The organism is Chitinophaga rhizophila (assembly GCF_019492185.1).
Lineage (GTDB): Bacteria > Bacteroidota > Bacteroidia > Chitinophagales > Chitinophagaceae > Chitinophaga > Chitinophaga rhizophila.
The window spans coordinates 1-115343 of record NZ_JAICCF010000006.1 but is presented as its reverse complement, the minus strand read 5'-3'; the positions used below and the strand labels follow the sequence as shown (position 1 = coordinate 115343).

General features: G+C 44.7%; 93 protein-coding genes and 3 tRNA genes. 47 read left to right on the top strand and 49 right to left on the bottom strand.

What is annotated here, in order from left to right:
* Nucleotides 1-256 precede the first annotated feature (256 nt).
* The 3 genes from K1Y79_RS27075 (at nucleotide 257) to K1Y79_RS27065 (ending at nucleotide 6035) form a co-directional block, all read left to right on the top strand.
* The gene (locus tag K1Y79_RS27075; RefSeq protein WP_220253352.1) at nucleotides 257-754 is read left to right on the top strand and encodes a DinB family protein; all 498 of its coding nucleotides are present in this window, start codon (nucleotides 257-259) and stop codon (nucleotides 752-754) included.
* Nucleotides 755-1413: 659 nt separating this feature from the next.
* Nucleotides 1414-4380: a SusC/RagA family TonB-linked outer membrane protein gene (locus tag K1Y79_RS27070; RefSeq protein WP_236059874.1), complete on the top strand. Its 2967-nt coding sequence runs from the start codon at nucleotides 1414-1416 to the stop codon at nucleotides 4378-4380.
* Between the two features lie 23 nt (nucleotides 4381-4403).
* Nucleotides 4404-6035, top strand: a complete 1632-nt coding sequence (locus K1Y79_RS27065) for a RagB/SusD family nutrient uptake outer membrane protein (RefSeq protein WP_220253351.1) — start codon at nucleotides 4404-4406, stop codon at nucleotides 6033-6035.
* 87 nt (nucleotides 6036-6122) lie between these two features.
* On the opposite strand, the gene dinB is transcribed toward K1Y79_RS27065, so the two are convergent.
* Both dinB and K1Y79_RS27055 read right to left on the bottom strand, forming a co-directional pair.
* Nucleotides 6123-7235: a DNA polymerase IV gene (gene dinB / locus K1Y79_RS27060; RefSeq protein WP_220253350.1), complete on the bottom strand. Its 1113-nt coding sequence runs from the start codon at nucleotides 7233-7235 to the stop codon at nucleotides 6123-6125.
* 21 nt (nucleotides 7236-7256) lie between these two features.
* Complete coding sequence (locus tag K1Y79_RS27055; protein ID WP_220253349.1) at nucleotides 7257-8735, bottom strand: cryptochrome/photolyase family protein; 1479 nt, start codon at nucleotides 8733-8735, stop codon at nucleotides 7257-7259.
* 153 nt (nucleotides 8736-8888) lie between these two features.
* Here K1Y79_RS27055 and K1Y79_RS27050 point away from each other — a divergent pair, with 153 nt between their 5' ends.
* Nucleotides 8889-9584, top strand: coding sequence for a hypothetical protein (locus K1Y79_RS27050; RefSeq protein WP_220253348.1), 696 nt, complete (start codon nucleotides 8889-8891; stop codon nucleotides 9582-9584).
* Between the two features lie 99 nt (nucleotides 9585-9683).
* Here the strand turns inward: K1Y79_RS27050 and K1Y79_RS27045 are convergent, their stop codons facing one another.
* Nucleotides 9684-10199 carry a DinB family protein gene (locus K1Y79_RS27045; protein ID WP_220253347.1) on the bottom strand — a complete coding sequence of 172 codons (516 nt, stop codon included), beginning with the start codon at nucleotides 10197-10199 and terminating at the stop codon, nucleotides 9684-9686.
* A 598-nt stretch (nucleotides 10200-10797) separates the two neighbouring features.
* On the opposite strand from K1Y79_RS27045, the gene K1Y79_RS27040 reads away from it, so the two are divergent.
* Both K1Y79_RS27040 and K1Y79_RS27035 read left to right on the top strand, forming a co-directional pair.
* Nucleotides 10798-11727: an endonuclease/exonuclease/phosphatase family protein gene (locus tag K1Y79_RS27040; protein ID WP_220253346.1), complete on the top strand. Its 930-nt coding sequence runs from the start codon at nucleotides 10798-10800 to the stop codon at nucleotides 11725-11727.
* A 371-nt stretch (nucleotides 11728-12098) separates the two neighbouring features.
* Nucleotides 12099-12467 carry a hypothetical protein gene (locus K1Y79_RS27035; RefSeq protein ID WP_220253345.1) on the top strand — a complete coding sequence of 123 codons (369 nt, stop codon included), beginning with the start codon at nucleotides 12099-12101 and terminating at the stop codon, nucleotides 12465-12467.
* Between the two features lie 37 nt (nucleotides 12468-12504).
* Here K1Y79_RS27035 and K1Y79_RS27030 read toward each other — a convergent pair whose 3' ends face one another.
* The 4 genes from K1Y79_RS27030 to K1Y79_RS27015 all read right to left on the bottom strand — a co-directional run bounded on the left by K1Y79_RS27030 (nucleotide 12505) and on the right by K1Y79_RS27015 (nucleotide 15478).
* Nucleotides 12505-13587, bottom strand: coding sequence for a tetratricopeptide repeat protein (locus tag K1Y79_RS27030; RefSeq protein ID WP_220253344.1), 1083 nt, complete (start codon nucleotides 13585-13587; stop codon nucleotides 12505-12507).
* 105 nt (nucleotides 13588-13692) lie between these two features.
* On the bottom strand, nucleotides 13693-14328 hold the full coding sequence (locus K1Y79_RS27025; protein ID WP_220253343.1) for a YiiX family permuted papain-like enzyme: 636 nt from the start codon (nucleotides 14326-14328) through the stop codon (nucleotides 13693-13695).
* A 224-nt stretch (nucleotides 14329-14552) separates the two neighbouring features.
* Nucleotides 14553-15020, bottom strand: a complete 468-nt coding sequence (locus K1Y79_RS27020) for an OsmC family protein (protein ID WP_220253342.1) — start codon at nucleotides 15018-15020, stop codon at nucleotides 14553-14555.
* A 23-nt stretch (nucleotides 15021-15043) separates the two neighbouring features.
* On the bottom strand, nucleotides 15044-15478 hold the full coding sequence (locus tag K1Y79_RS27015) for a MarR family winged helix-turn-helix transcriptional regulator (protein ID WP_220253341.1): 435 nt from the start codon (nucleotides 15476-15478) through the stop codon (nucleotides 15044-15046).
* A 232-nt stretch (nucleotides 15479-15710) separates the two neighbouring features.
* Here K1Y79_RS27015 and K1Y79_RS27010 point away from each other — a divergent pair, with 232 nt between their 5' ends.
* Nucleotides 15711-16955 carry an MFS transporter gene (locus K1Y79_RS27010; RefSeq protein ID WP_220253340.1) on the top strand — a complete coding sequence of 415 codons (1245 nt, stop codon included), beginning with the start codon at nucleotides 15711-15713 and terminating at the stop codon, nucleotides 16953-16955.
* A 224-nt stretch (nucleotides 16956-17179) separates the two neighbouring features.
* Here the strand turns inward: K1Y79_RS27010 and K1Y79_RS27005 are convergent, their stop codons facing one another.
* Nucleotides 17180-17677: a hypothetical protein gene (locus K1Y79_RS27005; protein WP_220253339.1), complete on the bottom strand. Its 498-nt coding sequence runs from the start codon at nucleotides 17675-17677 to the stop codon at nucleotides 17180-17182.
* 1726 nt (nucleotides 17678-19403) lie between these two features.
* Nucleotides 19404-20930 (bottom strand): TROVE domain-containing protein, encoded by a 1527-nt coding sequence (locus K1Y79_RS27000; RefSeq protein WP_220253338.1) that lies wholly within the window; start codon nucleotides 20928-20930, stop codon nucleotides 19404-19406.
* 298 nt (nucleotides 20931-21228) lie between these two features.
* Between K1Y79_RS27000 and K1Y79_RS26995 the strand changes: the two genes are divergently transcribed.
* Nucleotides 21229-21765 carry a carboxymuconolactone decarboxylase family protein gene (locus K1Y79_RS26995; protein WP_220253337.1) on the top strand — a complete coding sequence of 179 codons (537 nt, stop codon included), beginning with the start codon at nucleotides 21229-21231 and terminating at the stop codon, nucleotides 21763-21765.
* 439 nt (nucleotides 21766-22204) lie between these two features.
* Here K1Y79_RS26995 and K1Y79_RS26990 read toward each other — a convergent pair whose 3' ends face one another.
* The 3 genes from K1Y79_RS26990 to trxA form a co-directional block, all read right to left on the bottom strand.
* A complete protein-coding gene (locus K1Y79_RS26990) occupies nucleotides 22205-23080 on the bottom strand; it encodes a lipase family protein (RefSeq protein WP_220253336.1) in 876 nt (291 codons plus the stop codon).
* 100 nt (nucleotides 23081-23180) lie between these two features.
* Nucleotides 23181-23999, bottom strand: a complete 819-nt coding sequence (locus tag K1Y79_RS26985; protein WP_220253335.1) for a hypothetical protein — start codon at nucleotides 23997-23999, stop codon at nucleotides 23181-23183.
* 80 nt (nucleotides 24000-24079) lie between these two features.
* A complete protein-coding gene (trxA, locus tag K1Y79_RS26980; RefSeq protein WP_220253334.1) occupies nucleotides 24080-24376 on the bottom strand; it encodes a thioredoxin in 297 nt (98 codons plus the stop codon).
* Nucleotides 24377-24597: 221 nt separating this feature from the next.
* Between trxA and K1Y79_RS26975 the strand changes: the two genes are divergently transcribed.
* Nucleotides 24598-25641: an aldo/keto reductase gene (locus K1Y79_RS26975; RefSeq protein WP_220253333.1), complete on the top strand. Its 1044-nt coding sequence runs from the start codon at nucleotides 24598-24600 to the stop codon at nucleotides 25639-25641.
* A 72-nt stretch (nucleotides 25642-25713) separates the two neighbouring features.
* Here the strand turns inward: K1Y79_RS26975 and K1Y79_RS26970 are convergent, their stop codons facing one another.
* Complete coding sequence (locus K1Y79_RS26970; protein ID WP_220253332.1) at nucleotides 25714-26589, bottom strand: NAD(P)-dependent oxidoreductase; 876 nt, start codon at nucleotides 26587-26589, stop codon at nucleotides 25714-25716.
* A 271-nt stretch (nucleotides 26590-26860) separates the two neighbouring features.
* Between K1Y79_RS26970 and K1Y79_RS26965 the strand changes: the two genes are divergently transcribed.
* The 4 genes from K1Y79_RS26965 (at nucleotide 26861) to K1Y79_RS26950 (ending at nucleotide 31057) form a co-directional block, all read left to right on the top strand.
* Entirely contained in the window at nucleotides 26861-27277 is a 417-nt protein-coding gene (locus tag K1Y79_RS26965; protein ID WP_220253331.1) for an OsmC family protein, read from the top strand.
* A 94-nt stretch (nucleotides 27278-27371) separates the two neighbouring features.
* On the top strand, nucleotides 27372-27842 hold the full coding sequence (locus K1Y79_RS26960) for a hypothetical protein (protein ID WP_220253330.1): 471 nt from the start codon (nucleotides 27372-27374) through the stop codon (nucleotides 27840-27842).
* Between the two features lie 185 nt (nucleotides 27843-28027).
* A complete protein-coding gene (gene abc-f / locus K1Y79_RS26955; protein ID WP_220253329.1) occupies nucleotides 28028-29614 on the top strand; it encodes a ribosomal protection-like ABC-F family protein in 1587 nt (528 codons plus the stop codon).
* A gap of 162 nt (nucleotides 29615-29776) precedes the next feature.
* Nucleotides 29777-31057, top strand: coding sequence for an alpha/beta fold hydrolase (locus K1Y79_RS26950; protein ID WP_220253328.1), 1281 nt, complete (start codon nucleotides 29777-29779; stop codon nucleotides 31055-31057).
* 52 nt (nucleotides 31058-31109) lie between these two features.
* Here the strand turns inward: K1Y79_RS26950 and K1Y79_RS26945 are convergent, their stop codons facing one another.
* Nucleotides 31110-31823, bottom strand: coding sequence for a DUF3592 domain-containing protein (locus tag K1Y79_RS26945; protein ID WP_220253327.1), 714 nt, complete (start codon nucleotides 31821-31823; stop codon nucleotides 31110-31112).
* A gap of 77 nt (nucleotides 31824-31900) precedes the next feature.
* Between K1Y79_RS26945 and K1Y79_RS26940 the strand changes: the two genes are divergently transcribed.
* On the top strand, nucleotides 31901-32554 hold the full coding sequence (locus K1Y79_RS26940) for a Crp/Fnr family transcriptional regulator (RefSeq protein ID WP_236059872.1): 654 nt from the start codon (nucleotides 31901-31903) through the stop codon (nucleotides 32552-32554).
* A gap of 172 nt (nucleotides 32555-32726) precedes the next feature.
* Nucleotides 32727-33119 (top strand): RidA family protein, encoded by a 393-nt coding sequence (locus K1Y79_RS26935; protein ID WP_220253326.1) that lies wholly within the window; start codon nucleotides 32727-32729, stop codon nucleotides 33117-33119.
* 73 nt (nucleotides 33120-33192) lie between these two features.
* On the opposite strand, the gene K1Y79_RS26930 is transcribed toward K1Y79_RS26935, so the two are convergent.
* Nucleotides 33193-34563 carry an SDR family NAD(P)-dependent oxidoreductase gene (locus K1Y79_RS26930; RefSeq protein ID WP_220253325.1) on the bottom strand — a complete coding sequence of 457 codons (1371 nt, stop codon included), beginning with the start codon at nucleotides 34561-34563 and terminating at the stop codon, nucleotides 33193-33195.
* A gap of 30 nt (nucleotides 34564-34593) precedes the next feature.
* Nucleotides 34594-34666, bottom strand: a tRNA-OTHER gene (locus tag K1Y79_RS26925).
* A 173-nt stretch (nucleotides 34667-34839) separates the two neighbouring features.
* Between K1Y79_RS26925 and K1Y79_RS26920 the strand changes: the two genes are divergently transcribed.
* On the top strand, nucleotides 34840-36063 hold the full coding sequence (locus K1Y79_RS26920) for a vWA domain-containing protein (RefSeq protein ID WP_220253324.1): 1224 nt from the start codon (nucleotides 34840-34842) through the stop codon (nucleotides 36061-36063).
* 25 nt (nucleotides 36064-36088) lie between these two features.
* Here K1Y79_RS26920 and K1Y79_RS26915 read toward each other — a convergent pair whose 3' ends face one another.
* A complete protein-coding gene (locus tag K1Y79_RS26915; RefSeq protein ID WP_220253323.1) occupies nucleotides 36089-36598 on the bottom strand; it encodes a YkgJ family cysteine cluster protein in 510 nt (169 codons plus the stop codon).
* Between the two features lie 179 nt (nucleotides 36599-36777).
* Between K1Y79_RS26915 and K1Y79_RS26910 the strand changes: the two genes are divergently transcribed.
* The 4 genes from K1Y79_RS26910 to K1Y79_RS26895 all read left to right on the top strand — a co-directional run bounded on the left by K1Y79_RS26910 (nucleotide 36778) and on the right by K1Y79_RS26895 (nucleotide 41688).
* Entirely contained in the window at nucleotides 36778-39294 is a 2517-nt protein-coding gene (locus K1Y79_RS26910) for a beta-L-arabinofuranosidase domain-containing protein (RefSeq protein ID WP_220253322.1), read from the top strand.
* 125 nt (nucleotides 39295-39419) lie between these two features.
* On the top strand, nucleotides 39420-40235 hold the full coding sequence (locus K1Y79_RS26905; protein WP_220253321.1) for a tetratricopeptide repeat protein: 816 nt from the start codon (nucleotides 39420-39422) through the stop codon (nucleotides 40233-40235).
* A 440-nt stretch (nucleotides 40236-40675) separates the two neighbouring features.
* Complete coding sequence (locus tag K1Y79_RS26900; protein WP_220253320.1) at nucleotides 40676-40894, top strand: hypothetical protein; 219 nt, start codon at nucleotides 40676-40678, stop codon at nucleotides 40892-40894.
* A gap of 110 nt (nucleotides 40895-41004) precedes the next feature.
* Complete coding sequence (locus tag K1Y79_RS26895) at nucleotides 41005-41688, top strand: DUF6624 domain-containing protein (protein WP_220253319.1); 684 nt, start codon at nucleotides 41005-41007, stop codon at nucleotides 41686-41688.
* On the opposite strand, the gene K1Y79_RS26890 is transcribed toward K1Y79_RS26895, so the two are convergent.
* Entirely contained in the window at nucleotides 41685-42980 is a 1296-nt protein-coding gene (locus K1Y79_RS26890; protein ID WP_220253318.1) for an aldo/keto reductase, read from the bottom strand. The genes K1Y79_RS26895 and K1Y79_RS26890 overlap by 4 nt on opposite strands.
* Before the next feature lie 217 nt (nucleotides 42981-43197).
* Here K1Y79_RS26890 and K1Y79_RS26885 point away from each other — a divergent pair, with 217 nt between their 5' ends.
* The 8 genes from K1Y79_RS26885 to K1Y79_RS26850 all read left to right on the top strand — a co-directional run bounded on the left by K1Y79_RS26885 (nucleotide 43198) and on the right by K1Y79_RS26850 (nucleotide 50691).
* Nucleotides 43198-43416, top strand: coding sequence for a hypothetical protein (locus K1Y79_RS26885; RefSeq protein WP_220253317.1), 219 nt, complete (start codon nucleotides 43198-43200; stop codon nucleotides 43414-43416).
* Between the two features lie 103 nt (nucleotides 43417-43519).
* The gene (locus K1Y79_RS26880; RefSeq protein ID WP_220253316.1) at nucleotides 43520-43681 is read left to right on the top strand and encodes a hypothetical protein; all 162 of its coding nucleotides are present in this window, start codon (nucleotides 43520-43522) and stop codon (nucleotides 43679-43681) included.
* A gap of 116 nt (nucleotides 43682-43797) precedes the next feature.
* The gene (gwsG, locus tag K1Y79_RS26875; protein ID WP_220253315.1) at nucleotides 43798-44781 is read left to right on the top strand and encodes a grasp-with-spasm system ATP-grasp peptide maturase; all 984 of its coding nucleotides are present in this window, start codon (nucleotides 43798-43800) and stop codon (nucleotides 44779-44781) included.
* Nucleotides 44774-44980, top strand: coding sequence for a hypothetical protein (locus tag K1Y79_RS26870; RefSeq protein WP_220253314.1), 207 nt, complete (start codon nucleotides 44774-44776; stop codon nucleotides 44978-44980). Before gwsG ends, K1Y79_RS26870 begins: the two co-directional genes overlap by 8 nt.
* 2 nt (nucleotides 44981-44982) lie before the next feature.
* Nucleotides 44983-45984: a grasp-with-spasm system SPASM domain peptide maturase gene (gene gwsS, locus K1Y79_RS26865; RefSeq protein WP_220253313.1), complete on the top strand. Its 1002-nt coding sequence runs from the start codon at nucleotides 44983-44985 to the stop codon at nucleotides 45982-45984.
* A gap of 43 nt (nucleotides 45985-46027) precedes the next feature.
* The gene (locus tag K1Y79_RS26860; RefSeq protein WP_220253312.1) at nucleotides 46028-48250 is read left to right on the top strand and encodes a peptidase domain-containing ABC transporter; all 2223 of its coding nucleotides are present in this window, start codon (nucleotides 46028-46030) and stop codon (nucleotides 48248-48250) included.
* Nucleotides 48240-49541, top strand: a complete 1302-nt coding sequence (locus K1Y79_RS26855) for an HlyD family secretion protein (protein ID WP_220253311.1) — start codon at nucleotides 48240-48242, stop codon at nucleotides 49539-49541. Before K1Y79_RS26860 ends, K1Y79_RS26855 begins: the two co-directional genes overlap by 11 nt.
* A 1-nt stretch (nucleotide 49542) precedes the next feature.
* Nucleotides 49543-50691 (top strand): hypothetical protein, encoded by a 1149-nt coding sequence (locus K1Y79_RS26850; RefSeq protein ID WP_220253310.1) that lies wholly within the window; start codon nucleotides 49543-49545, stop codon nucleotides 50689-50691.
* 164 nt (nucleotides 50692-50855) lie between these two features.
* Here the strand turns inward: K1Y79_RS26850 and K1Y79_RS26845 are convergent, their stop codons facing one another.
* Both K1Y79_RS26845 and rocD read right to left on the bottom strand, forming a co-directional pair.
* Nucleotides 50856-51824: an arginase gene (locus tag K1Y79_RS26845; protein ID WP_220253309.1), complete on the bottom strand. Its 969-nt coding sequence runs from the start codon at nucleotides 51822-51824 to the stop codon at nucleotides 50856-50858.
* Nucleotides 51821-53077, bottom strand: a complete 1257-nt coding sequence (gene rocD, locus K1Y79_RS26840; RefSeq protein ID WP_236059870.1) for an ornithine--oxo-acid transaminase — start codon at nucleotides 53075-53077, stop codon at nucleotides 51821-51823. Before rocD ends, K1Y79_RS26845 begins: the two co-directional genes overlap by 4 nt.
* A gap of 119 nt (nucleotides 53078-53196) precedes the next feature.
* Here rocD and K1Y79_RS26835 point away from each other — a divergent pair, with 119 nt between their 5' ends.
* On the top strand, nucleotides 53197-53649 hold the full coding sequence (locus tag K1Y79_RS26835) for an Lrp/AsnC family transcriptional regulator (RefSeq protein WP_220253308.1): 453 nt from the start codon (nucleotides 53197-53199) through the stop codon (nucleotides 53647-53649).
* 427 nt (nucleotides 53650-54076) lie between these two features.
* Here K1Y79_RS26835 and K1Y79_RS26830 read toward each other — a convergent pair whose 3' ends face one another.
* From K1Y79_RS26830 to K1Y79_RS26795, 8 genes are all read right to left on the bottom strand, one after another.
* The gene (locus K1Y79_RS26830; protein ID WP_220253307.1) at nucleotides 54077-55858 is read right to left on the bottom strand and encodes a RagB/SusD family nutrient uptake outer membrane protein; all 1782 of its coding nucleotides are present in this window, start codon (nucleotides 55856-55858) and stop codon (nucleotides 54077-54079) included.
* 23 nt (nucleotides 55859-55881) lie between these two features.
* Nucleotides 55882-59067, bottom strand: a complete 3186-nt coding sequence (locus K1Y79_RS26825; protein ID WP_220253306.1) for a SusC/RagA family TonB-linked outer membrane protein — start codon at nucleotides 59065-59067, stop codon at nucleotides 55882-55884.
* A gap of 1256 nt (nucleotides 59068-60323) precedes the next feature.
* Complete coding sequence (locus K1Y79_RS26820; protein WP_220253305.1) at nucleotides 60324-61913, bottom strand: hypothetical protein; 1590 nt, start codon at nucleotides 61911-61913, stop codon at nucleotides 60324-60326.
* A 75-nt stretch (nucleotides 61914-61988) separates the two neighbouring features.
* Complete coding sequence (locus tag K1Y79_RS26815) at nucleotides 61989-64172, bottom strand: hypothetical protein (RefSeq protein ID WP_220253304.1); 2184 nt, start codon at nucleotides 64170-64172, stop codon at nucleotides 61989-61991.
* Nucleotides 64173-64363: 191 nt separating this feature from the next.
* Complete coding sequence (locus K1Y79_RS26810) at nucleotides 64364-65182, bottom strand: SMP-30/gluconolactonase/LRE family protein (protein ID WP_220253303.1); 819 nt, start codon at nucleotides 65180-65182, stop codon at nucleotides 64364-64366.
* A gap of 328 nt (nucleotides 65183-65510) precedes the next feature.
* Nucleotides 65511-67085 carry a DUF6770 family protein gene (locus K1Y79_RS26805; protein WP_220253302.1) on the bottom strand — a complete coding sequence of 525 codons (1575 nt, stop codon included), beginning with the start codon at nucleotides 67083-67085 and terminating at the stop codon, nucleotides 65511-65513.
* 284 nt (nucleotides 67086-67369) lie between these two features.
* Nucleotides 67370-67445: transfer RNA gene (locus K1Y79_RS26800), tRNA-Lys, on the bottom strand.
* A gap of 85 nt (nucleotides 67446-67530) precedes the next feature.
* Nucleotides 67531-68196 carry a DUF4844 domain-containing protein gene (locus tag K1Y79_RS26795; RefSeq protein WP_220253301.1) on the bottom strand — a complete coding sequence of 222 codons (666 nt, stop codon included), beginning with the start codon at nucleotides 68194-68196 and terminating at the stop codon, nucleotides 67531-67533.
* Nucleotides 68197-68379: 183 nt separating this feature from the next.
* Between K1Y79_RS26795 and K1Y79_RS26790 the strand changes: the two genes are divergently transcribed.
* The gene (locus tag K1Y79_RS26790; protein WP_220253300.1) at nucleotides 68380-69003 is read left to right on the top strand and encodes a class I SAM-dependent methyltransferase; all 624 of its coding nucleotides are present in this window, start codon (nucleotides 68380-68382) and stop codon (nucleotides 69001-69003) included.
* Nucleotides 69004-69185: 182 nt separating this feature from the next.
* On the top strand, nucleotides 69186-69947 hold the full coding sequence (locus K1Y79_RS26785) for a hypothetical protein (protein ID WP_220253299.1): 762 nt from the start codon (nucleotides 69186-69188) through the stop codon (nucleotides 69945-69947).
* Between the two features lie 321 nt (nucleotides 69948-70268).
* Here the strand turns inward: K1Y79_RS26785 and K1Y79_RS26780 are convergent.
* Nucleotides 70269-70342 (bottom strand) — tRNA-Lys (locus tag K1Y79_RS26780).
* Between the two features lie 116 nt (nucleotides 70343-70458).
* Between K1Y79_RS26780 and K1Y79_RS26775 the strand changes: the two genes are divergently transcribed.
* The 5 genes from K1Y79_RS26775 to K1Y79_RS26755 all read left to right on the top strand — a co-directional run bounded on the left by K1Y79_RS26775 (nucleotide 70459) and on the right by K1Y79_RS26755 (nucleotide 78308).
* Nucleotides 70459-71634, top strand: a complete 1176-nt coding sequence (locus K1Y79_RS26775; protein WP_220253298.1) for a thiolase family protein — start codon at nucleotides 70459-70461, stop codon at nucleotides 71632-71634.
* 208 nt (nucleotides 71635-71842) lie between these two features.
* Complete coding sequence (locus K1Y79_RS26770) at nucleotides 71843-73489, top strand: DUF1800 domain-containing protein (RefSeq protein WP_220253297.1); 1647 nt, start codon at nucleotides 71843-71845, stop codon at nucleotides 73487-73489.
* A gap of 22 nt (nucleotides 73490-73511) precedes the next feature.
* Nucleotides 73512-75086, top strand: a complete 1575-nt coding sequence (locus K1Y79_RS26765; protein ID WP_220253296.1) for a DUF1501 domain-containing protein — start codon at nucleotides 73512-73514, stop codon at nucleotides 75084-75086.
* 183 nt (nucleotides 75087-75269) lie between these two features.
* Nucleotides 75270-75737, top strand: coding sequence for a hypothetical protein (locus K1Y79_RS26760; RefSeq protein WP_220253295.1), 468 nt, complete (start codon nucleotides 75270-75272; stop codon nucleotides 75735-75737).
* 114 nt (nucleotides 75738-75851) lie between these two features.
* Complete coding sequence (locus K1Y79_RS26755; RefSeq protein WP_220253294.1) at nucleotides 75852-78308, top strand: TonB-dependent receptor; 2457 nt, start codon at nucleotides 75852-75854, stop codon at nucleotides 78306-78308.
* A gap of 221 nt (nucleotides 78309-78529) precedes the next feature.
* Here K1Y79_RS26755 and K1Y79_RS26750 read toward each other — a convergent pair whose 3' ends face one another.
* From K1Y79_RS26750 to K1Y79_RS26740, 3 genes are all read right to left on the bottom strand, one after another.
* The gene (locus K1Y79_RS26750) at nucleotides 78530-79015 is read right to left on the bottom strand and encodes a hypothetical protein (protein ID WP_220253293.1); all 486 of its coding nucleotides are present in this window, start codon (nucleotides 79013-79015) and stop codon (nucleotides 78530-78532) included.
* An 87-nt stretch (nucleotides 79016-79102) separates the two neighbouring features.
* A complete protein-coding gene (locus tag K1Y79_RS26745) occupies nucleotides 79103-79516 on the bottom strand; it encodes a DUF983 domain-containing protein (RefSeq protein WP_220253292.1) in 414 nt (137 codons plus the stop codon).
* Nucleotides 79517-79530: 14 nt separating this feature from the next.
* Nucleotides 79531-81288 carry an ABC transporter ATP-binding protein gene (locus K1Y79_RS26740; protein WP_220253291.1) on the bottom strand — a complete coding sequence of 586 codons (1758 nt, stop codon included), beginning with the start codon at nucleotides 81286-81288 and terminating at the stop codon, nucleotides 79531-79533.
* 222 nt (nucleotides 81289-81510) lie between these two features.
* Between K1Y79_RS26740 and K1Y79_RS26735 the strand changes: the two genes are divergently transcribed.
* Nucleotides 81511-83643, top strand: a complete 2133-nt coding sequence (locus K1Y79_RS26735; RefSeq protein ID WP_220253290.1) for an elongation factor G — start codon at nucleotides 81511-81513, stop codon at nucleotides 83641-83643.
* Here K1Y79_RS26735 and K1Y79_RS26730 read toward each other — a convergent pair whose 3' ends face one another.
* On the bottom strand, nucleotides 83644-85188 hold the full coding sequence (locus tag K1Y79_RS26730; protein ID WP_220253289.1) for a YifB family Mg chelatase-like AAA ATPase: 1545 nt from the start codon (nucleotides 85186-85188) through the stop codon (nucleotides 83644-83646). It lies immediately after the preceding gene.
* A 139-nt stretch (nucleotides 85189-85327) separates the two neighbouring features.
* Between K1Y79_RS26730 and K1Y79_RS26725 the strand changes: the two genes are divergently transcribed.
* Nucleotides 85328-85678, top strand: coding sequence for a hypothetical protein (locus K1Y79_RS26725; RefSeq protein WP_220253288.1), 351 nt, complete (start codon nucleotides 85328-85330; stop codon nucleotides 85676-85678).
* A 27-nt stretch (nucleotides 85679-85705) separates the two neighbouring features.
* Here K1Y79_RS26725 and K1Y79_RS26720 read toward each other — a convergent pair whose 3' ends face one another.
* The 4 genes from K1Y79_RS26720 to ubiE form a co-directional block, all read right to left on the bottom strand.
* Nucleotides 85706-87037, bottom strand: coding sequence for a MutS-related protein (locus K1Y79_RS26720; protein WP_220253287.1), 1332 nt, complete (start codon nucleotides 87035-87037; stop codon nucleotides 85706-85708).
* Between the two features lie 183 nt (nucleotides 87038-87220).
* The gene (locus K1Y79_RS26715) at nucleotides 87221-88567 is read right to left on the bottom strand and encodes a dihydroorotase (protein WP_220253286.1); all 1347 of its coding nucleotides are present in this window, start codon (nucleotides 88565-88567) and stop codon (nucleotides 87221-87223) included.
* Between the two features lie 134 nt (nucleotides 88568-88701).
* Nucleotides 88702-89352, bottom strand: coding sequence for a type IX secretion/gliding motility protein PorT/SprT (gene porT, locus K1Y79_RS26710; RefSeq protein WP_220253285.1), 651 nt, complete (start codon nucleotides 89350-89352; stop codon nucleotides 88702-88704).
* A 23-nt stretch (nucleotides 89353-89375) separates the two neighbouring features.
* Nucleotides 89376-90110: a bifunctional demethylmenaquinone methyltransferase/2-methoxy-6-polyprenyl-1,4-benzoquinol methylase UbiE gene (ubiE, locus tag K1Y79_RS26705; RefSeq protein ID WP_220253284.1), complete on the bottom strand. Its 735-nt coding sequence runs from the start codon at nucleotides 90108-90110 to the stop codon at nucleotides 89376-89378.
* Nucleotides 90111-90172: 62 nt separating this feature from the next.
* On the opposite strand from ubiE, the gene yihA reads away from it, so the two are divergent.
* Nucleotides 90173-90841 (top strand): ribosome biogenesis GTP-binding protein YihA/YsxC, encoded by a 669-nt coding sequence (yihA, locus tag K1Y79_RS26700; protein WP_317197508.1) that lies wholly within the window; start codon nucleotides 90173-90175, stop codon nucleotides 90839-90841.
* 11 nt (nucleotides 90842-90852) lie between these two features.
* Here yihA and K1Y79_RS26695 read toward each other — a convergent pair whose 3' ends face one another.
* The 9 genes from K1Y79_RS26695 to K1Y79_RS26655 all read right to left on the bottom strand — a co-directional run bounded on the left by K1Y79_RS26695 (nucleotide 90853) and on the right by K1Y79_RS26655 (nucleotide 100619).
* Nucleotides 90853-91263, bottom strand: a complete 411-nt coding sequence (locus K1Y79_RS26695) for a hypothetical protein (RefSeq protein WP_220253283.1) — start codon at nucleotides 91261-91263, stop codon at nucleotides 90853-90855.
* Nucleotides 91264-91401: 138 nt separating this feature from the next.
* Complete coding sequence (locus K1Y79_RS26690) at nucleotides 91402-91875, bottom strand: ribonuclease H-like YkuK family protein (RefSeq protein ID WP_220253282.1); 474 nt, start codon at nucleotides 91873-91875, stop codon at nucleotides 91402-91404.
* Nucleotides 91876-92154: 279 nt separating this feature from the next.
* Nucleotides 92155-92523 (bottom strand): CoA-binding protein, encoded by a 369-nt coding sequence (locus K1Y79_RS26685; RefSeq protein ID WP_220253281.1) that lies wholly within the window; start codon nucleotides 92521-92523, stop codon nucleotides 92155-92157.
* An 82-nt stretch (nucleotides 92524-92605) separates the two neighbouring features.
* The gene (locus K1Y79_RS26680) at nucleotides 92606-93550 is read right to left on the bottom strand and encodes a TIGR01777 family oxidoreductase (protein WP_220253280.1); all 945 of its coding nucleotides are present in this window, start codon (nucleotides 93548-93550) and stop codon (nucleotides 92606-92608) included.
* A gap of 64 nt (nucleotides 93551-93614) precedes the next feature.
* Nucleotides 93615-94121, bottom strand: a complete 507-nt coding sequence (locus tag K1Y79_RS26675; RefSeq protein ID WP_220253279.1) for a GbsR/MarR family transcriptional regulator — start codon at nucleotides 94119-94121, stop codon at nucleotides 93615-93617.
* Nucleotides 94122-94209: 88 nt separating this feature from the next.
* On the bottom strand, nucleotides 94210-94593 hold the full coding sequence (locus K1Y79_RS26670) for a VOC family protein (protein ID WP_220253278.1): 384 nt from the start codon (nucleotides 94591-94593) through the stop codon (nucleotides 94210-94212).
* Nucleotides 94594-94765: 172 nt separating this feature from the next.
* The gene (locus K1Y79_RS26665; RefSeq protein ID WP_220253277.1) at nucleotides 94766-96421 is read right to left on the bottom strand and encodes a pyruvate dehydrogenase complex dihydrolipoamide acetyltransferase; all 1656 of its coding nucleotides are present in this window, start codon (nucleotides 96419-96421) and stop codon (nucleotides 94766-94768) included.
* Nucleotides 96422-96506: 85 nt separating this feature from the next.
* On the bottom strand, nucleotides 96507-98414 hold the full coding sequence (locus tag K1Y79_RS26660; protein WP_220253276.1) for a DNA polymerase III subunit gamma/tau: 1908 nt from the start codon (nucleotides 98412-98414) through the stop codon (nucleotides 96507-96509).
* A 123-nt stretch (nucleotides 98415-98537) separates the two neighbouring features.
* Nucleotides 98538-100619: a M48 family metallopeptidase gene (locus K1Y79_RS26655; RefSeq protein ID WP_220253275.1), complete on the bottom strand. Its 2082-nt coding sequence runs from the start codon at nucleotides 100617-100619 to the stop codon at nucleotides 98538-98540.
* 306 nt (nucleotides 100620-100925) lie between these two features.
* Here K1Y79_RS26655 and K1Y79_RS26650 point away from each other — a divergent pair, with 306 nt between their 5' ends.
* A complete protein-coding gene (locus tag K1Y79_RS26650) occupies nucleotides 100926-102263 on the top strand; it encodes a response regulator (protein ID WP_220253274.1) in 1338 nt (445 codons plus the stop codon).
* 316 nt (nucleotides 102264-102579) lie between these two features.
* Here K1Y79_RS26650 and K1Y79_RS26645 read toward each other — a convergent pair whose 3' ends face one another.
* Nucleotides 102580-103749, bottom strand: coding sequence for a hypothetical protein (locus K1Y79_RS26645; RefSeq protein WP_220253273.1), 1170 nt, complete (start codon nucleotides 103747-103749; stop codon nucleotides 102580-102582).
* Nucleotides 103750-103956: 207 nt separating this feature from the next.
* Here K1Y79_RS26645 and K1Y79_RS26640 point away from each other — a divergent pair, with 207 nt between their 5' ends.
* From K1Y79_RS26640 to K1Y79_RS26620, 5 genes are all read left to right on the top strand, one after another.
* Nucleotides 103957-105207, top strand: a complete 1251-nt coding sequence (locus K1Y79_RS26640) for an efflux RND transporter periplasmic adaptor subunit (protein ID WP_220253272.1) — start codon at nucleotides 103957-103959, stop codon at nucleotides 105205-105207.
* Nucleotides 105208-105211: 4 nt separating this feature from the next.
* The gene (locus K1Y79_RS26635) at nucleotides 105212-106558 is read left to right on the top strand and encodes an ABC transporter permease (protein ID WP_220253271.1); all 1347 of its coding nucleotides are present in this window, start codon (nucleotides 105212-105214) and stop codon (nucleotides 106556-106558) included.
* Entirely contained in the window at nucleotides 106551-108026 is a 1476-nt protein-coding gene (locus tag K1Y79_RS26630) for a TolC family protein (RefSeq protein WP_220253270.1), read from the top strand. The genes K1Y79_RS26635 and K1Y79_RS26630 overlap by 8 nt, the downstream gene beginning before the upstream one ends.
* Nucleotides 108027-108062: 36 nt before the next feature.
* Complete coding sequence (locus K1Y79_RS26625; RefSeq protein WP_220253269.1) at nucleotides 108063-108665, top strand: hypothetical protein; 603 nt, start codon at nucleotides 108063-108065, stop codon at nucleotides 108663-108665.
* 246 nt (nucleotides 108666-108911) lie between these two features.
* Nucleotides 108912-109433, top strand: coding sequence for a GNAT family N-acetyltransferase (locus tag K1Y79_RS26620; protein WP_220253268.1), 522 nt, complete (start codon nucleotides 108912-108914; stop codon nucleotides 109431-109433).
* A gap of 3 nt (nucleotides 109434-109436) precedes the next feature.
* Here the strand turns inward: K1Y79_RS26620 and K1Y79_RS26615 are convergent, their stop codons facing one another.
* Nucleotides 109437-110873 carry a DUF6600 domain-containing protein gene (locus K1Y79_RS26615; RefSeq protein WP_220253267.1) on the bottom strand — a complete coding sequence of 479 codons (1437 nt, stop codon included), beginning with the start codon at nucleotides 110871-110873 and terminating at the stop codon, nucleotides 109437-109439.
* Between the two features lie 620 nt (nucleotides 110874-111493).
* Here K1Y79_RS26615 and atpD point away from each other — a divergent pair.
* Nucleotides 111494-112996 carry a F0F1 ATP synthase subunit beta gene (gene atpD, locus K1Y79_RS26610; protein ID WP_220253266.1) on the top strand — a complete coding sequence of 501 codons (1503 nt, stop codon included), beginning with the start codon at nucleotides 111494-111496 and terminating at the stop codon, nucleotides 112994-112996.
* A gap of 24 nt (nucleotides 112997-113020) precedes the next feature.
* Complete coding sequence (locus K1Y79_RS26605; protein WP_220253265.1) at nucleotides 113021-113272, top strand: F0F1 ATP synthase subunit epsilon; 252 nt, start codon at nucleotides 113021-113023, stop codon at nucleotides 113270-113272.
* 1254 nt (nucleotides 113273-114526) lie between these two features.
* Here K1Y79_RS26605 and K1Y79_RS26600 read toward each other — a convergent pair.
* Nucleotides 114527-115081, bottom strand: coding sequence for a YqgE/AlgH family protein (locus K1Y79_RS26600; RefSeq protein ID WP_220253264.1), 555 nt, complete (start codon nucleotides 115079-115081; stop codon nucleotides 114527-114529).
* Between the last annotated feature and the right edge of the window lie 262 nt (nucleotides 115082-115343).

The following is a 115343-nucleotide window of genomic DNA, read 5'->3' as shown; positions in this document are numbered from 1 at the left end:
TAGCAGCCATACTTGGAAGAGTATTAAACAAGCAGTATCGAGAATATCTGACATATGTGCAGCAATCTGCCAATGCAGCGTAGGGTAGTAAGTAAATGAGATTAGAGGAATAAAATCAGCCCCGCCTTATTATCCGATAGCAATCTATTTAAATGCAGCAGGTGTATCAAACATTGATACACCTGCTGCATTTTTAGCAATTGTATGTTGTGCATTTGCAATTATCTTCCGTAATTCGTAAGATAAAACAATGCATATGTCTCAACCTGAAGTCTGGATGCGGGGTCCTTTACCCGGAATCCCCTCGTTATTGCAACCTGTGGCGCATGCTCTATTACAGGCACAGGAAGAAATACATGCTATGCTGAACGCATTCCCTGACAACCTGCTTTGGCAACAGCCAGCTGGTGTAGCATCTGTAGGCTTTCATCTCCGGCATATTACGGGGGTGCTTGACAGGCTGTTTACCTATGCCTCAGGAAAGCCCTTGTCTGATATACAGCTGGCCTACCTGGCTGCCGAAAAGACGCCTGAAGATATCTCCGTTCAGCAACTGCTTGCAGCCCTGGATGAACAGCTGTCAAAGACTATTGCCATACTGGAGGCAACAGATGAAAATATACTGACAGACTTCCGGGGAGTTGGAAGGAAACAGCTTCCTTCAACAGTACTGGGACTGATGTTTCACGCAGCAGAGCATACAATGAGGCATACCGGTCAGTTACTGGTTACCGTCAAAGTCTTACAGCCATAGATTAAGGCAATAGTAGTTACCTTACCCCTTTATTTCCCCGGAAATTTATACAAGGTTTAACAAATCGGTCTATATGCCGTTTTTACTTCAGATAGTAATGTGTATGTTCCAGATAGCACTGTTGACAAATGTTTCCGTACTTACAAGGATAGTTTTGGTAACTAATTAATTGTTAATAGAGTTTAAACATTGTTAATACAAATTAAAACCCGCTGTTTATATTTTGCTTTGTTAAAAAAGTCTATATTTTTACTTCAGATAGCTAAATCGATTTTACCTAAATAGAGGAGGCTATCAACGAGGACTGTACAAACGTAATGAAAAAGGGGACTACGTTTACACTGAGAACAGGGGGACGTTAGTCCGACGAACTAAAACGTTATTGAACTTATTAATTTCACTTGTTAAAAAGCCTTTTGATCGGAACCAGAATCATCGCGAAAAACTAAAGCGAACTTATTTCCTGCATTAGCTTAAGGAAATGTTTGATCCCAGGTAATTGCTGCGCATAGTGCTGTAGTTACTTTATTATCTCAACTTTCATAATCGGCAAGTTGGCGATATGGGAAGCGCATGCATTAAACTCCCGTTGTACACCTACAACGAGGGTATAGGGACCGTATTGTCTGATACGCTGCTTAATACCAAAATTGAAATATATGAAGAGAGGCTTCTCATTTTTTTCCCGGGTATGCCTGCACAGCTTATGGATGTTACTCCTTTCGCTGGTTGCATTTTCCCAGAACCGGACCATCACAGGCCGCGTTACTGATGCGCAGGGCAATACGCCATTGCCAGGGGTTACCGTACAGGTAAAAGGTACCAGTAAAGGTACTCAGACCGGCCCGGACGGTACTTACAAACTTGAAATTCCACAAGGTTCCACTACATTGGTTTTTACATTTGTCGGATATAAAAAGTTAGAACAACCTATCAGTGCCTCTGCTACTACCAATGCAACGCTGGCTGCTGACGTAACTGCTCTGAAAGATGTTGTGGTAGTAGGTTATGGTACACAAAAGAAAACAGAGGTAACCTCTGCGATTGCGTCTATCAGCCAGGAGGATTTCAGACAGAGTGGTGCTCGTAATCCATTAGACCTGGTACAGGGTAAAGTTGCAGGTTTGCAGATCACCCGTACAAGTGGTTCTAACCCTAACACCAGCCCTGCTATACAGGTACGTAGTGCTACTACCCTGAATAACAATCAGGGACCACTTGTAGTAATAGATGGTATCCCTAACGGTAACCTGGATCTGTTACAACAGGATGATATCGAGTCTATCTCTGTATTGAAAGATGGTTCTGCTGCTGCTATCTATGGTACCCAGGCAAACGCCGGTGTAATACTCGTTACTACTAAACGTGGTAAAGCTGGTGGGAGCCGTGTTGACTATAACACCTACTTCCGTAAGGAATATCTGCAACGCAGACCTGACTTCCTCTCACCCGATGAATATGCTGCTAAAATAGCCAGCGGTGAAATCGTTACTACAGACAGAGGTCACAGAACAGACTTCCTGGATCTCCTGATCAATGACAACAATCTGACCCAGTATCATAACCTGGCCTTCTCTGGCGGAAACGATGGTGCAAACTACCGTGCCAGCGTTTACTATAATAACATGGAAGGTTTGCTGAAAGAAAATGGTCGTCAGCAATATGGTGGTCGTTTGAGTATCACTTCCAAAGGCCTGGATAACCGCCTGACTGCACAGTTCAATCTGGCAACTAACTTTAACAAGGCTAATCTGCTGACTGATGGTGGTAACCTCAACGGATACCTTACCTTCCAGCCTACTTACTCTCCATATAATGAGGATGGTTCCTGGTACTTTGAACAAACCAGTACAAACGAACTGGCCCGCTTGCACCAGCAGACAGACATTCTGCAACAGCAAACTACTTCCGGAGATGCTAAAGTGACACTGGATATCGTAAAAGGCCTGAAAGGCTCCATCTTCGGCTCCATAATACGTGATAACCTCAACAGAGCACAATATGCAGAACGTGCTTCAGAACTTTCCATTGAACAGAGACAAGGTGGTGGTTATGCATACCAGCAGAGCGAACTGAAACTGAAGTATGCAGTTGAGCCAACCCTCGAATACAATCTGACACTGGACAGGCATAATATCTCTGCAGTAGGTGGTTACAGCTACCGTTATGAAGTGAATCAGGGATTTGATGCGAACAACTACGGATTCCAGAACGATATCTTCAGAGAAAATAACCTGAATGCAGGTAACCAGCTCGTGCTTGGTAAAGCAGGTATGGGCAGCTATAAAAATGATAATACCCTGATTGCATTTTTCGGAAGAGTGAACTACGTGTTCAACGATAAGTATATGGCTTCTGCGATCATCCGTCGTGAAGGCTCTTCAAGATTTGGTGCTAACAACAAATGGGGTAACTTCCCTGCTATCTCTGCCGGTTGGAACGTGCACAAAGAGTCATTCCTGCAGGATGCTGCCTTCATCAGTCAGTTGAAACTGAGACTTGGTTACGGTATCACCGGTAACTCAGGCTTTGATAACTATGCCTCCCTGGTAACAATGGGTACCGGCGGTAACTATATCAACCCTGATGGCGTATGGCGCCAAACATATGGCCCTAACAGAAACCCTAATCCGGATCTGAGATGGGAGACTAAAAGAGAATGGAACCTTGGTATTGACTACGGCTTCTTCAATGGCCGTCTGAGTGGTGCCTTAGACCTGTTCCGTCGTAAGACTGTGGATGTATTATCTACTTTCACTTCCCAGGTGCCATCATTCGTACAGCGCTCAATCTATACCAACGTAGGTTCATTCGAGTCTCAGGGTATAGAGCTGTCTGTGAACGCAACTATTATGGAGAAGAAAGATTTCCGCTGGACTACCGATGTAGCCTTCAGTAACATCAGCAACAAGATGACATCTTTCTCCAACGATATCTACAAACTGACTTTCATTGATCGTGGCGATATCGGTGGTTACGGTGCACTGGGTACTGCTCTCCGTACTTATGAGGGTGGTAGAATCGGTAACTTCTACGGTAAACGTTTTGCAGGTTTCACTGATGAAGGTAAATGGCGCTTCTATAAAGCTGACGGAACAACTGGCCCAGCTGATGAGATCAGCCGTGATAAAGACTTCGCAGTAATCGGAAATGGTATTCCTAAATACCAGGCATCCATGACTAACACCTTCCGTTATAAGAACTGGGACCTGCGTGTGTTCATGCGTGGTAAATTCGGTTATCAGATCCTGAATACCCTGGAAATGCTGTACGGTAACAGACAAGGTCTGCCAAGTAATGTACTGAGAAGCACATTTACCAAACATGCTAAGCTGAACGACAGCTTCCAGTATTCTGACTACTACCTCGAGAACGGTAGCTTCGTAAAACTGGATGAGGTAACATTAGGCTACAACGTACCATTCCGCAACAAATACATCCGCAGTATGAGAGTTTACTTCACTGGCGGTAACCTGGCTACTATCACCGGTTATTCCGGTAATGATCCTGATTTCGTAAAAGATACAGGTCTGAACCCAGGTATCGATGCACTGAACAACAGTGATGACCGTAGATCTTACCTGAGCTCAAGAAGCTTCATGTTTGGTCTGAATGTAAGCTTCTGATAAAATAAACAAAACAATCAAGGATGAAACGTATTACCAAAATAGCAACATATGCCGCACTTGCATTACTTCCGGTATTTGCAAGCAGTTGTACTGATCTGACTGAAAATGTGTACGACCAGATCATTACCGACGATTTCTATAATAATAAAGACGAAGTAGTATCCGCAGTATTAAGACCATACACCCATGCTAATGCCTGGGTAACGCCTGGTCAGAACGGTTGGTGGAGACTCAGTGAATTATCTGCCGATCAGCTGGCATGGCCACAGAAAGGTCGTCATGGCTACGATGGTGGTAACTGGATCCGCCTGCATTATCATAGCTGGCTGGTAGATGATGGTCCGATAGCTGATTGCTGGTACCTGCTGTGGACCGGTATTGGTTTCTGTACTACTGCTATTGAGAATATCGAAAAACGTGATGCCGGATCTATGGGTATTACCCAGGCAGAGAAAGATGCTTATGTATCTGATCTGCGCCTGTTCCGTGCATTCCACTATCTGCGCGTAATGGACCTGTGGGGTAATGTGCCTATCGTTACACAGATCGGTAACCCGATCAACCCTCCTACGGCAGAACGTAAGGATGTATTCAACTTTATCGAAAAAGAAATCCTCGATCATATTGACGCTGCTCCGGTATTAAGCAAGTCTTTCATTGGTCGTATGTCTAAAGCCAGCGCTTATGCTATGCTGGTGGAATTATACCTGAACGCTGAGAAGTGGACTGGTACACCAAGATGGGATGATTGTATCGCTGCATCTAATAAGCTGATCAATGGTGAAGCCGGTGGTATGAATGGTGCACTTGCACTCGATCCGAATATCACTGATACTTACAAGCCAACCAACCACCTGTCTAAAGAGATCATCTTCTCGATCGCTTACGACTTCCAGGTGTCTAACTTTACACCACAGTGGACCGGCGACTTCTATCACTTCAACCAGGGACTGATCAACGGTAACGATCGTAATGGTAATGACGGTGTAGTAGTAATTCCAGGTGTGTATACCACTTTTGATGATACTGACAAACGTAAGAAAGAGTGGATCTCTGAAGGTCCGCAATGGAAATACGGTACTAACAATACTGAGCCCGTAATAGCCAGTGGTGGTAACGAGTATAACGGCGAGCAGCTGGTATTTGTGGATAACATCCGTAAAAACAAACTCGGTAGTACACTGTCTGATATGACGCAGGGTGAGGAGAACAGTGGTGTACGTTTTAACAAGTACAAACTGGGGCCTATCACTGATCCGAACTACAGAAGTACTGACTGGGCAGTATACCGTTTAACATGGGTATATTTTGCAAAAGCAGAAGCGCTGATGCGTAAAAACAATGGCGCTGCTACCCAGGAAGCTGTTGACCTGGTTAATACTTGCAAGCAACGTGCATATGATGCAGAAGTATGGGAAACTAAAAAGTATACTACTGCGACCCTGACTATGGACGAACTGCTGGCAGAGCTGGGACGTGAGTTTATCTTCGAAGGCTACCGTCGTCAGGAACTGATCCGCTGGGGTAAGTTTACAACTGCCAGCTGGTGGGATCATAAACCAAGTGAAAGCTTCAGAGAACTGTTTGCCATTCCATACGCTCAAAGAGCTTTAAACGTTAACCTGAAACAAAACCCAGGTTATCCAAATTAATAGTATTAGGAAACACTGCTTTGCTCTCAATGCGGTTTAAATAACGAACATCTGATGCCGTCCCTTGCCGGGGGCGGCATCGTGTTTTTATTCAGTATCAAATAGCGATAGTTGTATACTGTTATCAGACCTTGCTGCAGATATGATCTCTCCGAAATTAGATAAGGAAATACCTAGTAGTCTGACTGGTTTGTCTTCGGGTTCAGTAGCCAGCAGTAGCTGTTTTGCTGTATCGAGTATTTTATCCAGTTCGCCGATAGGAAAGGGGAATGACTGGTTTCTGGTAATTTGTCTGAAGTCGCTGTACTTCACCTTCAAGGTCACTGTCCGCCCTTTGAGGCCGTACCGCTTTAATCGCTCACATACAGTACCGGCAATCTTTTCCAGTTCTGCATACATCTCTTCTGTCTTCGTCAGGTCGTAGGGAAATGTGTCTTCTGCCCCTAGTGATTTAGTTTCACGGTGAGGCTGTACTTCTCTGTCGTCTATTCCTCTTACTATTCTGAAGTAAAAGCCTCCTGGTTTACCAAAGTGCTGTTTGAGATCATTTTCTGATAAGCGCTTCAGGTCTGCCCCGGTATGTAAGCCCATCCGTTTCATCTTTTCGGCGGTTACTTTACCAACGCCGAAGAATTTCTCCACCGGTAGCTTTTCCATAAAGCTTTCTATAGAAGAGGGGCCGATAAAAGTAAGTCCGTCGGGCTTATTCAGGTCAGATGCTATTTTGGCTACAAACTTATTAACAGATACTCCTGCTGATGCGGTAAGCTGTAGTTCTTCCCGGATGGCCTGCTTGATCAGTTTAGCTATTTCAATGGCAGAGCCGATCTGTTGTTTGTCTTCGGTCACATCGAGGAAAGCCTCATCGAGGGAGAGGGGTTCAATAATATCCGTGTAACGGGCAAATATCTCCCGTATTTTGCGGGATACCTCTTTATAAATATCAAACCTTGGGCGGACGAAGATAATGTCAGGACAGAGCTGTAATGCCCTTTTTGAAGGCATGGCTGATCTTACGCCAAACTTCCGGGCTTCATAACTGGCGGTAGCAACCACACCACCTCTGCCTTCGGGAGAACCGCCTACTGCAATAGCCTTACCTCTGTATTCAGGGTGGTCACGTTGTTCTACGGATGCATAAAACGCATCCATATCAATATGAATGATCTTCCGTTGTTTCTTGTTCTTTTCACTTTCCATGGTGGCCGCAGTGCTACAAAGCTACATCAGTTTGCCGAGGAAATCTTCCGCATGCCGCAGATGTGACTTGATTACTGATTTGTCCATCTTATCCAGCATTTTTACCAGCATTCCGAGGCGCTGGTTGTCACCCAGGAACTCCCGGTGCTTATGCAGGAAGCGCCAGAATAATCCATCCCATATATTACACCAGTCCCCCTTCGGATAATTACTCATCTTTAATACATAATTACTGCTGCTGATATAAGGTTTAGTACTCATCAGTCCTCCATCGGCAAACTGGCTCATGCCATATACGTTGGGCACCATTACCCAGTCATAGGCATCAATATACAGTTCCATAAACCACTGATAAACAGCGTCGGGGTGTAGCTCACACAGCAGCATAAAATTACCCAGTATCATCAGTCGTTCTATGTGGTGGGTATATCCGTGCCGGTGTAGTTTATGAATAGTCTGATCTATAGGAGGGATGCCGGTAGTACCCTTATACATACTATCGGGCATAGGCGTTTCATGATCCCAGAAGTTGGTAGTACGTTGCCGGCTCCCTTCCCGCCGGTAAAGTATCCGCATGAACTCCCGCCAGCCAAGTATCTGCCTGACAAATCCTTCCAGTGAATTGATCGGTACTTTATAGGCCGGCGCCATTTCCAGTGCCTTTTCCAGTATCTGCATCGGCAGTAATAATCCGATGTTTAGTGCTGGCGTTAGCATACTATGGTAGAGTATGCTTTCTGTCTGCGCAATAGCATCTTCATAGATACCGAATTTCTTAAAACGTTCTTCCAGGAACTGTTCCAGCCAGTTTTCTGCCTGCTGATGTGTGACAGGATAGCGAAAGGAGGATGCCTCTCCGGGATTGTCGGAGAAGTGCTGTTGTACATAACTGATAGCTTCTTTGAGGTAATTACCAGCAGCCGGAAACCTGATATCCGGGATGCTTTCTCCTTTAGGAATCTTTTTCCGGTTGTCCTGGTCAAAGCTCCAATGACCGCCAACCGGGCCTTTATGGTCTATAAGGATATTGCGCGTTTTCCGCTGATGGATATAGAAGTCCTGCATGAAATACCTTTTCCTGCTGTCAAAATATTCAGCAACTTCTTCCGGTTGATTGATAAAGCCGGGATTCGGATAAGCAGTAAGCTTCATGTCATATTGCCGGCAATACCTGTTAAGCCTTCTTTCCAGCAGATAGTCGTCAGTGTCTGCATAATGTAATTCATGTATATGTTTGCTGTGCAACCATTTCACAAAGTCTCTGACGGCAGCATATTGATGGTGCGCGTCAATGTAAGTTACCTCATAACCTTTCTTTTCCAGATAATGCTGGTAGTACTTCATACCTGCGCGGTGCAATACCAGTTTATGCTGATGGAAAGGATACTGCAGGAAATATAACGATTCCTCTACCAGGTATACTGGCCTGCTTTTGTCCAGTGCCGGGTGCTGCTTATACAACTGATGGGGAAAGATGATGCTTACCGCTTCCTTTGCCATAAAGATGTTTTAGGGGAGGGGTACAAAGAACATACCCTTTCCCGTATTAACAGTAATAGTAAAATAATTGTTAAAGTGCCCGGCCTTTTTGTGGAATGTCAGGGTCATCCGCATCCTAACCAAAATGAACGTTCACCCTAAAACTATTGCTGTATGTATGCTACCCTACAGTTATTCGCAGGTATATCTCTCCCGGCATGGTTATCCATTCATAGTGGTTTTTCCTCCACTGAGAAAGAAAAGCCTGTTATACCCATAAAAGATGATGAAAAGGTGGTAAAATGGTATATCAAACCTGGTAATAACTGGGTATACCAATCCGGGAATGGCGACTGTTATCTGCTCATTAATATCAGTAGCACGAAAGGTCTGGCCGCGCCATCAAAGACACTGCCTGACAGGTCGTTTGTTACAGGGAATGTGCAGGTGCTGCAAGCAGAGAAGCAACATAAAAGTATAGCCAGTGTGGTGGCACAGCATGCAACGGTAGATGTAACTATCCCTCCAGGTCTGACTTGTGTGAAGGTATATGGAAGTCCGTACGAGGTGACAGAAGGCAGCGTTCTGATGCGGTTAAATAACCTGTATGCAGATTATGCGAGGTCCCTGCTGGTCCATCTGAAGAGCAAAGGTTCATTCACTAGCAATCTTCGGATAGATTGTACATTGGAGTATACCGATACCGCTACGTCCGAACGGGTAAAAGAAGGAAGGCCTGTGCAGCTGCTGCTTACGACAGACAAAGATCTGATCAGGAGTGGCGAAGCGCCAGATGTTCAGGCAATGCTGGCGTTATTAGCATCAACGCCTTATTTTGACACGATCAGCCAGGGTGGATACGAGGGATGATGGCAGGAATAAAGCCTGGTCATAATGATCAGGCTTTATCGTTTATGAGCAGCAGGAATACGAAATCCCTGATGCGAATCTGGCGGAGGAGAGAACTTATCAGGAGGCTGCTGCTGCCATTTCTAACTCTTCGTCGGCACTTGGTCCGTAGCTACCGGGAATTGGTATATTCAAGAGACGGAGGAACACGCCGAGTTGCGCACGATGGTGTACAATCTGGCTGTAAGTAACACGGATGAACTCAGCTTTTGTGGATTTGCTGTAGATCTCGTCACCATTTCTCAGTACCCATTCTTCGTCCAGCTGAGGTAAAGCTGCTTTTTCCAGCTGAGCTTTTCCGTCGGTAACATTCTCTTCAAAATAGGCGAGGAGCTCTTGTATGTTAGTAACTACTTTCGGAGCGTATGGGGATGTGGTAAAATCCAGTTCGGGAGTATTTAAAACCATGCCTACCCAGCCTGGTAATTCTGCAATATGAGTAGCCAACCGGATAACAGACATGCTTTTAGGGTGGGGTTGCCACTCAAATTTGTCTTGTGGGATAATGGAAAGCATCTTACGGGTTGTCTGAGCTTCCAGTTCCATTTCGTTAATGAGAGATTGAATGATTTCCATAATTGTGTGTTTTTGTGATTGTGTAACAAAGTAACGAGCGGCTTGTGACAACCCTATGTCAGTAGTGAAGTCAGAAAGGTGGATTTATTTTTTGGAGCTCCTTTTCAGGACGAAAAGCCAGATTTGCTTGGCCGTCGCTTGGCCGTCGCTAGTTCGTCGCTTGTTCGTTCAGTGGAAGGCGCTGATTTACCTTCTGGCCGTTGCAGGTTTATTGCTTGTTCATTCAGTAGAGGGAGCAATTTCATGTACTGGTTGTCGCCTGGTCCTTCCGTAGTGTCTGGTATAGCGCTGTGGATAGCAGTTTACCGGCCGCCTAAGTTCCCATTCACTAGGTACTACAAACTAGGGAAACAAGCAGGACATGGCCTCACTTCCGCGGCATGCCTTCTTTTGGGGATAGTACGTCATTGCCGGTAATAGAAAAGAGGTTGCTGCTCCACTAGTATTTTCTTATACTTACACCGGTTATATAACAGTCAGGTTCCCGCAGAACGATACTGTTCAGTATAAATACCAGCCTTATGGTATAATGGTATCGTAATAGGAATGTGACTTTTAGTACGTGTAATTAAATGAACATTATAAATACGAGATGCAGATGAAAAGACAAACGCTTCTGGTGGCTGTTCTCACCTTACTGAGCTACACTGTGATGGCCCAGAAAATAACAGTGGCCTCTTATAATATGCGTAATGATAATAATACGGAAGATGCTGAACAAGGCAATGGATGGAAGCAGCGTTATCCGGTGATTGCCTCCATGATCAGGTTTCATGGTTTTGATATATTCGGTACGCAGGAATGTATGCACCATCAGTTGGAGAACCTGAAAGACACCTTACCTGGATTTGAATACATCGGGGTTGGCCGTGATGATGGAAAGGAAGCAGGTGAGTATTCTGCTATCTTTTACAATAAAAGCAAGTTCAGGCTACTGGAACATGGCGATTTCTGGATGGCGGAGGTAACTGACAAGCCTAACAAGGGGTGGGATGCAGTATTACCGAGGCTGTGTTCCTGGGGTAAGTTTAAGGAGATCAGATCTGGGTTTACTTTCTATTTCTTTAACCTGCATATGGACCATGTCGGCGTAAAAGCCCGTGCGGAGAGTGCTAAGCTGGTGATGGATAAAGTAAGGAAGATGGCTGGTAATACGCCAACTATTGTAACCGGAGACTTCAACGTGGATCAACGCAGTGAATCTTATACACTGATCAATACTTCCGGTTTGCTGAAAGATGCTTACGAGAGCACCGCTGTGCGGTATGCGGAGAATGGCACTTTCAATGCGTTCAATCCGAATAGTAAGACCGACAGCCGTATTGATCATATTTTCCTGACCAATCGTTTTAAGGTGGAAAAATATGGTATTCTGACAGATACTTACCGTGGTCCGGTAGTGGCCGACGGCAAGGAAGAGAAGGTACAATCGGCTAACTTTCCAAAGGAAGTGTCGCTGAATAAATATGTGGCCCGGGTACCTTCAGATCACTTCCCGGTGATGGTAGTGCTCTCCTGGAAAAAGTAAATATTGATTATTTAGTGAAAAAAGCTCCTGCTGGTATCATCTGGCAGGAGCTTTTTGAATTTTTTTAGAATATTTTTTTTGACACAACAGATAGTTAGGAGTGCGGCTGGATAAAGTAAGGATAAGTTATTAAGGAGTAAGGAAAAAGCTTATCATGATCCTGTTTTTTTCTGCTGACGACGAGTAGTAGTACTCATCTGTGTTTCCATGAGTACATATTTTGATGGGTATTGATTAACAGGTAGTTGTACAGAAAGCGAAAAGGAAGGTTGTTCAAACACACAATAAACGCAGTTAATATTGAAACTGCACGCTCATATATTGCGTATGTTTCTAATATATTATACACGCTTAAGCTTTCGTAATTATTTATGATGCACTTATCTGAAAACGTTGTTTTTACTGCAGTTTTTGGGGCAATGCTTGCCCTTATCGTTTATCTGGTAACCAGACATTATTTTTCAAGCCATGGCAAGACAGACTATCAAAAGAAGATAGAGATAGCCAACAACGAAATGTTGTATTCAATCAGGCCTTTGCTTGTAGAGAAGAAAGTGCCTTCCAAAGAGATATTGGGGGCCGTTCGTTTTTCAACCGCCAAGAAGTACGGAGTGGAACAAAATGACCTATACGATGAATTTTCCCTAACCAGCGACTTAATTAATGAAACGATTGCTAATTCATTTTTGACTTCAGACGAGAAACTGGAGTTCTGTAGTTTGCTGCAGTCTATTAAATAAATGCAATCTGCTTTTTGCCGGTAAGCGCCTTCCATGCTTAATGCTTGGAAGGCGTTTTGCTTGTCGGCTTTTTAGTGTTTTTAGCTGCAGTTGATTTAGAAGCATTTGACTTATCAGTAGCTGCTTTTGTCTTTGCTACTGTTTTGGTAGTAGTAGGCTTACTGCTGGCAGTTTTTTGTGTAGATGTTTTTGCTGTAGCTGGTTTAGGCATAGTTGCTTTTGGTACCGGCTTCTTGGCATTAATTCTTTTGATCTCTGCACTTGCCAGTTCCTTTGCTTCTGCATCGCCTACTTTCAGCGTCTGTTCGTAATATTTTATTGCATTAGCATCGTCGCCTTTTTTAGCATAGATGTTTGCAATGTTATTCAGTACAATGTAATCTTTAGGCGCAATTGCATTAGCCTTCAGGAAGGTCTTCAGTGCATTATCCAGGTCTTCTTTCAGTGTGTATGCCAGACCTAAGTCGGACAGGCTTTCAACATGTTTAGGATAATATTTCAGAACGGTCTCAGAGATCAGTTTAATGTTATCGGCCTGGCTCTTACCAACGTTGTATATCTGCGCGACATATTCCTGTACGGCATTGAGCATGAACTGTTCTGGTTTATCCAGCGGTTTGTTATCTGCCCATTTCCATTTATTGCTAATGGTATGGCCATAGTTGATAGCAGACACCAGTTCTTTTGTGAGGTAGGTATAATTATAATTCTCTCCCAGCATGTAGATCTTGCCGAAGCGCATATCCAATCTGGAAGGAAATTTTGAAATACCTGTGTTAATGTATTTAAATCCTTTGTTCAGTGGATCTTTTTTGTATCCCACTTCACTGGTATAACCAGCAGGATCACCATTCTTTCCGGCTTTCAGGACATTGGAGCCGTTAGCAGTGTGATTGATGGTAACTACTTCCGTTTTACTTTTAGACACGTAGTAATTGAAGTAAGCAATGTAAAGTTCTGCGTCATTGGGTTTTGCTTTTTCCCATTTCGCGAGCAATACACGTTGCTTGGTGGTGTCTCCACTGTTGCTTAACTTCTCAAAATCCTGCTTGTAATTCTGGGCAATAGTAGGGATAGAAAATGCTGTGGACAGCAAAAGAAATGTAGAAAATCTTTTCATATTCATAGGATTGGAATAAACGGTACTACGCCGTTGATATAAAAAATCGAACCTTGTTCTTACTGGTTAGACCAGACCTTAGAGTACAAAGTTACTGAGATAATACTATTTTTCGCCATATTTCGACCTTACGGTCTCAAATAAACTGCTCTCATAGACGCTTTGCGGGGAGATAACCGTTTCATTTACAGGAAGGTTATCGCCATAACGTTCACGGATAATCTCTTTAACAGGTTTACTGCTCAAATCAAACTCTTTCATTTGTTGCAGTTTCCCTGCTTCTACCCCCGCACCTCTCTTATAGATCTTCCATACCAACTCAGAGCAGTATATTTTATCGTCGGACCATTCAAAGTATCCATCATAAGATTTGCCCAGCATCTTCCTGCCTTCTGCCTCCATCTTCTGTAATACTTTGCCGGTCAATAAACTATCTGCATTTTTAAGGCGGCGTACCACATATTTTTTCCCCTCCCCATGGGTAATCCACTCATCAAGTGGCGTCATTCTGACCGGTTGTACCGCTTCCAGTACATAGTCCTTGCCCTTCACTTTCCATATCATGCCACAATGACTAAACTTTGAATGTGTAGCCAGTCTTACTGCTTCACATTGTGGCGACATAGATGTTTGAAATATAACGTCTCCCGAGCGCAACGGTGCTTCCTGCCTGAATGCATAAAGCACAGTAAGCAGTCCTAATGATGTAACAACCAATCCAGTTTTTAATGTCTTGTTCATACGTACATAGGTTTGCGGGTGTAAGCGCTGACGTTATACATATATAAATTTAGCTCATTTTATCAGGACACAAATGTTAAAATCATCGGAAGTTGGGTAGTTTCATTGTATTTTAACGCCTTTTTATGCTTTTTTCTCTCTTTTGGATAAGAAAATTGATGAACGGCATAGATCCGGTGAGTGGCACTACTTACTGTTTTTAGTAGTTATCGGGTCTTTCACAACTACACCCGGCACTTTGCCTCGTGATGTACCGGGAACTTCACAGAGTTAGCAATAAAACACAACTTATTTGCCTTTTCATGCAGCGAATTGGCTGTTTCAATCATCGCCGGATCTGTAATAGTTACCTCCGGATGTAAAGTTACCTCAGAGAAATACCCTCCGCCGTCAGCTGTTTCAATCATGGTACCAGTTGCATGATCCACATAATCAACTACTATTACCCCTGCGGTAGCGCAAAGGTGCAGATACCATAACATGTGACAGGTAGATAAGGAGCCTACCAGCATCTCTTCCGGGTTATAGCGGGATTTATCACCACGGAAGCCCGGATCTGAGGAACCAGGTATCTCAGGTTTTCCTTCAGCCTGCAGAATATGATTGCGTTCATAAGCATTGTATGCAGAGGTACCGGTACCTGTATTGCCCGTCCAGCGGGTTGTCATTGTATAGTTGTGTGTGCCTTTCATAATTATATAACGTGAATAATGATCTAACCATTGTATTCGGCCAGCCGCTGTAACAGGGGTAAGAAAGCTTCTATCAGCGCCAGTTCCTCGGCAGAGAACAGTTTCTCCATGGCTTTTACCAGCCATTCCTCTTTAATACGCCTGATTTCATACAGATGCGCTTTGCCCTTCTCTGTCAACGAAACTACTGACTTCCTTTTGTCCGTTTCGTCCATAACGCGGTTTACACAGCCTACTTCCTCCAACCGGTTGAGTATCTGAGAGATGGCCTGCGCAGATATCCGCTCCATCTCTGCAAGGGCAGAAGGGAGTAGTTTTCCATGCTGATCCAGCAGCCCCATAGTAAGCAGTTCCGCATTGGAAAAGTCAGAGCTGATGTTTTGTTTGCGTAGCTGTCTTACCAGACGGGTAACAGTACTGCGTAAAGAAGCAGCTACTTCATAAGTGTTTGCGGACATAATTTCAAGTCAATTGGCAAAGTTACTTTACATTTTTCTAACTACCTATAGTTAGCCGACCCTAAAAGAATAAATAAATTCCGTTCTGCCTTGTTGCCCTGTTGTGGCCTACTTTACAGTATTAATAGGTGGTTGGATGTTCAAAATCAGCCTTCTGGCAACTCGCCGCCTGGATGAAATCCAGATAAAAGTCGTACTTTTGTAAAGTAACTTTATTAATTTGCTTTATAAAATGCCAATATTTCGCTCACTAAAACACCATAACTTCCGACTTCATTTTATAGGTCAAGCCATATCACTTGTAGGTACCTGGATGCAAAGAGTAGCCATCAGCTGGCTGGTATACCGCATCACAGGGTCGGCCTTCCTACTGGGACTGGTCACATTTCTAAGCCTGATCCCTTCTCTTGTACTGGCCCCTTTTGCAGGTAGCTTCATAGACAGACACAATAAATTTAAAGTGGTCATGGTGACCCAGATAGGTCTCATGCTACAGGCAGGCGTGCTCGCAGCCATGGTCTGGCTGAATTACTACAGTATGCTCTGGATCGCCGCACTGAGCCTCGTGCAGGGATTGATCAACGCCTTTGATACAACAGCGCGCCAGGCGCTAATGGTTGACCTGGTGGATGATAAAGAAGACTTGCCTAATGCGATTGCCCTCAACTCTTCCGCCTTTAACGCAGCCAGACTGGTTGGCCCTGCGCTGGCCGGTATTATTCTCAGCTCATTCGGAGAAAATATCTGCTTCCTGCTTAATTTCCTGAGCTTTATCGCAGTGATTTGTTGTCTGGTGATGATGAAACTGACACTGATACCCGCATCCCGTTCTGATGTGAACATCTGGGCAGATCTGCGTAAAGGATATGACTACCTGCGCGAGTCTCCTGACCTGTCTTCACTGATACTGCTGCTGGCAGCTTCCAGTCTGCTGGTGATACCTTACACTACTTTGTTACCTGTATTTGCCAAAGATGTATTTCACGGAGATGCTACTACCTTCAGCTGGTTTGAAAGCGCAGCAGGACTCGGTGCATTGTTCGGTGCTGTCTTTATGGCCACGCTTAAACCCGGACATGACCTCGTTAAACTAACTATCCTGTCAAGTGTGGTATTCGCGGTAGCGCTGCTGGGATTAGCTGTATCATCATCTATTGTGCTGGCACTGGCTGCTACAGCTGCTACTGGCGGTGGATTAATGATTCAGAACTCTGCTATCAACACCTACCTGCAAACACATGCATCTTCAGAAATGAGAGCCAGAACATTAAGCTACTACATCATGTCATACCAGGGTATGTTACCAATTGGTAGTCTCGTAATAGGATATCTCGCACATTGCTTTGGCGTAGGAGTGGTGGTATTTGCGGAAGGTATACTGGGAATATTGATCGTGCTGGTCTTTATGCTGCACCAACGTGGGATCAGTCATTGGATCAGGGTGCTGCACGTTATCAGGTTCAGATATATGAGATAACGGCTGATTATAAATAGTGTGTCCAGCCTGGCGCCGCAAAGAACCAGACTGAAACACTATGAGGAAAACAACAATGGAAGCAAGGTCGGCATAGATTATCTAAAAGGGGCGGTACAGGTAACAGGACTGGGGTTAAGGAAGGGATCAGTGCAAGCAGCAGGCGCCTTGCCACTATACACTGACGGAGACCGCGGCTCCTAACGAAATAATGGATGAGTTCTGCGCTACTGTATGAGCACTATATGAAATGCCCTAAGAATTGTTTGTACGTCACTATTAGAACGTTTGGAGTTTTTGAACCGGACAGCAGTGAAATTGTTCTCACCCACATCAGGTATATATACGTAGCAGGTCTTTACCTCACCTGTTGAAAAACTAATCGTACACACGCCTTCAAAGGAAATGCCGGCCATATGCAATTGCATATTAATGCGGAATGTCACGTTACTTTCTTTGAAAGCCTGATCAAATAATACCAGCTCCTGGTGCTGGTCTCTCTCATCTCCGAATACCATGATCAGGTCATCCTGCGAGGTAGATAAAGGATCAATATTATCTACTGATCCGAAACCGGATAATTCCAGTAACCCGTTTGTACGCTTCAATACACTATTATCAATTGTTGCTACTGTAGTAATAGCACCACCGGATGCCAGTTGACCAGGTCTTGACAGATGGCCGGGATGGCCATTGTTAAAATAAGTAGCGACAAATTGATTCATCTTAGAATGCAGCATAGTAGGTTGAAAATCTTTGTAAGTATGTTTGTAATCATGCACAAGTATCGGCTACCCATGCACATAATGACCCTGATACGTCAGTACTGATCGTTACTATATAAGATGCTGCCGGATCACGCAGTATCACATAAAGAAGGTGTGAAATCAGTGCCCGCATATAGCATGCAAAAACACGGGCACCTGTGAAAGTGTGTTACATCGTAAAAGGATATTACTCAACAAATTGGTTTCACGAGTCGATGAAAAAAATGCACTTACATAACAAAGGCTTTGTACGTTACAAGATTGATTTTCGTGCTCAGAATCAGGGGTTATCTGCTTCTAAACGGGCTTGTATTCAATAGGACTGATATTTTGTCTGTTTGATCTTCATGTTTACATAACAAAGATACAACAGCATTACGCAGCCATAATGCGTAGCGAAAATGTGGATAACTTCAGTGCACGTAAAAAAAGGGAGAAATGGATATTTCTCCCTGATACATTAAAGAATGAAAATGTTAACTTCATTTAAAAACAAGAAAAGTTACAGCAGGGTAAAATGCGGAAGCTACAAGCTATTGCTCTACCAACTGAGCTACCTGCCGGTTTAACCCGACAGTGAAGGAATCGAACCTCCGACCCATAGATTAACGAAGTATTGCTTTCCTACGACACCTGCCATAAGCAGTTAAAAAAACAGGGTAAAAAATCGAGAGCCCTTTGCGACGACATTTTAACATTAAACTACCTATCCGCAGACAGGGAGAGGAATCAAACCTCTCTTCTCCACCCTGAAACGAAGGAATGCTCTCTAACGACACCTGTTCTAAGAAAATAAGAAACGGGGTAATAACCCGGAAAATAACATACCATCTGCGCCTAACCATCTCGACCACCCGCCTGTTGACGGAGAGGGACTCGAACCCCCGTAGCAAATCACAATCGTTTGGAGTCGAAGTATTACTTTCCAACGACACCCGTTTCTAAAAAATATAAAACATAACTGTACAAGGTAATAAACGGAAGTGCTGTTTATTCTCTAAAAGGAGCGAAGTAACACTTTCCAACGACACTCATACCATTATGCACAGGACATCCGACAGGGTTATAAATAGTCAGCCCTATTTTCTAATACGTGCGCTGCTAATTGCGCCACCTGCCACCGGCAGAGTGGGATTTGCACCCACAACCTCGTAAACCTTAACGAAGTAAGACTGACTGACGACACCCATCATCCTGCATGTTGCCCCGGCAGGACTCGAACCTGCATTCCCTTTCGGGCAGTACGACTATAAATACGCTTCCCTACTCTCCTCTTTCAGATTTCGGTGCACTGTAAATTCTGACCATTACCAGGCACGCCGGTAACGGTATGTTCCGTACACTCCGTGATCAGCAATTTTTCCACGGGCTTTTTCCGCTTAAGCTACAAGGCCAGTTTAACATCCCTTCCTTTTGAAAGGACGTACAACAATGAATATCAATTTCCAGGAATACCGGCAAGGTAAATAACTGATCAACCTATGTGTTCTATACGTGCGATACTCTTACGCCATCTGCTGACAACAGCGCTGTTACTGTTGCTGTCAGCAGAGTGGGACTCGCACCCACACACCGTATTGTTAATCGAAGTAAGGCTGCCCAAACGACACCTGCCTTCCCGGATAAGTTCCACCTCCTTCCCTTTTGGAGGGAGGTGGAAATGAGGTAAACAAAAAACGAATATTTATAGTGAAAGGCCGGCTATCTCAGTGACTGCATCACTTCCTCTCTCAATTGCATCAAGTATCTCAAAGATCTTGTCACTCCAGCCACCTATGAGGAAAACATCGTCCTGACGTACATCCAGCGGTACCGTTCTGTATCCCGCCAGGTTGAATAGATACAGTTTTGCATCCGGCGCTATCTGCTTGTACTTTGCCCATTTTGCTGACATAGTATTCGCCCCAGACGTGTTGCTGGTATTGCTATCCCACAGCTGTCCATCTGTAAACATCATGATCTTGTCAGCTACATATCTCTTATTAATCAGATCTTCCAGCACCAGGTATCCATTAGTGGAATAACCCACTTCACCCTCACGCCTGTAAAATTCATCCACGTTACCAAGTATGTTATCCGGAGACATACTCACCGCTTTCCAGGTGTCTCCAAACATACCGGTGATAACATTGCTGCACTTATGCTGAAGCAGCATCGCCAGCAGCAGACCAATATCATACAGTAGTACCTTGCTTTTGGCAGATACAGGCTGCTGCATAGATCCAGATACATCACACGCAATCACCACCCGTGTGTTACTGTCAAAACCTCTGATGTGTGCAACACTGGATTGCAGCGCTCTTTCAAGTGCTCGCTTCAGCGATATAATCGTACCATGCTGAATATCCTTCAGTTCTCTGTAAGCAGCCAGATAACGGAATGGCAGCTGCTTCGCCTTCATCACTGCATGACTGTCTCCCAGCATATCATACACCTTCTGCAGGTATACCGGATCAACATCATAACTCAGCATATTACGCAGGTTGCGCATAGCAGCCATATAACCCAGCTTACCACTTTCTATCAGCTCTGTCCATACCCACTTGAAGGCATCCTTCTTCTCAGCTTCAGTATTATACTTTGCCTGTCCTGCCGCTGATAGCGCAGTCTCCCACGTATAAGGCGTTTCCAGTTCATCCTTTGCTATCTTGTCAAACAGCGCCTGTTGCCTATCATCCTTTGCCTTAGGATGTACAATAAACAGTGCATCCTTTAACGTGATGTCGGCCTTACGGTTATATTTTGCGAACTGATACTCGTCAAATTTGTTGAACGCTACAGCAAGCCCCTTCTGCAGCTGCTTGCTCAGATGATTCAGCTTCTTCATTTTCGTTCTCTGATTGGCCAGCGTATAATAGGCCAGTAGCTCGGTGATCTCGTCTGCACGCTGAATCACACGGCCTGACATCTTTCCCACCAGGTCATCTCCTTTGTGTACCTTCGCCAGCTCCACTGCCAGCACCATCGGTACTGAACGCAGATACATCTTCTCACGGGTATACACCGCCAGGCGCGCTACGAAGCCTGGATCATTTTTAGCAATCAGTGTCCTGATTCTTTCCAGCTTCTCTGTGCCTTTTTCATAAAACTGGTCTTGCAGAGAAGCAGTAACTACCGTACTATAAAGCTCCATCGCAGGTGTCAGCGTATACGCCTTCGCACCTTCGTGATTCGTCGCTTTTTTTGTAGTTGTAAGCAGGTTAAATCTCATGACCGTTTGTTTTTGTTTGATGATACAAAGTTGAAAGCCATGTGCGCACTTTTTTTGCGCAGCGCCAGATTATTTCAATCTTTTTTTAAAAAATATTTTCAGCTGAAGAAGATCATCTTGTGCATTGCATATTATTTACATGATAATCAGCTGATTCGATTTGCAGTATACCTTATCCTCTCGCCGCAGGGGGAAAATGTGCAAGTATTGGGGAAGACTGTCCATTTACCAGCAAGCAGCTTTGACGCAATTTTACATCGTCAATAACGACGACACAAACAGTTCAATATATAAAGACATGAAAACTTTTAATGTTCCTACCAGAGAAGAAGTAAGTTCCAATAACCAGGCACTGTTTGACAACCTGCAGAAAGGCCTTGGTAAAGTGCCTAACCTGTACGCTGCCATGGCATACTCAGAAAATGCACTGGCCTCTTATCTGCACCTGCAGGGTGCTAAGTCATCTCTGAAGCCGAAAGAAAAAGAAGTTGTAAACCTCGTTGTCAGCCAACTGAATGATTGTGACTACTGTCTCGCAGCACATACCTTCATCAGTAAACGTGCAGGATTCACGGATGAACAGATCATTGAAATCAGAAAAGGCGGTGCTTCCTTCGATCCTAAACTGAACGCGCTGGCTATATTGGTAAAAAGTGCGGTTGAACATAACGGTAAAGCTGCGGCAGCGGCTGTCGATGCATTCTTCGCTGCAGGTTATACCAACGAAAACCTGGTAGATGTGGTAGTGCTGATCGGTGATAGGATGATTACCAACTATTTATACGGTCTTACGCAGGTGCCGGTTGATTTTCCTCCCGCTCCTTCCTTATCATAGTCAGATCCTATCCATAAAACCGGGCTGCAGCCGCTCCACCATATGGAGCTGGCTGCTTTGCTCCCGCAGCCATCATTACAGCCTGTCTAAGGTATACCAGCTGCCAACATACTGATATTGTTCCTACCTGCCTGGTTCCGCTCTGGTTTTTATACCAACCGGACGCTAACAGGTCACTAAGAGGTCACTAAGAGGTCACTTCAATATCCCCGGGATATTGAAGTGACCTCTTAGTGACCTTATGAAGATCCGATCATATAAAATATTAAGCGAAGCCAATACGATCATCATTTGTTGCTTTCACTATTTAATCACGCGGTTGTGATAAGACAAATGGCTGGTCCTGCGGCCGGATAGCACTGATACCCCGTAAAAAAGAAAAAGGCCCCCTCGTATAAACGAAGCGGCTTTACTTCCTGATTAACATAACCATAGTGAACTAATATCTTCTTCGAAAGCTCAATTTCTTTATCATGACATCATTGTCTATATCGCAGATAAGGCAAGTGTTGCTCAGTACCGACGGATCAGCGCCGAGCAGGTACATGTATGTTCTGAGGGAATGTGTACAATCGGGTAACCAGCTGACGGTGGCATCCCCCAGAGAATCCAGGGGGATACCGTGATGCACATGGTCATAACCAAAGGCATCCAACAGTGTAGGAATAAGGTCAGGCAGATTATAATAACGCTCGCTGGTAGTGATCAGGGCGTTGTAAAAAGATACAAAAGCTGCATCTCCCACACAAGGAGACCCGAATGTATATAAGCGGCAGGGATGTAACGTGTACGCGTCTCCCGCTGCAAATAAGGTGGCCATGGCAGCCCCCAGGCTATGACCGGTACAAACCATAGGCTGCGTATCGTCTTCCGATTGCATATTGGTATACTGAATGCTGTACCTGATATATTTTAATAAGCCTTTGGGCTTTATCTGCCCTGGCTCAGAAAATGTCATACTATTAAACATGTCCAGAAATCCTGACACCACATTGCCACTGTTATTCCCGAAAGGGCCAGGCGAAGGAAGTATGTCCAGCTTCTCTGCCCAGTCTAAAAATTCAGCAGATCCCCTGAGCGCCAGTACATACGTAGTAGGTGCATCCGGAGAATAATTACTCTTCGCCAGAAAACCACTGTACGCCAGTATATTTCTACCTTTACAGGTATCTCTTCTGTGGATGTTATAAACAAGTGAATAACCAGCCGGGAAGTATGGGTATTGCTCCTGCAGCGGACTTTGCTCCGTTACCTGGTAGGCTGCGTCTAAAAAATAGGCATATTTCAGTGCAATGGTCTGCGTTGTATTTACCATAACCCCTTCTGTTAATCAGTGAATATGCAGTAAAATTAGCCGCAATGTCACTCCTGAAGGATGGAAATGGCATAAGATGCCCATTTATGGGTATAAGTGGTTAAACCTGGGGAATGGCCTGTTGCTGTTCTGCGATAGCCGCAGGTGTATTCCTGGATCGCTTCAGCAGATAATGGGCAGTCAGTACTTCTGCCAGCGGAATCAGCATCAGTATACTCCATGTTATCAGTACACCTTTCTGAATGCCTTTCAGGAAATGGTCTGCCTGTATCAGTGCCACTTTAGTAAACAGTCCCATTTTGACTACTTCTTCGATACGTGAGGCCATCAGCTCATTACTTACGGCTTCCTCCAGCCCCAGTTTCTCCTTCAGTACCTTCCTGATAGTATGCCGGATCATCTGCGCCACACCTTTCCCTTTTGTCAGCTTCAATGCCCAGGATGTTACCATATTACTGCTGGCCTGCAGGGTCTGCTGCCGGGCTAGCAGGCTGTCGTAATGTGCATATACTACGTCTGCTACTTCGTCAATCACCTGGTCTGTCGTTACTGTTGACAGCCTGATATGATGGTCACGCATATAACGGCTCACAGCTGCGGAGGTTTGCTGGTCAATAGGTGAGGGTATACGTTCAACGTATACGGCCGTGTGTGCTTTGATATCTTTACGCAGACTATTGAAGAAGCCCCACTTGGTTGCCAGAAAGCCAGTCAGTACAGGTATCAGTACAAAATAACTGTATGCTAGGAACTTCAGCGCCTTGTACCTGCGGGTAATCAGTATTTTTTTACGGAGAATGATCAGTACGATCAGGGGGATAAAAAAGGCTGCAATTCCTGTAAAGATTGCGCCAGAGATAACAACGCCAGGGTTAACAAAGTCGCCCAGTTGGGCCAGGGTGTTATACATTTCTTTCATACAATGCTACAATGTGAAGTACTAAGATATATTAATTATACTAATACTTCATATTGTAGCATCTATTACTGCTGAACAGCTCAGGCATTCTGCCTGACAATCTGTTCCAGGTTATTTACAGGTACTACGCCAGATTGACGCCATACCACCTTACCCTGTTTAAAAAGGATCAGTGTTGGAACACCTTGCACATTGTAAGCATTGGCCGCTGCGGGATTTTTATCCACATCGACCTTCAGGATAGTAGCTGTATCGCCTACTTTCTGCTTCAGCTGGTCAAGGATAGGTGCCTGCATTTTACAGGGGCCACACCATGTTGCGAAGAAATCCACCAATACCGGTTTGTCACTATTTATAATTTCTGAAAACGTTGCCATAATTATAACTGTTAGTATACGCCATATAACACAAAAAATATGCAAAACTGCCGATACCTGAAGTTGTGACAGTCTCTGCTATCTTTTGGGATAGCGCCTGCTAAAAGCCCGGTATCCATTAAATTTACAGGTATATCTTTAAACTGTGCAGTCATACGCCAGTATGAATGTGCGATCTTTACTACGCTATCTAAATTCTTTCATGTTTTAAAGTGAATAAAATGGAATACAGATTTTTAGGAGGATCAGGATTGCAGGTACCGGTATTGACTTTTGGTACCGCTACCTTCGGAGGAGGTAATCAATTTTTCAAAGCATGGGGCAGCACACAGGTAGATGAGGCCACCCGCCTGGTTAACCTCTGCATGGATGCCGGCGTTAATTTATTTGATACTGCTAATACATATTCCGACGGACTATCTGAAGAGATCCTGGGAAAGGCCATCGGTGGGCAGAGAGACAAAGTACTGATCTCTACCAAATCCACCTTCCCGATGGGCAACGCTTCCGGGGCTAACTACCAGGGTTCCGGCCGTTCCCAGCTGATTAAGAACGTAGAAGCCAGTCTCAGACGGCTGAATACCGACTACATCGACATTTATCATATGCACGGTTTTGATGGGAATACCCCTGTTGAAGAGGTATTACGCAGTCTGGACGACCTGGTACAGAGCGGGAAGATCCGGTATATTGCGGCGTCTAACTTCTCTGGCTGGCACCTTATGAAGTCACTGTCTGTATCGGAGAGATATGGATGGAGTAGATACGTGGCGCACCAGGTATATTATTCACTTGTTAACAGGGAATATGAATGGGAACTAATGCCATTGGGGCTTGACCAGAAAGTAGGTGCGCTGGTATGGAGTCCGCTGGCTGCTGGTATGCTGGGCGGAAAATACCGCCGTAATCAGCCATTCCCTGCCGACAGTCGTGTAGCCCAGGGAGGTAGTCCGGTACCATCATTTGCAGTACCTGATGAACTACTGTATAAAGTGGTCGATGCGCTGGATGAGGTAGCCGCCGAAACTGGTAAAACAGTGGCACAGGTAGCGCTTAACTGGCTATTGCAACGGCCTACTGTGTCCAGTATCGTTATTGGTGCAAGGAATGAAGAGCAACTGAAGCAGAACCTGGCTGCTGTAGGCTGGAATCTGACCGTTGATCAGATCAAGAAGCTGGATGCTGCCAGCGATGCACCTACCGTGTATCCCTACTGGCATCAGCGCAATAACCTCAAACTAAACCCGTTGCCAAAGTTTTATTAACAGGTAATTGATATAATGATTGATACATTAGGCAGTAGTCAGCATATCAGTTGACTACTGCCTAATGTATACTTATACTACATATTTCTTCTCTAAATACTGATATATCGCACTCATATCCAGCGATCCCAATCCCTCTTTCATCGCATCCTGCAAAGTATCTGCCAATGCATTACCAATAGGTGTGTCCATACCCTGGCCTTTTGCAAGCCGGATATCTTTTGCCAGTAGTCCTAACTGAAATGCTGGTGTAAAGTCATGATTGACGATGTTGGGCGACTTCATATTGGTGATAGCGCTGGCAATAGGACCATTACTGATCAGTGGCAGGAACTGTGCCGGTTGAATACCATTGTTCTGTGCAAATACGACTGCTTCAGAAAGTCCCTGCAGTGTAATACCCAGGAATGTATTGATTGCCAGCTTTGCATAGTTACCTGCGCCATTTTCGCCTAACAGGTGCGCTGCTTTACCCAATACGTCGAATATGGGTCTGGCGCGTTCAAAGTCTTCCTGCCGCCCACCTGCCATAATAATAAGCTGTGCCTCCTGTGCTGGTTTTACACTGCCGGATACAGGCGCATCCAGGTACCAGCCGCCTGCTGCTTCGCACAGCGCAGCCAGTTGCCGTGTAGTATCCGGAGATACAGTGCTCATATCAATTGATAGCATACCACGCTTCAAAGTAGCAGACAGTATACCATCTGTTCCTTCATAGATCTCTTTCAGTGCTGCATCATCAGCTACCATCGTAATAATGATATCCACATGCTCTGCCAGTTGCCGGGGCGTGGCAGCAGTTTGCACGTCCAGTTGCTCCTGCAAGGCAGTGGCCTTTGCGGCAGTGCGATTATAGACGGTGACACCAAATCCGGCTTTTACCAGGTTAGTTACCATGGGAATACCCATTTGTCCTAATCCGGCCCAACCTATTTTTATATCATTCATAAGACTACGTTTAATGATCTGTATAAAGCTAGGAAAATCATGCTAACTACGTACCCGCTCACGATGAATATTCCTGATCTTTTTGCTATACAGATGCGCCTGCCCGTTAACGCAACCAGTGCGCAGGTAATAGGGCAGCAATCGGAGACAGGAGGGTAAAAAGTACAATAAGAGTCGCCAAATGTGCATTGTTCACCCCCCTTGCACCATGTAATTTTGTGTCATCAGCTGAATGATCAACAAACAAGCAAAACAATTAAAACATTATAGTATGAAACGTACAGCATCTGCCATCTGGAATGGCACCATCAAGGAAGGTAACGGTAACATCAGTACTCAGAGTACCACATTAAATAAAACACAGTACTCCTTCAACAGCCGCTTCGCGGAAGGTGTGGGTACTAATCCGGAAGAGCTGATGGCAGCAGCGCATGCAGGCTGCTTCAATATGAAACTAACGCTCGATCTGGAAGCAGCAGGTTTCAAGGCAGATACGCTGGAGACTACGGCAGCTGTAACACTGGATAACGGTACCATAACCCGGTCTGACCTTGTACTGAAAGCAAAGGTGCCTGGTATCTCTGATGAGCAGTTCCAGCAAATCGCTGCCGGCGCTAAAGCAGGTTGTCCGGTAAGCCGTGCTTACGCAGCAATTGAAATTTCTCTTCAGGCAGAACTGGTTGGTTAACATAGGGTTCAACGATCAATATATCCTTTTTCTGACTCCTCACTGGTCGGCCAGTGGGGAGTCTCTTTTTTTTATCTAACTTCCGGTACCTTTAATGATCAGCAGGTACAAGATGAAAGAGCAGGAAAGTATATTTGATGATAGTATCACCGACAGCCTGTCGGTAAGGCGGCGTGACCTGTTATCCACCACAGTGAAAGTGTATATGTGGATCTGTATGATCCTTGGTATACTACTCATGCTGACTACCATCACGATGGTGGTAGAAGAAGTGCTGAAAAACAATCGTAACAACGGGTCGTACGATATGATGGTATATGTATCTGTTTTTACGTTTGTTACTGTAACGCCAGGGTTCCTATTATTCCTCATGTCTTTTCTTTTATGGCGGGAGGTAAAATGGGCAATAAAGTTCAACTGGATAGTAGCAGGAATATGGTGTATACTGGTAGCATTTAATATCGGCATTGAAGCCCCGGAAGGACTTCTGCTGCTTATTCCTGTTGCTGTCATGATGCCCTATTGGATCTCCCTGAACAATATTCAGAAACGCTGGGAAGAATAATATACGTTTGCAAAGAAGCGCAAATTATTGTTGCGGTCGGAATGGCTTTTCAGAAATTTTTGTACTTTTGTCTTCCACTCAAACAGAGATACACTAATGTGAGATTTAATTTCTTTCAGGAAAAATAAACAGGCACGCCGCTAATAGCGGTGGTGTTTATTATTCATTCTTTAAAGAAGGAAATAATGCTCATTCTTCAAGGTGTAAGTTATACCCATCCCAATAGAGATATACTCTTTACAGATATCCATCTTACTGTTAATAAACAGGATAAAATAGCCCTGATCGGTAATAACGGTGCAGGCAAGTCTACATTACTGAGAATCCTTGCAGGTGAACTACTACCCTCCGCAGGTATACTCAAGGCTGATGTAAAGCCCTATTATATTCCGCAGCTGTTTGGCCAGTATAATGACTATACAGTAGCGCAGGCATTGAGAATAGCCGATAAGATCAATGCATTGAGAGAGATCCTTGCCGGCAACGTCACGGAAGGTAATATGATGGTTCTGGACGATGACTGGACAATAGAAGAACGTTGCCTCGAAGCTTTTGCCTATTGGCAATTGCAGGATATTGAACTTACACAGCCTATGCGTATGCTTAGCGGCGGACAAAAAACAAAGGTCTTCCTGGCAGGTATTATGATACATCAGCCGGAACTGGTTTTGCTGGATGAACCCAGCAACCACCTGGACGTTGGAGCCAGAGCGGTGTTGTATGATTATATATCCACAACCACCAATACATTGGTAGTTGTAAGCCACGACAGAACATTATTGAATCTGTTAGAGACAGTGTTTGAACTAAGCAGGCGTGGTATTACCGTATATGGTGGTAACTATGAGTTCTATGCAGCACAGAAGGCGATTGCCGGTGAGGCGCTTAGTCAGGATGTAAAGAGTAAGGAAAAAGAACTGCGTAAGGCCAGAGATACTGAGCGGGAGTCCATCGAAAGGCAGCAGAAGCTGGATGCCCGCGGTAAAAAGAAACAGGAGAAGGCAGGTCTACCTACCATCTTAATGAATACGCTACGCAATAATGCAGAGAAAAGTACTTCCCGCCTGAAGGGAATACATGCTGAGAAAGTAGGTAATATATCAGACGAACTTAATCAGCTACGGAAAGAGTTGCCGGATATTGATAAGATGAAGATGGATTTTGACAACTCCTCCCTGCACAAAGGCAAAATACTGGCGACAGCCAGAGATGTCAACTTCAGCTATGGCGACAAACTGTTATGGCAGGAGGCGTTGAGCTTTCAGATTGTTAGCGGCGAACGTATTGTTATCCGTGGCCGGAACGGGTCAGGTAAAACGACGCTGATCAGGATGTTACTGGGCGAGCTGCAGCCACAGGAAGGCACGCTGAACAGAGCGATCGTGAAGACCGTCTATATAGACCAGGACTATTCGCTGGTGGATAATAACCTAAGTGTATACGAACAGGCTGCGAAATACAATAGGACCGGTTTACAGGAGCATGAGATAAAAACGCGGCTGAACCGTTTCCTCTTTACCCGTGAATACTGGGATAAGCCCTGTGAGGCGTTAAGCGGAGGCGAGAAAATGCGACTGATGTTATGTTCCCTGACCATCGGTAATCAGTCACCGGATATTATAGTGCTCGATGAACCGACAAACAACCTGGATATTCAGAATATAGAAATACTGACTGCCGCCGTTAACGAATATCAGGGGACGCTGATTGTCATTAGCCACGATACATATTTTCTCGATGAAATTGATATCAGCAGAGAGATACAATTGTAAGTAGTTAGTATGAAGGATATTCCGGATAGCGTATGTTATATAGCAGGTAATGCATCAGCAGGTTTATGAAATCCGGAATTTTTATACTAATTTTTAGCTGAAATCATTATAAGACACTAATGATGCCGGCTACTTTGCCAGTATCTAAATGCTAACCCGTATATGCGTTCATTTTTACGTACCCTGGTTGTAAGTTGTATTGCGCTTACAATATCAGTTATTGCTACCGCACAGTATACTCCGCCTGCAACCTTTTACCAGATGGTAGATGTTTCAGCATTTAAAGGTAGTTCCTTTACGCTGGAATGCTGGGTATATGCTGAGCGCCTGGATCTATCTTCCGGAACAGCATTGATGGCGCTGGGTTTTAATCAGCGTACGCAGGTAGGGACGGCTGTGGGTAAGTTGAGTATGGCAGACTTCAAGGCAGGAGAATGGAACCGGCTGACAGTATCCGGTAAGATTGATAAAAAGGCAGATTCCCTGGCTATCGGTGCTCTGTATTCGGGGAAGGATAAGTTCTTTTATGATGACATGAAACTGACCATTAAAGGAAAAGAGATAGCTATCGGTAATTCCAGCTTTGAACAACCTGAATTGTCTCCCTGGAAGTTTATGAATACACCTGATGCTGTTACCAGGGCAGCAGGAAATCAGCGGATGCATAGTGGCAAACAGGCGTTACAGGTAGATGCTTCGCAAATTGTTTCTACCGGATATGGTACGAACGACAAGGCCGGCCATTATGCGGATGTGAATGGCAACCGTATTTATTACGAGGTATATGGAGATGGTGAGCCGCTGTTACTGTTACACGGAGCGCTGGAGTCAATAGTATCTTTTGAAAAACAGATACCCGCATTGTCTCAATCTTTTAAAGTGATAGCAGTTGATACCCGTGGTCATGGAAAATCTACGGCAGATACTACACGGCTGACGTATGAGCTCTATGCAGCAGACATGTATCAGCTACTGAAGGTATTAAAGCTGGATGCAGTGAATGTACTGGGATGGAGTGATGGAGGGAATACCGGGCTGATTATGGCCATGCGTTATCCGGACAAGGTAAAAAAGCTGGCGGTATCAGGCGCGTGCCTCTTTGCTGATACCACCGCTATTGAAAAATTTGTGCTGGATACTGTGCGTAGTCGCGTAAAGATGCTGGAAGCATTACCTGGTAATGCCCGGCAGTTTGAATTGCGGGTAAGCCGTTGTTTGCTGGAAGAACCTAATATAAAACCATCGGAGCTTCAGTTAATAAAAAGTCCGGCGCTTATTATAGCCGGTGAGCGGGATTTCGTTAAAGCAGGTCATACCCGGTTAATTGCGGACAACATTCCCGGTTCAAAGCTGCTGATAATTGACAATACCACGCACGACGTTCCCAGAGAAGCGCCTGATCTGTTTAATAAGCAGGTAGAAGCTTTCTTCAAGGGCCGTTAGGCAGTATAGCTCTTCCGGTATATTGTATGAAGTAATTCCGGTAAATCAGTCCTTATGCATGTCCTTCATAAGGTGTGATATCAACGTAGTATTTCTTTGGATTATCACCGTCAATGTATACGGATATTTTCTTTCCAGCGCCTATTCTAGGGGTGGGGTCAGACCAGAGAAAGCCGCTTTTAAATGCCTTCTTTTCACCCGTCAGCGGATCTTTCCACTCACAACGGATAAAGAAAGGATGGCGGTTATTCACACTGACATATTCATTGATATCCACACTGATGAAATCAGCAAGTACGAGTTGTCCGGATTCTTTCAGGCGGGCATTACTGGCATGCCTGATTTTTCTTACTGCATGAAAGCCCAGACTGATCAGCGTAAACAGCAGGCCGATACCTCCAACGATGATAGCGCCCAGGTAACTTCCCCAGCCGGCAATAGCGGCGTTATCAGGATCCCAGGGGTCATAGTAAATAACCACCGTTTCACCTACTTCGTAAGCCGGAGGGTTGGAAGAGAAGCTGGCAATATAGCGGTGTTCGACGCCCTTGTCATCAGTGTAAATAACTACAGGTGAATATGTTCTTGAGCTTTTGCCGCCAGAGCTATTGCGATTTTCCACCAGATCAACTACCCGGCCATTGGCTTTAAGGGCAGTACGTTCAAATTTTTTGGTATTGTAGGTAAGAAAGCCGGCGACCAGCAGCAAGATAAATCCCACGGCTAAAAAGATGTTGAAAATCAGAGAGACATTAGTTCTTTTCATGGGGTAATAGGTGTGTAATATGGTGTAATATACTAATATTATGTGGAAGGCCGGGTTGATATTTGCCAGCTGCTGTTATGGTGAGACAGGACATTGCAGGTGAATTAACTAACCGGTTTCCTGTGCTGATACCAGGAAAATCAGATAAGTTTGTATTTTCTGCCGCCATGTATACAAGACTCAGAGAACATATAGAGAAAGTTGTCCCGCTGACGGATGAGGAATTTGCATTTATCAGTAAGCATTTTAATTACCGCAAGGTGAAGAAGCATCAGTACCTGATTCAGGAAGGAGATACGACGGTATATTCTTATTTCGTGATGACAGGATTACTGAAGCTGTCGCATACGGATGCCAATGATAAAGAGCATGTATTGCACTTTGCTACCGAAGACTGGTGGGTGAGTGACTATCAGTCGTATTTCCATAAGACCAAAGCAACGATGTCGCTGGACTGTCTGGAGGATGCTGAAGTATTATACATTTCCCTGGAAGATGATCAGCAGTTACATGCAGCGTTACCCAAGATTGAACATTTCTTTCTGAGGAAATCCCACCTTAGTTATATTGCCTCTCAGCAGCGTATATTATCCCTGCTTTCCACGAGTGCCAAAGAGCGGTACGAACAATTCCTGCGGCAGTATCCCACACTGCTCCAACGGGTGAATAAAACATTGATTGCATCTTATCTCGGTGTATCCCGGGAAACGCTGAGCAGGTTATCTTCTTAGTGTGATAATTGTCACGCGTAATTTGTGAGGTATGTCCTGCGGGATGTGCGGCGTTATTCTCAGCTTTGTAGTAGAATTTTTAACTACAATCATGAATAAAGCAACATGGGTATTAGCATCATTATTGATAGCAGTTATACCCTTATTCGCACAAACGCAAAAACAATATAAGATGGAAAAGACGATCATCAACCCTTGGAAATGGCAGGACCAGCGTAGTTATGTACAGGCAGTAGAAGTTAAAAATGTAACAGGCACATTATACTGTTCAGGACAGGCCGCAGTAGATGCTGATGGTAAATCAAGCACAGCGGATGCAAAAACACAGTTGCTGCAGGCAATGGAAAACCTGGAGACAGTGATCAGCCAGGCAGGTTACGAGTGTAAGAACATCGTACGACTGACCATCTACACAACAAATGCAGAAGAGCTGCTTCCTCATTTTTTTGAGATATTCCAGCCATGGGTAGAGAAGCATGGTATGAAACAGGCGCTGACTTTTATGGAAGTGAAAAGTCTGTTTGAGACATTGAAAGTAGAACTGGAAGCGACAGTGGTAAAGTGACGTGTGCAGATGTTCTATACATAACAAATGGGCCTTTATATACGAAGGCCCCTTTGTTATGTATAGAAAGACATTACCAGTTTACTTCCTGGAAATCTTTGAACAGCAAACCGTATAGTTGCTCACCTTGCATACCCCTGTAAATCGGGTCGTAGATGCGTGCTGCAGCGTCATCGAGCATAAGCGGTGGTATATATCCTTTTTCTTCCAACCGGGTACGTTTCTCTATCGGATTTCCGGTAGATACCCAACCAACATCTACACTGTTCATATAGATGCCGTTTTCAGCATAGTCTCTGCCGCTGGTGCGTGTCATCATATTCAGGGCAGCCTTGGTCATATTGGTATGCGGATGGAAGATCGTTTTACCCTGGTAGCTGAATTGTCCTTCTGATGAACTGACATTGATGATGTATTTGTCTTTGTGAGGTGAGTGCATCATCATTGGTTTCAGCCTGCTATTGAGCATGAATGGAGCGATATTATTCACGAGGTTAGCAGAGAGTACTTCAGCAGTATCTACCTCTTCCAGTTTCATTGTCCAGGAATTGCTATCGCGCAGGTCCAGTGGCTGATCGAAGTAGTCTGTTTTATGTGCGGGGAAGAAGGTATGGGCAGCAAGCAGTTGCTCATTGGATTCCAGTTGCAGAGGAGCCGCTACCAGCGGATTGGCCAGTATACGTGACTGATCATCAGCTGGGATAGTATTCAGTAGAAGCTGTTTATCTATCAGTGGCTTATAATATACAGCAGGATACGAGATGGTCTGTGCTGCATTATTGATGATGATATCGATGCTTGTAAAGTTGTTCTGAACATACTGGATAAACATTTCTACCTGCGGGATAGAAATGAGATCGAGACTGTAGATGAACAGGCGGTGTTTCCAGGTGTTGAAATCCGGCTCTTTGCTATAGCTCAGTAGTGCGTCAGCAGCAAACCTGGTAGTAGCGATAACTGTAGCGCCATCCCTGAGTAGTTTCAGGGCAGTGACGTAGCCTATTTTCATCCTGGCACCGGTAATGATCACTGTTCTGGTATTCAGGTCCAGACGCTGTGCTTTCTTTTGAGAATGGACGTCAGCGCAGTCAGGACATAACCGGTGGTAATGGTGATGTAAGACAGTGAAGAGCGTTCTGCAGGCATAACAGACAATTGGTCTTTGCAATGGTTGTTGCAGAGGGATGGGAATGATGTTGTCAATCAGCTGACTAACAGAAGCGCGTCTGGCTTGTCTGAAAGTGGTTGTCTGGGCGATTGCTTCCATACTGGTATTTCTCCGGTCAGCCGCCGCCGCTTGTTTTATATCTTTCTTTGCAGTTTTGTATATCTTGGTTACCAGACCCTTCAGGCGGTCTGTATCGGGAGAGTCGAAGGGATGTTTGCCGAGGAACTGTAAGATCTCATAAAACTTGTCCCATTCCTGTTGCGAAAATTCCTTCATAGGGGATAGGCTTATATTGCTGAAAAAGTGCGGATAGGAGCTGGAATCGAACCAGCAACTTCCTGCCTGAGCGCAGGCACTCTTCCTTTGAGCTATCCTATCCGGGCGCAAATATATGACATATGTTGTTGTTTTTATACATGATAGCTTTCTTCAGGTAAGCCATCCTTTTGGGGATAGATATGATTGCTGTGCTTTTAAGTTTTTCTTAACAAATGCATTTATGGAAACGGCTGATTGAGGGAATCATGCTAACAATCACCTAAATCCGCTTCTATGAACCAAAAGATGTTTATTCCCCTCATAGCTGTTTTCAGTACAGCTTTGCTTATCAATACCTTAGATGTAAGCCGTTCTGGTACAGGGGGCCATGTGCCTGTATCGGTACCTGTACCGGCGGATACCGCTATTCAATCTCCTCAAGTAGCACAATCGCGTATCCAGATTGTATTTGCCCTGGATGCCACTGGTAGTATGGGTGGATTGATCGGCGCAGCCAAAGAGAAGATCTGGTCTATAGCAGGTAGTCTGGCACAGGCAGATCCGGCACCGGTGATTGAGATCGGCCTGTTGTTTTACCGGGATAAGGGCGATGCCTTTGTAACGAGGAAAGTGGCATTGTCCAGTGATCTGGATGATATATATGCTCAACTGATGCAGATAGATGCCAATGGAGGCGGAGACAGGCCGGAAAGTGTGAACCAGGCACTACATGAAGCGGTGACCCATTTTCAATGGGACAGGTCGGATAAGACCTATAAGGCAGTATTCCTGGTGGGTGACTGTCCGCCGCATATGGATTACCAGGATGACGTGAAATATCCTGTCAGCTGCTCACTCGCCAAAGAGAAAGATATTATACTGAATACGATCCTGATGGGAGGGGACCGGGGTGCGATGCGTATCTGGAGAGAAATTGCCAACTGTAGTCAGGGTACTTATGCCCAGGTGGACATGAATGCGAATGATATAGCTGTGCATACGCCTTATGATGATCGGATTGCCGATATTTCTGACAGGTTAGATGCTACCAGGATCTATTTTGGTAGTACAAAAGACAAATCAGTGTCATCCGAGAAAGTAGCGAAGGGGCTGCGGATCACGAGTGCCTCCAAATCCAATGTAAAAGCCCAGCGGGCGGAATACAATGCCTCCGGGGCAGGTAAGGAAGCTTATTACGGCAAACAGGAACTGTTGGAGTATTCGCGCGAGGATGTAGCCAGGGTAGACCAGATCAAAGAGGAAGAGCTGCCGGAAGAGATGAAACGTATGAGTGTTGTGGAGCGCAGAGCTTATGTGAAGGAGAAACTGGCCGAGCGGGACAGTCTGACAAAGGAACTGCAGCTATATATGCAGAAAAGGCAGGATTATATTACCAAGGATCTGAAAGAGCGTAGCGCCGCCGAGGTAGACAGTTCTTTCAGCAACAGGATCTACAAAAGTATTCAGCAGCAGACCGAGAAGAAGAATATCCGTATCAAAGGAGGAGCGAAGTATTAAGGATCAGCGCCTATACAGGCTGGTATCAGCTATTGGCGAATGCCAGCCTCTTTTTCATCTCCTCCATCACATTGTAGATGATAAGACATCTGCCGTAATGCATCTGCATGGCAAACAGTCTTCCGGTGAAGCCCGGGTGATGCAGGGCGGGGAAGTCGCGGCATACCTGGAAACGCTTTTCATAGATGCTGCATTTGTTACCATCCAGAAAGTGGCAGGGAATGGTGTTCATTAACATGTCGCCATATCCGGAGCCGGTTTCTATGTATTGTGCTTTTACATCTTCCGGAGAGCGTTGGAGATGTGTGGCCAGGGCCGTCACTTCTTCTTCCGTTACACCTATCATCAGGGTGCGGCAGCAGTTACCACACGTAGTACAGTCTATTTGCGGCGTAATAAGCGTGTCCAGCTCACCGACAAGGCGATCGATGGCTGTACCGTCATGAGCGGAAAGAAAGGCCTTAAATGCCTGATTTTCGGCTTCCTTTTCCTCAGCATGCTGAGCGATTGTTGCTAGGTCTGTTATAATTTCCAAGAGCGCAAGGTACAAAAAATGCCGGAGTTACTGTTATGCGTCAGGCTGTTACTCCGAACCGGGGGTATTGTTGAGGTACAGGATTGTGATGGGCGTTAGCTGCTCAGGAAAATAGGGGAGATACTAGCAATAGCGGAGGACTTCTACTATATTAGGGCTGAAACTACATATATAATTCCATGCTCAGATCCGCTTTACTGACCAGCTTACTGCTGGTAACGTCATTCCTATCTCAGGCACAAAACGGTCATACGAAAGCTTATTACCATAACCGGGCACCGTTATCACCACAGAGCTACACACAGTTGCCGTTGGGTAGTATAAAGGCGAAGGGTTGGCTGTTGAAGCAGCTTGAGCTGCAACGGGATGGCGCAACAGGACATGCGGAAGAGCTGTATCCAGAGCCGGACAATCTGGGGCCGGCATCTGACTGGCTGGGAGGATCCGGTTCCGGTTGGGAGCGGGTACCCTATTATGTGAAGGGATTGGTGACGCTGGCATATACCCTGGATGATACGACTTTGAAAAGGCGGTCGGAAAAATGGATCAGGTGGACGCTGAACAACCAGCATGCGGATGGATTATTTGGTCCGGCGAAGATGAAAGACTGGTGGCCCCGTATGCCTATGATGTATGCGTTGCAGAGTTATTATGAAGCTACCGGAGATCCGCAGGTAATACCTTTTCTGACCCGTTACTTCAAATACCAGCTGGATAGTCTGGATAGCAGGCCATTGTATGAGTGGAGCAAGTCCAGAACAGGAGACAATATCGATATCATCTTCTGGCTATATAACAGAACCGGCGATCAGTTCCTGCTGGAGCTGGCCAGGAAGCTGGATCAACAGGCTTATCCCTGGGCCGCAATATATAGTAACAATGCGTTTTACCATTTCGGAGACGACTTCCATACAAAACATAGTGTAAGTGTAGGGCAGGCACTGAAGTTTCCGGTGCTTTACGGGCAACTGAATCATGATCAGGTATACCAGCAGGCTACCTCTAAAGGTATAGCTCATCTGCTCAGGGATCATGGCCTGGCAGGTATTATTGCTTCGGGGACGGAGTTCCTGTCAGGCAGCAGTTCGTTTCAGGGAGTAGAGACCTGCACTGTGGTAGAGTGGATGCAGAGTCTGGAAACAGCCTCGAGGATCATCCATGATGCCACCCTGGGAGATCAGTTGGAGAAGATAGCCTTTAATGCATTGCCGGCCCAGTTTAGCCGGGATATCAAGTCTCACCTGTACTATACACAGCCTAACCAGTTGTTCTGCAAACATGGGAATAGCGGTTTTGATGAAGACTATGATGGCGGCATCCTGCTTAGTCCGTATTCCGGTATGGGATGTTGCCGTTACAACATGCATATGGGGTGGCCTTATTTTGTCAAAAACAGCTGGGCTGCCACACCAGATAAAGGACTGGCCGTCATCGCCTATGCGCCGGTTACGGTGAATGCCCTGGTTGCCGGAGGTATACCTGTGACCCTGGATGTGGTTACTGACTATCCTTTTGGTGAAAAGATCAGTATCAATGTTGCGCCGAAGCAGGCAGCCGCATTTCCTTTGACGCTGAGGATCCCTTCGTGGTGTAAAGCGCCTGAGATAGCAGTGAATGGTACAAAGCAACAGGGTGTACAGCAAGGCAGTATTTACAGGGTGACACGTACCTGGAAAGAGGGGGATCAGGTAGTACTGCGTTTTCCTATGGAAGTCGGCATTACTGAGCACGTGAATCGCTCTGTTACCGTAGCGCGTGGTCCGTTGGTGTATGGTTTGAAAATGGATGCAGCATATACCATCCGGAAGGAGCATCCTGTAAAGGGATTTTATGACTATGAGGTGAAACCGGTGAGCCCCTGGAACTATGCGCTGGAGATCAATCCGCAGGATCCTGGCCGTTCAGTTAAAGTGGTGCAGCGCCCTATGCCGGAGAATCCGTTTGAGCAGTCGGTAACGCCAGTTACACTGAGCCTGAAGGGCCGCAGGTTACCATCCTGGAAGGTAGCTGACGATGTAATGCATGCAGCGGAGGTGCCGGAAAGTCCGGTTGCCTCGAATGAGCAGCTGGAAGATATTATACTTACACCGTATGGTTCGGAGAATATACGTATCAGCAACTTCCCGGTAGTTGGTAATGCAGGGCAGGCAGTGGCAGCGTTTAACGAAGATTTTAGCAGCGCGACATTAGCCAGCTGGATTAACTATGGACAATGGTTCATAAAGGACGGTGCAATACATGCAGCTTCTAATAAAGGGTCATGGGGGTATGGTATTCACGGCGTGAAGAGTATTGCATCAGGAGTAACGTTTTATGATCTGAGTTATGAGGCAACCGTTACACTGGGTTCAGCGGGTAATGCCGGTATTATATTCAGGGTATCGTCGCCTGATCTGGGAGCAGATGCCTATAACGGGTATTACCTGGGACTTGACGCGATGAAGGGTAAGGTGCAGTTAGGTAAGGCTTCAGGAGGTAAATGGGAGGTACTGAAGGAGTATGCACAGTTGATAGAAATGAATAGGGCATATAAGGTTCGGGTAACGGCGAAAGGTAATAAACTGGACGTGTATATTGATAAGAGTAGTACACCGGTTATTACGGTGAAAGATGGAACGTTTAATGGAGGAAGTATAGGTGTAAGGTCTTATGATTGTATGGCGAGTATAGATAATATTAAGGTGCAGGCTTTGTAGCACAAGGCGTTGTTATATACAGCTGAAAAATGTGTTTTTTTTCAGAAAAAAAGATGTGTTTTTTGGCGTGTTTTTTAAGGATATGCCGGCGGGATTTCGTATATTTACATAAATCCCTGTTGCGTATGAAATCATTGCTTGTAGCCTTTTTCCTGTCGTTTTTCTGTTTCTTTGGTAATACGGTTTCTGCTCAGTTATTGACTGATAAAGAAGCGGTGGAAAAGCGGTTTCTTGTGAATGGGGCGTACAGGTATCATTATTTTGCGCCGCAATGGCAACTGTATCTTGACAGTGCGTTGGCCATACTTCCGGGTGAAGCTTCTTTCTGGCAGTTGAAGGCTATGCCGTTATTTAAGCAACGCAAGTATGAAGCAGGAATGAAGTACCTGGATAAGGCAGTTGCGCTGGATCCGGCGGAGTATCTGGACTACCGGGCTTTTATTAAGTGTATTTTTCAGAAGGACTATCAATCTGCCATTACAGACTTTAACCTGGCTAAATCAGCTCATTACCATCAGGGGGTGATGGATCATGGTTATGACTTTTATCTGGGATTGAGTTATCTGCAACTGAATGATTATTCTGCCGCGAAGGCTTCTTTGCTGGAGGTGATCCGGCGGGTACAGGAGAGTAGTCCGAGTGCGCCGGTACATTTCCTGTATTACTTTTATCTGGGTATTGTACACTATGAAACGGCTGATTATCCGGCAGCGGTAGACTATTTTAACAAGGCCCTATCCCTATATCCGAGATTTTCAGATGCAGGCTATTATAAGAGTATCTGTCTGATGCGTTTACATCGTGATGAAGAGGGGCGGAAAACGTTGGCTGCCGCCAGGAAGGACTTTAAGGAAGGGTATTCAATTCCGGAAGATAATGCGGTGTATGAACCTTATCCCTATCAGGTGAAGGACTGGATGTATACTTATTATAAGCAGTAGTAGCCATGTCGGTGAACGTACGTGATCAATTAAGCTGTACGCACTTCGATATTAGATCATACCATTGGTTCTTGTTGCGTTATATCCCGCAGTACCTGCTATCAGTGTCTTAGTATAGTTGATGATCTGTAAGTTTGATGCAGATCAGTTACTTTGATAAACAGTGATAGTTAAATATAATCATTGTTTGGGTGGTATGGGAGGTAGCCCCTATTCTTTTAATCTGTTTTTTGGTGATAATTCCGCAGGGATTTCTTTGAATGTCTGATTGGAAGTGGCTTGCCATCAGGGTGTTATTAACAGACCTTGTATGTAGATGTGCAGTTGTACCTTCAATATAATGTCCTGTATACCTGAAAAAAGGCAATGGGAATTAGATGGATAAACGTTAACTTGAAAAGATCTCTATATTTATTTTTCTCACCTCAAAATCCAGTTTTATGAAGAGCGAAAAACGCTTAGCCCTCGAAGACTTCCAGATGGAAGCAGTTAACTCCGGTAACGAAGTAGAAAAGATGCTTGGATTGGCAGCTGCCGGCTGTCATTTTACTGGCCCTCACAAGAATCCTGATGGCAGCGCTACCTTGTTTGATTACGAATGGGGATTGGCTGATGCAGCACCGCTGAGATCAAACGATCAGCTGAGCTTATTAGCTTAAACACTTACGTAACCGTATTGAGTTTAGAGCAGGCAGAAGGTGCTATAGGGCCTTCTGTCTGCTGCATCGCTCTTGGGGCCTCATTATGTTTTAGCCGGTAAATGATTCTTATGAAGTGTTATCCTGCATGTATGGTGTTATTGATGTTGTGCTTAAGGACAACAGCTTTTTGTCAGCATGCGCCTTTAAGCCTTGAGCAAAAGGATGCTATCATCCGTATACTGGATACGGTTTCCGCTGCAGACCAGCAATATCGTTCGCAGCTGGAATATGTGCAAAGCAAACATGGAGGCGACTCTCCTGAAATGAAAGCATTGTTTGCCAAGATGGCTATTGCCGATTCATTGAATCTGCTGAAGGTGACTGCCATCATAGATACCTTTGGTTGGCTAGGCGCTGATGATATTGGCAGGAGTGGTAATACTACTCTGTTTATGGTCATACAGCATGCAGGTATTCAGGCGCAGGACAAGTATCTGCCGGTAATGCGGGCTGCTGCTGCCAACGGCAAAGCCGCGCTGAGAAGTCTGGCACTGCTGGAAGATCGTGTAGCATTATACCATGGTCACCGCCAGGTGTATGGCAGTCAGGTGATATGGGACATGAAAGCGAACCATTACCAGGTAGCGCCGCTGGAAGATCCTGCACAGGTAGACAAGCGAAGGGCGTCCATGGGGTTGCCAACCATGGCAGAGTACCTGGCACCCTTTGATATGAAGTGGGATGCCGTACAGTATGCGCGTGAATTACCTGAGCTGGAAGCAGGCTTCTTTAAAAAGCCTGCTAAAAATTAAGACGCATCTACACGGGCTGCAGGAGCAAAGACAGATTGCAGCTCCTCAACATATGCAATACGACGCATGCCGACCAGCACATGATCCAGTCCTCTGCTGAGATACTCTCTGCACAGAGATGCAGGTAGCGTGTCTTCAGTGGAAGTAGGCAGGAGTCTTTCGTAGTTATTGTCCTTCAGCCAGGTAATAGCTCTTTCCGTAGTAGTGTGCAGGCAATACTGCCAGCATACCCGCTGAAAGGATTGTAAAAGCTCCATCACTGCCGGAGGGATGTTGTTGTCATATAACAAATGAGCTATCGGATATAATGTGCCATAGAACAGCTTATTAAATGCTTCTTCATGGGGAATAGCTTTCCAGTTGTCTTTCAGGAAGGACAGTAAGGCGAAATCATTCAGGCTGCTGCCGGGTTTCTTTTGTAGTAATTGTTGTTCCAGTATAGTAAAGCATTCATCATGTATGGCCTGGTCGGCGGCGCTATCAGGATGGTGTGATGGATAGATAACCATACGTAACATGCCTTTTGCGGAATTAGCATTCAGCGGGCGATTACCGAAAGTACGGATACCATGTCGGGTGGCCATCTCCAGCAGATTGGTGTTATAGGCAGGTACATAGATGTCTGCCTGATGTTCAATAATGTTGTAAGGGAATTGTATCAGTTTGAAGTGATTGTCTGCACTTACACGATTAGCAACTGCAATCAATTCTGCGAGGTTTGTTGCTTTCGGGCCTTCGGTGATGCCAAGCGTATTGGAGCTGACACCGTAATAGCGTATTCTGCCAGCAGCAACCTCTGTTTCCAGAAAGGCAAAGGCTTGCTCAAATCTGCGGTAGTACTCTTGTTTAGTAGCAATAGATGCTGGTTGCTCAAAGAAGTATTCCGGTGAATGTAGCAGGAAGCCATCAAGATAGCTGGTTCCCATGCGGAGTAATGAGGTATCTATTTGTAGCCGGAGATATTCAGGATGCATGGAATGAAGAAAGGTATCGCTGATAGTTACAACTTCCTGCAGGGCCTTGCCTGATTCCTGTAATTTTCTGAAGGCATTCAGGTTATCGCCACTAATATAGCCTGCTTTGGTGACGATGAATAGTTGTGTACGGGGAACGCTTTCAAGCAGTTTGCCAACAAGTAGCTCTGATGCACCATTTTCGTAATTAGAAGCAGTGTCGAGCAGGTTGCAGCCATTGTTTACGGCATGCAGGAGTGCCTGTAAATGTGCATCCTGACTGACAGATGTTCGGTACATGCCGAATCCTATCTTACTCAGTTCATGTAACTGTATCATGAGATGTGATTTTTGAGGTGGTTGATAAGGGTGTCTGCTGTGGTGTTTTTACAGTATCTGGGATAATGTACAACACGCATGTAAGTACTTGTGGGAAAGGGTTTCATACACTTATAAAAGGGGCAAAAAATAACTGAAATAAGGTGATAATTTTATTGGAAATATCTGAATTTAAATATAAATTTATTTATTGTTAAAAACAAAAACATACAAGCTTATGGAACACTCAAAACGTTTGTCTCTGGATGATTTCAAACTGGATATTGCTGACAGCAATAATGAAATCGAAAAGCTGATGGGTTTAGCTGCTGCTGCCTGTCACAAAACCTGTAATCCTCAGCCAGATGCAACTTTCATTGACTTTGTTGACTATGAGAAAGAATCTGCTCAGTTGACAATAGGCCGTGATCTGTCATTCAGCGCAGGTCTGTTGTAGTTAAGATTATTCCCACTCGTACAACCTCAAATGTAACCTGTAGGAATTAAGTGTTTGTAGCATAGCCCCGTTACCCATCGTATCACCACATCAAAATCTCCCCATGAACAGATTATCCCTGGATGATTTTAAAATTAACGAGATAGATACCGAAAATGAGATAGAGAAAATGTTAGGTCTTGCCGCAGCGGCTTGTCATATCAATACCTGCGTTGTTGACCGTGGCAGTTTCATTGATCTGCTTGACTATGAGTCTGTTGATTAACAGCTGGCTCATGCTCGTTAATGTGTTACGCCTGTAGCAGGCATTGCTTCAATTCATCACAGTGATGTCAGCATTGCTTGACATCACTTTTCCTGTTTTAAACCTGTTTATCACCTATGGTCCTGATTATATCTAAAGATCTGGAACCCTCAACAGATAAAGTGATTGACTGGCTGCGATACCTGAAAGTGCCCTTTCGGCGTGTTAATGGGACAGACATGCTCAACCCCGGGCATGCGCCTACATTACAGGTATCCAGCAAGCAGGCAGATATGCACTTCAATGGAGAGGCATCTGCGGCACTGTCAGACATTACTGCCGTATGGTACCGGAGAGATGGTTCAAAGCCGCCCGATACACAAGCCATTGCCTCATTGCAGGAAGCAGGGTACTATCAGGATGTGGTACACCACCTCAGCCAGGAGAATGCGATCGCGAAGAAGGCACTATATGCGCTATTGGCTTCGCATACGCGTATACTGGGTAGTTTTAGTAAATCCAGTGTTAACAAGATTGAAGTGCTGATCAATGCACAACAACAGGGGCTGGATGTACCCGCAACGCTCATTACACGCTCTAAAAAAGAGCTACAGGCGTTTATGGATGCTCACCCCATTATTACTAAAGCGCTCTGGGAAAGCCCCGGAATCACTATACAGGAGGAGAAGGCAACCAACTATACCAGCTACACAGAAGAAGTTACCCCGGATATGCTACAGGCTATTCCGGAGGAGTTCTTTTATTCGCTCTTCCAGGAAAAGCTGGACAAGGAACTGGACCTACGCGTCTTCTACCTAGACGGAGACTGTTATACCATGGCTATTTTCTCTCAGATGAATCAGCAGACGAAGGTTGATTTCAGGAAGTATGCCAATAACAGAAACGTGCCCTACCAGCTTCCGGCAGACATAGAACAGCTGATAGTTAAGCTGATGAAAGCTATGCAGCTGAATACCGGCTCACTTGACTTTGTGAAAACGCGAACCGGCCGTTACGTGTTCCTGGAAGTGAATCCTGTAGGACAGTATGATATGACATCTGTTCCCTGTAACTATCAATTGGATAAAAAAATTGCTCAATATCTTTCCCAGCATGCATAATCAAACTCAACAAAGCCCTGTACCGCTGCAGCCATTCCCATTGGAAATGGCTGGCGCACTGCCTGTTAACTACTACCTGTTCGTAAGAACAATCAGTGATAAGGCTATTTCTGCACCAACTACTGTACATAGTCATTTGCACAACACATCTGCGTATGTGATTCTGCCATTTTATAAAGCAATATCCAACATCCTGTGAAGATGGAATGGTTCAGATTTTTTGCCTCCTGTCGTATCGTTGCTGGTAAATACAGCAGCGCTATTTATGACCTGGATCGCTCAGTTATTTATGATCTCCCCAATGCTTTCCTGGAAGTGATCCGGGAAGTGGAAGTGATGCCATTGGAACAAATGCCGGAGAAATACGGGCCTGCCCGGTATCAGCAAATTAAACAGTTCCTGGATAAGTTCGTTGAGAAGGAGCTTGCATTTTATACAACATCGCCAGAATGCTTTCCGGATATTGACCTCACCTGGGAGAAGCCCTGGCATATCACCAACGCTGTTCTGGAACTGGATGATACAGCCAGCTACTCTTTTGACAGCGTCATCAAGCAGCTGAATGAGTTAGGTTGTCAGGCCATACAGGTAAGACTAGGCTGTAATTTCAGTACCTCGCAGGCGACGGAGCAAATATTAAAAGCGCTGGCCAGCACGCAGATAAACTTCTGTGAGTTGATGACGCCTCACAACGATATCACCGCGGCAGAGTGGATTAGTTTGATGGACCTTCAACCCCGTCTACGCAGAGTATATGTATATGCTGCACCAGATGATGCTGTATTATATAATGATAACGAACGTTATGGCAGGAAGATAGTGTCCTTCAAAAAGGATATCAGGCGTGAGAACAAAGAGAAGATCCGGCTGGAAAGGTTTTCTCCTAATATCCTCAGTTTCACCGAAGCGCAGTCCCACAACCTGGGTCTGAACCGGAAAGTAGCCATTGATAGTCAAGGGTATATCAGGAATTATATTTCACACCCTGCAACTTTCGGCCATGTCAACGAGCACCTGCTGGCAGATGTGACAACACAGCCTGCCTTCCGGGAAAAGTGGTTTCTTCCCAATGACTGGATAGAAGGATGTAAAGATTGCCAGTACCGCTATACGTGTGTCAGTAATAGCGACATCAGAAAGGAAAATGACAAGTATTATAAGACAGAGATGTGCACGTTCAACCAACAGGACAATACCTGGTAAATTGGACCTGCTGTGCAATTGTTTACCATAAGAGCCAAGTGCAATGAGTTTATTCAAGAAAAAGAAATTTCCGTTCTTTAAACAGATCGATCAGTTTGATTGCGGACCTGCATGTCTGAAAATTATATCTAAATATTACGGACGCAATTTCAGCTCTGAGCATCTGCGGGACATATGTAATATCACCCCCGATGGTATTACTATTAAGTCCCTGATGAAAGGAGCAGAAACTTTGGGGTTTAAAACAGTACCAGCGTCCATCTCTTATGAAGTACTAGAGCAAAAGGCTCCGCTGCCCTGTGTTACTTATTGGCGCGACAGGCATTTTCTGATTGTATATGCTTTTGAGAAGGGACAGGTCAAGGTGGCGGATCCGTCTCACGGATTGCTTACTTATAGTAAGAAAGACTTCATTGAAGCCTGGCAGAACAATGAGCTGGCAGATGAAACAACCAAAGGAATCGTGTTATTACTGGAACCATCATCCAGGTTTTTTGAGCAAAAGAATACTGAGTCTGCAAAAGGATTGCTGGGTCTTGCACCATATATCAGGAATTATAGTAAATATATCACACAGATATTCCTGGGCTTATTCCTGGGAAGCCTATTGCAACTGATCCTGCCGTTTCTTACACAGAAGCTGGTGGATAAGGGAATCAATCTGAATAACCTGAATTTTGTTTATGTACTGCTGCTGGCGCAACTGATGCTGTTCTTTAGTATGTCATTTATAGCGGCCATCAGGAGCTGGTTATTATTATATGTAGCTGCACGTATCAATATGCTTATTTCTTCAGACTACCTGGTGAAATTGCTTAGTAAAACAGTGTCATTCTTTGACTCAAAAACTCCCGGGGATATTGTACAGCGAATCAATGAATCCTCCAGGCTGGATGCCTTTCTGTCTACTGCACCGGATGCATTCTTTTCTTACCTCAATGCCGCCATCTTTCTGTTTGTACTTGCTTATTACAGCTGGACTATATTTTTCATCTTCATACTGGGTATTACGCTATATACCATCTGGGTATGGGCATTCATGAAAAAGCGGGCAGAACTTGACTTTCGCCGGTTTGACTCATCCTCAGGTATGAACAGTAAACTCATACAGATTGTAGGTGGGATACAGGAGGTGAAGGTAAATGGCTCCGAAAGAAAGCATATACGGGATTGGGAGCGTGTACGGGTAGACTATTTTAAAACTTCTGTATCGTCATTAAAGCTTACCCAGTTCCAGAGTATTGGAGGTAATGTTATTAATGAAGTGAAGAATATCCTGATTACGTTTTCTTCTGCCTTGCTGGTGATGGATGGAAAGATCAGTCTGGGGGTAATGCTGGCTATACAATACATCGTAGGTCAGATTAATGGCCCTATGCTTGGGCTGGTAAACTTCTTCCGTTCTGTACAGGATGCACGCCTTAGTATGGACCGATTCGCAGATATCGATCATGTTACACCGGAGCAGGAACAGCTGAACGATGAGACCCTGATGAAGCTGCCACCCAGGAACTATGACATACATATTAAAGACCTGACCTTTTCATATGTAAGGGATATCAATACGCCGGTACTAAAGAATCTGAATCTGACCATTCCCCGTGGCAAAATTACTGCAATTGTCGGCGACAGTGGTAGTGGTAAAACGACATTGCTTAAGCTACTGCTTAAACTCTATCTGCCAACTGCAGGAGATATCATGGTCGGGAACTACAATCTGCGGCATATTGATTCTGACAACTGGCGTTCTCTCTGTGGAACTGTAATGCAGGACGGGTACATATTTTCCGATACTATTACTCAAAATATTACAGAATCTGCCAGTGATGAAAATGTTGATCTTAATAAACTATTAAATGCGGCCAGGATCGCTAATATAGAAGAGCTGATCAGTGCATTGCCCGCAGGATTCAATTCTATTATTGGTGCAGCAGGTTCTAGCGGAAGAACACTTAGCGGAGGGCAACGACAACGTATACTGATTGCGAGAGCGGTTTACAAGAATCCTGAATTTCTCTTTTTCGATGAAGCCACCAGTGCTCTGGATGCGAATAATGAAAAGAAGATTGTGGAAAACCTGGATACGTTCTTTGAGGGAAAAACAGTCATCATCATTGCACATCGTCTAAGTACAGTGCGCCGGGCCGATCAGATTATTGTGTTGGACAAAGGCGAGATTAAAGAAATCGGACGCCATGAAGAGCTGGTAGAGCGCCGTGGGTACTATCATACGTTAATCAAAAATCAGTTAGAAATTGCCAATTGACGAACAGAAAATAAGCAGGATCAATATCCGCAGCGAATACTTCCAGGATATACTGGATAAGGTTCCTTCGCGGATTATTACCTATGGCAGCACCGGCATGCTGGTGATCTTTGCCATTATTATTATCGGTATGAGGTTAGTCCGCTACCCGGACGTTATCACATCAGAAGCTGTGGTAACTACCAGTACACCGCCAGTAACAGTACATAATCGTGTCAGTAGCCGTATCGTGAGCTTACTGAGGTATGACCAGGATACCGTTAACAGCGGTGACTGGGTAATGGTGTTATATAACAGCGCAAACTACCAGGAAGTGCAGCAGCTGCGGGAAATTTTATGGCAGGTCAGAGGGCCGGGATTCTGGGAGAAATTAGATACAATAAAATTCCGGGAGCTGACCGCCTTAGGCGATATGCAATCAGACTATGCCCGCTTTTATAAAAGTGTGGAAGAGTTGAGATTATTTAACCGCCTGAATATTCAGCGACGGCAGCTGACCATCAATGCAGACAGAGCAAAGAGTATGAATGAGCTGAACCAGCAGCTGGAGCATAAGCTAACTATACTACAGCGGCAAAGTATCTTATCCAAAGCAGATCTGGACCGTAATATCCAGTTAGACAGTTTAAAGGTAGTTGCGAAGACAGAGGTAGAACAGAAAGAGATTACCTACCTCAACACCCAGAGCATTCTGGATGAGCTGAACAACAGTCTTATTAACAATCAACTGCAGGAGCATGCGTTGACAAAAGAAAACCTAACGCTGGCAGCAGATTATGACAATACCTTGTTTAATCTTCGTAAGAACATTTTTCAGTCCTACAGTGACCTGACCTTCCAGCTTACGGAATGGCAGAACAAGTATGTGCTGGATGCGCCTGTAAGCGGAGTGCTGAATTTCTATGATATCAGAACACCGGACCAGTTTCTGAGTAATGAACAAAAGGTCTTTACTGTCACCCCGGTATCTAGTCAGGCGTATTTCGCTATTGCTAAACTACCTGTTACTAACTCAGGAAAAGTGCGGGTAGGGTTGAAATGTAATATCCGGTTAAATAATTACCCCTATACAGAGTTTGGTATGTTAAAAGGGACAGTGGTTGCTATGTCTGCTGCTGCAAAGGAAGGCTTTTATAGTGTAAGAGTGCAGCTACCCTCGCCGCTTGTAACAACGCTGCGTAAACCCTTAGATAACAAAAGCGAGTTGACCGGACAGGCTGATATCATTGTTGAAGACCTGACGTTGTTTGACAGGTTATTTAATTCCATTATTAACAAAAATACATACTGATATGAACTACTATGAAAAATTTGACGACCATCTGGGCGCCGTGGTAGATTCTGTAAAGAAACTCTTATATGCCAGGCACAAAGATATTTTCCAGCGGCTTGATTTCTACAATGATAGTATTTACATGGAGCCGTTGTTGTATACGTACCTTCAGCAGCAGGATGATAAGTGGTTGGATAGTATCATTTATGGATATGAGCAGTCCAGGAAACCGGTAATTGTTGTATTCCCCAATAGCCAAGGCATTATTTATTTGCCTAATGTTGGTTATCTGCGTACCTCTTTTTCCGGCCATTCTTTATTGCTGCATACAGCAGGCGATGTAATGACTCTATTGGATGGGGAAATTGAAATGCCTTTTACCTTCGAGCCGCTGCTGTATAGTGAGCATGGCATTGAGATCGTTATAGATCATCACCCGCTGTTGCTAAATGTGTTTACAGAACAGGGTAATCGTCCTGAAGATATTCAGGTATCGGGACTTCATATACAGCATCTGGAGTCGTTCAACAAAGGCATGCATATTATCGAGGAGTTGAATCCTGGTCATTTCGGGCTGTTATTAAAGAATCTGAAAAAGGTCATGTTGTTTAATGCAACACAGCAAAATTCTTTCGCAGTATTGTCTGCTCACAATATGATTTTCCTGTGTGTTAATCCATGGGATGATGAGATATTCTTTGCAGATCATATATCACATGAGGGCGCGCATGTTACTTATTTCACTCTAACGTACGAAACCAAGCAACAGCTATTTACTGTTAATTGTAATACGCCGCTAGGCGATCTGGTAGGTAATCCCGGGCATTATCCTAGCATCTATTTGTTCTTTCATGGCATGTTTACCTTTGTTGAGATTACGAAAACTTTGCAGGGTTGTATTGATAGAGAGGGCCTCACACATATGCAGCAGCATGATGTGAAAGGGCGCTTCATTTTCCATATGCAGCGTTTTAAGTTGTCATTGGATATGTTTGAGGAGCTGAACCTGTTTAAAGAAGAAGGCGCTGCCTGGTATACATTGTTTAAAGCACAGTATGAGGCGTTTGAGGAGCAGTATTTAGCACTGCTGCCACAATATAATCTTACGGGACAGCCTTATGACTTTAATAGTAAGGTTTTTGCAGAGATAAATGCGAGTGTTATTTGACCATTGTCTTCAATAAGATTGTTGCATCTCATATCATGACAATTAGGTTATCATATCATATGGGAAGCCTGAGTCTGATAATCTGGATATGCTGTTTATCAGCTACCTATCTATTATCGCAGCATTAATCTGAATGTAGGATTGTTGATGGTGTAGTTGCTATATCAGCGCGCAGGAGCATATTCCATCATTTCGCGTGTAACCTGTTCAAGTATATCAAAGGCTACTTCAGCCATGCGGTTACCTTTGTGATCGAGCAATGGATTTACTTCCACTATCTCATAGCATATAACTTTGCCACAGCGGAAGAGTTGCTGAGTCATACTCACTATCTCGGAAGGGTCGAAGCCTTCAGGTACTGGTGTGCCAGTACCATCAGATATCTGGTCTGAATCCATACTGTCTACATCAAAGCTTACATAGATCATATCACATTCCTGTAAGCGGGCAAGTGCATCCTGTACGCAGATCTCTATTCCACGGGTACGTACCTGACTTACAGTATAGTTGGGAATACCTAGTGATGCTATTAATAGGTCTTCAGGTTCCTCTGTATCTCTAACCCCGAAGTAAACGAGATGACGGGAATCCAGCTTTGCGCCTGCTACGCCAACTGCTTTTAACTGCTCCCAATAGGAAGCCGTATAGTCGGAAATCTCATTGATTTTACAGGAAAGATTGTCCTGACCAAGGCATGCAGCTAGTGGCATGCCATGTAGATTTCCGGAGGGAGTTGTATAGGGAGAATGCAGGTCTGCGTGAGCATCGATCCAGATTACACCCAGGCATTTGTCTGGGTAAGCTGCCTTAATACCACTAATAGTTCCTATAGCCGAAGAATGGTCTCCTGATATCACAACCGGAAATTCAGACTCCTGCAACGTGCTGATAACAGCCGAGGAGAGTAGCTCACATTGATCTTTCACCTGGCTGATACGTTTACCGCATCTGTCTCTGTCATCGGAATAAACAGATTCATTCCGGGTTTGTATTTCTATATAAGGCACCTGGCGGAAGAAATGGCTACCCCGATTAATGGCAGCTATTTCCATCGCATCAATGCCCATATCAGATCCGCGTGTTCCTGCACCAATATCCGATCTGTTCTTGATGATTTTCATTGAGTTTTTCATAAACAGTGTGAATATATTGATTTCTCAATGATAGACAGACTTTCCATAATCTGCTTGGCATTTATGACCAGCGGTGGAGCAAAACGGATTTTATTGCCGTGGGTAGGTTTTGCCAGAAGGCCGTGTTTCTTAAATTCCAGGCACAGTTCCCATGCAAGATCAGCTTCCAGATCTTCATCAATAACAATTGCATTTAACAGTCCTTTACCGCGTACTTCACGGATAACGCCCAGTCGTTTAGCAATATCCCGTAATCCTTCACGCAGTAGTACACCCATTTTGTGTGCATTGAGGCATAAGTCTTCATCCAGTACTACCTGTAAGGCTTCTTTTGCTACCGCACAGGCCAGTGGATTGCCTCCATAGGTAGATCCATGTTCGCCAGGCCGGATACACATCATTACTTCATCATCAGCCAGTACGACAGAGACAGGTATTGTGCCTCCGGATACAGCTTTACCAAGGATCAGCATGTCTGGTTTGCCAATGCCTGTATTTACATCGTAAGAGGCCAACATGCTGCCAGTACGGCCAATGCCAGTCTGAATTTCGTCGGCAATAAAGAGAACATTATTTTCTTTGCACAACAGGCCTACACGTGAGAGATAATCCTCATCTGGGACTACTACCCCGGCTTCACCCTGTATGGGCTCTAGGATCACGCCGGCAATGCTGCTATCTGAGCTTAACAAAGCCGCCAGTGCATCTGGGTCGTTATAAGGGACTTTCAGAATACCATCTATGAAAGGTCCGAAGCCACTACGGGCACTCTGGTCGTCTGAAGCAGATACAACAGCAAGCGTGCGGCCATGAAAATTTCCATCAGCAAAGACAATCTTAGCCTGTCCTTCTGGTATACCTTTCACCAGGTATCCCCATTTCCGGCATAACTTCATGGCTGTTTCCACAGCTTCTACCCCGGTATTCATAACCAGCGCCTTGTCATAGCCAAACAACTGGCATACGTACTCCTCAAAGTCGCCGAGTTTATCATTGAAAAATGCCCGTGAAGTCAGCGTAAGCTTCGCTGCCTGTTTTTGGAGGGCTGCTATGATACGTGGATGGCAATGCCCCTGGTTGACGGCTGAATAAGCAGAAAGGAAGTCATAATAGCGTTTCCCTTCTACATCCCAGAGAAATGCTCCTTCGCCTCTCTCCAGTACGACTGGCAAAGGATGATAATTATGGGCACCGTAGTGATGCTCCCTATTAATTAACTCTTCAGTTTTTGATACATTCGCGATAATTTCCATTTGGTGGTTTTTGGTATCAGGTTCTTCAAAAATACATTTTAACTCCAAAATGGCCAATTAAAAGTGAATTTGATTTTTTATAGCGCATAAATAATAATATTTATACAACTGATCAGTTAATGGAGAATATAGACGACTTCGACATCCAGATCCTTAAGGAGCTTGAAAAAGACGGGAGGATGGCATTTTCTGCGATTGCCACCACACTTGGGGTATCTAATACTATGATACACCAGCGGATCAATCGTCTGACGGAAATGGGGATTCTCGCCGGAATAAAGCCTGTGCTGAACGAAAAGCGACTTGGTTATGACTGGGGAGCGTTTACAGGGCTGACGCTTGAAAAGGATCATGATTCTAACCGGATTATCGAAGCGCTAAAGAAGATTCCTGAGATAACAGAATGTTACTATATATCCGGCAGCTACACCCTTTACCTCAAAATCATCGCCAGGGATCATGAACATATGCGAAAAGTGCTGTACGAGAAAATTGATAGTATTCCGGGCATCGCTAAGACTGACTCTATCATGGAATTAGGTTGCGCGTTCAAAAGAAATGTGACATTATAGATTCTTTGCGATAAAGGTCGTGAAAGGGTCATTCAAATAGTCCAGGCAAGAAGAGTTGTATATATCGGTTTAAAGGTGATACTAAATGACTGACACGCCAGTAACCGTGATGTTGATAACTAATACTGCAGCAGAATCATTATCGGTAGGGAACTGCCGATTGTCTACTGTAAAACAGACTTTTATACCAGCGTGAGTTGCGCTGCTTAAAAATGTCCTAAAAGAGAAACCCGACTTCTGAGACTACTCTCAAAAAGTCGGGTTTTGTGTTACCACATATATTGGAGCCTCGAACCAAATTGTGCAAGAATTAGCCAGTTTATGTGATAAAGTCCGAGCCGCTTTATTTAGGAACTAGAGAGACTGTAAAATCAATAGAGGGCTTGTAAAGCGCATCTTACAGATCTATTTGGGGTTTGAAATTGTATCAATACCCTGGATTCTGAACGATATTTGAATTGCGGTCTATCACGTCCTGTGGAATAGGATTAAGATACATTTTGTTCAGGAATACATGCGGATGGTTCAATGGCACAACTTCATATTGCCACACACCGCTGTTATCCCCGGGAATACTGTTGGAAATCTTCATGCCATGTCTGTCATGGATCAGCAATTGTTCTGCTGTTTTCCAACGTATGAGATCATAAAATCGCTTATTTTCAAAGCATAACTCTACACGCCGCTCCTGATGGATAGCAGTACGCATACCGTCCTGGCTGAGTGCTGCGGGCAGATTAGGAAGTCCTGCACGAGCACGTAACTGGTTCATTGCATTATACACGGAGGCATCCGGACCTACAGCTTCATTCTGAGCTTCGGCATATCCAAGCAGGACTTCCGCGTAGCGGTAATAAATAAAATTTGCGCCACTGATAGCTCCTCCGCCTGGTCTCACGAGAGGGTTGAGTCGTTTCTTAAAGTAATATCCTGTATTACTGACATCATCCGTACCGAAGTCTATCTGATTCTTGGACGGCCGTACTTTATCTATGCGCGTGTAAATCGTATCCTGCTTGTCCATCCAGTCCATTTTGTAAGGAGCGCCGTCATAGACGATCCATTGATAGAACCTCGGTTCCCTGCCGACATATGGACGCTGAGGGTTATACCCAGATGCAGGATCCTGTATACTTTTGCCATTTGCCATCTGAAACTGATCTATCAGTTCCTGCGTAGGATTGTAATTACCCCATGTATAATAGGCACCATTGATCCATACAGGTCCGCCATATTGTTCAAACGAAGATCCCATAGTGACTGCAACTATTTGCCGGTCCCAGATCGTTTCGCTATTGTATTCATTCGCTTCATACCATAAGCTTGACAGATCAGGGAATAATCCATAAGGGTGACCGTTGCCAAATTGATCCAGGAATTGTCTGAATGTAGCGGCAGCAGTAGCCCATCTGTTTGCGTCAAACTGGCCATAGCCAGCTACATGATAAGGATCGGGGCCTGCGGCTGGTTGTGCTGCATTATAGGCAGGACTGGCTGCATATAGCTGTACCCAGCCTTTTAAGGCCATTGCAGCACCTAAGGTGGCTCTGCCTGCCTCAGCGTCGCCGCGGTTGTATTTAACAGCCAAATGGGCATTTAAAATGACCGTATCCAGCTCGCTGGTGATGAAATCCACCGTTTGGGCAAACGTGCTCCGGGGGTAATACAGCTGGCTACTATCATCGGAGTTACGGTCAGGTACATTAGTGATAATAGGAAGGCCACCGAGGTGCATCCAGAGTTCACTGTAGAAGAAAGCCCGAAGAAAGCGAACTTCGTCCAGACGCCTTTCTCTCCATGCATCCGAAAAGTTGGTGGCATATGCCCGGACCTTTGCCATGAAGGTGTTGCATTTTCTGACAGCAGTAAAAGTAGCGGGCCAATTGGTAAGATCGCCTGATCCGGTAATGCCACCCCATACAGTATAGTCCGTGCCGGCAGGAGATACAATTCCCTGTTTCCAGTTGTAGGAGGTGTAATAGAACCCGGCATCATTGTCGTCGGTGAAGTTATCCAGGTTTTCAGGTTGATTCCAATAGTTTGGTAAACTGCCATAAATGTCATTGAGGAAGATATCGGCGTCTCCTTCAGTAGACCATTGCATTTCGTCCGTTAATTGTGTTTTGTCCGTATTTTCCAGAAAATCTTTTGTGCAGGAAAGAAATGGTACACATCCGGTGAGCAGTATGAGATATATAATATGTTTCATAATAAGTCCTGTTTAAGCGTGAACTAAAAAATTATATTCAATCCCATCACATACACTTTCTGATTAGGATAAGCTGTTTCACCATCGGTATAACCCACTTCAGGGTCGATGAATTTCAATTTGCTGATGGTGAAGGCATTTTGGGCTGATACATATACACGCAGGGATTGCATCTTCCAGCGCTGTGTGAGTGGGGTAGGTAATGTATAACCCAATACCGCTGTTTTCAGCCGCAGTAGCCCGGTATTGACCATCCAGAAATCAGATGTCTGTGTATTGTTGGCGTATGGAGATTGATTAGCTCTAGGATATTTTGCGTGCTGATTGCTAGGTGTCCAGCGGTTTTCATAATATTCATACGCTGAATTACTGTTGTTGTTGTTGAAAGGGATCGTCTGGAAGCCCGCAATATTAAAGCTGGATAACGATGAACCCTGAAATAACAGGCTAAGGTCCAGCCCTTTCCAGGAAGCGGATGGTGTAAGCCCATAAGTGATCAATGGATAAGTTGGATAACCGATGCGCGTTTCATCGTTGGCATCAATCTTTCCATCTGGTTTTCCATCTGGCCCGCTGAGATCTGCGTATTTTATATCGCCGGGATGTAAATTACCGAACTGTATCACATTGTAGCCATCTGCCGGATTGATAATCCCGTCATTATTCTTATCATCTGCAGTAGTGAACAGCCCCAATGCGTGGTAGCCAAAAGGTGTGCCCAAAGCTCTGCCGGTACGGCTTCTGTTAGGATTGTTGCGTGTAGCGGATGTCTCGAAGATCTGTAGCATTTTATTACGCGCATAACTGAAGTTTCCGTTCAGGCCAATACGCAGCCCGTTTCTCAATTGATGTGTCGTACCTGCTGTGATTTCTATACCGCGGTTTTCCATGATGCCTTCGTTCTCGTCCGACAGATTAAGGCCATATTCAATAGGAACAGTTACCGCCGGAGGCAGCAGCATGCCGGTCCTTCTTTCCCGGAAATAATCCACTTCCAGGTCTAGTAATCCCTTCCATAATGACGCTTCAAATCCGATATCTGTCTTCGTTGATATCTCCCAGGTGATGTTACGGTTGGCTTCGCGGGGTACAAACGATCCCTGTACCATAGAACCATTACCCCAGGCATAGGCATTACCATACAATGAATAACCCTGTAAATACTGGAAGGATGTTCCTGCAAGATTACCCGATTTACCCCATGATCCTCTTAATTTCAGGTAATTGACAAATGGTATTCCTTGCATGAATCGCTCTCCTGACATCACCCATCCAAGAGACACCGCAGGGAAATATCCCCAGCGTTTGCCGGGTGCAAAATAATAGTGGCCGTCATAACGGCCGGATGCCTCCACCAAGTATTTGTTGGCATAGGTATAACCAAACCTGTATACGAATCCGATCTGACTGCCGGTAGATGAGGATCCGCTGTTATCAAAGTCATTTTTATTGGAGCTGCCCATGCTGAGCTCATCGATATTCACACCAAAGTTGTTCCTGCGGGCAGAGAAAGCGCTTGAGTCACTGTCTCGTGCTTCTGCTACCAGCAACCCAGTGATATCATGTTTGCCGAATGTGCGTTTGTAATTTAGATATCCCTGGTAGGTATATGTCCGCTGTTGTGCATATTCCTGTTCCAGCCATGTATATGTTGCAGCACTTCCTTCAGAGGTAGAGATCTGCCTGGTGTAGGTGTATGGTGTGGTGGACAGATTCTGTGAATAGAAATAGAACGGTGTATGCCATCCTTTGCTGGTAGTTTGCGTCGGGTCGAAGCTGAAAGTAGCCTTTAGGCTCAACCCGGGGATAAATGGCAGTTCCTGGTTGACCGAAAGGGTTGATAGCATCGTGCTTTTATTATCGCGCTGATACCCCGCTTTGAGAACGCCGATAGGAGAGTTGCCTGCAAATTCGCCCCATAAACCATTGCTATATTGCAGGTTGGCGATAGGAATGAATTTATAGCCACTGCGGAACAGGTTACCGACTGTTGTGGCTGCATCCACAGAACGTGTCTGTTGCCATGCACCAATCAATGAAACATTCACAGTAGTGGTTTTGGTAGCCTGTACATCCATATTTACAGTATAGTCATACCGTTGGTATTTAACCGGGTCGAACATACCAGTCTGGTTCAGATAGCCCAGTGCTACAAAATACTTTACTGATTGTGAGCCACCAGTCAACTGGAGGGTATAGTTCTGCATAGGCGCATGCATATTCACGAGATCTTTGGTATTGCTTATTGGATAACGGTCAGGATCTTTTGCATTCAGTGCCGGATAGTCGTCGATAAGGGCCTGAGCGTAAGGTAATTGCGTGCCGTTGGGATTCTCATTGAGATAGGCTTCATTGTGGAGACGCATATAGTCCTGCGCGTTTAGCATATCAGGATAATATGTAGGCGTCTGCACGCCGTAGTAGGCATTCAGAGATAGCTGGGGTGGACCGGTCAGCCCTTTTTTCGTAGTGATCAGCAATACACCATTGGCACCGCCAAGGCCATAGGGGGCTACTGCAGCTGCATCTTTCAGCACGGTGACGGAAGCAATGGATGTAGCCGGTATCTCATTAATGTTATTACGAATAATACCATCGACCACGATAAGTGCTCCATTATTGCCGGTAGTGGCGATGCCCCGGATGTGAATGTCCGGATTATCAGCGCCTGGCTGGCCACCATCAGGTCGCATGCTTACACCGGCTACTCTGCCTGCCAATGAGTTTGAAATATTGGCTACTGCTGCTTTCGCCAGTTCTTTGCCACCTACAGATGATATCGCAGCTGTTGAAGACGCCTTCTTTTGTGTGCCATATCCAATCACCAATACTTCATTTAACCCGCTTGAGCTCTCTGTTAGGGTTATTTCCAGCATGCTGCGGCCTCCGAGTGCAACTTCCTGCGATTGGTATCCCATGTAACTGACTTCAAGTACAGCTTTATCCATTTCTGACACCTGCAACTGAAAACTGCCGTCTTCTCTGGACACAGTACCAGTGTTGCTACCTTTTACTTTAACAGTTACACCGGCTAAAAACTCGCCTTTCGTGTTTTTGATGATGCCTTTTAACGTGGAAGTTTGTTGTGGCAGCAGCTTGGTTGCATTGTACCGGGCTAATGCGGGAAGTCCTTTGCCTGTCAACAGTAAGGACAAGAGAATTGTGGAGAAGCCTTTTGATAACGAGGCTCTCCAGGTTCCTGGTTTCATATGTTTTTCATTAAGCGATGGAATAATACATACTGGTAGCTCATACAGGCCTCCAGATGCTGTTTCGGGTTTTGGAAAGTGCTAGTCGGGGAGTTCCCTTCATAATGTGGAATTGGTTGATTAATATCACTTTATGTCATGACATTGATTTTGGTTGATGAGTAATTAAAATAACCGGTATCGGGTATCATAGTGTGCAGTACAGAATATGCCTCGCTGGGCTTCTTGTGAGTTGTGTTCTTCGCCGGGTCTTTGAATGTCTTATTTAGGTTAACCGGATACCAGGGTTCTATTATATCTGAAAAAGATTAGGAGAAGCGTGCTATATTATACCTTTACTACAATTAGCACGCACTTATGATAGCTAATATAGGTGATTAAATCTAATAAATGTCAGCGGTACAAGTATTGAATTTTACGTAATCGATTCCTTTTTAGGATGTATGATGTTAAACCGCAGAATGGTGTGGAACTGGTACTGAAGTTCCTGGTGGCATGGAGGTCATTGCCGATAATAGCAGTATGTAGATGATATATGGCGAACCTCCATTTATCGTTCTCAGGTTGGTATAAAATACTATATGGATACTTTCATAGAACAATTTATCGATGGCTTCATCGAGAGTGAAAGTATTTTTTTGCTAGTAGATAAGGACGTTGCTCTTTATTCGACTTCAAATCGACAAACATATTTTGAAGGAGATATGGAATCTCATTGTTCTGGAATCCTTGAACTATTTTCAGCTCAAGAAACAAAGCTTTAATCATTCTTCGGCAACATTACCTGATCTGATTTTCGAGATAATACCCTACTAATTCTTGAACCTTGCTTATCATCTACAATGATCACAATATGTAGAATTTCATAAAAAACAAAAACGCTGCAAGTCTTTCAACTTGAAGCGTTTCATTTCCTGTGACCCCGGGTATCGGAAACTCGAACCAGATTATCAATGAATTAACCTCGCTCAATAGTTATTGGCACTAGTGAGTTAGAATAATATGACAAAAGTTCGAGGACAATGAGTAGGAGTATTAAGTTCAAGCAAATGTCAGATTAAATCACAGCTTCTTCAAATTATAAACCAACCATTAAAAAATACGGGCGGCATGTGGATGCATAGCTGCCCTATTCAATTATTTTGTCTTTTTCAGTGTTATTCTGGTCAGTTTCGCACACCATGTAAGCAGACTTCTTGAAGGGTGGTATCTGTGGTACTTTGATAATGCTTCTTCTGCTCTCGATGCACTTGTTATTATAAGTTAAACGCTTTTTTTCTATCCTCTTTAGTAGTAGCAGGAAGGCCATAAGTAGCAGTATCGTTGTTGATGTCTATTATTTCCTGGTCCATGTCGTCTTCACTATCAACTTCTTCATGATATTCATTCTCGCTGTCTGAATCTGCTTCATGTGCATTTTCTCCTTCCTCGCCTTCGCCCTCACCTTCACCCTCTACGAGTTCAGCTTCTTCCTCCCACATATCAACGTTTCCTTCTTCATAGATCCGTTCGACTTCATCATTGAGATTTGCAAAATTCTTCTTTTGCAGCAGTATTTTCATGTCAGCTATTGAGAAATCCTGGAAGTTCACTGCCTTCGCTACATTAGGATAGGATACATACATCTGTGCGATATGATTTTGAATCATATCGGCCACTATTTGTCCGGCGATTTTTTCAAATACTTTTACATTCGTGACTACGCCAGTATCCATATCGACAACTTTTGTAGCCAATACGTCAATATCGAGCCAGTTCAACGCCTCTCTCAGATTCTTTTCATAGGCAGCTTCAGGGTTCCTTTCCTCTGATGTATCATAGATCATGTCAATCGCAGCCAGGTCAAAATGATCCATCAGTTCAAGTTTTAATCGCTTTTTAGTTTCATTGTCTACATCGCCCCCTTCTCTCAGTAATCGTTCTGCATCGTACAATGACGCCTTCGCCTCTTTCTCCTTCCCGCCTCTTTCACCTTTGCTGTAAAGGCTTACCAGGGGAAGCACATCCCGGAACTCGCCGAGGTTATAGGTGATGTTGTTGACCATGGCGAACATTTGAAAAGAAAGTGCCTGTCTTCCCTGTTCGTCGGCCCCTTCGTATTGCTGTACAAGGTTACTGGATAGCATTGAATAAGTATGCAGTTTCTTTTGCAGTTCAAAATAATTGTTGAACGCTTGTGGTATGCCCTCATTCTTGTAGTTATACCCAATATTACCAGTCTGGTTCATGTGAAAGTCTATCAGGTAATTCCCCGGCATATTGAGATATGCTCTCGTTACATCGGTAAGATAGGCTAATCCCTGCACTAGTGTTCTTCCTTCAAGTCCCAGTTCGTAAACGGCGGCCTGTGAAGCATCGGCTGTCGTGTGTTTTCCATGCATTTTACCGATGAGGGACAAAGGCTGGTTACCGCGTATATACTTCACATTGAAGAACTTATTTGTCATGGGATTAAATTCGTACTTCACCATTCGCTGAATGGGCTTTACGGATACGTTACCCGTAGTGGAAGCCTCTTTTAACTGAAAAGCAGATTGCATATCTGCTGATTGCGCCGGCGAAATCAGCCCGGCTGCATTTGTCGCTTGCTCATTACTTCCCTTTAGTTGAAACGGTGGGGTAGTAGTGTGTGCTGCCTCCATAGGCTTATTCCGTTCAGGCAAAGAAAATGCATCTGTCGTTGTTGAATGCTGGGTATATAATTGTACGGTACTGTCATCTGTCCGTTCTTCGGCGGGTGCTTTTCGAAGCACGGGTACAGCTGCCTGAGATATCCTGGATGTGTTTTGCTGAGATGGGATAGGCATGCTGGGTATAGGTTTGATATTTCTTCGCTCTTGTGCCATAACGGTTAGTAATATTTTTTCAGTACTGATATACTATAAATATGGTATCGGGTGTCTCTGGATGCTGGAAAGCGTTTAGTACTGATTCACTTCAATCACCATTTTCCTGGCGGTAGCATACGCATCTTTCGCTCTCACCTCGCTTTTATCACCAGGTGCATTACCATAATACAGGTCTTCCATCTGGAAGGACGCCGCTGTCGTTGACAATGTCCGACCATAAGCGATCGTATTATGAAATTCCGCGTCTTCTTTAAGTACTGTCGAGATGGTGACGATCTCATAGGCTGACCGTAGGCGGGGATCTGATGCCAGTCCGCCTAAATGACTAAAGCCCACTAGTAGCACACCTGACTTGTCTTGCTCTACTACTGTTTTCGCTATACTGGTGTTTCTTTTATTCACGTTTTCTTCTGCGATGAACGCTTTATTTTCATGTGATACAGCCTCTTTTTGTTCTTCCTTCACCGTAAATTTATCAATATCGACACCGCTGACGGTCGTTCCCTGTTGATAAAGGTTATGGTAGAAATGTTGCCGGTGTGCGAAATGCGTAGTGTCGTCTAGTGCCGGCGTCTTTTCCTGATAGGGTTCGACATGCTCTTTTATTTGATCCGGGGTAGACTCTATATATAAATGCCCGGCATTTAAACGCTGCATAGCTGCCACGAGGACGGTCACCATTACCCGGCTGTAAGGATCGTCATGTCCTTCACCGACTATTACCAGCAGTTTCTTATTGTTACGGGTGGCTCGTTCCTGCGCAGTGTCAATCCTGCTGCCGACTTCCGGTACATGTATCCTCATCGCGCTCTCGATCAGTGAATCAAAAGCTTCCGCAGAGGCGTCTGGTATTTCTCTAGTGGTAGCCGTTGTTGTTGTTTCCTCAATTTCGGGTAGCTTTTGAATGAGCGACAGCAGTGCCTCAGCAAATTTCTCATTACCCGTCTCAAGTGCTATCTTCAAGGGTGCGATGACCAGCTGGTTTTCCAGCGTTGCCTGTGAAACTATTTTTTTAACGTCTTCTTCTGAGATCTTATCTAGTAAGGATAACCGGGATATTTCTAAAGCGCGATCTTCATTATCAAATGTTTTGAGTATAGCGCATAAAAGCAGATCGATATCATCCTCTCCAAATTCATACATACGCTGAACGACCGGTTGGTTTACAGGAGTAGTATGTAAAGACTGTCGCTGTTCATCTGCTGAAACAAATTGTTTCGGTTCTTTTTTCTCCTCTTTGCCGGAGGGTGTCCGGGGATAATACGTATCATAGATCTCCTGAAATTCAGACCTGCTTACGAGGTTGTACAGAGTGGGATAGACACGGAACTCTGCCAGGAAACGTTTGATGTCGCGTACATGTTCTTCACCGATCTTCCATACACCGGTTACGGCATAGTTCATATTGGCTGCGCGGTGCATCCCAAGGGAACGTTGCGCGCTGGCATCATCCAATACACCTGCCGGTTCATTGATGATACGGTTATCGTCAGCATCAATCCAGTTCGCTTGCTGCAGCGCATCATGCAGTTCTTTTCCTTTATATGCTATGTCAGTTAATGTTTTAGATAGTGCTTCCGGCAAAATAGAAAGCGCGGTTATTGTCATCTTTTTCAAATCATCTGTAGCTCGGCTGATGTCAGCTACCGGAAGGATGTGCGTATCGGGTTTGTCCGGACGATGCAGGTAATGCAGGTGTTTGTAAAATATCTCGGTGATGCCGAGATTTATTTGTTGATGTAGATCTGCCGTAGTTAGTTGGAGCTCCGTCATCGCTTCTTGCAGGTCAGTTGCGAAAGTCCGGTCAAGATCTATATCCTCCACTTCTTCGTTGTCCGTAATATCGGACGTCAGCTGCTCCGGGCTGGATATGTCTTCGTGTGGTGCTACATCCGGCAAAGACAAAGAAGGGTCGATTTCTGTCGGTACGACCATTTCCAGTTTGGTGAAGGCCGATTCTAACCGCATGCTGAACTGGCCCATCACATAACGGATCCGTTCCAGTGTAGGATCCGCCCCACGGGTATTTTTCTTTTCATCCGGCTGATGAATGCCTGACCAGTCCACTTTGAACATGCTTTCTAGCCAGAAGTTCGGCGATGCGGTTTTTGCATGTGATAAAACGAATTCTTCCTGCCACCGGGGTTTACTCTCCGCATGGTCTTCACCCACCACGTTGAGTTTATCTGCGGCCAGTGCTGCCAGCTGGATGACAGGCGAAGTCCCCGCGGGACCGGCTGCTTGTTTTGCTTGCATTACCGGTACTGCCGGCATAGCGATTCCTTTCTTAGAGGAGTGATGGGCCGTGGAAGAGGGGGCCGGGGTGGTGCTGGGTGGAAGTAGCGATCTGGTCAGGGTCGGGTAGTTTTGTCTACTAATATTACGAAATTTATTCAATATCAGATCTACATCCCGGGCGGAAGGCAGATCTGATTGCAGACAGCTGTCTAATCTATCTTGTAAGCAATAACAGTATTGTTGAAAAAGGTAGGTACATAGATGATCTTATCCTTCGGATTATACCCCAGGTCGGCGGTATTTATTTTTTCGGCACGGGTATCAGACAGCAACTGAACGGGCGCATTTGCTGCTACATAATAGATAGTTCCTATCCATGAAGTAACGATGAACTTTCCCGGCATTAGCATCACTATACCGTCGGTACTTTTTTCCATGTCGCCGGCCAGTTTTTGTATTTGTTTGTTTTTATCTGCTTTGTATAAAGAACCGTCAGAGAGAATATACAGATCGGTACCTTTTGCCAGCAGGCCGTTAACGCTCTTCATATTTTCCAGATATACCGTTACTTTACCATCGGCAATCTGATGGATCTTGTTTTTCCGGGTGTCACTAACATACACGACACCGCGATCGTCGATAGTGATATCATTCAGGAACTGCGCGCTATCTACAGGTATTCGCTGCACGATGCCTGCCTTCTCCACGTCGATCACCACCACTGATTTCGTCTCGGCGGCATATAACAGGTTCTTATACAAACCCAGACCTTTGACGGCAGTCAGTCCCGTCACCCAATCCAGTTTTCTTATTTTCCCGTCCTTTTGAAGCTGACTGATAAATCCACTTTCAGGTTGTTGATCGTTCCCTATATTGGAAATATAGATAATGTCTTTTTTGGGGTCATACAGGGCGGACTCCGGGGTTTTGAGACCGGAACCGGTTTCCCAGACCTTTTGCAGTTTAAGTTGACTAAAAGTGGCGAAGGAAAGTAGATTCAGGCCAGCAAACAGGATCAGTCTTTTCATATGTGTAATTTTAGTAAGTAATCAGGGTATCTTCACGTTGGCATCCGCGCGGGTTCAAAAATATAAAAATGAACGGTTTAATCAACAGTAAAAGGTAACCTGGCCGTCTGGAAAGCAAATGCCGCGCAGTAGCCTATCTCCATCTGTACGTCGTTGGGTAAAACCGTATTGCGTAGTTTTGAAACGAATGTCGGATCAGTGTTTTGGGGAAACAAAAAAGCTTGCACAGCAGGTGTGCAAGCTAATATTTTGCTATACCGCGTTTAGAGCGATTTCGGCAGTATGAAATTAAAGAGTGAACATTTCGTTCATTGTAATAAGAAATAGGTTACAGGGACTCAATGGAGAACTTCCTGGTTCTCTCCTTTTGATTGTATTCAGATACCATAACATGTCCCTCTTTTGCAGTGTATATCGTGGTGGTCACCGAACCATCTTTACGAGGAATGGTGCGGATTACTTTCTGCTGATTGATGCTATAGATATTTACGTTCTTTCTGTCGCTCACAACAAGGTAGTTGGATTTTGTATCGCTATTCATCACCATGTAATATTCCGGGAGTGACATGTGTTGAAATAAGGACATTTTACCGGTTAGATAACCGCTATGTGCAGAAGGTATTGCATTTACGTATGAGAGATTACCCTTTTTGTCCTGCTTGAACAGCAAAGCCTCTCTTGTCTGTATCTTCTGCGTACCAGCAAGCATCAGAATCCATAAGGGCGGTATGATCAGCGGAGACGTAATTACAGTAGCGCCGATTGCACCCCATCTTGGTTTTCTTTTAAAGGAGGTTCCGGCAAAGTAGGCATTACCATCATAATCTTTGAATGCTGGTTGGAACAGTATAAATGATTTAGTGGGCTGATAGCGGCCTTTGGAGGAGAATTCAGACTGTGAACGGGTAGACCAGTCGGAGATCACTGATTCAATATCACTGGTGCCCGAATGTTTGATTTGCGCCGTGAATGCACCGATATAAGGACCATGAGCCAGCTGTTTAACCGTCATGTTAGCATTTCCCTTGCGGTTATGCAATATCATACCGGCAAGATAGGGTCTTCCGGTTACAGGGTCATTTCCAAAAGCACGCACGCTAAATGAATGGCCATTTTTATCACGGAGGTCATACTTTGCGAAAGCGGTATTATTCTCTACATTATAGCCGGTCAGCCAATAACCACCTTCGAGCAATTTCTGATCCTTTTTGTACAGCAGATAAATATCTTGCTGTGAGACCAACATGACAAAATTCTCAGCATCTTGCATGAAGTCGTTGCTCCATATGCTCTTTCCTGCTGTATTGAGTACAGACACATAACATTTGTTGTCGTCTCCATAAAAACATGCAAAGCCTTTTCCTCTCATGTTTTTAAGTTGTATAGGGTGTTTCAATACCCTGTCGTCAATTTTCTCACGATCGTACCCTGTATTGTAGGCAGACATAATCTTCACATTGGCTTTAACAGTGTTTGATGTGATGATCTTGCCATCCAGGCTTACGAATTGCGTATGTATGGATAAGGAAGCATTGCTGAGTTGTTCTTTGCGTTCTCTTCTTTTTTTAGCTCCATAACCAACAAAGTTGCTTTTGAGGTAAGCGAGACACAGCACATCTTGTTCAAAAGCAACGGCCTGCAGATCTAATTTAAGTTCTGTAAAATTCAATTCGCCGATATCATTGAGGTTTTCATCCATGATGGTCAGCCTGTAATGGAATGAGTCGGCGTTTGCACGCTCTAATTGGGTAAAAGAAAGGTAGCCTACCAGGTTGTCGTCTTGTATGATAGCCTTGATGCTTGAAGAAATACTATTACCGACTTCTTTAAAAAGTTTGGTTTGCGCATATTGCTTGTTGATAAATAATATAACAAGCATACTAACCAGCATGAACTGTTTCATATGATAAGGGATATTGTCAGGTTTTATTATGCTGCTTGCTTTTATTGCACAAATGATACCTTGGTAATGGCATAATTCATTACGTATAGTCCCATTGGTACTGCTACTTTGGTTTACAGATGACCAAATGAGTATTGCGCAGTCATAGGTATATTAATAATGAGCAATAATATGTACTTTTTTATAATCTAATTATTATGTTACTCGTTTCCAGGTATAACAGAAACCAAATTAACCCCAAAACAAAAACGCTCCAAGTCTTTGAACTTGAAGCGTTTAATTTTTGGTGATCCCGCTGGGACTCGAACCCAGGACCCATACATTAAAAGTGTATTGCTCTACCAACTGAGCTACGGAATCAGGCCCCTTTTTTACTAATCGGGCTGCGAAGGTAGGAATTATATTTTAATATAGCCAAATTTTTTTTAAAATTATTTCAAATCTGTTACCTTTTCCGAAAATATCTTATCTGCTCTAATCGAACACATGCCTCATCTTTAGTATAGGCAGATTTAGGTAATGCTTCAATTGACTGATAATTCTCAAACCGGTACTCACTTACGCCTTCGCCTACAGACAATAAGTTATATTCATCACAATTATTACAACGGATAACGTGCCAGCTGTGATCAGGGATGCCCTTATTCCTGGAAAGAATAGCTGTCTTCAGTGGAATTTTACAGCCGGTACATGATTGTTCCAGCGTATACAGCGCCTTGTCGGATCTTTTAAGAATACTTGTTATTTTCAGCAAGGTGCCGAGTATTACACCATATAGCCAGTTGTTTAGATCACTCTTAATATCCACAACAACTATCTGCGATAATTCATAAAAATAGTCACAGATAAGTTCGCGTTCCTCCGTATCATAGTTTGCAGCGTCAATGTTACTAAGATTGCTCTTCAGGATCTTGGCAAGCTTCTTCTCATCTACCCCACTATTTACCGCAACTATCAACTGATCACTACAATCATTCAGCAATGCCTGTAAGCCGCTACACAGCTCATCATCTGATGGATGTAAGCCCCGCTCCTGGAAAACGCTATAGGAAAATTTGTTCTTACGTCTGAAGCCCGCTAAGGCGGTGATAATGTGTTCTTTCTCTCGCATAATAGTCATAGGTTAGGTGCCGGAAATTATACTTTACTACATTAACATCAAACTAAAAATCAGTTAATTAATCGCAAAGGTTCCCGAAATACGCTGATTAACCAGCCGGTTCCCGAAAATAGGTACTTAAAACAGGTATGATGATTATAAAAATGTAACTTTGTTGCAAATAAAAGAGTGTATATGGGAAACGAACGTACTACACCCGAGTTCTGGGAAGTAGCATTTACAGAAAAGCAGGAGATGTGGGGAATGGAACCGGCACAGTCGGCAATCCTGACCAAGGATTTCTTCCTGGAGAATGGTGTGAAAAACATACTTATTCCCGGTATTGGCTATGGCCGGAATGCAAAAGTATTCCGTGATAATGGTATCGCTGTTACCGGAATCGAAATTTCCCAAACGGCAATTACTATGGCAAAAACGCACTTTGGACCAGATATGGTTATCCATCACGGCTCTGTAACAGATATGCCATATGATACACTTCAGTATGACGGAATATTCTGCTATGCACTGATCCATTTACTGGATGATGTTGAGAGAGCGAAGCTGATCCAAGATTGTAATCAACAATTAAAAAGTGGTGGTTATATGGTGTTTACCGTCATCTCCAAAGAAGCGCCAACATATGGCCAGGGGAAACTGATCGGAAAGGATAGGTATGAGCAGTTTGGGGGTGTCAATATGTTCTTCTACGACGAAGCATCCATCAAAGAAGAATTTGGAAAAGCAGGCTTACTCGAAATCATCGCTATAAAGGAAAATTTCCCTTTTTTCCTTATTAAATGCAGGAAGGAGCAGTAAAGACCGAATTATATCCATCTGTAAGTATCGTGAAGCAGAAGGTCTGCTCTGTATTTAGCCGTTATGACATGCTTGTAATACGCAACAAATCTGACTCACAAATACAGGAATATTTCCTCTCTATAATAAGTCGGAATGTATTGAATTGCTATATATTTGGTTGTTAACTGTAACCTTCCGCTATGTCTATGTCCAGCATCTTCCCTGCAATCCTGTCCGTTGTTTTCCTGGCCTGTAATCACCGCACTCCTGATACTCAGGCTAAAACTACGGATCGCAGGGTGGTTAGCACTTCTTCTATAGATACTACATTACAACCTAAGGCACCTGATGCCGTCTTTGTCACTGATACTATTAAAAGATATATTGTTGACGATTATGCCGTTACTAATGAAATGTTTGCTGCAAGTAGAGATGATAGTGCTACCTACAAGAAGCAAAGCGGTGACATCTTCTCCTTCGATAAAGTTTGGTTTACAAACAATACATTAAAACAAACGATAGTCTTTGAGCTTTACACTGACTATCACCGCATGGTAACCTATCATTTCTACAATGATGACACTCCCGCCGGATTGGTTAGTCAGATAGCATTACACCAGCATAACGGACAATCAGCTACAGCGGAACAAAAATTGAGGGCTTTTAGCGGATTTTTAGACCAGGCAAAGGAAATAGATGCCCATTATTTTACTACAAACAACGGGTTCAAGCTTGGCGATACCAGGCGTAAAGCAATAAAGCTCCTGGGCAATCCGGATAAAACAGTGACAACCGAAGACATTGAAAAACTGGAATGGGAATTTGTCGGCGAGGACTTTTATGATAGGAAATCTGACTTACATGGTAAACCGCTTGCGAAAGACAGTTTCGGTCATCATATTTCAATGTATTTCAGGAAGGGATTACTTGTCGGCATTATCCTGTTCAATGATATTCCTTGATTAAGGATGCTATTACTATCCGTTCTGGCCTTAAGAGGCTTATACCTTACAAGTATAACGAGTATACGCAACCATTACGTTCAGACGCACAACGAAGCTGAATCGCTGATATGGTGCTCTCCAATAGACATTGACATTTACCAAAAACGCTTATCATCTGAAAGTTGCGCTGTCTACAGGCATGATCATTACAAAAGTAGTATCGGAAAAAACTTGCCCTGATACGGACTTCCTCCAGGATCGTAGATGGTTCCGCAACGTTGAGTAATCTGCAATAAAAAACGCTTCAAGTCTTTCAACCTGAAGCGTTTAATTTCCCTGTGACCCCTCAGGGACTCGAACCCTGGACCTACTGATTAAGAGTCAGTAGCTCTAACCAGCTGAGCTAAGGAGTCTTCCATTTCCCGCCTAAGCGGGCTGCAAATCTAACACGTTGTTTTCTATTTCACAAAACTTCTTTAACTTAAAAGAAAAAAATCGGGTTTTACGCCCGGAAAAAGGAGTTAAGGAAATGGAAACAGCATATATCGTAGCCGGATTCAGAACCGCGGTGGGTAAGTCCAAGCGGGGCGGCTTCCGCTTTTACCGGCCTGATGACCTGGCCGTGGATGTAATCACAGGCCTGCTTAAAAGTGTTCCTCAGCTGGACCCTAAAAGAGTAGATGACCTGATCGTTGGTAACGCTGTTCCAGAAGCAGAACAAGGACTACAGATCGGTCGTATGATTTCTGTACGCGCCCTTGGCGTCGAAGTACCAGGTATGACGGTGAACCGCTATTGTGCTTCCGGATTGGAAACCATTGCTATCGCCACTGCCAAGATCCAGTCCGGTATGGCGCATTGTATCATCGCTGGCGGTACTGAAAGTATGAGCCTTGTTCCCGTAGCAGGATGGAAAACGGTCCCTAACTATACCGTCGCATCCTCTACACCTGAATATTACCTCGGTATGGGTTTAACTGCGGAGGCAGTTGCACGTGAGTATAACGTATCCCGCGAAGACCAGGATACTTTTGCCTATCAGTCTCACCAGAAAGCACTGAAGGCCATCGAAAATGGCTACTTTAAGGAAGGTATTCTGCCCATAGCTGTCAATGAAGTATACGTTGACGAAAAAGGCCGTAAACAGACCCGCACATATACCGTGGATACCGATGAAGGTCCACGTGCTGATACTTCCCCCGAAGCGCTCGCCAAACTGAAACCAGTATTTGCTGCCGGTGGAAGCGTGACTGCCGGTAACTCTTCCCAGACCTCCGACGGCGCAGCCTTTGTTGTCGTAATGAGTGAATCCATGGTGAAGGAATTAGGTCTGCAGCCAATTGGTAGACTCGTATCCTGTGTATCCGCTGGTGTACATCCACGTATCATGGGTATCGGCCCGGTGGCCGCCGTGCCTAAAGCTCTCCAGCAAGCAGGAAAGAAACTGAATGACATCGACCTCGTAGAACTGAACGAAGCATTCGCCTCACAGTCCGTTGCCGTTATCCGTGAACTGGGCATCGATCCGGCACTCGTCAATATCAACGGGGGTGCTATCGCCTTGGGCCACCCCCTGGGCTGTACCGGTGCTAAACTCACCGTGCAAATACTCAATGATCTGAAACGATTGGACAAAAAGTATGGTGTTGTGACTGCATGTGTGGGCGGCGGACAAGGAATCGCCGGTGTAATTGAGAGATTATAAGCATTGATAATATCTGGAAAAGGGATTGACTAATCGTATGATAGTCAATCCCTTTTCTTTTTGTCTTTATATGATTAAATAAAATAATAGCCTTGAATTAAAGTTTTTATTAATTTGGATGCGCAAATGGGACCTGTGAAAATCGCCTACTTTACTTAGTATCCCTATATAAGTTCAGAATACACAACACAACCATATCATACTATCTATGGATCGCAGACAATTCCTTACGCTTCCTGCAAAACGCCAGCAAACAGCAGCCAAAGCGGAGACCACCGGCTTTCGTACTGATTCGGGCATTACAGCATACACGGGAGAATTTGGTACTGCTCAGGCAGTACACCTGCTGAAACGCACGATGTTCGGTTCTACTCCTGAAGATGTGACCTGGGCTAAAGGACTCGGCATGGACGCAGCAGTAGACGCCCTGATTGATACGGTCACTCCCGTAACTACGCAACCACTCAATACATACGGTGAAGATGAAACCGGTATCGCCCCCGGCACTACCTGGGTTAACTCTGCACCGCCTCCCGAAGAAGGCGATCTTGACAGGATGCGCTGGTCTTCCTATAAAGCATGGTGGCTGAAAGTCATGATTGACCAGTCACGCAGTATCCAGGAGAAAATGGTACTCTTCTGGCATAACCACTTCGTTACCGAAATGGATATGGTGAACGACTCCCGCTATGTGTATAAGTATAACACTATGCTGCGTTCTCATGCTACCGGCAACATCAAAGCGCTTACCAAAGCAGTGACCCTTGACCCGGCCATGCTCCGATACCTGAACGGCTATCTCAACGGAAAGGAAAGTCCGGATGAGAACTATGGTCGTGAACTGCATGAATTGTTCACCGTAGGTAAAGGACCAGATTCCGCCTATACAGAAGAAGACGTACGGGCTACTGCACAGGTGCTCACCGGCTATAGGATCAACCCCATTACCATGGAGTCCTATTTTGAAAGTACCCAGCACGTTATCACCAATAAAGAATTTTCAAGCTTTTATAATAACCGTAAAATCACCGGTAAAACGGGTGCTGACGGTGCTACCGAACTGGATGACCTGCTGAATATCATCTTTGATCAACAGGAAGCATCTAAATTCCTCTCTCGTAAAATATACCGTTTCTTTGTCTACTACCTCATCGATGACGGCGTAGAGCAAAACGTGATTACACCGCTGGCGAAGATCATGCGCGACAATAACTTTGAACTGAAACCAGTTCTGAAAGCGCTCTTCAAAAGTGAGCACTTCTTTGATCCACTGAATATGTCGGCTCTGATCAAAAGTCCGGTGGAATTTGCCGTAGGTATGATACGTGAGTTTGGCGTAGCATTTCCTACTGACTATATGGCTGCACACGAAGCGCTGAATACTATCCGCAACCACTGCGCCAATATGCTTCAGGATCTCGGTGATCCTCCGCAGGTAGCAGGCTGGGAAGCCTATCACCAGGCACCCCAGTACCATGAACTGTGGATCAATACAGATACCCTGCCTAAACGTAATATGATGAGTGATCTGATGATCAGCTCAGGAGGCTTTGGTGATGTACAAATTGATCCGCTGGCTTTCGTGGAAAGACTGTCCGATCCTTCTAATCCTGTCACTTTGATCCAGGATGTCCTGGACCTCTTATACCGTATCGAACTATCCGACACTTCAAAGGCAAGATTGAAAAATAATATCCTGCTCAGCGGACAAAGCCCTGACAGCGATTACTACTGGACAGATGCATGGAACGAATGGAAATCCAACCCTAACGCGGCTAACCGCAATATTGTGGAAACCCGTCTCCAGACGCTGTTCAAATACATGATGAATATGTCCGAATACCAATTAGCCTGATCCTTAGAAAGACCTATAAACTATGAAACGCAGAGACTTTCTTAAATATTCCGCTCCGGCAACGATCCTGCCGACCTTTATAAATGGCTTTTCCGTAAAAGCCTTCGGTGGCTCATCGCTGCTGAACGCTTTACAGAAATCTGCCGAAGATAATGACCACGTACTGGTAATGATCCAGATGATAGGTGGAAATGATGGTCTTAATATGATAGTGCCGCTGGACGTATATGCGGATTATCAGGCTGCCCGCACCAATATCGCTATTCCGGAAGGTGCTGTGCTGCCACTCGCTAATAACATTAAAACTGGTTTCCATCCGGCTATGACGGGCCTCCAGGAACTATATGAGAATGGTAAAGTATGTGTGATCCAGAGTGTAGGCTACCCTTCTCCTGACTACTCCCACTTCCGCGCAATGGATATCTGGCTGAGTGGTTCAGACGCTAACCAGGTAATTGAATCAGGTTGGGCAGGCCGCTACCTCGAAACACAGTTCCCTGGGTTCCCCGATGCCTATGAAGGTACTGATCCGCTGGCTATCCAGATCGGTTCACTGACATCGCCGGTTTTCCAGGGTAGCGATGCTAATATGGCGGTAGCTATATCCAGTTCTACTGATTTCTATAACCTGATTGAAGACATTATGGACCCTGTTCCAAATACCCATGCGGGTGTGGAACTGGAATACGTCCGCCTGATCGCCAAACAGTCTAATAAGTTTGCAGATTCTATCAAAAAAGCAGCTGCTAATGTCACTTCTCAGAGTCCATACCCGGATAACAGACTGGCAGAACAGCTCAAAATAGTTGCACGCCTGGTGGCAGGTGGTCTGAAAACCCGCCTGTACATGGTAACGCACGCTTTCTTTGATACACATGCTAATCAGGCACAAGCCGGCGATACTACCAAAGGCGAACACGCAAGATTACTCGGTCAACTGTCTGACTCAATCAAGGCATTTATGGACGATCTTACCAAACTGAAAGCATCCCGCCGCGTGGTAGGTATGACATTCTCTGAGTTTGGCCGTCGTATCAAGTCAAATGGTAGTATGGGTACTGACCACGGTGCCGCTGCACCGATGATTGTCTTTGGCGATTACGTGCTCCAGGGTGTTTTAGGCTCATCTCCTGATATCCCCACACAAACCAATGTTAGTGATAATATGCCGATGCAATACGATTTCCGCTCGGTATACGCCTCCTTGCTGGAACAATGGTTCTGTGTGAACAGCGCTACCCTGCAGACAGTCCTGTTCAAAGATTATCAGCGCCTGCCCATTGTAAGCGGCATCGCCTGTGGTACGCTAACGACAATAGATGATGTGAATAATGGCAGTAATAACCTGATTACCAACTATCCGAACCCATTCGTGGCTAACACGACCCTGAAGTATAAAACCCGGGGCGGACATACCATGATCCAGATATTTGATACAATGGGCCGCCTGGTATCTACACCTGTTAACAAGGTCCAGCCAGCCGGTGAATACAGCATTACCTTCGAAAGTGGTAATCTGTCCGCAGGTATCTTTTACGCCCGCCTGCAAAACGGTGTGTACCAGCATGTAAGGTCCATGCTTAAAGTGAAATATTAATACTTACTATACTATATGTCAAAAGTTCATGGCAGTATATGCCATGAACTTTTTTGTTTTTGGTAGTAGACGATGTGTGTAATCTATTGATCCTAAAAGACTAATGAGGGTTTGTATATCCCCGAACGAGTTGTGGACGAACAAGCGACGAACTAGCGACGGCCAAGCGACGAACAAGCACTCTTGCCGAACACCCCTAAACCGGCTATCCCTGACTTAGCACTTTTACAGATATTGCTGTCATTTTGCCAGCTGGTGGGCAACGGTGTTGCATTTATTGGTTATATTTGTAACCGTCAAACTCATGATCTGAAGCACAAGGTCTTATACCGGATATTGGCTATCATGCTACTGGGGGTATTTATTTTCAATACCACCCCAAGGGCATTTATACATCAGTTTTTCAGCCATCACGATACTGACGATGATACCACCAGCGTCATAAGGTATGGTACGACCTTATCTGAAAAACATGTTCACTGTGGCTTTCTTCAGATAGAACCGGAAGCATATCAACATGCCAGCTTATCCTACTATATGCTGGTGCATGAAGTGATCTGGCATTTCCCACCACCGGTTATCCCTGTTATCGGGCATGTTATCCACAGAATTTTATCTCCCCGTGCGCCTCCCGTTACATGGATTGCGTAGTTAATTTTTCTTGATCGCTATTAATGCTATTAAAAGGGCTATCAGCCCAGATTGTGTCTGTGACTGCAAACATCGGGTTGCCGTTGCAGCATATTGTTATAAATAAATCTTGTTATGCACTATTTACGTGTCCTCCATATAGCTGTAATTATCAGCCTCCTTAGTTTTTCATCAGCCCTTGCTAATCTGCTTTCTGCTGATGAGGCTAACAATTCCCTCAGCGGAACTGTAACAGATAAAGCTTCTAATAGCCCATTACCTGGCGCTACAGTGTACTTTCCGGATCTGCATATCGGCGCTTCCGCTAATACACAGGGGCATTATGAAATCAAAAATCTGCCTAAAGGTAAATACCTGGTAGAGGTACATTATATTGGTTATGCAGCCTTTACAGAAGTTGTACAAATCGAAGGTAATACACAAAAAGACTTCTCACTTGCCGAGACGCTGCTTGAAAAGAACGAAGTTGTGATCACTGGCGTAAATATGGCTACTACTCTTAAAAAAACGCCTACCCCGGTAAGTATTATCAGGAAAGATTATCTCGACGCTAATATCTCCACCAATATTATTGATGCAATTGCAAAACTACCAGGTGTTAGTCAGCTGACCACCGGACCTGCTATCTCCAAGCCATTCATCCGCGGACTGGGATATAACAGGGTAGTAGTTGTTGGTGATGGTGTACGACAGGAAGGACAGCAATGGGGAGATGAGCACGGTATTGAAATTGATGATTACAATGTCAGCAAAGTGGAGGTATTAAAAGGTCCATCTTCCCTGGTATATGGCTCAGATGCACTGGCGGGCGTAGTAAATATTGTGCCTCCGGGCGCTGTGGCTGCAGGCCATATCAAAGGGAATGTAGCGGCAAACTATCTCACCAATAACGGACAGATTTCTTATCATGCAGATATAGCAGGTACGTCAAAAGGTGGCTTCAGCTGGAGTGCTTTCGGTACCCAGAAATTTGCACATGACTACAAGAATAAATACGATGGTTATGTCTTCAACTCCAAATTTAAAAATACTAACTACGGAGGTAGCCTGGGATTGAATAAACAATGGGGGTCTTCTACGCTCCGCTTTACTTCCTTTAACCAGGAACTGGGGCTGGTAGAAGGTGACCGTGATGAAAACGGACTGTTTATCAAACCTGTAAATAACAATGGTGAAGAAGACGAAGCCGTTGCTACAGATGATGATTTCAAATCTTATAAGATCGGTATTCCTGCACAAAAAATCACACATAATAAACTGGTTTGGGATAACAACGTATACCTGCATAATGGTGGCCGCCTTGCACTGACCCTGGGTTATCAATGGAATCGCCGTAAGGAATTAGGCAATGTCCTGGAACCCGATGAGCCGGAGTTGTTCCTGAAGCTTAATACCTTCAATTATGGCCTGAGATATTATTTGCCGGAAATGAATGGTTGGCAAACGACTATCGGCGTAAATGGTATGCAGCAAAAGAATAACATTGGAGGAGAAGAATATCTGATACCCGCATACAATTTGTTTGACGCAGGTATATTCGCAGTCACCAGCAAAACTTTCGATAAGCTGACACTGAGTGGTGGTCTGCGTTTTGATAATCGTCAGATGACAATCAAAGGGTTGCAACTGAATGATGATGGTATTCCGGTGGAGAACGGTGGTGAGACGAAATTTGCTTCTTTTGACCGTGACTTCTCTAACATATCAGGAAGTGCTGGTCTGAGTTATGCTGCCAGCCAGCAGGTAACACTGAAGTTAAATGTTGCCCGGGGCTTCCGTGCGCCGAATGTTTCTGAACTCGCTGCGAATGGTGTACATGAAGGCACTATTAAGTATGAGTATGGTAACAATGATCTGAAGCCGGAGGTAAGTACGCAGGGAGATCTTGGAATTGAGTTCAATTCGCAGCATGTGTCATTGACTGCCAGTGTGTTTTATAACCATATTAATAACTTCATCTTCGCACGTAAGCTGGTCAGCGTAGCAGGAACTGATTCCATTCCTGTAGCCGACAATGAAGATGGATACTCGGCTTTCAAATATCAACAGCATACTGCTAACTTGTACGGCGGTGAATTTATGTTAGATATCCACCCACATCCTATTGACTGGCTGCATTTCGAGAACACAGTATCTTATGTACGCACTGCTATTGCAGATGGTCCCGATTCAGCGAAGTACCTGCCTAATATTCCTGCGGCCCGCTGGATATCTGAGCTGAAAGGTAACTTCAAAAAAGTAGGAGGTATCCTGCAGAACGCTTATATCGGTGTACAGCTGGATAATACCTTTGCGCAGAATGATATTTTTTATGCTTATCAGACAGAAACAGCTACCTCCGGATATACTTTGCTGAATGCCGGAATAGGTACAGACTTCATTAGCAGAAACAGTAAGAAAACATTGTTCTCCTTACACTTGTCTGCCAATAACCTGACAGACGTTGCCTACCAGAATCACCTCAGCCGGTTGAAGTATGCACCTGTAAATGAAGTAACAGGTAGAGCAGGCGTATTCAACATGGGTAGAACGTTCAGTGTGAAAGTGGTGATACCTATAGACATTAGGTAACATCGAATTGAAGGTTGATTGAAATAAATGACCAGTTGTAAATTGCTGGTGAATATAAAAAGGCCGGATGCTTCTGTGGAGAAGTATCCGGCCTTTCTACTTATAAGTCAGTATTTAATATGCATGATGCAGATGGCCGCCTATTCCCCTTGCACACAGTTCTTTGTTCTCCACCGGGAGCTTTGCAGCAATCCGTTTCTTAATCGATGCCAGGTAATTGTTTATGGGCAATTTTGCCTCAGCGCACTTATCAGGCTCTTATCATAGTTTAACTCTACAGGCTTATCCAGATCCACAGTAATATCTTCCAGCTTCTCATTTGCTTTATCCAGTCTTAGCCATGCGATGGTTGATTCATGGTCTTTTTCGCTGGCAAACAATTGGAGAAACAGCTTGGTATTTTCCTGACGGTCAATCCTTACCTTAATATTTTCCTTTTTGGCTAGTTCAGATTTGAAGTCAGAGCTCTGGATAATATCAGTGATGGTATTATAACATTCCGGTGAGTAAGGGCCTGATTTAGGCTTCAGTACTTCAGAAGGAGGCGCATTACGGGGTGTATCTGCGGAGGTTTGTCCGGCAGGTATGTCGGAAGTAGTAGCTGCAACTGTGCTGGTGTCTGCCTGCCTTTCCGTTTCCTGGGTAGTAGTTGCACAGGAAGATAACAGAGCAATGCCGCAGATGTACAGTAAGTGGTTGAATTGCATGAGATATCTTTTGCCGGTACTACAACAAAAGTCGTGCAATGAATCTGTATAAAAGAAAAACGGCTGACTATTCAGTCAGCCGTTTCGTTATTTGTCAGGCAGTTCTGCCGTACTTTCATCATAATATACAAAGAAATAAAGGTAGATGACTCTGCTGATACGCATTAACCAGGGTTGTAGCACTACGAGTAATACACCGTTTAGACCCAGCCAGATGAATACGCTGTTATCTTCCCAGGACATTCCGAAGATCACCCAGTAGGCAATCAGCGTTGCTACTGAGAAGGCCACGGCTAACGCATAACTTACGTATCCTGTACCGAACCAGAAGCCTGTTTCCAGTTCGTATTTCTGTCCGCAGACAGGACAATGCTCATGCATCTCGAATGTCTTTTTCAGATTCGTATATGCATTTTTTGTTTTAAACATGTCTCCTCTGCGGCAATGTGGGCATTTCATACTGAGCATGCTCAGAAGGTAGTTAGGTCGCGTGTTACTCATGAGTGCAAAGATAATTATCTCTCTCCAATCTGTTGTCTCCACATAGCGTAATACAGACCTTTTTCTTCCAACAGCGAGCCATGAGTACCTGTTTCTACAATACGGCCTTTTTCCAGTACGTAGATCCTGTCGGCATGCATGATGGTAGATAATCTATGTGCAATCATTACCGTTATATGCTCACGTGTGGAGGTGATGTCACGTACAGTATTGGTAATAGACTCTTCCGTTAGTGAATCCAGTGCAGACGTTGCTTCATCAAATACCAGCAGTCTTGGGCGGCGTAACAATGCACGTGCAATGGACAGGCGTTGTTTCTCACCACCGGAGATCTTCATACCGCCTTCACCGATAACGGAGTTCAGTCCGTTGTCAGCACGTTCCAGTAAGGTAGTACAGCTGGCGTCTTTCATCACTTTCAGTAGCTCTTCATCTGTTGCCTGTGGATTGACAAACAAGAGGTTTTCTTTGATAGTGCCGGAGAATAACTGAGTATCCTGAGTAACAAAGCCGATCTGGTAACGCAGTTCCTCGATATCTATTTCCTTACTATTCACTCCGTTATACCCGATAGTACCTTCCTGTGGCGCATACAAGCCGACGAGTAGTTTGACCAGTGTGGTTTTGCCTGAACCAGAGGGCCCGACAAAAGCGATGGTTTCGCCTACATTTACGCTGAAGTTGATATCATCCAGTGCTTTATTGTCGGCAGTCAGGTGTTTAAATCCAACATGATTAAAGGTCAGATTATCGATACGATTAATCTTCACCGGATCGGAAGGTGTTTCTTCTACAGGCGTTTGCATGATGCTTTCAAAGTTCAGCAGTGATACCTGTGCTTCCCTGTAAGACATGATAATATTACCAAGTTCCTGCAGCGGCCCGAAGATGAAGAAGGAATATAGTTGCAATGTGAACATCTGTCCGACGGTTACTGTATCCTTATAGATCAGGAACAGCAGCAGGAACAGGATGCTCTGACGCAGGAAGTTGACAAAAGTACCCTGTACGAAACTGATACTACGTATGCTGCGCACCTTTTTCAGTTCCAGCATCAGGATGCGGATGGTGGTAGAGTTCAGCCTGCGGATCTCCTGGTGTGTTAACCCGAGGCTTTTTACCAGTTCGATATTACGCAGGGATTCTGTTGTGGCTCCGGCCAGCATTGTCGTTTCCTTTACGATCGTTTTCTGGATCGTTTTGATCTTTTTACTGAGCGCATTGATCAGCCATCCCAGTATCAGGCTACCTCCGAAGTATACGAACACCAGGCTCCAGTGTACACTGAAGGCGTATATCATGACAAATATTACACCGATTAATGCGACGAATAGTACGTTCACAAAGGAGGTGATAAACTTCTCACTGTCTGTACGGACTTTCTGCAATACCGCCAGTGTTTCACCGCTTCGTTGATCTTCAAACTGCTGATAGGGAAGGCGCAGCGAGTGCCTCAAGCCGTCAGTATAGATCCTGGCGCCAAATTTCTGTATGATTACATTGGTGAAATAGTCCTGGAAGGCCTTGGCAATACGCGATACCATAGCTACACCTACGGATCCCAGCAGCCAGAGAATAACACCGGTAACATATTCGGATTGTGTACGTACTTCTCCATTTGCCGTTTTGTGCGGATGGTCAGCAAAAAGGTCTATAATTCTGCCGAAGATATATGGATCCAGCAGGGAGAATACCTGGTTAATGGTTGCTAATAACAAGGCCAGTGCTATCAACCATTTATAACTTTTCAAATAATATAAGAACAGTTTCATGATGCTAAAGACAATCTAGGGCACAAAGGTACATTAATATTGATGTTGCAACACCTTTGGATAATGCTGGTAGGAAAAAATAGAGTAACTTAATACTCAGAATCGGTTACAGCTTATACAGCACCGGCTAAAATCACCAAAACGGCATTCCACGTCAACTTTTCTCTTTCTTATTGTTTACGATCAGCCCGCTCCGGCTGTCAAGCCTTAATTCTTACGTTTATGAAGACCTATGATGAAAAACACATCAGGAACATTGTATTATTAGGTGCCGCCAAAAGCGGAAAGACCACCCTTTGCGAAACCATGCTGTTTGAAGCTGGTATTATACCCCGACGCGGTTCAGTAGAAGAAGGAAACACTGTTTCCGACTATCACGACGTAGAGCATGAGCGGGGAAGTTCGGTGTACGCCACCTGCCTGCATACCGAATGGCGGGATTACAAAATCAATATCATTGATACCCCTGGACTTGAAGACTTCATTGGTGAAATCATATCTTCCATCAGGGTCTGCGATACCGCGTTGCTGCTGCTGAATGCCCAGCATGGGGTAGAAGTAGGTACTGAACAGATATGGGATTATGTAGATAAGTACAAGAAGCCGACTATCCTGGCTGTTAATCAGCTGGATGCAGAGCAAGCCAACTTTACCCGTACAATAGAAGATGCCCGCCGGGTATTTGGATCTGCTGTAACACTTATGCAATATCCTGTAAATCAGGGGCCGGGATTTAATTGTGTGATTGATCTGCTGAAAATGACAATGTACTGTTTTCCTGATAAGGGAGGTAAGCCAGAAAAGTTACCTATACCAGAGAGTGAAAAGGAGCAGGCGGAGCGACTGCATAATGAATTAGTGGAAAAAGCAGCTGAGAATGACGATACCCTTATGGAGCAGTATTTTGAAAAGGGTAGTCTTGATGAGGATGAAATGCGGCAGGGCCTGAAGATAGGTATGCTGAAACATCATGTCTTTCCGGTATTCTGTCTGTCAGCATTATACAATATGGGTAGTGGACGGCTGATGGGATTCATTGATAATGTAGCGCCGGCAGCCATTGATATGCCGGCAGAGCGGGCAGAGGATGATAGCCCTGTCTCCTGTGATCCCGCAGCATCTCCCGTATTATTTGTATTTAAAACGCTTCAGGAGCCCCATATAGGGCGCCTTTCGTTTTTTAAGGTATTAGCGGGCGAAATCAGGGCTGGCGTCGAATTACATAACGAAAAGGGCAATACCACTGAACGGCTTAATCAGCTGTTTATTACTGATGGTCGTAACAGGCAATCTGCGGATATACTAAGGGCAGGGGATATAGGCTGCACCCTTAAACTCAAGAATACCTTTACCAATCATACTTTACTGGGGGATAGGCAGGCCGGTAAACAGATACAGTCCATTAATTTTCCGACGCCCAAAGTACGGGTAGCAATAGAGGCTACTAATAAAGTGGATGATGAAAAGCTGAGTGAGGTACTGGCGGAGCTGCATATGGAAGATCCGACACTAAAAATAGAGTACAACCGGGAGCTGAAGCAGGTGATCCTTCACGGGCAGGGCGACCTCCATCTGGCGCTAACCAAATGGCGGCTTGAAAATATCTATAAAATGCATGTAGCATTCCTGCCAGCAAAGATCCCTTACCGCGAAACCATCCGGAAGCACGCTGTAGCTACTTACCGTCATAAGAAGCAATCAGGTGGCGCGGGACAGTTTGGCGAAGTATTCATGACTATCGAGCCTTACTATGAAGGTATGCCGCCTTACAAAGAGCATCCTGTAAGAGATACAGAGGAAATTGCCCTCAACTGGGGCGGCAAACTAATCTTCAATAACTGCATTGTCGGTGGCGCTATAGATACCCGCTTTTTACCGTCTATATTAAAGGGGGTGATGGAGAAAATGCAGGAGGGACCATTGACTGGTTCTTATGTAAGGGATATCAGGGTGAGCGTGTATGATGGTAAGATGCATCCGGTGGATAGTAATGATATCTCTTTTAAGATTGCCGGTATGATGGCCTTCCGCGATGCTTTTCATCAGGCAGCCCCCCAGCTGCTTGAACCGGTGTTCGATCTCGAAATCACAGCGCCCGACACCATGGCCGGCGATATCATGAGTGAGCTGCAAAGCCGTAGAAGTATCATCACAGGTATGGATTCTCCCAATGGTTATCAGATTATCAAAGCGCGTACGCCACAGGCCGAGCTGGATAAGCTCTATGCAGCTTTGCGGAATGTTACGCAAGGTAAGGCCAAGGTCAAAGCCGCCTTTGCCGAGTACGCGCCCGTACCTCCCGAATTACAGAAGAAGCTTTCCGAGGCATACAAAGGTGCCGAGCTGGTAGCATAATCACTTATCCCACCAGTCCTGCCGGTCGAGGCTCCTGCAATGTATAGCTTCTGCAAGATGTTCGGTTTTTATATGTTCACACCCTTCCAGGTCTGCTGCAGTACGGCTTACTTTCAGGATGCGGTCATATGCCCGTGCGGACAACTTTAGTTTCTGCATAGCATTCTTCAGCAGGTTTTCACCATCACTGTTTAACTGGCATACCTTCCTGAGGAGACTACTGTTCATCTGCGCATTACAATAGATTCCTCTGTGACCATTGAACCGGGAAGTCTGTATCTCACGTGCTAGTAAGACCCGTTCCCGAATGCTGTTACTGGACTCGCCATAAGTATGATCGAGTAGTGACTCAACGGGTACCGGTGTGACTTCTATATGCAGATCTATTCTGTCCATTAACGGGCCAGATACTTTGTTCAGATAACGTTGTACGGATCCTGGTGCACAGGTACATGCTTTAACCGGGTGATTGAAAAAACCACAGGGACAGGGGTTCATGGAAGCCAGGAGTGTAAAGCTGGCGGGAAACTCCACTGATAGCCGCGCCCGTGCAATAGACACACGTCTTTCTTCCAGTGGTTGCCGCATTACTTCCAGTGCTTGTCTGCTAAATTCGGGTAGTTCATCCAGGAATAGAATACCGTTATGTGCCAGTGAGATCTCACCGGGTTGTGGAATGCTGCCTCCTCCAATCAGAGCTGTGTGACTGATCGTATGATGTGGTGAACGGAAAGGCCGCTGTGTAATCAGTGATGCATCTGCCGGCAGCTTACCTGCTACTGAGTGTATCTTGGTAGTTTCAAGTGCTTCATGTAATGTCAGTGGCGGTAGTATTGTTGATAACCGTCTGGCCAGCATTGTTTTTCCGGCTCCGGGAGGACCAATCAGTAAAGCATTATGTCCGCCGGCAGCTGCAATTTCAAGCGCACGCTTGATGGTATATTGCCCTTTGACGTCATTGAAATCCACATCAAATGCTTGCTGTGCATTGGCAAATTCACTCCTGGTATCAACGTATGCAGGTTGCAATGCAGAGGGCGTACGTAGAAATTCTATCACATCGCGCAGATGTGTTACGCCATATACGGCCAGGTTATTGACCATGGCAGCTTCACGCGCATTTTGCGCCGGTACGATCAGTCCTTTGAATCCTTCCTTTCGTGCCTGTATAGCAATAGGTAATGCTCCCCGGATAGGTTGCACTGTTCCGTCCAGAGATAGCTCACCCATTATGGTAAATTCAGGCAACGTACTTCCATCTATCTGTTCAGAAGCTGCCAGCAGACCCAGTGCAATAGGAAGATCATAAGCAGATCCTGCCTTCCGGATGTTGGCCGGAGCCATGTTCACGACTGTCCTGAAACGTGGGAAGCGGAACCCAATATTTGTAATAGCTGATTCTATACGTTGTTCACTTTCTTTTACGGCGCTATCAGGCAAACCAACTATATGGAACTGTGTGCCTTTGGGTGACACATCCACCTCAATAACAATGGATATGGCTTCTACGCCTTGCACAGCGCTGCCAATGGTTTTAACAATCATGGATGAGCAGAATGGTTAAGAATGATCTAAAGGCCGAATTTAGTATTTGCTGGCAATTGTCGGATTGTTCATTTCATCCGTTTTATCTCGTATTATTGAGAATCATTCATAGTTTCTAATTGCTTAGTATCTTGTATTTATGAAGTGGATAATTTTAGGTCTGATATCAGTACTCTCCTCTTGTTCAAATCTGATAACCAGGTATGATGATGTCACAGTTATAGATATCAATAATACGCGTACAGATCAGCATTTTACATTGACTGATGCCGCAGCTATCAAAGACCTTTTGCAATGCGTGAACCGTTCCTGGCAAGAGCCTCTAAAGTTTTACCCCACCTACAAACTGAAAGTAATAACAGCAGATACTACCTACTGGTTTGCTATTAATAAAGACGGTATAAAAAGCGCCAGTGGAACATTTAAAAGTATATATGATATTGAAAGAAGGTTACAATCGCTTGAACTAAAAATAAAAGGAGCCCATTGATAACAGGCTCCTTAATTATATACTTGACTATCTGATATTATCTAACAGGTCTAATACCTTCTCTCTCTTCAATATGAGATAACCAATCTTTTCTTTGGCTACTCCATCTTTTAATTGATAAGTGAAATATAGATTGTCGTCAATTACCTGTGACTCAAAATACTTAAACCGTATGTTCTTTGCATTCTGTAATTCTTCTGCAATTTCATACAGATGCGTGGATAGAATAAACAGGCAATTAGTACTTTTCAGTAACCCATTTACCACCGCCAATGAACAGTTTTTCGCATCTTCCACATTGGTGCCCTTAAACATTTCATCAATCAGCACCAGCCATTTTTTATTATCACTGATCTTAACGATGGTGTTTTTAATACGCTGTACTTCATTAAAGAAGTAACTTTCTCCCTTAAAGATATTATCCTGTACCTGGATGTTACTGAATATACCATTAAAGAAACTTAGTTTCATACTATCGGCCGGTACGCCCATCCCTATATGAGCCAGGAACACAGCTACTCCGACGGCTTTGATGAACGTTGTCTTGCCTGCCATGTTTGCACCTGTCAGAAACAGAAAGTGAGACTGTGGCTTCATCGTAATATCATATGCTACCGGTTTGGGCAGGATGATATGATACAGATTATTCAGCTCTACAATAGGGTGAGGTGTATCTTCAAATACCGGGAACTTCAGATTAAAGTGCCTGATCGCCTTTGCCATAGCATAGTAAGCATCCAGGCGACGGTAGATGTCCAGTAACTCTGCAATATGTTTACGCTGCCTTTTACGGATGTAGTGGTCATAGCGTAAGATGTTCATAAAGGATACAGGCCCTGAAGCATTTGCATCAACAATATCATTGAACTCTTTCTGGTAAAGTAACGTATGTGCTCTGTCCAGCAGCAGCTTCAGTATCTTTGGCGTGTCTTCCGTGTTGAAATGTTTTTCCAGCCGGCGGAAGCCATTTAATAAATTCAGCAGCTGCGTAAAGGAAAACTTTATAAAGCTATAGTCTGGAGAGAAAATAGTTTTCGTCAGTAGTGAACTAACAACCAATCCAACACCTTCCGGATTGGAAATCGGCTCAATCTGCGCTTCCAGGTAATTTTCCATTACGACAATAGTCCCATTGCTGATAAGATCGGCAGGCCAGTTTTCCTCCTGTTGAAGAATAAACTGCAATACCTGCTGACGGTCTTCAATAGACGCAATATCTTTCAGCGGCGTACTGTACAGATACCTTAAATACTCCCTGCCACCTGTGGTTGTGGTAAAGTCCAGTTTATGAAATAGCGAATACTCTTCGTCACGATTAAATATAGAGAGATCATAGTAGGTTGTTTTGTCCAGTTCCATGCACAGGTATTTTTAGTGAATATACGGATATTAGAAAAAAGGCCTTGTATCCTGTAAGTACTGCCCGGTTAATATTACAGATGCACTACATAAAGATTTCCATAAATATATCTGACTGGTGTACAAAAGAAAATGCTCTTAACCATATAAGGATAAGAGCATTTTCTTATGATGAACACCGTATTAACGGTTGAATGATAAGCGTTGTCCGGTAACAGACTCATTGAACTGTCCGTTTTCATATGCCAGATGACCACTCACAAAAGTGTGGGTTACTGCTGCAGGGAACGTATGTTCTTCAAACGGAGACCAGCCGCATTTATAGTGAATATTCTTCTTGTCTACCATTGTAGCCTGCTGAAGATCTACTATCACACAGTCTGCAAAATAGCCTTCGCGCAAATAGCCTCTGTCCTTTATCTGGAAGCAGATAGCCGGTGCGTGTGACATCTTTTCCACCACCTTTTCCAGCGTAATATTACCCAGTTTAGCGTGCTCCAGCATCAGCAGTAAGCTATGCTGTACCAGCGGCACACCAGATGGTGCCTGCAGGTAAGGCTGGTGCTTTTCTTCCCAGGTATGCGGTGCATGGTCTGTTGCAATGATGTCGAGTCTGTCATCCAGCAGTGCTTTCCAAAGCGCCTGTTTGTTACTTACTGCTTTAACAGCAGGGTTACATTTGATCAGATTGCCGTATTTAACGTAGTCATCAGCTGAGAAGTGCAGGTGATGTACACATACTTCTGCTGTAATACGCTTTTCTGCCAGTGGCAGCATATTGCTGAACAGCTGGAGTTCTTTCTCTGTAGTAATATGGAGGATGTGCAGGCGAGAATTAAACTTCTTTGCAAACTGAATAGCTGCCAGTGACGATTCAAAGCAAGCCTCTTCGTTACGGATGATAGGGTGATAAGCAACTGTCAGGTTATCAGGACCGACTTCCTGCTTATATTTCTCCATGTTGGCTTTGATAATCTTCTCATCTTCACAGTGTGTAGCAATAAGCAGTTCACTGCCGGAGAATATCTTTTCAAGGGTAATGTAGTTATCTACCAGCATATTACCTGTGGAGGATCCCATAAAGATTTTCACACCGCAAACCTGATCTTTCCGTTCATTGGTACGCAGTACTTCCTCCACGTTATCATTGGCTACTCCCATAAAGAAAGAGTAGTTTGCCAGGGAATGCTGTGCCGCTATCTTGTATTTATCTTCCAGTAATTCCTGCGTAAGGGCTGCCGGTTGTGTATTTGGCATCTCCATAAAGCTGGTCGTTCCACCTGCTACAGCTGCACGTGCTTCGGTATAGATGGTTGCTTTGTGGGTCAGGCCGGGTTCACGGAAATGTACCTGGTCATCAATGACGCCGGGCAGCAGGTGCTTGCCTTCTCCGTTTATTTCTGTGTACTGACCGCTTACATTGATCTGAGGAGCAATTTTAGCAATGCGGCCATCCTGGATATATACGTCCTGAACAGTGGTGGTTCCTTCGTTGACCACTGATATATTGCGGATTAAGTAATTTTGCATGCCGCAAATTAATCAAAAATCAGCTATTGGTATATGCACTATTACGCCGGGCTTCGGCCTTGCCGCTATACGCTCAGCGGTAGGGAACTATATCAGGAATAAGTGGTGGTAAATAGTTAAATGCTCAGTATGCATCAACCTTCCAGGTGTATTGAAAACACAATCATTCTTGACTGCAGCTTGTCAATTACATTAGAGTATCGCAGGTGTTCATCTTTTACATGTACATTGCCGATACCGTTACTGATCTTAAACTCTGGAGAGAAGATAAAGCTTGGAAAGTAAAACTCAAAGCCTGCTCCAAATTCATAGCCGAAATCGCTTTTTCTGATCTTCACCAGGTCTTCTGCACGACGGGCACGGGCATTGGATGCCAGGTCATAATCGTACTTGAGGCCACCGATTGTATACACGCGTAAGTTACCGATACGGTCAGATTTGAACTTCAGCTGTAATGGAAAGCTCAGCAGGATAGACTCAATGTTTTTGGTCGTTTCCCTCTGAGGATAGTTTTCTTTATAGTAGAGGTTCTTGGAGGCAAATAATAACTGAGGATTAAAGCGCAGGTCAAAAAACTCACTTAGACGCAGGTTTCCCAATAGCCCCAGGTTAAATCCGAAGGTCTTTAAAGGTTCTGCAACCATGATAGAATCCTGTTTAAGGAATATCTCATCATGGTATAACTTAAAATTTGAGTTATTGGCTGCCAGTGTGATACCGAAGTAATAGGGCTTGGCATCATGTTCTTCCATATACATAGTGGTCTGCGCTTTCACGCCGGCCATATTCCATAGGATAACCAGAAGTACTAGCGGGACGCGCAATAAATAGAGCTGATGCCGAATGTGAGTTTTTTGCATGTTACTGCTTGGAAACCGGTATTAGTTAAAATATTACACATCTCCTGACCTTGTGGAAACGCTTTAACGGATTCCGGCAGATAGCTATATGCCGCCTTGCTTCGCGCAATCCATTTCCCGATCAATGGTGTAATATAACGAAAATATGAATTATATAATTGTTTAACAGGAAAAACTGTAGGATTAGAAAATTCCAGTATAATCAGTTTTCCTCCCGGTTTAAGTACACGTAACATTTCAGACAGCCCTTTCTCCAGATTCTCGAAGTTACGTACGCCATAAGCTACCGTTATTGCATCAAACGCCTGATCAGGAAAACTTATTGTCTCGCTGTCACCCAGCTGTAAGGTTATTTTGTGTGCCAGACCTAGTTTGTTCACCTTTTCCCGTCCATAGGACAGCATGCCCTCAGATATATCAATCCCGGTGATTGACTCGGGTTGCAGCATTTTATTGGCCATGATAGCAAAATCTCCCGTACCAGTTGCTACATCCAGCATCTTCTTCGGCTTCAGATCCTTTAATTGCTTTAAAGCCTTTTTCCGCCATTGAATATCAATGCCTAAAGACATAAAATGGTTGAGGAAATCATAGCGGTGAGCAATGTCGTTAAACATGGTCGCTACCTGTTCCTTCTTACTGAGCGATGATGTGGCAAATGGGACAATCTTCTTATCTGACATAGGCCGCAAAGTTAGGTGAAAATAGGTAGAAACAGAGAAATGCGGGTGATAACTAAATTTTCGTGAACTTTGCCACAAACCGCAATGATCTGCGGATCATTGACTATCGATTGAATATTATGATCATCAAGACCGCGCAATACCTTATCAGCAATGTAGACTGGCAGAAATGTCCCACTCCGAACCTTCCGGAATATGCCTTCATCGGCCGTTCCAATGTGGGAAAATCCTCTCTGATCAACATGCTGGCCAATAATGAAAAGCTGGCCAAGACTTCCGGCACCCCCGGAAAAACCCAGCTGATCAATCATTTTATTATAAATGATGCCTGGTACCTGGTCGATCTGCCAGGATATGGTTTTGCAAAAGTTAGTCAATCCCAGCGCAGATCCTGGGAGCAAATGATCGAAAACTACCTTCGTAAAAGGGAAAACCTCGTGAATGTATTTGTGCTGATTGACAGCCGTCACACTCCTCAGAAACTGGATATTGACTTCGTAAATCAGCTGGGAGAGTGGCAGATTCCTTTCACCCTTGTATTTACCAAAGCAGATAAGAATACCCAATCTGAAACCAGCAGGAACGTTAAGGCATTCCTCAACAAGCTCAGAGAATCATGGGAATTTCTACCAGCCCACTTCGTAACAAGTACTGTTAAGAAATCAGGAAGGGATGCTATCCTTTCGTTTATTGACGAGAATAATATGCAATTCAGAGCAATCGCTCAATAAGCCGTCTTCTCTCAGGGCCTTACCCGCACATATATCTGACCTGCATGTACGTTGGAGTGAACGGACAACAGAGAAAGTGTGTCGTTACCGGTAATTTTGCAACTGAAGATCTTTGGATTCCAGGGGTCACTGTCTGCTACCAGGTATGGCTGGTGATCGCTTTTCAGGGCCATCAGAAACTTCTCCCTCGCTATCAGGCTGTCCCGCAGATAACGCAGCATCATATTGCCATCAAATTTTAAGATAGTGAGCGCAGTAGTGTCTGCTCTGACCATGTCGCCCCCTAATGATGGCCTGGAGTAAATCAATCTCCAGCTGCCCTGCAATTTTTGGGAAGAGTTGTCCGTAATAGATTCTTTTCTGCACGAAGCAATAGTAAGTACGAATACTAACAGTAGTATGACAGTTGTGTAGGTACGCATGTTGGACAGGTATTCAGTAATATATGATATAAATTAAGGAAAATAATTGAGATTATACGCACTTTATGGGGGAAAACTTCCTGTTGGAGGCGGCGGGCGCATCCAGCAGGCGTGGAATATTGATACTTACCTTCTTTTTTAGTTCACCACTTTATCTGCGCAACAGCTGCTGGCAAATGCATCCGGTTTGGCTTTAAAGGCAAACCCCATCCCCAGTATGTAACCCATCGCTTCGCGCAATGCCAGGTTACTTTTAAACTGTGGATTGGTGTTGATGTCAGCATGTACTTCCATATCTACGTCATACTGCGTAAACATGTCGCACAGTTCATAGGCAATTTCAATGCTCTTCGCTACTTCAATGAGCATACGCTCTTTGATCGAGTAAACATCACGTGTTTTGTCATTGTGGATAAACATGAATCCTCCATGCCCTTCACGCAAAAAAACAATTACTGTTGCAAATTCGGTCTCCAGACCTTTTACCTGTGAATCCGTGCCAATACATACTTTTAGATGAAAGCCCTTGCCGGTTTCCCGGATAATTGCCTGGCGCACTTCTTCCTTAATGGGCAAATTAATTGGCTCGCCATTGAATCTTCTCCATTTCATGATAATATATATGATTAGAGTGAATAGGCGTGGTAGTTAAGACAATTTGATGGCCGGTCTTTCGTGCAAATCCTTGCTGATGTTGGAGCTTATTGTATAAGTAATATACAAAAAATAATGCAGGAATCAGGTAGGAGGAAGTAGTAATTCATAGTAAGGACTGGCCGGTTAGGAGAAGCGCTCCGGCGTAAAACTGCTGCATAAGAGAGATATAGCTGAAAAAAGGCAGCTGAAGACTTGTCATACATCGCCTTCAGCTGCCATAAAGTTTACATTGAATTAATATTGTCCTGTGCTCAGCATCACCAGCGTACAAGCTTCTACTGGTTCTATACCTTTGCTGCTGGCCAGTTCGGCCAGTTCGTCGTTTTCTGTACCCGGATTGAATATAATACGTTTTGGCTGCAGCTGCAGAATATAGTCATAATACTCCTGCTGGAGCTGAGGATTCATATATAAGGTAACAGTATCCACATCCTGCACTGGCGGATGATCTTTGGTAACCGGTATCTCGCCTATCTTAGCTTCCTTCTTACCGATAGCCACAACAGGATGTCCTTTGGCTGTCAGTCTGGATACTGCCAGGTAACTATATCTATCCGGGTTCGGAGATGCGCCTAATACTACCGTAAGTTTCTTGTCACTCATAATATTACGTTTTAAATGCACCTGCCACTATAGTAATACCAGCAGATACTACCATGTAAGAGCAAACATTAAACCATAATGCTTATATCAGGTGATACCGCCGCCTTGGCAGTTTTCTGATAATCTGCTGTAGAGCAGGCTGAAGTTCCGGATAGTGGAAAACAAACCCCGCCTGTATAGCTCTTGTCGGCAATACCCAGCGGCTTTTTAGTACTAATTCAGTTTCTGTTCCCATTACTTGTGCTCCAATTTTCAGCATCCAGGTATAGGCTGGTAGTCCGAAAAGATGTCCGCCGGCTTTCCTTAATGCCCGCATAAACTGCCTGTTATTCACCGGATGTGGGGCTGCACAGTTAAATACACCCTCCTGTTCCGGATGTTCATATAACCACTCCACCATCCTGCATACATCATCAATATGTACCCAGCTCATTTGCTGCCGGCCATTACCATGATAACCCCCCAATCCGAATTTCATAAGATTCATCAGTGGAGTGAGTACGCCTCCCTGGTGACCGATAGTAATGGCTATACGCAAAATTACCTTGCGGGTATGTGGTGTAACTGTCTGGTTGAAAGCGCCTTCCCACTGTTTACATACCTGCACCGAAAAATCATCTGCTATCTCACCGGTAAATTCGTCCATCGGACGGTCCTCTGCATGCCTGTAAATCGTTGCTGAACTGGAATTAATCCATAATGCCGGTGGATGCTTCAGTGTCTGTATCGCCGCACCTAATACCTGCGTTGATGCTACTCTGCTTGAAAATATCTCTTTCCTGTTCTCTTCCGTATACCGGCAGTTCACACTCTTTCCTGCCAGATTAATCAGTATGTCCGTTCTCTCCAGGTGACTGACCCAAGCGTCCTGCGTTTTTCCATCCCATTGTACATAGCTGATCCTTCCGCTGTCTGTCAGCGGTTGACGGGTAAGTATCACAATATCATTGTCCTGACCGAAATAGTCAATCAGTCCCTTCCCGATGAAGCCCGTACCTGCTGCTATAACTATTTTTTTATTTTTCATGGTAACCTGGTTGAGTGTGTTTCTGAAGTTTCAGTAATAATTGAAACATCTTAGCAAAAAAATATTACTTGAAAAGCTTCATCAATGTGCCATAGAACCAGCTTTCTTCTGCTTTGACAAAAGAATTGATCGCTTTATCTGACTGATGGGCAAATTTGTTAAGGTTTTGTATAGAGTCTCTGAATGCCTTTACATGCTTATCTTTCATGTCTCCTTCCACTTCCTGCAACTGGTTCAGTGTCTTAATGATAGGATCCAGTTCACGGCGCTTCCGCTCTCTTGCAATCTCTGTTGCTACTTTCCAGATATCCTTTTCCGCACTGAAGTACTCCTTACGCTCACCAGGAATCAGCACCCTATCTACCAGCCCCCAGTTGATCAACTCCCGGACGTTCATATTGGTATTGCCACGGGAAATGTTTAACTCTGCCATGATATCATCAGCACTCAGGGGATCAGGCATGATCATCAGCAATGCATGTATCTGCGCCATGGTACGGTTAATACCCCATTGAGCACCTAATGATCCCCAACTTTGTATAAACTGTGCTTTTGCTTCTGCCAATTTCATATGCTAAATGCTCATTTTCTTACTTCAAATGTAATGGTAACTTTTTGAACTTTCAAAAGAAAGTGAAAGAATAGGGGCATATAAACGCCTATTTACTGGAATATAGGCCCACTCTGTTGCCATCAGGATCAAAGATGATAGCAAAATATCCCATGTCCTGCAGCTCAGATACAGGACGTTTGTCCAGCTCAATTTTACCACCAGCTGCCTCTACACGATCCATTACCCCGGTCAGGTCGTCTCCTGCATACAGGTAGACAAGTGTGCCCCGCTGGCTGGGCAGATAGTCAGTTCCCTGTACCAGCGCGCCGCCAATACCGCCTTGTTCTTTGTTAAACTGGAAATATGCTTTTCTTTTAAATCCGAGGCTTTCTTCAGGCATTTCATAGTGGAGTATCTGGCTGTAGAACTTCCGGGCCCTGTCAAGATCATGTACAGGAATCTCAAACCAGCTTACAGCATGTTTAGGCATTTCCATTGATATTTGGTTGTGGGGCTACCTTAAATTTAAACATTTAAATACCAAATCCCAAATTCTCGTATTGACTAGCAGCGTGTTAAGTTGATCAGGGGGGGTAATATAAAAGAACAGGCGTCCCGGTATACGGAACGCCTGTTGTATAGTTAGTTGTTGATATATCTGATTATACCAGCATAGTTACCGGATTCTCCAGGTAGCCTTTCAGTGTTGCCAGGAAACGTGCGCCTACTGCTCCATCCACACTACGGTGGTCACAGCTCAGGGTCAGTTTCATGATATTTACCGCTTTAAACTGGCCTTTCTCTGAAACAACGGTTTCTTTGATACCACCTACTGCCAGGATTGCAGAATCCGGCGGGTTGATGATAGCAGTGAACTCGTCGATACCCATCATACCCAGGTTAGAGATAGTGAAGGTATTGCCAGAGAAATCCTGTGGCTGCAGTTTCTTGTTTTTCGCTTTGTCATACAGTTCTTTCGCATCACCAGCGATCTGGCTCAGCGACTTCTGATCTGCAAAACGGATAACTGGAACGATCAGGCCATCTTCAATAGCTACAGCAGAACCGATGTGTACATGGTGGTTCTGACGAATGAAATCACCCATCCAGCTGCTGTTTACATCAGGGTGCTGACGCAGTGCGAGGGCAGCAGCCTTGATAACCATATCATTGAAGGAGATTTTAACAGGAGATACTTCGTTGATCGCTTTACGCGCTTCCATCGCCTTATCCATGTTAACATCTACTTTCAGGTAGAAGTGAGGTGCGGAGAACTTGCTTTCGCTCAGGCGTTTAGCAATTACTTTACGCATCTGGCTCAGCTGAATATCAGTGTGACCTTCCTGACCTGCAGGTGCAGCGGAAGCACCCTTCGCAGCAGGAGCCGCGCCGGATTTAGCAGCAGCAGGTGCAGCAGATGGCACATAGCTGTCCACATCTTTCTTCACAATTCTGCCACCGTCGCCGGAACCAGTTACTTTATTGATATCGATACCTTTTTCTTCAGCCAGTTTCTTAGCCAGCGGAGATGCTTTCACACGACCGTCTTTGTTTTCAGAAACTTCAGCTGTAGCTGCTGGTGCCTCAGCTGCCTTAGCAGTACCTTCAGATGCAGCAGGAGTAGCTGCAGGTGCTGCCTGAGCGGCTGGTTTAGCGTCACCGGAACCTTCAGCGGCCAGGATAGCTTCTACATTGGTACCTTTTTTACCTACTATAGCAATGATGCCATTCACTTTGGCAGCATCGCCTTCTTTAACGCCTACATAAAGCAGTTCACCGTCAGCATAACCAATTACTTCCATGGTCGCTTTATCAGTCTCTACTTCAGCCAGTACGTCGTCACTTTTTACAGTATCGCCTACCTTTTTATTCCAGGCAACGATTTTACCTTCAGTCATCGTGTCGCTCAGCAGCGGCATACGGATAACTGTGGCATTTTTCAGTGCTTCTGCAGCAGCTGCGTTGTCTGCTTTGCCTGCGGCAGGAGCCGGAGCAGGAGTTTCCTTTGCTGCTGGTTGAGCCGCTGGTGCAGCCTGCTCATTATTATTTCCTCCACCCAGCAAAGATTTGTAATCCTCACCTGGTTTCCCTACAATAGCTATAATCTCATTTACTTTAGCAGCCTTACCTTTCTCGACACCAATATATAATAGAGTACCTTCCACATAACCCATTACTTCCATGGTGGCTTTATCTGTTTCCACCTCAGCAATTACGTCGTCTGCTTTTACGGTATCACCTACCTTTTTATGCCATTCCGCGATCACCCCTTCAGTCATCGTGTCACTCAAAAGGGGCATTCTGATAACTTCTGCCATAGTATTTATCCAAATTTTGCCCAAACCTACAAAAGAAATGCGAATTGTGAAAGTCAGATTACGGAAGTTATTTCCGTAACGCGCTTTAAAAATCGAGTTCCATATTCAACTTATCTTTAAGTTCCTTCACCAGCGGATACTTTTCTGCCATTTTCTGGAACTGCTCGCGGCTGGAAAGTGGCGCGGGGCCAATATCCTGGACCTGCTGTGTCTCATCCAGCTGTAAAGTCAGTACAATTGCCGGGTTTTGAAATTTATCTTTAAAGAAAGCTGAAATAGAAAGTTTTTCTTCCTCCATAAACCGGAATTGAACAATATTTCTGCTCACAATCCCGATTTCTTCTGTTCCCAGCAACTTAATTTGTGCCAGCTGGAGGTTACTCACCACTGTCATTTTGTTAGCCTGCCTGAACCGGTCAATAAATTCATCCCAGTATACCGACAAAGCGCCTGCTGTTATCGGGATAATCTGTTTGACTGTCTGTGTCTGCTGTTTTGCTGCCAATGCTTCTTTCATTGCTGCCAGTCCGGTCAGTTTGGGTCCTGCCGCCTGTGCCTGCCCTGTCTTCGGCGCTGTGGCTGTAGCTGTTGCTGTATAATTAGTGGAAGTGGTATTTGTTGCTGCTGCCGGCTGGGACACTGGCACGGGCTGCTGTACTGGTGCCGCTGCCTGTGTAACTGGTTGCGCCTTCGCTGTTGCCGGCATAACCGGTGTCTCAATAGTTAGCCGTGCTTCATTGCCGGCAATGGAAGCCGTCGTTGCCGGCTGACCAGCCACCGCTTTGCTTTCTGGTGCTGCCTGGGCAAAAGAGGACCTCAGTTTCTGAGGTGCTGCGCCATCAGCTACTAGTTTTTTTTTTACTACCTCTCCGGTCTGGTCATCACTTACCAGCGTAACTGCCTGCTGCAGGAAACAAAGCTTGATCAGCGCCATCTCAACATGCAGTCGCTTATTACGCGCCATACGGTAGTTGATCTCCGTCTCGTTCAGGAGGTGTAAAGCTGTGACCAGGTAAGATGGACTTACCCTGCCCGACATCTGTTTATACCTGTCTCTCAGATTGCCAGACACTTCTACCAGGTGTAATACGCGCTCTTCCTTGCTCATCAGCAGGTTACGCAAAAACTCAGCCCATCCGTTCAGGAAGTTATCTCCTTCAAAGCCTTTTTGTAATATTTCGTCAAATATCAGCAGTGCGCCGGCTACATCCTGTCCTAACACCGCCTCCATCACCTTGAAGAAATAATCATAGTCAAGGATGTTCAGATGCTCAAGGGTATTCTGGTAGGTAAGATGCCCGCCGGTAAAACTGACAATCTTATCCAGTGTACTCAATGAATCTCGCATACACCCGTCAGTTTTCTGCGCAACCAGGTGTAATGCATCCTGCTCCGCTTCAATATGCTCTTTCTGACAGATTTCCTGCAGATGGTCAACTGTATCCTGTATGGTGATGCGTTTGAAGTCGAATATCTGACAGCGACTCAGAATCGTAGGAAGAATCTTGTGCTTTTCTGTTGTCGCAAGTATGAAAATAGCATAGGAGGGGGGCTCTTCCAGCGTTTTCAGGAACGCATTAAATGCGGAAGAACTCAGCATGTGTACCTCATCTATGATATAGATCTTATATTTTCCTGCCTGTGGTGCAAAACGCACCTGCTCTACCAATGTTCTGATATCATCTACCGAGTTGTTGGATGCAGCATCCAGCTCATGAATGTTAAACGAACTTCCCTCATTAAATGATGTACAGGAATGACATTGGTTACAGGCTTCGCCATCCGGCTGGAGATTCTCACAGTTAATTGTTTTGGCCAGAATACGGGCACAGGTCGTCTTACCCACTCCTCTAGGACCACAAAACAGGAAGGCATGTGCCAGCTGACTGTTGCGGATCGCATTTTTCAGTGTGGTGGTGATATGTGATTGTCCGACTACGGTTGAAAAATTCTGTGGACGGTATTTACGGGCTGAAACGATAAAATTCTCCATATATGCAAACGCATTCGCGAGCGCCGAAAGTACACAAAATTGTCGATAGTCCCTAGCCCCTTGCTCCGCTATGAAGGCATCAGCCCATAAGGCAATTATTTATATATTAGGAAAATCAGGCGCTTAATGAGCCACAGACAATTCACTATAATCCAGGCAACGATACAGGAAATCTCTTTTAATAAGGATAATGCTGTTATTGTAATGATCTGACACTGCTGCACAAACCTCATATATTGTCTCCAGCAGTTCTGGTGCAGGAGTGTGCTGTTGCAGATCGGCATGCTGCTGTTCCACAAAGTGCGCCACTTTTTCCTGCAATTCCGGCTCCCAGCTGTCACTGATCTGCTGCTGGTTCGATAGTTCATTCAGCAACTGTTGCAGATGTGCTGCTTCCTGCCGTACTACGCTAAGATGCTGCTCTACCTCAGAAGGTGGCAGATGCGTATTATTGTAAAATGCGGGTATACTCGCGGTAATCGTTCCGCCAATCTCATCCAGCCGGGATGCCCTGGACTGATGCGTCAATATATGCCTGTACTGTTCCTGCAAACTGGTAGCTGCTTCCAGTGCCTGCTTTAAGGCGAAGGTATAGTGGTAGCGGATGGCCAGCAGGTCGTGCGTACGCAGCCACTCCTGGTCGCGCCGGATATGCTCCTCCAGTTCCTCCAGTATCCCTGCCGCTTCCTGACTACGGTACTGCTGTTGCTGGTAAGTAAAGTGTGCAACCTGTATCTCCCGGCTAATAATTGCTCTCAGGGTTGCGGCATCCTGTACGTCCCGGAAATAATGCCTGATACGCTGGCGGTGTTCCTTTGCGTAGAGTGTGCCCAATGTGTGTAAAGCCTGCTCTTCCTCAGTAAATGGTTCCAGTCTGCCCGGAGGTATTTCGGGGAACGGGCGGTCGTCATAATAGTTGTTAAATTCTTTAGGGAAAGCATATTGCTCATGCACATCTGCAATTTCCCGGATAAATTCATCAGCGGATATCCACTCTCCCGGCTTGGCTTCCGGTGTTAATACCTGGTAGATCTGCTGTGACATTTCCTCCTGTAACGTCTCGGCATCGTGAAAGAGTGTCCAGGCGCTTTGCGGGATCTTTAAACCGGGTACATTCGCTGCAAGATATCTTTGCTCACGCTCTTCCTGTGTAGGGTGAGACGCCCACTGATCCCTGAATTGTACCTGGCTTTTTACGGTGGTACCAAACTGGTCGTCATTGTACTGAGGTAATTGCTGATGATCAAGCGGTGTGCTGTGTTGCCTTGCCTGGTACTTTATCAGCATGCTATGCGCTTCGTAAATATTCCTTATAAACCGGTGCTGATGCGCCAATGTAATCACCTTCTGTAATAATTGCTGAAAACAGGTGTTGCTCATCTCAGCTCTTCGCATGGCAGAGACAGCTGTGTCTGACCCGCAGATTGCCACAGCTACATCATCGGCGTTAAACTCCATCTCACGACTCAGGCGCATATATTGCCGGTTAATCAGATCATGCATCTGGCGGAAAAGAAAGTGGAGACTGGCCGCAATCAACAGGAAGCCACGGGATATTAATGCTGCTGCCATCCCTTTATTGGATAACCAGATGATCGCATCTCTCCAGCCCCTGTTCTCGTATAGTATGTTGTAAATGATTTTGTTAATCGTATAAACATGCAGGACCAGTTTCATACTGCGTTGGGTGAAATGCCCAAACTCATGTGCCAGCACCATTTTAAATTCACTGATATTCAGACTATTTACCATGCCTAGTCCTATTACCAGATTTTTATCGGCATCACTAAATAACCCTAGTCCCCCCGGAGAATGAAACACTACAGCATTTACGTCCGGTACCAGAAATACTTTTCTTGGTGCCGGTGTATTTGTTTGCTGTACCAGTTTATGTATAAAGTCAAATAAAACGGGCTGGTCTTTTGCCGTTATTACCGTGCGGTAAGGAACAGTTGTTTTATGACGGTTAAAGAGAAATAATGCTATAAATAATGCCTGGACAATTCCTGACAAAAGTATGCCTGCGCCGGCTATCCACATCAGGATACCGATTATCCCCTGGCCAGATGCATGCAGCATGATCAGACTTCCTGTCCAGACACATGCTGTCATCACCAGCAGCGAGCATAGTAAAATAATAATGTAGGTGACGTAAAACAACAGGATACCTCCGGTCATTCTCAACACTTCTTGTCTAAAGTACATACCTGGCGCCATATTAATCATATTCACAATCGTTCGCGGGAACCTCTGCTTTGGTTGTTGGACATAGTATTTTAAAGGTAATTCTATTTTTTATGCCGGAACATAACACGAAAGGGAAATAATTTTCAGTCTCATCGCTTTTATTTAAATTCGGTATATCATTTTTCCAGATAAAGGAACGGGTTTGTTACAGCTAGGAAATCTTCCTGATTGAATGTTTTTCTCCAATGTTTTTTCAACCTTCAAATACATAGAATGTATCATTCGGTTGCTCTTGGATACACCCCGCTTATTCCCGCTCTGAGCATGCTTGTATATATAAATCCTGTCCCTGATCTCATTGTTCCTGCAGCATTTTCTATGGCTGAACCTTTGGTCTTACTGCCACTGTTATCACTGTTATTGCTGGTCCTGGCACTATATGCTGCCTGGCATTTCCGCAAACAAGTAACTTACATAAATCGTACCGGGAAGGAATCTGAGCATGCGCATATAAATATGATCAGCAATATCAGCCAGGAAGTCCGTACTCCACTCAATGCCATTATCGGATTCAGTGAGCAATTACGCTATACATCTCTCGATGCTAATCAACGGGAACTGCTCGCTGTTATTGAAGACGCAGCCCTCGTACTTGCCCGCATGCAACACAATATCCGGGAGCTGGCATGGATCCGGAAAGGTGTGCTGGAACTGGATTACTACCCGTTCTCGCCTTACGAAATGTTCCATGATGTCACCGATCAGGGCAGGAAGCTGGCACAAAAAAAACAGCTGCTTTTTGAAGTAGTTTTTGATGGGGATCAGCAGCTGAAGGTTACCGGGGACGGTGACCGTCTTGCACGATTGATGTCTCTTTTACTCGACAATGCTATTCGCTATACAGACGCAGGTACCGTACGCTGCTGTATGAGTGTACATCAGACAACCGGGGGACAAGTGAACATACACTTTAGTGTGAATGACACCGGCCGGGGTATCGCTCCGGAATTGCAATCCTGCCTGTTTACAGACCATTTGCATAATTACATTGTCGCATCCGGCGCACCCCATGGAGCTGGTATAGGTCTCTCGCTTGCCAAAGCACTAGTAGACCTGCATCACGGGAATATTGCTGTCGAAAGCTTACCCGGTAAAGGCAGCACGGTGCATTGTAACATCAGTTACCGCTTATTGTCACTTCCTCAAACGCTGATCATCACCCAACGGGAAGCCGAACAGATGGCCACCGGCCAGTTTATGAAAGATAGATATGTATTGGTGGCTGACGATCAGGAAATGAACCTGGCATTGATGGAACGAATACTTACCCGCTGGCAGTGCCGCTTTGATAAGGCTACTGATGGCGAAGTTGCCTATGAGTTATTTGTAAAAAATAAGTATGATATCATACTGCTTGACCTCCAGATGCCCGGTATGACAGGGCTGGAAGTCGTAAGGCGCATCCGGGAAGATAAAGAGCCGATAAAAGCACACACTCCTGTGTTGGCATTGACGGCAGATACGGCCATACCTGCCAGCCGCGAGTTTATTGAAGCCGGCTTTAATGACTACCTACTAAAACCCTTCCGCGAGCGGGAAATTTATAAGGTGATCATCCGTCACCTTCGCCCTGAAAGTGCCTCTATCAAAACAATGCTTTAGTGTTTAAAATGTCGTATGTCAAAGAACTGCTAACAGCATCTCTATCAGTGCTGTTATGCAATATTAACTTATACATCGACACCATTCCGGGCAATGTCCATAGGACGCCAAATTGTGTCCACAGGACGCCATGAAAATGTATAAATATTTGATTGTTAACGAGTGAGGGAGTGTTTTTCTGAAGGGTCAACAGCGAGATATGAGGGCTTAAAAACGAGCTGTTTACCAAACATCTTACGTTGATCTTACGTTCTGAAACGTAGGATTAACGTAAGATGATGGAGATAAAAACGATACCGGGAAATTAGCTTTCAAATCATTTTGGACCCACAATAGGGTGACGTTCGTACGGTTGCGATCTGTCAAACAAATAGCGGTAAGTAGTCAGTTTACGGCTAACGTATGTGCCCAGACTTTCAGCAATATTCAGCATTTTAGGATTGAAATCGCCAATCCATTGCAGTTCGTATTCTTTGTAGGAAAGTTTTTTCTGAATGATCTTAGCTGCTTCAACGATCATATAGGAATCTACGCCCTTGCCCTGAAATTCCGGTACAACACCAAACACGATACCCGTAAACTTTTTGTTCTTTTTGATTAGCTTAAGATAGAAGAACAGTAATTTCTGCAATGGGCCGAATTTGCCGTTCATATACTTAAAGAACTGATTGAGTTCAGGTATGTTGAGCCAACATCCGATAGGTTCATTTTTGTAGTAAGTGAACCACACAATCTTTTCATCCATCACTGCTTTCATCTGTTTAAAGATGGCCAGCGCCTGCTGTTTGGTGATATCTTTTCCCCCATCATGTCCTGCCCAGGCCTTATTATACACGATACTGAAATCTTCCGCATATTTAGCCAGGTTGTTTTTGTTGAGGTATTCTGCACGGAAGTCGGGATCTTGCTCAATTGAGGCATGCCTGGTATAAAACTTCTCCTGTAATTGGGTGGCAACACTCATTGCGTAGCATATCTGGTGAAAGAATGGCTGAAAGCCATAATTCTCCAGCAGCTCCTTATAGTAAGGAGGATTGAAGTTCATGCCATACAATGGTTCATGAAAGCCTTCTACCAGCAATCCCCACCAGCGGTCACGTTCACCAAAGTTAATCGGACCATCCATTGCCCCCATACCTCTTTCTTTCAGCCATTCACGGGCGGTATCAAACAGGAAGTTGGCAGTTTTCTGATCATTGATACAATCGAAAAATCCTATACCACCTGTTGGCTGTTTGTCACCTTTAGACCTATATTTCTTATTTACGAAGGCTGCGATACGGCCTATCAGCTTTCCACGATCATCTTTCAGTATCCAGCGGATGGCTTCTCCCTGCCTGTAAGCTTTGTTCTTTTCAGGATTAAAAACCAGATCTATATCCTTATCCAGCGGACGTATCCATTCCGGTATATGTTTATTCAGCTGAACATGTACATCCAGAAATTGCCTTGCTGTTTTTTCGTTATTAACGATCACCAGTTCCATAGGGAGCGAATTTGAGGTGCAAAAATAGTGTTTATAACCGATAGTCGATAGTGTTGGGTCAGTGATGTGCAGAATGCAGTCATCCATCGATAAATAGTTGCTGATACAGGTACTTTTAACATTTATTTTTCAAATGGACGATTACTTTTATAACGTGTCTGTAGTTACTCAGTGTCCCGGCCTTTCTTAATTCCATTTACCCATATTATGCTCAAAAAGAAAAGGTGGCTGCTGGCTGCCATTGTTGTGCCTGTAATTGCAGTTTGTTATTTTCTGTTTGCAGGTAAAGCTGCCGACAGTAGTATTACAGCCAAAGTCCGTAAAGGTAGTTTTCGCGATGTTGTTAATAGTTCCGGTGAATTGCAGGCAGAAAATACCGTCTATATCTCCGCTCCCGCTGATCTTCAGGCTAACCAGATCTATGATGAGATCAAGATCCAGGAGATGGTCGCCGAAGGTTCTCATGTAAAAGAAGGCGATTATATTGCTACGCTGGATCAAACGTTAGTGAATAAACGTATTAGTGATATGCAGCTATCACTGGAGAAGTCTAATTCTGCTGTAACTCAGACGGCGCTTGATACTGCGCTGACGTTACGCGAAGCGCGGGATCAGATGACGAATCTTCAGTTCCAGATGGAACAAAAGAAACTGGCGCTTGCACTCAGTAAATATGAACCTCCGGCCACAATCAGGCAGGCAGAAATTGACCTGGAAAAAGCGCAACGTGATCTTGTGCAGATGAATGAAAATTATAAGATCAAGCAACAGCAAGCCGCGGCAAAAATGCAACAGGCAAAAAGAGAAGCCGAAGAATTTACAAGAATCATCGGCAGACTGGAAGAGCTGAAAAGCCGTTTTGTTATTAAAGCGCCGAAAAATGGGTTACTAGTATACATCAGCGATTGGTCAAGCGGGGGGAAAAAGAAAACAGGTTCAGTTGTACGTTCCTGGGATCCCCGCGTAGCCATGCTGCCGGACCTTTCATCCATGTTATCCAAAGTGTATATCAACGAGGTTGATATCAGCAAAATTCATCAGTCACAACGTGTGACAATGGGACTGGACGCCTTCCCCGAAGTGAAAATGGAAGGTGTCGTAAAGACAGTAGCGAACATTGGTGAAACCCGCCCTGGCGCTACAGCAAAGGTTTTTGAAGTAAATATCAAACTTGACAGGGTGGACTCCATTCTCAAACCCGGAATGACTACTTCCAATAATATCCTGATCAGTGAAGTACCTGGTAAGCTCATTATACCGCTGGAAGCCGTTTTTGCCGATGGCAAGACCAGTTATGTCTATCTCAGAAAATCAGGAAATATTTCCAAACAACAGGTTGTATTGGGCAAATCCAATGATGAAGAAGTGATTGTTGAAAAAGGGCTGGCGGAAGGAGATATTGTATATCTCTCTGAGCCGGAATCAGCAAAGGAATCCAAAATAACGACATTAAAATAATGTAATGCTGGACCGTAATATCAACAACCTCAATATCGCCCTGGATTCCCTCGGCGCTAACCGCCTGCGTTCGTTCCTGACTGCACTGGGCATCATATTCGGTGTGGCTGCTGTAATTGCCATGCTGGCAATCGGTCGTGGCGCACAGGCTGAAATACTTGACCAGATGAAGCTTGTAGGAGTTAACAACATCGTGATTAAACCTAAAGCAGAAGATAAAAAGGAGGATGAGCAGAATAAGGAGTCAGAAGATAAAAGCACCGCAAAACCTGCCACCACCAAAGCACGTTTCTCGAAAGGACTCAGTATCGCTGATGCGGAGAGTATCCGCCGGATGGTACCTACCATTGCGGCTATCAGCCCTGAAATGATTCAGGAGCAGGATGTAATCTATGGCAGTAAAAGCAGTAAGCTGAAGATAGTAGGTGTCGAACCGGCTTTCTTTGATATCAATAATATCAGGATTGCTTCCGGCACAATATTTAATCAACGGCAGCAGATTGCAGGAGAAGGTGTATGTATCATCGGCAGTGATGTGAAGCGTAAGTTTTTTATTGCTGAAGATCCTATCGGCAAAACCATTAAATGCGGTGTACAATGGTTAAAGATCATCGGGGTAACAGAGGAGAAGCCGATCTCAAAAGCAACGAAAGACAACCTTGGCATCAGGGATTATAATCTTGATATCTATATTCCGATACAGACTTCACTGGTGCGTTATAAGAATCCATCTTTGTATCTGGGTGCAGGTGACAATGCTTTCTGGGGTAATCAGAATGAGGCACCCGGTAATAAGATCTTCCATCAGCTTGATCAACTTGTGATACAGGTACATGCAGCGGAATCATTATCAGAATCAGCTGGTATCATCAGTCGTATGTTACGTCGCCGGCATAATGATGTTCTCGACTTTGAGATCACAATACCTGAACAGCTGCTTAAACAGCAACAGAAAACTAAGGATGTGTTTAATATCGTACTTAGTGCAATTGCAGGTATCTCGCTATTGGTAGGGGGTATTGGTATTATGAACATTATGCTCGCTTCTGTACTGGAGCGCACCCGGGAGATTGGTATACGTATGGCGCTGGGAGCGCAGAAGAAAGATATTGTAATGCAGTTCCTGTTTGAGTCAGTGCTTATCAGTCTGACAGGTGGTGTAATAGGTGTTATTTTGGGTGTGTCAGGTGCTTACCTGGTAGATAAGCTGGCAGATATACATACCATCGTTTCAGGTATATCTATTTTCATTTCCTTCGTGCTGGCATCAGCCGTGGGTCTCATCTTTGGTATTTCCCCTGCCCGCAAGGCGGCTCATAAGAACCCGATAGAATGTTTGCGACATGATTAAGACACCTATTCTGTTTACCATCGCCGGATTGTTGACCTGTACACTTTCCTTTGCCCAGCAAACACTGTCATTGCAGGGAGTCGTGTTGCAGGCGCAACAACAATCACCTTCATATTACAAAGCGCGCAGCAGTGCGTTAAACAGCCTGTATGCATTCAGGTACTATGTAGCAGGACGCAGACCGCAGTTACGTTTGCAGGCCAGCAATACCAGCAGCTTTCTGGGTAATATAGAAAGTATCCGTCAGCCGGATGGTACCTTTGCTTTCAGCCGTAGTTCCTATTCATATACTTCAACCAGTCTGGCAGCTGACCAGATTGTACCTTTTACCGGCGGCCAGTTATCGTTTGCCACTAACCTGCAACGGAATGATGTATTTGATCCGTTTTCCAGCGTAGGATATCTTTCCACTCCATTCACGATCAGTTACGTACAACCTACTTTACTGTATAACCCTTTTCGCTGGGACGCGCGTATACAGCCACTACTATACGAAGAATCAAAGAAGCAATATGTAGAAGCGCTTGAAAGGACAGGCCTACAGGCATCCGGTTATTTTTTCGATGCGTTGGTGGCTCAGCAGCAGGAGTTAATATTGCAACAGAATGTTGCTAATACAGACACGCTGTACAAAATATCAAAGGGCAGATTTGAGCTGGGTAAGATCGCTGAAAACGAATTATTGCAGATTGAACTTAACCTGCTCAATGCGCGCAATAACCTGGAACAGGCTACGCTTAGTAAAGAGATTGCTTATCGTGAACTGACACAGTTCCTTACTTTACCTAAAGGTAGTACCGTGCAGGTAGCTTTACCAGACACTATTCCTTCCCTGCAAATTCCCCTGGAGATTGCTCAACGGGAAGCCCAGGATAACCGGCAGGCAGTACTGACTTTTCGCCGGCAGCGACTGGAGGCAGAGCAGGAGGTGGCAGAAGCTAGAGGAAACAATGGTTATCAGCTTAACCTGGCTGCCAACTTTGGTCAGGCACGTCAGGGATCTACGATTAAAAATGCCTATGGCGGTGGCAACCTTCAACAGAATCAATTATTGAGTGTAGGCGTCTCCATTCCTATCATTGACTGGGGAAGAGCGCGTAACCGCATCCGGCAGGCAAAGGCTAACCAGGAGCTGATAGAGATCGATGTGCAGCAACAAGAACGGAATTTTGAACAGGAGATTTATCTGCAAACGCAGCAGTTCAACATCCAGCGCAAGCTGCTTGAAAGTGCTGCCAAGGCTGATACTATTGCCCGTCAGCGATATGAGATCACTAAGCAACGTTATTATATCGGTAAGATATCTATCACAGACCTTAACCTGGCGCAACAGGAAAAAGATATGGCTAACCAATCGTACATAAATGCACTGCGGTCTTTCTGGACCTCTTACTATACTGTAAGGTTGCTGACGCTATACGATTTTGAGCATTCGCGGAAGATCAGCTATGAGTTTAAAGAAAGATGAGTCCGTAGTTGGCACTATTTTTTCTACTCGCTTGATATGAAACGACATGTCGGATATACTATCGTCATTATCTTCCTGGTCATTTTCCTGGTACTGAGTTATTCCAGGCAGCAGAAGAGGGTACGTCAGGTGCTTTCAGAAAACGAACGCCTGATCAACGAAAACCGGGATCTGAGGAGATCGCTGGATATTAATGGCCAGACAGCGAGACAGATCGCTGACAGAAAAGAGATCAGGCAACGTACAGAAGGTACTTTTGTAGAGCGGCGTACTTATTACAGGAAGAACTGGAAGCAGTTCATTTCTGTAAATACGAGCGACTATCGCACCGGTCTGCTGGGGGGTATCAAAGACCTGAAGATTGTTGTACGTAACCAGACAGAATATCCGCTTGACCAGGTCGAAGTCTCTGTTCAATACATGAAGGCGAATGGAGATATATTTAAAACGGAGCGTTATTCTGTGCATGATGTGCCGGCAAAAGGCAGCCGTTCTGTAGATGCATCTTCCAGCCGTAAAGGGCAGAAGGTAGCATTGAAACTGGAAAGTATTACCAGCCAACCGATGAATTTCTGCTGGTCTGTTAATAAGCCGGCGGCAGCGGGTGATGCAGACCCGTATATGTGTGTGCCGCAGTAGGATAGTATAGACAGATGCCGGGGACCATTAAGTATACTTTGCATCAGTTTTTATTGGGTTGTAGAAGTGCTGATACCGGATTATTACATAATTTTTATATTTCTTGGGTTCTCGTTTATGAGGTACTACTGTAGTTGGACGAACTGCAGGCAGTACCTCTCGTTTTTTGTACAGCTGACGGGAAACAGCCGTCCTGGCTGATAACCGTCAGTATTGTCCGGAGATACTTGCCTTATCTTTGTGTAAATGTTAGCAATAAAGAATTTAATATCGCCTGTTACTATTCCTGATCAGGTAGCGCGGTTGTACGAAGAGGCGTTTCCTGCAGAGGAGCGCCGGATGTTGCCTGCGCAACAGATGTTGCTGAACAATGGCGCGTTAAGGCTGTCATTGCTGGAGAAAGAGGGGATGTATGCGGGGTTTGTCTTTTATTGGGAACTGACGGACTTTATCTTTATTGAGCATTTTGCTATCAGTCCTGAGCAACGTGGCAGCGGCATTGGAAGTGCGGTTATGCAGCTCTTGGAAAAAACGTATCCGAAAATAGTACTTGAAGTGGAACCGCCTCATTCGATAGATGCACGGCGGCGAATCAGGTTTTATGAGGGACTGGGTTTTACAGTCTATAAAAGCAGTTATCTGCAACCGTCCTATCAGGCAGGAGGCGCTCCGCTTCCGATGCTATTAATGCAAAAAGGTATGCCCCCGGAGGAACATACCTTTACAAAAATCAGTAATGAAATTTATATGGAGGTTTATGGCTGCTGACTGTTAACGGCCACCTCTGCCTGCTCTTTCACCACGGGGCGCTGAAGGCGCTGGAGCTGAACGCTGCGGTTGCGGCTGTGCCTGTGGTTGCGGACGTGATGGTTGTACCTGCGGACGGGCCTGTGCAGGCGGCTGCATCTGGCGCGGCTGTGAAGGTGGTGATACCATCTGACGCGGCTGTGAAGGCTGCTGCGGACGAGACATCTGCGGTTGTGCAGGTCTTGTTACAGGGCCAGGGGCCGGAGTAGGTGTGATAGGACGTGATTCTGCCCTGTTGTCAAATCTGTTTGGTCTTGTTCCATTATCCCTTCCCGGAGTGCTGTTTCCTGGATTAGTTGGAAAAGCGGGTCTGGTAGATGGTGTAGACGGAGCAGATGACGGCGGAGTAGCAGGAGCAGCAGGTCTGCTGTTTCTGTCAAATTCCGGCCTGGTAGGGCGGTTGTCAGTGTTTCTGATCGGCGTGTTATTGTTATCGACAGGCCTATTCGGCGTATTGTTATTATCCGGGCGTGTTACATTTCCCCTGTCTATCGTTCTGCCTGGCGCATTATCTGGACGCACATTTTCATTTCTATCGTTATTTCTATCGGGTATATTGTTATTGTCTCTTCTCACCGTTCTACCCGGACGGTCGAAGTTATTTCTGTCGTTATTGTTGCCGTTACCATTTGTGAGTGCACTGTTACGGGACGGCTGACGTAAAGTAGCCGGAGATGGACGGTAAATGCTTACACGGCCGTTATCCACATTGGCGCGGCCTGGGCGGGAACCGTCTACAACACGAGCAGGCCTGATCTCATTACGCGTGTAACGTTCCACATCACGGGTGGCAGGACCACGGTAGTACGTGCGGTTATTAATGACAGTAGTATTGTTGATAATTGTCGTGTTGTTATACACATTTACTCGTCTGCCTCTATCCACGTAGTAATTGTGGATGGATGGACTGGTAATATACTGGCAGGGTACGAAAGACCAATAGCCGACAGGAATGTTTACATTCATACCGATTGTCATGCCGGGGCCTAAAGGTGCCCATCCGTAGTAATCTGGGCTATTTCTCCAGCTTACCCATGCAGGCCCCCATTCCGTACCAGGAATCCACATCCAGCCGTAACCATTGTCAAATGTCCAGCGACCGTAGTGAAATGGAGCCCATCCCCAGTCATAGTCAGATACCCATGTCCATCCGTAGTCTGTATACACCCAGTGACCGGCGGTTGCATAAGGTTGAAAGTCGGGACCGGCGTTGGGTATCCATACCTGGCCATAGCTACCATAGGTAGTCCAGCGGCCGTACGGACTGAGTGCGTCATGGAAGCCGGATACAGAGACCTGGGCCTGCTGGTATGACGGCTGCGTGGTGGCGCACGATACGCCGGTGATTGACAGCGAAACTGCAATCACGGCTAATGAAATATATTGTTTAATGTTTTTCATACTGATTGTTTTAAAAGAGTGTGGCAACTTATAATTTGTCCTGAAACAGGGATTGTCTGGCAATATGATGTGTGTTGAAGGCGATAAAATTTAATAGTGAACGAATGCGTGGTATATAACAGTTGATCAATTGTTAAGGCTGAAAGCTGGCTTGAACATCTTTTGGTGATAGATCGGTGTCAGATATTAGCTTGATACTAATAAATCAATATCTGTGCCTGATTAGTTAAATCCTTACCTGTAGAGGGTTTGATCAGTTTGCTGACAATTGTTTTTAGCAAAATATTCACAGTTTTAGTTAAGAAAATGTTAGCTGACAGGAGGGAGATAGTTGGCAGGGCTAACAAATTCAGAAATTACTAATATATGTGGGTGCTTATAATAAAAAATAGTTATCTATTGATGATAATCTATAATATCTGAGCTAAATGGGTTAAATTGCATGTGTTAATCTTGGCCTATTGCTTCAGGAACTAATTGACTTACAATTGATAATTGCGGGCTATGGACGGACGTCCATGGTCTGTTTGACTATTTTTTGAATTTCCCCTATTAACAATTACCTTTGCGGCAAAATTAACAAACCGCTCATTTTAAGCATTTATAAACCTCTTAAAAATATGCCTAACACAGGTAAGATCAAGCAAATTATCGGTCCCGTGGTGGACGTCCACTTTGATGGAAAGTTGCCCGAAATCTACAACGCACTGGAAATTACCCGCGAAAATGGTCAGAAGGTAGTGCTGGAAGTACAGCAGCACCTTGGTGAAGATAGCGTTCGTTGCGTAGCAATGGACTCTACAGATGGTTTTGTGAGGGGGATGGCTGTAGTCGACAGGGGTACTCCTATTAAAATGCCGGTGGGCGAAGGCATCAAAGGTCGCTTGTTCAACGTGGTAGGTGAGGCTATCGATGGTTTGGGTGATGTTGATAGCAGCAACGGTTATCCTATTCACCGTAAGCCACCTAGATTCGAGGACCTGGCAACAGATACAGAAGTACTGTTCACTGGTATCAAAGTTATTGACCTGATCGAGCCATACGCAAAAGGTGGTAAGATTGGTCTGTTTGGTGGTGCTGGTGTGGGTAAAACCGTATTGATCCAGGAGCTGATCAACAACATTGCAAAAGGTTACGAAGGTCTTTCTGTATTTGCCGGCGTGGGTGAGCGTACCCGTGAAGGTAATGACCTGATGCGTGAGATGATCGAAGCAGGTATCGTAAAATATGGCGAGAAATTCCAGGAGTCCATGGAACATGGCGGATGGGATCTCACCGCAGTAGATAAAGAGAAGCTGAAGCAGTCTCAGGCTACCTTCATCTTCGGTCAGATGAACGAACCACCGGGAGCTCGTGCTCGTGTGGCATTATCTGGTCTGACCATGGCAGAATATTTCCGTGATGGTGATGGTACTGCTGGTGGTGGTAAGGACATCCTGTTCTTCGTTGACAACATCTTCCGTTTCACCCAGGCAGGTTCTGAAGTATCCGCGCTGTTAGGTCGTATGCCTTCTGCGGTAGGTTATCAGCCAACCCTGGCAACAGAGATGGGTCTGATGCAGGAGCGTATTACTTCCACTAAAAATGGTTCAATCACTTCCGTACAGGCGGTTTACGTACCTGCGGATGACTTGACTGACCCTGCTCCGGCTACAACATTTGCTCACCTGGATGCTACTACGGTACTGGATCGTAAGATCTCTGACTTAGGTATCTACCCTGCTGTGAGCCCACTGGATTCTACATCACGTATCCTGAGCCCTAGCATCGTAGGTGAAGCTCACTACAACTGTGCACAGAGAGTGAAAATGATTCTTCAGCGTTATAAAGAGCTGCAGGACATTATCGCGATCCTTGGTATGGATGAGTTGAGCGACGAAGATAAACTGACTGTATCCCGCGCTCGTCGTGTACAGCGTTTCCTGTCTCAGCCATTCCACGTAGCAGAACAGTTCACTGGTCTGAAAGGTGTACTGGTACCAATCGAAGAGACTATTCGTGGTTTCAACATGATCATGGATGGTGAAGTAGATGAGTATCCTGAAGCAGCGTTCAACCTGGTAGGTAACATTGAACAGGCTATCGAGAAAGGTAAGAAACTGCTGGAAGCAGCCAAGAACTAATATTTTTCACCTTTAACTTTTAATATGTTATTAGAAGTATTAACACCTGAGAGAAAACTGTATTCCGGCGAAGTGTATGGTGTACAGCTGCCAGGCATTGACGGTCTCTTTGAAGTGCTGGACAAGCACGCACCGTTGATCGCTGCCCTCGGCAAAGGCAGGATGAAGGTGCTGAAAGATAAAACAACAAGTGAGTTCTATAACATAGAAGGTGGATTTGTAGAGGTATACAGGAATAAGGCAACTGTTCTTGTAGAAGGCGCAAGTGGTAACTAATATTAGTCGCCATACATCCGCTGACAACTGACTTTTTACAGGTTGTAGTGTTGAGAACAGCATAGCATATTTTGCTTTCAAATTATAAAAGAGAGGTGCTTGAAAAAGCGCCTCTCTTTTTTTGTTATGATGCAAAGGGCCTTTGTAGATTATAATACTTTATGATTATAACTTTTAGATGGTCCGCACTTGCTTATTCATATTACTGCACTATCACTTATACAGTAATACGTAGTTAACGATACTAACGTTTACAATTACACGATAAATGCATCTGTTGATGCAATGAGTTTATACAATGAATTTATTTATGCTAAAGACACAATAACCCCCTGTAATAAATGTTACTATTTCAGAAAATAATATATGCGTAACTGTTAAATCTCCGATTACTGGAATGGTGGTAATAATCTGTTAAGCCGCTGTATGGGGTTATAGGCGTTACTCTTGTCTGTGGCCTGGTTGCTGATAGATGAATCCAAACAGGTTATCACACATGCGTAGCTGTTACAACATGCAATATTTCACACGTCTTACTTGTTATGGAGCGGAAAATAGTTCATACAGCCACTTCTTTTATTTAAAGTATATTCTGGATGATCAATGGTAGTTGGTGCAAATTAAAAACAATAGGCCGGGTATGATTACCCGGCCTTTCTTTTTGTCCTAACTATTCCAATCTAATTAATAAATAACCCTGTTTTAGGGCGCAGTAAGAATACTGGCCAGGGTGTTGCACAAATCAGGTCCAGGCTGCGCAGAACATTACATCCTGCAGCGGCACTAGGGCCTGTTCCTATGAAAATGAATATCTTATGTCTATGAATGATTTTATTGCTTAAACCGTTGGAAATAATATCCGGGCCCTTATTGGAAAAAAGGGTCTTTCAGTTACTTCTTTCTGTTAATTGTTTTAGTATTTATTTATATATCCAGGAAGGTGTAAACGTGATCTGGTTTGTCCTTCATAGGTATTTTTATTCGGTTATATTAGTTCCTTCCCCTACGGTGTCCTATTTATTAGCAGGCTTACAAACAACAGAATGCTCTGACTACATTACTTTTTTGCCTAAGCAAGATATTTGATTTTTTTTAAATATCCTCGTTTAAGGGAAGCGATTTGAACAATAGAAATGTGACCAATGACGTTAGTCATTGTGCATCAAAGTGTAGGCTGATAATAATTTTTTAACTTTTTTTTCCACAAGTGGCTTTATGGTTGTTTTACCGGCACACGTAGTGGCATACACGTAACTAATTTAATAATGGGTCTATCGGGAAATTGGCCATGATGGCAAAGTTTGCGCCCAGGTTCTTTAGTGCCTGGGGCCATATATTCTGTTCTTTTTGTTCAAATACGAGCGAGGCACTGCTCTCAGATAGGATCCAGGATTTTTCATTTAGTTCATTATCAAGCTGTCCGCTACTCCAACCTGAATAACCGATAAAGAACTTGATCTTGGTAAGGTCTAGCTGTCCGGAATTGATAAGTGACACCACCTGGTCAAACTCGCCTCCCCAATATACGCCGTCCCGGATCTCGAAGCCTCCTTTGATCAGGTCTGGCTGCTGATGTATGAAGTGGATAGTATCTATCTGCACCGGGCCTCCGTAATATACCCGGATATTAGTGATCAGGATTTCTGGTACCAGTTCATTCAGATGCTGGTCAAATACCCTGTTCAACACAAAGCCGAAGCTTCCTCTGCTTTCCTGGTGTTCACACAACAGTATTACAGTGCGCGCAAAATTCTGGTCTTTGAGAAAAGGATCAGCAATGAGTAATATTCCAGGCGATAAAGAAACCATACACATACAATTTTATCACTTACCCAAATTTAACTAATTGAAAGCAAGTATAGTAGTATTTATTGGAGAAATACTTGACAGTTTCATGTATTGAATATAGAGGTGAGGAATGTTATCCGAAAATGTATTAGAAGGGGATCAAGTTGAAAACTTGGGGGATTAGATCAAAAGCTGTTGTTTTGCTGTATAAATCGACATTTTGGATCAGAATTACCGCCAGTTAATAGAATTAATGCTTCCAGCAGGCATTTTGGAATACTTC

Coding starts and splice junctions, on each gene's coding strand:
- K1Y79_RS26650 (WP_220253274.1), top strand. CDS start 100,926: ATGCTTGTATATATAAATCCTGTCCCTGATCTCATTGTTCCTGCAGCA.
- K1Y79_RS27045 (WP_220253347.1), bottom strand. CDS start 10,199: ATGGAAATCATTCAATCTCTCATTAACGAAATGGAACTGGAAGCTCAG.
- K1Y79_RS26975 (WP_220253333.1), top strand. CDS start 24,598: ATGGAATACAGATTTTTAGGAGGATCAGGATTGCAGGTACCGGTATTG.
- K1Y79_RS26755 (WP_220253294.1), top strand. CDS start 75,852: ATGCACTATTTACGTGTCCTCCATATAGCTGTAATTATCAGCCTCCTT.
- K1Y79_RS27075 (WP_220253352.1), top strand. CDS start 257: ATGTCTCAACCTGAAGTCTGGATGCGGGGTCCTTTACCCGGAATCCCC.
- K1Y79_RS26715 (WP_220253286.1), bottom strand. CDS start 88,567: ATGCAAAATTACTTAATCCGCAATATATCAGTGGTCAACGAAGGAACC.
- K1Y79_RS26835 (WP_220253308.1), top strand. CDS start 53,197: ATGGAGAATATAGACGACTTCGACATCCAGATCCTTAAGGAGCTTGAA.
- ubiE (WP_220253284.1), bottom strand. CDS start 90,110: ATGTCAGATAAGAAGATTGTCCCATTTGCCACATCATCGCTCAGTAAG.
- K1Y79_RS26900 (WP_220253320.1), top strand. CDS start 40,676: ATGAAGAGCGAAAAACGCTTAGCCCTCGAAGACTTCCAGATGGAAGCA.
- K1Y79_RS26680 (WP_220253280.1), bottom strand. CDS start 93,550: ATGAAAAATAAAAAAATAGTTATAGCAGCAGGTACGGGCTTCATCGGG.
- K1Y79_RS26940 (WP_236059872.1), top strand. CDS start 31,901: ATGGTGAGACAGGACATTGCAGGTGAATTAACTAACCGGTTTCCTGTG.
- K1Y79_RS26815 (WP_220253304.1), bottom strand. CDS start 64,172: ATGCAAGCAAAACAAGCAGCCGGTCCCGCGGGGACTTCGCCTGTCATC.
- K1Y79_RS26885 (WP_220253317.1), top strand. CDS start 43,198: ATGGAACACTCAAAACGTTTGTCTCTGGATGATTTCAAACTGGATATT.
- K1Y79_RS27030 (WP_220253344.1), bottom strand. CDS start 13,587: ATGAAAAGATTTTCTACATTTCTTTTGCTGTCCACAGCATTTTCTATC.
- K1Y79_RS26630 (WP_220253270.1), top strand. CDS start 106,551: ATGATTAAGACACCTATTCTGTTTACCATCGCCGGATTGTTGACCTGT.
- K1Y79_RS26995 (WP_220253337.1), top strand. CDS start 21,229: ATGAAAACTTTTAATGTTCCTACCAGAGAAGAAGTAAGTTCCAATAAC.
- K1Y79_RS26935 (WP_220253326.1), top strand. CDS start 32,727: ATGGAAAAGACGATCATCAACCCTTGGAAATGGCAGGACCAGCGTAGT.
- K1Y79_RS26870 (WP_220253314.1), top strand. CDS start 44,774: ATGCATAATCAAACTCAACAAAGCCCTGTACCGCTGCAGCCATTCCCA.
- K1Y79_RS27020 (WP_220253342.1), bottom strand. CDS start 15,020: ATGAAAGGCACACACAACTATACAATGACAACCCGCTGGACGGGCAAT.
- K1Y79_RS26660 (WP_220253276.1), bottom strand. CDS start 98,414: ATGGAGAATTTTATCGTTTCAGCCCGTAAATACCGTCCACAGAATTTT.
- K1Y79_RS26785 (WP_220253299.1), top strand. CDS start 69,186: ATGTCTATGTCCAGCATCTTCCCTGCAATCCTGTCCGTTGTTTTCCTG.
- K1Y79_RS26790 (WP_220253300.1), top strand. CDS start 68,380: ATGGGAAACGAACGTACTACACCCGAGTTCTGGGAAGTAGCATTTACA.
- gwsG (WP_220253315.1), top strand. CDS start 43,798: ATGGTCCTGATTATATCTAAAGATCTGGAACCCTCAACAGATAAAGTG.
- rocD (WP_236059870.1), bottom strand. CDS start 53,077: ATGGAAATTATCGCGAATGTATCAAAAACTGAAGAGTTAATTAATAGG.
- K1Y79_RS26845 (WP_220253309.1), bottom strand. CDS start 51,824: ATGAAAAACTCAATGAAAATCATCAAGAACAGATCGGATATTGGTGCA.
- K1Y79_RS26750 (WP_220253293.1), bottom strand. CDS start 79,015: ATGCAATTCAACCACTTACTGTACATCTGCGGCATTGCTCTGTTATCT.
- K1Y79_RS26770 (WP_220253297.1), top strand. CDS start 71,843: ATGGATCGCAGACAATTCCTTACGCTTCCTGCAAAACGCCAGCAAACA.
- K1Y79_RS26820 (WP_220253305.1), bottom strand. CDS start 61,913: ATGGCACAAGAGCGAAGAAATATCAAACCTATACCCAGCATGCCTATC.
- K1Y79_RS27065 (WP_220253351.1), top strand. CDS start 4,404: ATGAAACGTATTACCAAAATAGCAACATATGCCGCACTTGCATTACTT.
- K1Y79_RS27015 (WP_220253341.1), bottom strand. CDS start 15,478: ATGTCCGCAAACACTTATGAAGTAGCTGCTTCTTTACGCAGTACTGTT.
- K1Y79_RS26730 (WP_220253289.1), bottom strand. CDS start 85,188: ATGATTGTTAAAACCATTGGCAGCGCTGTGCAAGGCGTAGAAGCCATA.
- K1Y79_RS26690 (WP_220253282.1), bottom strand. CDS start 91,875: ATGAAATGGAGAAGATTCAATGGCGAGCCAATTAATTTGCCCATTAAG.
- K1Y79_RS27005 (WP_220253339.1), bottom strand. CDS start 17,677: ATGAATCAATTTGTCGCTACTTATTTTAACAATGGCCATCCCGGCCAT.
- K1Y79_RS26600 (WP_220253264.1), bottom strand. CDS start 115,081: ATGGTTTCTTTATCGCCTGGAATATTACTCATTGCTGATCCTTTTCTC.
- atpD (WP_220253266.1), top strand. CDS start 111,494: ATGCCTAACACAGGTAAGATCAAGCAAATTATCGGTCCCGTGGTGGAC.
- K1Y79_RS26685 (WP_220253281.1), bottom strand. CDS start 92,523: ATGAGTGACAAGAAACTTACGGTAGTATTAGGCGCATCTCCGAACCCG.
- K1Y79_RS26920 (WP_220253324.1), top strand. CDS start 34,840: ATGAACCAAAAGATGTTTATTCCCCTCATAGCTGTTTTCAGTACAGCT.
- K1Y79_RS27010 (WP_220253340.1), top strand. CDS start 15,711: ATGCCAATATTTCGCTCACTAAAACACCATAACTTCCGACTTCATTTT.
- K1Y79_RS26725 (WP_220253288.1), top strand. CDS start 85,328: ATGAAGTGGATAATTTTAGGTCTGATATCAGTACTCTCCTCTTGTTCA.
- K1Y79_RS26735 (WP_220253290.1), top strand. CDS start 81,511: ATGAAGACCTATGATGAAAAACACATCAGGAACATTGTATTATTAGGT.
- K1Y79_RS26930 (WP_220253325.1), bottom strand. CDS start 34,563: ATGAAGGAATTTTCGCAACAGGAATGGGACAAGTTTTATGAGATCTTA.
- K1Y79_RS27000 (WP_220253338.1), bottom strand. CDS start 20,930: ATGAGATTTAACCTGCTTACAACTACAAAAAAAGCGACGAATCACGAA.
- trxA (WP_220253334.1), bottom strand. CDS start 24,376: ATGGCAACGTTTTCAGAAATTATAAATAGTGACAAACCGGTATTGGTG.
- K1Y79_RS26970 (WP_220253332.1), bottom strand. CDS start 26,589: ATGAATGATATAAAAATAGGTTGGGCCGGATTAGGACAAATGGGTATT.
- K1Y79_RS26830 (WP_220253307.1), bottom strand. CDS start 55,858: ATGAAACATATTATATATCTCATACTGCTCACCGGATGTGTACCATTT.
- K1Y79_RS27040 (WP_220253346.1), top strand. CDS start 10,798: ATGAAAAGACAAACGCTTCTGGTGGCTGTTCTCACCTTACTGAGCTAC.
- K1Y79_RS26695 (WP_220253283.1), bottom strand. CDS start 91,263: ATGCGTACCTACACAACTGTCATACTACTGTTAGTATTCGTACTTACT.
- K1Y79_RS26805 (WP_220253302.1), bottom strand. CDS start 67,085: ATGAAACAGTTCATGCTGGTTAGTATGCTTGTTATATTATTTATCAAC.
- dinB (WP_220253350.1), bottom strand. CDS start 7,235: ATGGAAAGTGAAAAGAACAAGAAACAACGGAAGATCATTCATATTGAT.
- K1Y79_RS26880 (WP_220253316.1), top strand. CDS start 43,520: ATGAACAGATTATCCCTGGATGATTTTAAAATTAACGAGATAGATACC.
- K1Y79_RS26905 (WP_220253321.1), top strand. CDS start 39,420: ATGAAATCATTGCTTGTAGCCTTTTTCCTGTCGTTTTTCTGTTTCTTT.
- K1Y79_RS26635 (WP_220253271.1), top strand. CDS start 105,212: ATGCTGGACCGTAATATCAACAACCTCAATATCGCCCTGGATTCCCTC.
- K1Y79_RS26960 (WP_220253330.1), top strand. CDS start 27,372: ATGATCAGCAGGTACAAGATGAAAGAGCAGGAAAGTATATTTGATGAT.
- K1Y79_RS26620 (WP_220253268.1), top strand. CDS start 108,912: ATGTTAGCAATAAAGAATTTAATATCGCCTGTTACTATTCCTGATCAG.
- K1Y79_RS26895 (WP_220253319.1), top strand. CDS start 41,005: ATGAAGTGTTATCCTGCATGTATGGTGTTATTGATGTTGTGCTTAAGG.
- K1Y79_RS27050 (WP_220253348.1), top strand. CDS start 8,889: ATGTATGCTACCCTACAGTTATTCGCAGGTATATCTCTCCCGGCATGG.
- abc-f (WP_220253329.1), top strand. CDS start 28,028: ATGCTCATTCTTCAAGGTGTAAGTTATACCCATCCCAATAGAGATATA.
- porT (WP_220253285.1), bottom strand. CDS start 89,352: ATGGCCGGCGTGAAAGCGCAGACCACTATGTATATGGAAGAACATGAT.
- K1Y79_RS26745 (WP_220253292.1), bottom strand. CDS start 79,516: ATGAGTAACACGCGACCTAACTACCTTCTGAGCATGCTCAGTATGAAA.
- K1Y79_RS26860 (WP_220253312.1), top strand. CDS start 46,028: ATGAGTTTATTCAAGAAAAAGAAATTTCCGTTCTTTAAACAGATCGAT.
- K1Y79_RS26605 (WP_220253265.1), top strand. CDS start 113,021: ATGTTATTAGAAGTATTAACACCTGAGAGAAAACTGTATTCCGGCGAA.
- K1Y79_RS26990 (WP_220253336.1), bottom strand. CDS start 23,080: ATGGTAAATACAACGCAGACCATTGCACTGAAATATGCCTATTTTTTA.
- K1Y79_RS26945 (WP_220253327.1), bottom strand. CDS start 31,823: ATGAAAAGAACTAATGTCTCTCTGATTTTCAACATCTTTTTAGCCGTG.
- K1Y79_RS26655 (WP_220253275.1), bottom strand. CDS start 100,619: ATGTACTTTAGACAAGAAGTGTTGAGAATGACCGGAGGTATCCTGTTG.
- K1Y79_RS26965 (WP_220253331.1), top strand. CDS start 26,861: ATGAAACGTACAGCATCTGCCATCTGGAATGGCACCATCAAGGAAGGT.
- K1Y79_RS26675 (WP_220253279.1), bottom strand. CDS start 94,121: ATGAAATTGGCAGAAGCAAAAGCACAGTTTATACAAAGTTGGGGATCA.
- K1Y79_RS26910 (WP_220253322.1), top strand. CDS start 36,778: ATGCTCAGATCCGCTTTACTGACCAGCTTACTGCTGGTAACGTCATTC.
- K1Y79_RS26775 (WP_220253298.1), top strand. CDS start 70,459: ATGGAAACAGCATATATCGTAGCCGGATTCAGAACCGCGGTGGGTAAG.
- K1Y79_RS26825 (WP_220253306.1), bottom strand. CDS start 59,067: ATGAAACCAGGAACCTGGAGAGCCTCGTTATCAAAAGGCTTCTCCACA.
- gwsS (WP_220253313.1), top strand. CDS start 44,983: ATGGAATGGTTCAGATTTTTTGCCTCCTGTCGTATCGTTGCTGGTAAA.
- K1Y79_RS26985 (WP_220253335.1), bottom strand. CDS start 23,999: ATGAAAGAAATGTATAACACCCTGGCCCAACTGGGCGACTTTGTTAAC.
- K1Y79_RS26720 (WP_220253287.1), bottom strand. CDS start 87,037: ATGGAACTGGACAAAACAACCTACTATGATCTCTCTATATTTAATCGT.
- K1Y79_RS26615 (WP_220253267.1), bottom strand. CDS start 110,873: ATGAAAAACATTAAACAATATATTTCATTAGCCGTGATTGCAGTTTCG.
- K1Y79_RS26890 (WP_220253318.1), bottom strand. CDS start 42,980: ATGATACAGTTACATGAACTGAGTAAGATAGGATTCGGCATGTACCGA.
- K1Y79_RS27035 (WP_220253345.1), top strand. CDS start 12,099: ATGATGCACTTATCTGAAAACGTTGTTTTTACTGCAGTTTTTGGGGCA.
- K1Y79_RS26665 (WP_220253277.1), bottom strand. CDS start 96,421: ATGGCAGAAGTTATCAGAATGCCCCTTTTGAGTGACACGATGACTGAA.
- K1Y79_RS27055 (WP_220253349.1), bottom strand. CDS start 8,735: ATGGCAAAGGAAGCGGTAAGCATCATCTTTCCCCATCAGTTGTATAAG.
- K1Y79_RS26795 (WP_220253301.1), bottom strand. CDS start 68,196: ATGCGAGAGAAAGAACACATTATCACCGCCTTAGCGGGCTTCAGACGT.
- K1Y79_RS26740 (WP_220253291.1), bottom strand. CDS start 81,288: ATGAAACTGTTCTTATATTATTTGAAAAGTTATAAATGGTTGATAGCA.
- K1Y79_RS27070 (WP_236059874.1), top strand. CDS start 1,414: ATGAAGAGAGGCTTCTCATTTTTTTCCCGGGTATGCCTGCACAGCTTA.
- K1Y79_RS27025 (WP_220253343.1), bottom strand. CDS start 14,328: ATGAACAAGACATTAAAAACTGGATTGGTTGTTACATCATTAGGACTG.
- K1Y79_RS26670 (WP_220253278.1), bottom strand. CDS start 94,593: ATGCCTAAACATGCTGTAAGCTGGTTTGAGATTCCTGTACATGATCTT.
- K1Y79_RS26950 (WP_220253328.1), top strand. CDS start 29,777: ATGCGTTCATTTTTACGTACCCTGGTTGTAAGTTGTATTGCGCTTACA.
- K1Y79_RS26810 (WP_220253303.1), bottom strand. CDS start 65,182: ATGAAAAGACTGATCCTGTTTGCTGGCCTGAATCTACTTTCCTTCGCC.
- K1Y79_RS26645 (WP_220253273.1), bottom strand. CDS start 103,749: ATGGAACTGGTGATCGTTAATAACGAAAAAACAGCAAGGCAATTTCTG.
- K1Y79_RS26625 (WP_220253269.1), top strand. CDS start 108,063: ATGAAACGACATGTCGGATATACTATCGTCATTATCTTCCTGGTCATT.
- K1Y79_RS26765 (WP_220253296.1), top strand. CDS start 73,512: ATGAAACGCAGAGACTTTCTTAAATATTCCGCTCCGGCAACGATCCTG.
- K1Y79_RS26850 (WP_220253310.1), top strand. CDS start 49,543: ATGAACTACTATGAAAAATTTGACGACCATCTGGGCGCCGTGGTAGAT.
- K1Y79_RS26640 (WP_220253272.1), top strand. CDS start 103,957: ATGCTCAAAAAGAAAAGGTGGCTGCTGGCTGCCATTGTTGTGCCTGTA.